Source organism: Microbacterium sp. 22303 (assembly GCF_052045265.1).
Lineage (GTDB): Bacteria > Actinomycetota > Actinomycetes > Actinomycetales > Microbacteriaceae > Microbacterium.
In genome coordinates, this window is record NZ_JBQEOQ010000008.1 from 56,552 (window position 1) to 155,461 (window position 98,910).

General features: G+C 70.1%; 91 protein-coding genes and 3 tRNA genes. 58 read left to right on the forward strand and 36 right to left on the reverse strand.

Features of this window, described 5'->3' with window-relative positions; all coding sequences use genetic code 11:
• Window positions 1-78 precede the first annotated feature (78 nt).
• From ftsH to lysS, 10 genes are all read left to right on the forward strand, one after another.
• Window positions 79-2,082 (forward strand): ATP-dependent zinc metalloprotease FtsH, encoded by a 2,004-nt coding sequence (gene ftsH, locus ACTJI8_RS18960; protein ID WP_440734993.1) that lies wholly within the window; start codon window positions 79-81, stop codon window positions 2,080-2,082.
• Window positions 2,083-2,085: 3 nt separating this feature from the next.
• On the forward strand, window positions 2,086-2,694 hold the full coding sequence (gene folE, locus ACTJI8_RS18965) for a GTP cyclohydrolase I (RefSeq protein WP_440734994.1): 609 nt from the start codon (window positions 2,086-2,088) through the stop codon (window positions 2,692-2,694).
• Window positions 2,691-3,482 (forward strand): dihydropteroate synthase, encoded by a 792-nt coding sequence (gene folP / locus ACTJI8_RS18970; RefSeq protein WP_440734995.1) that lies wholly within the window; start codon window positions 2,691-2,693, stop codon window positions 3,480-3,482. Before folE ends, folP begins: the two co-directional genes overlap by 4 nt.
• A 66-nt stretch (window positions 3,483-3,548) precedes the next feature.
• On the forward strand, window positions 3,549-3,941 hold the full coding sequence (gene folB / locus ACTJI8_RS18975) for a dihydroneopterin aldolase (protein ID WP_440734996.1): 393 nt from the start codon (window positions 3,549-3,551) through the stop codon (window positions 3,939-3,941).
• Entirely contained in the window at window positions 3,938-4,492 is a 555-nt protein-coding gene (gene folK / locus ACTJI8_RS18980; protein WP_440734997.1) for a 2-amino-4-hydroxy-6-hydroxymethyldihydropteridine diphosphokinase, read from the forward strand. The genes folB and folK overlap by 4 nt, the downstream gene beginning before the upstream one ends.
• A complete protein-coding gene (locus tag ACTJI8_RS18985; protein ID WP_440734998.1) occupies window positions 4,489-5,004 on the forward strand; it encodes a DUF3180 domain-containing protein in 516 nt (171 codons plus the stop codon). The genes folK and ACTJI8_RS18985 overlap by 4 nt, the downstream gene beginning before the upstream one ends.
• A 55-nt stretch (window positions 5,005-5,059) precedes the next feature.
• A complete protein-coding gene (locus ACTJI8_RS18990) occupies window positions 5,060-5,665 on the forward strand; it encodes a PH domain-containing protein (protein WP_440735078.1) in 606 nt (201 codons plus the stop codon).
• Window positions 5,662-7,491 (forward strand): PH domain-containing protein, encoded by a 1,830-nt coding sequence (locus ACTJI8_RS18995; RefSeq protein WP_440734999.1) that lies wholly within the window; start codon window positions 5,662-5,664, stop codon window positions 7,489-7,491. The genes ACTJI8_RS18990 and ACTJI8_RS18995 overlap by 4 nt, the downstream gene beginning before the upstream one ends.
• Complete coding sequence (locus tag ACTJI8_RS19000) at window positions 7,488-8,177, forward strand: DUF2520 domain-containing protein (RefSeq protein ID WP_440735000.1); 690 nt, start codon at window positions 7,488-7,490, stop codon at window positions 8,175-8,177. Before ACTJI8_RS18995 ends, ACTJI8_RS19000 begins: the two co-directional genes overlap by 4 nt.
• A gap of 122 nt (window positions 8,178-8,299) precedes the next feature.
• Window positions 8,300-9,838, forward strand: a complete 1,539-nt coding sequence (gene lysS, locus ACTJI8_RS19005; protein ID WP_440735001.1) for a lysine--tRNA ligase — start codon at window positions 8,300-8,302, stop codon at window positions 9,836-9,838.
• Window positions 9,839-9,905: 67 nt separating this feature from the next.
• On the opposite strand, the gene ACTJI8_RS19010 is transcribed toward lysS, so the two are convergent.
• The gene (locus tag ACTJI8_RS19010) at window positions 9,906-11,177 is read right to left on the reverse strand and encodes a DUF4192 family protein (RefSeq protein ID WP_440735002.1); all 1,272 of its coding nucleotides are present in this window, start codon (window positions 11,175-11,177) and stop codon (window positions 9,906-9,908) included.
• A gap of 270 nt (window positions 11,178-11,447) precedes the next feature.
• A complete protein-coding gene (locus tag ACTJI8_RS19015) occupies window positions 11,448-12,302 on the reverse strand; it encodes an SDR family oxidoreductase (protein WP_440735003.1) in 855 nt (284 codons plus the stop codon).
• A 94-nt stretch (window positions 12,303-12,396) separates the two neighbouring features.
• Between ACTJI8_RS19015 and ACTJI8_RS19020 the strand changes: the two genes are divergently transcribed.
• From ACTJI8_RS19020 to ACTJI8_RS19035, 4 genes are all read left to right on the forward strand, one after another.
• Window positions 12,397-12,753, forward strand: coding sequence for a winged helix-turn-helix transcriptional regulator (locus ACTJI8_RS19020; protein WP_440735004.1), 357 nt, complete (start codon window positions 12,397-12,399; stop codon window positions 12,751-12,753).
• 104 nt (window positions 12,754-12,857) lie between these two features.
• The gene (locus tag ACTJI8_RS19025; protein ID WP_309336988.1) at window positions 12,858-13,034 is read left to right on the forward strand and encodes a hypothetical protein; all 177 of its coding nucleotides are present in this window, start codon (window positions 12,858-12,860) and stop codon (window positions 13,032-13,034) included.
• 106 nt (window positions 13,035-13,140) lie between these two features.
• Window positions 13,141-14,601 carry a cardiolipin synthase gene (gene cls / locus ACTJI8_RS19030; protein WP_440735005.1) on the forward strand — a complete coding sequence of 487 codons (1,461 nt, stop codon included), beginning with the start codon at window positions 13,141-13,143 and terminating at the stop codon, window positions 14,599-14,601.
• A gap of 71 nt (window positions 14,602-14,672) precedes the next feature.
• Window positions 14,673-15,392, forward strand: a complete 720-nt coding sequence (locus ACTJI8_RS19035; protein ID WP_440735006.1) for a hypothetical protein — start codon at window positions 14,673-14,675, stop codon at window positions 15,390-15,392.
• Window positions 15,393-15,398: 6 nt separating this feature from the next.
• Here the strand turns inward: ACTJI8_RS19035 and ACTJI8_RS19040 are convergent, their stop codons facing one another.
• A complete protein-coding gene (locus ACTJI8_RS19040; protein ID WP_440735007.1) occupies window positions 15,399-16,394 on the reverse strand; it encodes a diacylglycerol/lipid kinase family protein in 996 nt (331 codons plus the stop codon).
• 133 nt (window positions 16,395-16,527) lie between these two features.
• Between ACTJI8_RS19040 and serS the strand changes: the two genes are divergently transcribed.
• The 6 genes from serS (at window position 16,528) to ACTJI8_RS19070 (ending at window position 21,675) form a co-directional block, all read left to right on the forward strand.
• Window positions 16,528-17,865 (forward strand): serine--tRNA ligase, encoded by a 1,338-nt coding sequence (serS, locus tag ACTJI8_RS19045; protein WP_440735008.1) that lies wholly within the window; start codon window positions 16,528-16,530, stop codon window positions 17,863-17,865.
• A complete protein-coding gene (locus tag ACTJI8_RS19050) occupies window positions 17,862-18,710 on the forward strand; it encodes an HAD family hydrolase (RefSeq protein WP_440735009.1) in 849 nt (282 codons plus the stop codon). The genes serS and ACTJI8_RS19050 overlap by 4 nt, the downstream gene beginning before the upstream one ends.
• Window positions 18,711-18,846: 136 nt before the next feature.
• A tRNA-Ser gene (locus ACTJI8_RS19055) sits at window positions 18,847-18,931 on the forward strand.
• Window positions 18,932-18,990: 59 nt separating this feature from the next.
• The gene (locus ACTJI8_RS19060) at window positions 18,991-20,247 is read left to right on the forward strand and encodes an LCP family protein (RefSeq protein WP_440735010.1); all 1,257 of its coding nucleotides are present in this window, start codon (window positions 18,991-18,993) and stop codon (window positions 20,245-20,247) included.
• A gap of 27 nt (window positions 20,248-20,274) precedes the next feature.
• Window positions 20,275-21,522 carry an LCP family protein gene (locus ACTJI8_RS19065; RefSeq protein ID WP_440735011.1) on the forward strand — a complete coding sequence of 416 codons (1,248 nt, stop codon included), beginning with the start codon at window positions 20,275-20,277 and terminating at the stop codon, window positions 21,520-21,522.
• Window positions 21,523-21,586: 64 nt separating this feature from the next.
• Window positions 21,587-21,675, forward strand: a tRNA-Ser gene (locus ACTJI8_RS19070).
• Between the two features lie 65 nt (window positions 21,676-21,740).
• Here the strand turns inward: ACTJI8_RS19070 and ACTJI8_RS19075 are convergent.
• The 3 genes from ACTJI8_RS19075 to ACTJI8_RS19085 form a co-directional block, all read right to left on the reverse strand.
• A complete protein-coding gene (locus tag ACTJI8_RS19075) occupies window positions 21,741-22,124 on the reverse strand; it encodes an MmcQ/YjbR family DNA-binding protein (protein WP_440735012.1) in 384 nt (127 codons plus the stop codon).
• 147 nt (window positions 22,125-22,271) lie between these two features.
• Window positions 22,272-23,948 (reverse strand): purine-cytosine permease family protein, encoded by a 1,677-nt coding sequence (locus tag ACTJI8_RS19080; protein WP_440735079.1) that lies wholly within the window; start codon window positions 23,946-23,948, stop codon window positions 22,272-22,274.
• A gap of 172 nt (window positions 23,949-24,120) precedes the next feature.
• On the reverse strand, window positions 24,121-25,659 hold the full coding sequence (locus ACTJI8_RS19085; RefSeq protein WP_440735013.1) for an APC family permease: 1,539 nt from the start codon (window positions 25,657-25,659) through the stop codon (window positions 24,121-24,123).
• Window positions 25,660-25,909: 250 nt separating this feature from the next.
• Between ACTJI8_RS19085 and ACTJI8_RS19090 the strand changes: the two genes are divergently transcribed.
• The 3 genes from ACTJI8_RS19090 to ACTJI8_RS19100 are packed head-to-tail and all read left to right on the forward strand — an operon-like array spanning window position 25,910 to window position 29,315.
• A complete protein-coding gene (locus tag ACTJI8_RS19090) occupies window positions 25,910-27,550 on the forward strand; it encodes a circularly permuted type 2 ATP-grasp protein (RefSeq protein WP_440735014.1) in 1,641 nt (546 codons plus the stop codon).
• Complete coding sequence (locus ACTJI8_RS19095; protein WP_440735015.1) at window positions 27,544-28,473, forward strand: alpha-E domain-containing protein; 930 nt, start codon at window positions 27,544-27,546, stop codon at window positions 28,471-28,473. Before ACTJI8_RS19090 ends, ACTJI8_RS19095 begins: the two co-directional genes overlap by 7 nt.
• Entirely contained in the window at window positions 28,470-29,315 is an 846-nt protein-coding gene (locus ACTJI8_RS19100; RefSeq protein WP_440735016.1) for a transglutaminase family protein, read from the forward strand. The genes ACTJI8_RS19095 and ACTJI8_RS19100 overlap by 4 nt, the downstream gene beginning before the upstream one ends.
• Window positions 29,316-29,463: 148 nt before the next feature.
• Here the strand turns inward: ACTJI8_RS19100 and ACTJI8_RS19105 are convergent, their stop codons facing one another.
• Window positions 29,464-31,038 (reverse strand): amino acid permease, encoded by a 1,575-nt coding sequence (locus ACTJI8_RS19105; protein WP_440735017.1) that lies wholly within the window; start codon window positions 31,036-31,038, stop codon window positions 29,464-29,466.
• Window positions 31,039-31,240: 202 nt separating this feature from the next.
• Between ACTJI8_RS19105 and ACTJI8_RS19110 the strand changes: the two genes are divergently transcribed.
• The 7 genes from ACTJI8_RS19110 to ACTJI8_RS19140 all read left to right on the forward strand — a co-directional run bounded on the left by ACTJI8_RS19110 (window position 31,241) and on the right by ACTJI8_RS19140 (window position 40,192).
• Window positions 31,241-31,606 (forward strand): cupin domain-containing protein, encoded by a 366-nt coding sequence (locus ACTJI8_RS19110; RefSeq protein WP_440735018.1) that lies wholly within the window; start codon window positions 31,241-31,243, stop codon window positions 31,604-31,606.
• Between the two features lie 456 nt (window positions 31,607-32,062).
• The gene (locus ACTJI8_RS19115; RefSeq protein WP_440735019.1) at window positions 32,063-33,322 is read left to right on the forward strand and encodes an ABC transporter substrate-binding protein; all 1,260 of its coding nucleotides are present in this window, start codon (window positions 32,063-32,065) and stop codon (window positions 33,320-33,322) included.
• 51 nt (window positions 33,323-33,373) lie between these two features.
• Window positions 33,374-34,321, forward strand: coding sequence for a carbohydrate ABC transporter permease (locus tag ACTJI8_RS19120; RefSeq protein ID WP_440735020.1), 948 nt, complete (start codon window positions 33,374-33,376; stop codon window positions 34,319-34,321).
• Window positions 34,321-35,217, forward strand: a complete 897-nt coding sequence (locus tag ACTJI8_RS19125) for a carbohydrate ABC transporter permease (protein WP_440735021.1) — start codon at window positions 34,321-34,323, stop codon at window positions 35,215-35,217. Before ACTJI8_RS19120 ends, ACTJI8_RS19125 begins: the two co-directional genes overlap by 1 nt.
• The gene (locus ACTJI8_RS19130; protein ID WP_440735022.1) at window positions 35,214-36,479 is read left to right on the forward strand and encodes a family 1 glycosylhydrolase; all 1,266 of its coding nucleotides are present in this window, start codon (window positions 35,214-35,216) and stop codon (window positions 36,477-36,479) included. Before ACTJI8_RS19125 ends, ACTJI8_RS19130 begins: the two co-directional genes overlap by 4 nt.
• 29 nt (window positions 36,480-36,508) lie before the next feature.
• On the forward strand, window positions 36,509-38,020 hold the full coding sequence (arfA, locus tag ACTJI8_RS19135) for an arabinosylfuranosidase ArfA (protein WP_440735023.1): 1,512 nt from the start codon (window positions 36,509-36,511) through the stop codon (window positions 38,018-38,020).
• Window positions 38,021-38,089: 69 nt separating this feature from the next.
• Window positions 38,090-40,192 (forward strand): RICIN domain-containing protein, encoded by a 2,103-nt coding sequence (locus ACTJI8_RS19140; RefSeq protein WP_440735024.1) that lies wholly within the window; start codon window positions 38,090-38,092, stop codon window positions 40,190-40,192.
• Between the two features lie 97 nt (window positions 40,193-40,289).
• Here the strand turns inward: ACTJI8_RS19140 and ACTJI8_RS19145 are convergent, their stop codons facing one another.
• A complete protein-coding gene (locus ACTJI8_RS19145; protein WP_440735025.1) occupies window positions 40,290-41,297 on the reverse strand; it encodes a LacI family DNA-binding transcriptional regulator in 1,008 nt (335 codons plus the stop codon).
• A 215-nt stretch (window positions 41,298-41,512) separates the two neighbouring features.
• Between ACTJI8_RS19145 and ACTJI8_RS19150 the strand changes: the two genes are divergently transcribed.
• The gene (locus tag ACTJI8_RS19150) at window positions 41,513-42,337 is read left to right on the forward strand and encodes a sugar phosphate isomerase/epimerase family protein (RefSeq protein ID WP_440735026.1); all 825 of its coding nucleotides are present in this window, start codon (window positions 41,513-41,515) and stop codon (window positions 42,335-42,337) included.
• A complete protein-coding gene (locus ACTJI8_RS19155) occupies window positions 42,334-43,458 on the forward strand; it encodes a Gfo/Idh/MocA family protein (protein ID WP_440735027.1) in 1,125 nt (374 codons plus the stop codon). Before ACTJI8_RS19150 ends, ACTJI8_RS19155 begins: the two co-directional genes overlap by 4 nt.
• A 119-nt stretch (window positions 43,459-43,577) precedes the next feature.
• On the opposite strand, the gene ACTJI8_RS19160 is transcribed toward ACTJI8_RS19155, so the two are convergent.
• Window positions 43,578-44,192 (reverse strand): TetR/AcrR family transcriptional regulator, encoded by a 615-nt coding sequence (locus ACTJI8_RS19160; protein ID WP_440735028.1) that lies wholly within the window; start codon window positions 44,190-44,192, stop codon window positions 43,578-43,580.
• 146 nt (window positions 44,193-44,338) lie between these two features.
• Between ACTJI8_RS19160 and ACTJI8_RS19165 the strand changes: the two genes are divergently transcribed.
• The 3 genes from ACTJI8_RS19165 (at window position 44,339) to ACTJI8_RS19175 (ending at window position 46,642) form a co-directional block, all read left to right on the forward strand.
• Window positions 44,339-44,548, forward strand: coding sequence for a DUF1653 domain-containing protein (locus ACTJI8_RS19165; RefSeq protein ID WP_440735029.1), 210 nt, complete (start codon window positions 44,339-44,341; stop codon window positions 44,546-44,548).
• Window positions 44,549-44,597: 49 nt separating this feature from the next.
• Window positions 44,598-45,722 (forward strand): FUSC family protein, encoded by a 1,125-nt coding sequence (locus tag ACTJI8_RS19170; RefSeq protein ID WP_440735030.1) that lies wholly within the window; start codon window positions 44,598-44,600, stop codon window positions 45,720-45,722.
• 113 nt (window positions 45,723-45,835) lie between these two features.
• The gene (locus ACTJI8_RS19175; RefSeq protein WP_440735031.1) at window positions 45,836-46,642 is read left to right on the forward strand and encodes an isocitrate lyase/PEP mutase family protein; all 807 of its coding nucleotides are present in this window, start codon (window positions 45,836-45,838) and stop codon (window positions 46,640-46,642) included.
• 65 nt (window positions 46,643-46,707) lie between these two features.
• Here ACTJI8_RS19175 and ACTJI8_RS19180 read toward each other — a convergent pair whose 3' ends face one another.
• From ACTJI8_RS19180 to ACTJI8_RS19215, 8 genes are all read right to left on the reverse strand, one after another.
• The gene (locus ACTJI8_RS19180; protein ID WP_440735032.1) at window positions 46,708-47,676 is read right to left on the reverse strand and encodes an aldo/keto reductase; all 969 of its coding nucleotides are present in this window, start codon (window positions 47,674-47,676) and stop codon (window positions 46,708-46,710) included.
• The gene (locus tag ACTJI8_RS19185; RefSeq protein ID WP_440735033.1) at window positions 47,673-48,053 is read right to left on the reverse strand and encodes a MerR family transcriptional regulator; all 381 of its coding nucleotides are present in this window, start codon (window positions 48,051-48,053) and stop codon (window positions 47,673-47,675) included. Before ACTJI8_RS19185 ends, ACTJI8_RS19180 begins: the two co-directional genes overlap by 4 nt.
• A 51-nt stretch (window positions 48,054-48,104) precedes the next feature.
• The gene (locus ACTJI8_RS19190) at window positions 48,105-48,500 is read right to left on the reverse strand and encodes a VOC family protein (RefSeq protein ID WP_440735034.1); all 396 of its coding nucleotides are present in this window, start codon (window positions 48,498-48,500) and stop codon (window positions 48,105-48,107) included.
• Between the two features lie 76 nt (window positions 48,501-48,576).
• On the reverse strand, window positions 48,577-49,296 hold the full coding sequence (locus ACTJI8_RS19195; RefSeq protein WP_440735035.1) for a DUF624 domain-containing protein: 720 nt from the start codon (window positions 49,294-49,296) through the stop codon (window positions 48,577-48,579).
• A complete protein-coding gene (locus tag ACTJI8_RS19200) occupies window positions 49,293-50,201 on the reverse strand; it encodes a carbohydrate ABC transporter permease (protein ID WP_440735036.1) in 909 nt (302 codons plus the stop codon). The genes ACTJI8_RS19195 and ACTJI8_RS19200 overlap by 4 nt, the downstream gene beginning before the upstream one ends.
• Window positions 50,201-51,127 carry a carbohydrate ABC transporter permease gene (locus tag ACTJI8_RS19205; protein ID WP_440735037.1) on the reverse strand — a complete coding sequence of 309 codons (927 nt, stop codon included), beginning with the start codon at window positions 51,125-51,127 and terminating at the stop codon, window positions 50,201-50,203. Before ACTJI8_RS19205 ends, ACTJI8_RS19200 begins: the two co-directional genes overlap by 1 nt.
• Before the next feature lie 93 nt (window positions 51,128-51,220).
• Window positions 51,221-52,495, reverse strand: a complete 1,275-nt coding sequence (locus ACTJI8_RS19210) for an ABC transporter substrate-binding protein (protein WP_440735038.1) — start codon at window positions 52,493-52,495, stop codon at window positions 51,221-51,223.
• A 66-nt stretch (window positions 52,496-52,561) separates the two neighbouring features.
• Entirely contained in the window at window positions 52,562-53,581 is a 1,020-nt protein-coding gene (locus tag ACTJI8_RS19215) for a hydroxyacid dehydrogenase (RefSeq protein WP_440735039.1), read from the reverse strand.
• A gap of 143 nt (window positions 53,582-53,724) precedes the next feature.
• On the opposite strand from ACTJI8_RS19215, the gene ACTJI8_RS19220 reads away from it, so the two are divergent.
• The 3 genes from ACTJI8_RS19220 to ACTJI8_RS19230 are packed head-to-tail and all read left to right on the forward strand — an operon-like array spanning window position 53,725 to window position 58,897.
• On the forward strand, window positions 53,725-55,746 hold the full coding sequence (locus tag ACTJI8_RS19220; protein ID WP_440735040.1) for a hypothetical protein: 2,022 nt from the start codon (window positions 53,725-53,727) through the stop codon (window positions 55,744-55,746).
• A complete protein-coding gene (locus ACTJI8_RS19225) occupies window positions 55,743-56,915 on the forward strand; it encodes a substrate-binding domain-containing protein (RefSeq protein ID WP_440735041.1) in 1,173 nt (390 codons plus the stop codon). Before ACTJI8_RS19220 ends, ACTJI8_RS19225 begins: the two co-directional genes overlap by 4 nt.
• Window positions 56,912-58,897, forward strand: coding sequence for a DUF2264 domain-containing protein (locus ACTJI8_RS19230; RefSeq protein ID WP_440735042.1), 1,986 nt, complete (start codon window positions 56,912-56,914; stop codon window positions 58,895-58,897). The genes ACTJI8_RS19225 and ACTJI8_RS19230 overlap by 4 nt, the downstream gene beginning before the upstream one ends.
• A 25-nt stretch (window positions 58,898-58,922) precedes the next feature.
• Here the strand turns inward: ACTJI8_RS19230 and ACTJI8_RS19235 are convergent, their stop codons facing one another.
• The 3 genes from ACTJI8_RS19235 to ACTJI8_RS19245 form a co-directional block, all read right to left on the reverse strand.
• Window positions 58,923-59,753, reverse strand: a complete 831-nt coding sequence (locus ACTJI8_RS19235; protein ID WP_440735080.1) for a VOC family protein — start codon at window positions 59,751-59,753, stop codon at window positions 58,923-58,925.
• A 113-nt stretch (window positions 59,754-59,866) separates the two neighbouring features.
• Window positions 59,867-61,150: an alpha/beta fold hydrolase gene (locus tag ACTJI8_RS19240; protein ID WP_440735043.1), complete on the reverse strand. Its 1,284-nt coding sequence runs from the start codon at window positions 61,148-61,150 to the stop codon at window positions 59,867-59,869.
• Between the two features lie 240 nt (window positions 61,151-61,390).
• Complete coding sequence (locus ACTJI8_RS19245; RefSeq protein WP_440735044.1) at window positions 61,391-62,113, reverse strand: FadR/GntR family transcriptional regulator; 723 nt, start codon at window positions 62,111-62,113, stop codon at window positions 61,391-61,393.
• 143 nt (window positions 62,114-62,256) lie between these two features.
• On the opposite strand from ACTJI8_RS19245, the gene ACTJI8_RS19250 reads away from it, so the two are divergent.
• From ACTJI8_RS19250 to ACTJI8_RS19260, 3 genes are all read left to right on the forward strand, one after another.
• Complete coding sequence (locus ACTJI8_RS19250; RefSeq protein WP_440735081.1) at window positions 62,257-63,714, forward strand: GntP family permease; 1,458 nt, start codon at window positions 62,257-62,259, stop codon at window positions 63,712-63,714.
• 15 nt (window positions 63,715-63,729) lie between these two features.
• Window positions 63,730-64,260 carry a gluconokinase gene (locus ACTJI8_RS19255; protein ID WP_440735045.1) on the forward strand — a complete coding sequence of 177 codons (531 nt, stop codon included), beginning with the start codon at window positions 63,730-63,732 and terminating at the stop codon, window positions 64,258-64,260.
• A gap of 89 nt (window positions 64,261-64,349) precedes the next feature.
• A complete protein-coding gene (locus ACTJI8_RS19260; protein WP_440735046.1) occupies window positions 64,350-65,060 on the forward strand; it encodes a GntR family transcriptional regulator in 711 nt (236 codons plus the stop codon).
• A 4-nt stretch (window positions 65,061-65,064) separates the two neighbouring features.
• Here ACTJI8_RS19260 and ACTJI8_RS19265 read toward each other — a convergent pair whose 3' ends face one another.
• The gene (locus ACTJI8_RS19265) at window positions 65,065-65,916 is read right to left on the reverse strand and encodes an SDR family NAD(P)-dependent oxidoreductase (RefSeq protein WP_440735047.1); all 852 of its coding nucleotides are present in this window, start codon (window positions 65,914-65,916) and stop codon (window positions 65,065-65,067) included.
• A gap of 135 nt (window positions 65,917-66,051) precedes the next feature.
• On the opposite strand from ACTJI8_RS19265, the gene ACTJI8_RS19270 reads away from it, so the two are divergent.
• Both ACTJI8_RS19270 and ACTJI8_RS19275 read left to right on the forward strand, forming a co-directional pair.
• The gene (locus ACTJI8_RS19270; RefSeq protein WP_440735048.1) at window positions 66,052-66,693 is read left to right on the forward strand and encodes an asparagine synthase; all 642 of its coding nucleotides are present in this window, start codon (window positions 66,052-66,054) and stop codon (window positions 66,691-66,693) included.
• 114 nt (window positions 66,694-66,807) lie between these two features.
• Window positions 66,808-66,880 (forward strand) — tRNA-Arg (locus tag ACTJI8_RS19275).
• Window positions 66,881-67,022: 142 nt separating this feature from the next.
• Here the strand turns inward: ACTJI8_RS19275 and ACTJI8_RS19280 are convergent.
• Window positions 67,023-67,418 carry an ester cyclase gene (locus ACTJI8_RS19280; protein WP_440735082.1) on the reverse strand — a complete coding sequence of 132 codons (396 nt, stop codon included), beginning with the start codon at window positions 67,416-67,418 and terminating at the stop codon, window positions 67,023-67,025.
• A gap of 59 nt (window positions 67,419-67,477) precedes the next feature.
• Entirely contained in the window at window positions 67,478-68,257 is a 780-nt protein-coding gene (locus ACTJI8_RS19285; protein WP_440735049.1) for an SDR family NAD(P)-dependent oxidoreductase, read from the reverse strand.
• Between the two features lie 58 nt (window positions 68,258-68,315).
• On the opposite strand from ACTJI8_RS19285, the gene ACTJI8_RS19290 reads away from it, so the two are divergent.
• Window positions 68,316-68,990, forward strand: a complete 675-nt coding sequence (locus ACTJI8_RS19290; protein WP_440735050.1) for a TetR family transcriptional regulator — start codon at window positions 68,316-68,318, stop codon at window positions 68,988-68,990.
• A 12-nt stretch (window positions 68,991-69,002) separates the two neighbouring features.
• On the opposite strand, the gene ACTJI8_RS19295 is transcribed toward ACTJI8_RS19290, so the two are convergent.
• Window positions 69,003-70,202 carry a trans-sulfuration enzyme family protein gene (locus ACTJI8_RS19295; protein WP_440735051.1) on the reverse strand — a complete coding sequence of 400 codons (1,200 nt, stop codon included), beginning with the start codon at window positions 70,200-70,202 and terminating at the stop codon, window positions 69,003-69,005.
• 104 nt (window positions 70,203-70,306) lie between these two features.
• On the opposite strand from ACTJI8_RS19295, the gene ACTJI8_RS19300 reads away from it, so the two are divergent.
• Window positions 70,307-70,735, forward strand: a complete 429-nt coding sequence (locus ACTJI8_RS19300; RefSeq protein ID WP_440735052.1) for an Lrp/AsnC family transcriptional regulator — start codon at window positions 70,307-70,309, stop codon at window positions 70,733-70,735.
• A 34-nt stretch (window positions 70,736-70,769) separates the two neighbouring features.
• Here the strand turns inward: ACTJI8_RS19300 and ACTJI8_RS19305 are convergent, their stop codons facing one another.
• Together ACTJI8_RS19305 and ACTJI8_RS19310 are read right to left on the reverse strand one after the other, a co-directional pair.
• On the reverse strand, window positions 70,770-72,185 hold the full coding sequence (locus ACTJI8_RS19305) for an aldehyde dehydrogenase family protein (protein WP_440735053.1): 1,416 nt from the start codon (window positions 72,183-72,185) through the stop codon (window positions 70,770-70,772).
• Window positions 72,182-73,237 (reverse strand): homoserine dehydrogenase, encoded by a 1,056-nt coding sequence (locus ACTJI8_RS19310; RefSeq protein WP_440735054.1) that lies wholly within the window; start codon window positions 73,235-73,237, stop codon window positions 72,182-72,184. Before ACTJI8_RS19310 ends, ACTJI8_RS19305 begins: the two co-directional genes overlap by 4 nt.
• A gap of 289 nt (window positions 73,238-73,526) precedes the next feature.
• Here ACTJI8_RS19310 and ACTJI8_RS19315 point away from each other — a divergent pair, with 289 nt between their 5' ends.
• The 3 genes from ACTJI8_RS19315 (at window position 73,527) to ACTJI8_RS19325 (ending at window position 76,998) form a co-directional block, all read left to right on the forward strand.
• Window positions 73,527-75,050: an amino acid permease gene (locus tag ACTJI8_RS19315; protein ID WP_440735055.1), complete on the forward strand. Its 1,524-nt coding sequence runs from the start codon at window positions 73,527-73,529 to the stop codon at window positions 75,048-75,050.
• On the forward strand, window positions 75,047-76,174 hold the full coding sequence (gene alr / locus ACTJI8_RS19320; protein ID WP_440735056.1) for an alanine racemase: 1,128 nt from the start codon (window positions 75,047-75,049) through the stop codon (window positions 76,172-76,174). The genes ACTJI8_RS19315 and alr overlap by 4 nt, the downstream gene beginning before the upstream one ends.
• Window positions 76,175-76,248: 74 nt before the next feature.
• Window positions 76,249-76,998, forward strand: coding sequence for an IclR family transcriptional regulator domain-containing protein (locus ACTJI8_RS19325; RefSeq protein ID WP_440735057.1), 750 nt, complete (start codon window positions 76,249-76,251; stop codon window positions 76,996-76,998).
• On the opposite strand, the gene ACTJI8_RS19330 is transcribed toward ACTJI8_RS19325, so the two are convergent.
• Window positions 76,992-77,801 (reverse strand): IclR family transcriptional regulator, encoded by an 810-nt coding sequence (locus ACTJI8_RS19330; RefSeq protein ID WP_440735058.1) that lies wholly within the window; start codon window positions 77,799-77,801, stop codon window positions 76,992-76,994. The genes ACTJI8_RS19325 and ACTJI8_RS19330 overlap by 7 nt on opposite strands.
• Window positions 77,802-77,863: 62 nt before the next feature.
• On the opposite strand from ACTJI8_RS19330, the gene mmuM reads away from it, so the two are divergent.
• The 9 genes from mmuM to ACTJI8_RS19375 all read left to right on the forward strand — a co-directional run bounded on the left by mmuM (window position 77,864) and on the right by ACTJI8_RS19375 (window position 88,509).
• Window positions 77,864-78,820: a homocysteine S-methyltransferase gene (gene mmuM, locus ACTJI8_RS19335; RefSeq protein WP_440735059.1), complete on the forward strand. Its 957-nt coding sequence runs from the start codon at window positions 77,864-77,866 to the stop codon at window positions 78,818-78,820.
• Window positions 78,821-78,876: 56 nt separating this feature from the next.
• Window positions 78,877-80,154 carry a glycosyltransferase gene (locus tag ACTJI8_RS19340; RefSeq protein ID WP_440735060.1) on the forward strand — a complete coding sequence of 426 codons (1,278 nt, stop codon included), beginning with the start codon at window positions 78,877-78,879 and terminating at the stop codon, window positions 80,152-80,154.
• Window positions 80,151-82,235: a glycosyltransferase family 39 protein gene (locus tag ACTJI8_RS19345; protein WP_440735061.1), complete on the forward strand. Its 2,085-nt coding sequence runs from the start codon at window positions 80,151-80,153 to the stop codon at window positions 82,233-82,235. The genes ACTJI8_RS19340 and ACTJI8_RS19345 overlap by 4 nt, the downstream gene beginning before the upstream one ends.
• A 26-nt stretch (window positions 82,236-82,261) precedes the next feature.
• On the forward strand, window positions 82,262-83,125 hold the full coding sequence (locus tag ACTJI8_RS19350; RefSeq protein WP_440735062.1) for a response regulator transcription factor: 864 nt from the start codon (window positions 82,262-82,264) through the stop codon (window positions 83,123-83,125).
• The gene (locus ACTJI8_RS19355; protein ID WP_440735063.1) at window positions 83,122-84,690 is read left to right on the forward strand and encodes a sensor histidine kinase; all 1,569 of its coding nucleotides are present in this window, start codon (window positions 83,122-83,124) and stop codon (window positions 84,688-84,690) included. The genes ACTJI8_RS19350 and ACTJI8_RS19355 overlap by 4 nt, the downstream gene beginning before the upstream one ends.
• Window positions 84,687-86,189 (forward strand): L-serine ammonia-lyase, iron-sulfur-dependent, subunit alpha, encoded by a 1,503-nt coding sequence (locus ACTJI8_RS19360; RefSeq protein WP_440735064.1) that lies wholly within the window; start codon window positions 84,687-84,689, stop codon window positions 86,187-86,189. Before ACTJI8_RS19355 ends, ACTJI8_RS19360 begins: the two co-directional genes overlap by 4 nt.
• 54 nt (window positions 86,190-86,243) lie before the next feature.
• The gene (locus tag ACTJI8_RS19365; RefSeq protein ID WP_440735065.1) at window positions 86,244-86,831 is read left to right on the forward strand and encodes a TetR/AcrR family transcriptional regulator; all 588 of its coding nucleotides are present in this window, start codon (window positions 86,244-86,246) and stop codon (window positions 86,829-86,831) included.
• A gap of 173 nt (window positions 86,832-87,004) precedes the next feature.
• On the forward strand, window positions 87,005-87,778 hold the full coding sequence (locus ACTJI8_RS19370; RefSeq protein WP_440735066.1) for an ABC transporter ATP-binding protein: 774 nt from the start codon (window positions 87,005-87,007) through the stop codon (window positions 87,776-87,778).
• Entirely contained in the window at window positions 87,775-88,509 is a 735-nt protein-coding gene (locus ACTJI8_RS19375) for an ABC transporter permease (protein WP_440735067.1), read from the forward strand. The genes ACTJI8_RS19370 and ACTJI8_RS19375 overlap by 4 nt, the downstream gene beginning before the upstream one ends.
• Here ACTJI8_RS19375 and hrpB read toward each other — a convergent pair.
• From hrpB to ACTJI8_RS19390, 3 genes are all read right to left on the reverse strand, one after another.
• Window positions 88,506-91,109: an ATP-dependent helicase HrpB gene (gene hrpB, locus ACTJI8_RS19380; protein WP_440735068.1), complete on the reverse strand. Its 2,604-nt coding sequence runs from the start codon at window positions 91,107-91,109 to the stop codon at window positions 88,506-88,508. The two genes, ACTJI8_RS19375 and hrpB, sit on opposite strands and share 4 nt — an antisense overlap.
• Before the next feature lie 30 nt (window positions 91,110-91,139).
• Window positions 91,140-92,486, reverse strand: coding sequence for a DUF222 domain-containing protein (locus ACTJI8_RS19385; protein ID WP_440735069.1), 1,347 nt, complete (start codon window positions 92,484-92,486; stop codon window positions 91,140-91,142).
• A gap of 199 nt (window positions 92,487-92,685) precedes the next feature.
• On the reverse strand, window positions 92,686-93,114 hold the full coding sequence (locus tag ACTJI8_RS19390; RefSeq protein ID WP_440735070.1) for a MarR family winged helix-turn-helix transcriptional regulator: 429 nt from the start codon (window positions 93,112-93,114) through the stop codon (window positions 92,686-92,688).
• A gap of 422 nt (window positions 93,115-93,536) precedes the next feature.
• Between ACTJI8_RS19390 and ACTJI8_RS19395 the strand changes: the two genes are divergently transcribed.
• The gene (locus ACTJI8_RS19395) at window positions 93,537-94,331 is read left to right on the forward strand and encodes an MBL fold metallo-hydrolase (RefSeq protein WP_440735071.1); all 795 of its coding nucleotides are present in this window, start codon (window positions 93,537-93,539) and stop codon (window positions 94,329-94,331) included.
• Window positions 94,332-94,529: 198 nt separating this feature from the next.
• Here the strand turns inward: ACTJI8_RS19395 and ACTJI8_RS19400 are convergent, their stop codons facing one another.
• The 6 genes from ACTJI8_RS19400 to ACTJI8_RS19425 are packed head-to-tail and all read right to left on the reverse strand — an operon-like array spanning window position 94,530 to window position 98,388.
• Window positions 94,530-94,694 (reverse strand): hypothetical protein, encoded by a 165-nt coding sequence (locus ACTJI8_RS19400; RefSeq protein WP_440735072.1) that lies wholly within the window; start codon window positions 94,692-94,694, stop codon window positions 94,530-94,532.
• Window positions 94,691-95,782, reverse strand: a complete 1,092-nt coding sequence (locus tag ACTJI8_RS19405; RefSeq protein ID WP_440735073.1) for a fatty acid desaturase family protein — start codon at window positions 95,780-95,782, stop codon at window positions 94,691-94,693. The genes ACTJI8_RS19400 and ACTJI8_RS19405 overlap by 4 nt, the downstream gene beginning before the upstream one ends.
• 54 nt (window positions 95,783-95,836) lie before the next feature.
• Window positions 95,837-96,616, reverse strand: coding sequence for a GAF and ANTAR domain-containing protein (locus ACTJI8_RS19410; protein WP_440735074.1), 780 nt, complete (start codon window positions 96,614-96,616; stop codon window positions 95,837-95,839).
• Window positions 96,617-96,653: 37 nt separating this feature from the next.
• Window positions 96,654-97,355, reverse strand: a complete 702-nt coding sequence (locus ACTJI8_RS19415; protein WP_440735075.1) for a GAF and ANTAR domain-containing protein — start codon at window positions 97,353-97,355, stop codon at window positions 96,654-96,656.
• A 28-nt stretch (window positions 97,356-97,383) separates the two neighbouring features.
• The gene (locus ACTJI8_RS19420) at window positions 97,384-97,845 is read right to left on the reverse strand and encodes a diacylglycerol/lipid kinase family protein (RefSeq protein ID WP_440735076.1); all 462 of its coding nucleotides are present in this window, start codon (window positions 97,843-97,845) and stop codon (window positions 97,384-97,386) included.
• A gap of 24 nt (window positions 97,846-97,869) precedes the next feature.
• The gene (locus ACTJI8_RS19425) at window positions 97,870-98,388 is read right to left on the reverse strand and encodes a hypothetical protein (protein ID WP_440735077.1); all 519 of its coding nucleotides are present in this window, start codon (window positions 98,386-98,388) and stop codon (window positions 97,870-97,872) included.
• Window positions 98,389-98,910 lie beyond the last annotated feature (522 nt).

The following is a 98,910-nucleotide window of genomic DNA, read 5'->3' on the forward strand; positions in this document are numbered from 1 at the left end:
TCAGGGACCGAGCGGCAGGTACGCCGTGGGCGAATCCCCAGGAGGGCCTCAAGTCTCTCGCGCTACGCTGATCCGATCATGGATGTCAAGAAGATCACGCGCAGTTGGCTGACCTATGTGGTGCTGATCGGCCTGTTCCTGGTCGGCGGTTTTCTGCTGATCAGCAACCTCGGATCCTCCTCGCAGGTCTCGACCCAGGAGGGTCTCGACCTGCTGAAGAAGGGAAGCGTCACGAAGGTCGTCAACACCGACGGCGACCAGCGCGTGGACATGACGCTGTCCGAGGAGTACAAGGGCTCCAAGACGGTGCAGTTCTACTACGTGCAGGCCCGCGCTGCCGACGTGGTGAAGGCGATCGACGACGCCGCGCCCAAGGACGGCTACAACGACGCGGTGCCGAAGGCGAGCTGGTTCGACGGCTTCCTGTCGATTCTGATCCCCATGGTGCTGCTCGGCCTGCTCTTCTGGTGGCTGCTGTCCAGCGCCCAGGGCGGCAACAGCAAGATCATGCAGTTCGGCAAGTCCCGCGCGAAGCTCGTGAGCAAGGAGAACCCGACCGTCACGTTCGCCGACGTGGCGGGTGCGGACGAGGCCATCGAGGAGCTTCACGAGATCAAGGAGTTCCTGCAGGATCCGGGCAAGTTCCAGGCCATCGGCGCGCGGATCCCGAAGGGCGTGCTGCTGTACGGCCCTCCCGGAACAGGCAAGACCCTGCTCGCCCGCGCCGTCGCCGGTGAGGCCGGCGCCCCGTTCTACTCGATCTCCGGATCCGACTTCGTCGAGATGTTCGTCGGCGTCGGCGCCTCCCGCGTGCGTGACCTGTTCACGCAGGCCAAGGAGAACGCCCCCGCGATCATCTTCATCGACGAGATCGACGCCGTCGGCCGGCACCGTGGTGCGGGCCTCGGTGGCGGCAACGACGAGCGCGAGCAGACGCTGAACCAGATGCTCGTCGAGATGGACGGCTTCGACCCGAACGCGAACGTCATCGTGATCGCGGCGACGAACCGCCCCGACATCCTCGACCCCGCGCTGCTTCGCCCCGGCCGCTTCGACCGGCAGATCGGCGTGGACGCGCCCGACCTCAAGGGCCGCCAGCACATCCTCGAGGTGCACGCGAAGGGCAAACCGCTCGCGAACGGCGTCGACCTCGAGGTCGTCGCCCGCAAGACGCCTGGCTTCACCGGCGCCGACCTGGCGAACGTGCTGAACGAGGCCGCGCTGCTGACGGCGCGCTCGAACGCGCAGCTGATCGACAACCGCGCTCTCGACGAGGCCATCGACCGCGTCATCGCCGGCCCGCAGCGCCGCACCCGCGTGATGAAGGACAAGGAGAAGCTCATCACGGCTTACCACGAGGGCGGCCACGCGCTCGCGGCGGCGGCGATGAACTACACCGACCCGGTCACCAAGATCACGATCCTGCCGCGCGGAAAGGCCCTCGGCTACACGATGGTGCTGCCGTTGGACGACAAGTACTCGGTGACCCGCAACGAGCTGCAGGACCAGCTCACCTACGCGATGGGCGGCCGCGTCGCCGAGGAGATCGTGTTCCACGACCCGACCACGGGCGCGTCGAACGACATCGAGAAGGCCACGTCCATCGCCCGCAAGATGGTGCTGGAGTACGGCATGACCACCGACCTCGGTCCGGTCAAGCTCGGCACCGAGGGCGGCGAGCCGTTCGCCGGCCGCGACATGGGCCGAGGGCGCGAATACTCCGAGACGATCGCCGAGCGGGTGGACACGCAGGTGCGCGCGCTCATCGAGCAGGCGCACAACGAGGCGTACGAGGTGATCAGCGCCAACCGCGACATCCTCGACAAGCTCGCCCGCGAGCTGCTCGAGAAGGAGACCCTGGATCACAACCAGATCGCGGAGATCTTCACCGAGATCCGCAAGCTCCCCGAGCGTCCGCAGTGGCTGTCCAGCGAGGACCGTCCGGTGTCGCTGCTGCCCCCGATCGAGATGCCGCAGCGCGGTGTCGAGGTCGGTACGGCGGCGACCGAGGCGGCGCAGCCGTCGACGGAGCGCCGGCCGGGCACCGCGGGCGGCGGGAAGCCGCGCCCCGCGACGGCCTGAGCGATGGCCGTCGATCGGGATCGCGTCGCGAGCCTGACCCGTGAGCTGCTGCTCGCGATCGGTGAGGATCCGGAGCGCCCTGGGCTGAAGCAGACCCCGGCGCGGATGGCTGACCTCTACGTCGAGTTCTTCGCCGGACTCGGTGAGGATCCGGGGGCTCCCCTCGCACACACGATCAGCGTCTCGCACGGCCCCGCCCCCGACACGCTGCCGTCGGGCGCCGTGCTGCTGCGCGGGATCCGGTTCCGTTCGGTGTGCGAGCATCATCTGCTCCCGTTCGCCGGGCACGCGCACATCGCGTACCTGCCGGGCGAGCACGTGGTGGGGCTCGGCGCCCTCGTGAAGGTGGTCGAGATCCTCGCGTCGCGTCCGCAGGTGCAGGAGCGGCTCGGCGAGCAGGTCGCGGATGCGATCGCCTCCCACCTCGATGCGCAGGGTGTGCTCGTGGTGATGGACGCGGTGCACGGCTGCGTCACCATGCGCGGTGGACGTCAGACCGAGGCGTCGACCCTCACGATCGCGGCCCGCGGTGTGTACACGGATCCGGTCGCGCGCGCCGAATTGATCGCGCTGATCGGCTCTTCGACGGCCTCAGGGCTCGGCGGCGCATGACCGCGATCTGGGGGATCGTCAACACCACCCCCGACTCGTTCAGCGACGGCGGGCGCTATGCCGATCCCGACCGTGCGGTCGGGCACGGCGTGCTGCTGCGCGCGCAGGGGGCCGACGTGCTCGACATCGGTGGGGAGTCCACCCGGCCCGGTGCGGTGCGGGTGTCCGTCGCCGAGGAGCAGCGCCGCGTGCTGCCGGTCGTCGAGCGCCTCGCCGCGGAGGGGATCCCGGTGAGCGTGGACACCCTGAACGCCGCCACCGCGGTCGCGGCGGTGCGCGCGGGAGCACGCATCGTCAACGACGTTTCGGGTGGACTCGCGGATCCGGAGATGCTCGCGGCCGTCGCCGAAACGGGCGCCGACATCGCGCTGGGGCACTGGCGCGGTCCCTCGTCGGACATGTACGCACGCGCCGAGTACTCCCGGGTGGGACGCGAGGTGGCGACCGAGTTGCGCGAGCGCGTCGAGGCGGCGGCATCTGCGGGCATCGCGCCCTCGCGGATCATCGTGGACCCCGGGGTGGGCTTCGCGAAGACCGCCGGCCAGAACTGGGAGCTGTTGCGCGAGCTTGCCGACGTCGTCGCGCTCGGGCCGCGCGTGCTCGTGGGCACCTCGCGCAAGCGTTTCCTCGCCGACGCGCTGGGCGCTGACGCCGAAGAGGCGCGCAAGGATCTCGCGACGGCCGTGACGAGTGTGCTCGCGGCGCGCGCCGGGGCCTGGGCCGTGCGGGTGCACGACGTCGCCGGGACGCGCGACGCGCTTGCCGTGCTCGGCGCCTGGGACGGCTGAGCGCCCGCGCTTCGCCTGCCGCGGACATCCGCGAGCCTTGTCGTCCCGCCGCCGTAGGCTGGGGGCATGGACTTCCTCGACACGATCACGCTGACCGGGTTGACCGTGTTCGGGCGGCACGGCGTGTTCGACCATGAGCGCGAGAACGGCCAGGACTTCATCGTCGACCTGAGTCTGCACCTGTCGGTGCGTCAGGCCGCGATCAGCGACGACGTCGCCGACACCGTGCATTACGGCGAGCTCGCCGAGCGGGTCGCTGCCGTCGTCGCAGGCGAGCCGGTCAACCTGCTGGAGACGCTCGCCACTCGCATCGCGGATGTGGTGATGGAGGACGAGCGGATCCACGGCGTCGAGGTCACCGTGCACAAGCCGCACGCGCCGATCCCGCTGACCTTCGCCGACGTGTCGGTGACGGTGCAGCGCGTGAGCCACGCGCAGCGCGAATGGAGCGAAGGATGACGCCGACGCACCCGATCCCGCCCGTCCCGCGCGGCCGCAGGCTCCCTGTCATCGATCCGCGCCCCGAGGAGGAGCCGGTCGAAGCCGTCGTCGCTCTCGGCTCCAACCTCGGCGACACCACCTCGACCATCGATGAGGCGGTGCGCGCGATCCGCCGGCTGCCCCTCGTGGACGACGTACGCGTCTCGAAGGTCTTCCGCACGGTCGCGGTGCGGCTGGAGGGACCGGATCCGGATGCTCCGGAGTTCGCGAACGCCGTCGCGATCGTCACCACTCGCCTCGCCCCGCAGGTGCTGCTCGGCATGCTGCACGCGATCGAGGAGGAGCACGGCCGCATCCGCGCCGAGCGCTGGGGCGACCGCACTCTCGACCTCGACCTGATCGCGTACGGCGACGTCCGCAGCGACGACGAGCACCTGCTGCTGCCGCACCCGCGCGCGTTCGAGCGCGCGTTCGTGCTGGCGCCGTGGCTCGACGTGGATCCTGATGCGGTGCTGCCGGGACGCGGGCGGGTCTCCGACCTGCTGGCTGCGCTCGAGGACGACTCATGAAGCGGATCTCCCCGGTGGTGCTGCTGGTGCTCGCGCTCGCCGGTGCGGCGGCCGGGTTCCTGCTCGACCACGCGCTGACCACCGCCGGCAGAGCCACCTTCGCCCCGGCCATCCTGCTGCCGATCTTCCTCGTGCTGCTGGCCATCGCCGTGCTCGCGCTGGCGTGGCCGATCCGGCGCAGCACACGGTCGGCGTCGCTGCCACGCGTCAACCCGTTCCACGCTGTGCGGATCGCGATGCTCGCGAGGGCCTCGAGCCTGGTCGGCGCAGGGATCACCGGCTTCGCCGTCGGCCTGGGGGCCTATCTGCTCTCGCGTCCGATCACCCCGCCGATAGGCTCGATCATCGCGACAGCCGTCGCCGCGCTCGTGCTCACGATCGCGGCGGTGATCGCGGAGAGCTTCTGCCTGCTGCCCGGAAACGGGCCCCACGACCCCGACGGCCACGACGGGCCGCGCCTGGAGGACGACGATGACGACCATCCCCGAACCGCCGCAGAACCCGGGCTCTGACGCCGCCGCGCCGCCGACGCGTGCACAGGCGCGCGCCCAGGCCGCCGCCGCGCCCATGGCGCAGCCCGGATCCGCTCCCGCACCGGCCGGGATCCCGGTGCCCGTGGACGCGGCACCCGCCGCTGCCCCGGTGCTCGACGACGACACCTATCCGGCCCTGCGCACGCCGACGGCCCGCGGCGCGCTCGCGCTGGACGGCGTATGGCACCAGATCTCGCCGAAATACGTGATCGCCGAGGTGCTGCTGCGCATCCTCCTGCTCGCGGTGATCGCGGTCGGCGCGTACGCCGCCACGACCCTGCTCGCTCAGCCCTGGCCGTGGGCCTGGACGGTGGCGGGCGTGATCGCTGTCGTGATCCTGTTCGAGCTCGTGATCCTGCCGCGGCAGGCGAGGGCGATCGGCTACATGCTGCGCGCCGACGACATCGTCTTCCGGCGAGGGATCCTGTGGCAGCGCATGATCGCGGTGCCGTACGGACGCATGCAGCTCGTCGACATCACCCGCGGGCCGGTCGACCGGGCGTTCGGGATCGCCAAGCTCAAGCTCGTCACGGCCGCCGCGACCACCGGCGTCGAGATCCCCGGCATGACCGAGGACGCGGCGGAGTCGCTGCGCGACACGCTCATCGACGTCGCCGAGATGCGCCGGACGGGCCTGTGAGCGCGCCCGAGCAGCCGCCGTACGGCTCGCCCCCCGCGCCGGGGCAGGTCGCTTCCTGGGGGAGCCCGCCCGCACAGGCGCCCGGCACGCCCTCGCTGGCCGATGGCGACTGGCACCGGATGCACCCGCTCACGCCGCTCATGAAGGGCGGCCTGGTACTGGTGATCGTGATCGGATACCTGATCGCGAACCTGCGCGAGAAGATCGTGTACTGGTTCATCTCGATGTTCACGCCGGCGCGGGTGCCCGAGTTCGGGGGCGACCCCGTCGATTGGGTGCTGAACAACAACCTGGTGCTGGTGGTGCTGCTGGGCGTGCTCGCCCTGGCGGTGCTGCTCGTGGCGATGTTCTGGCTGATGTGGCGCTTCCACGACTTCCGCATCACCGAGGCGCACGTCGAGGTGCGCAAGGGCGTGATCTTCCGCTCGCACCGCCGTGCGCCGCTGGACCGGGTGCAGGGCGTGAACCTCACCCGCCCGTTCCCCGCGCGCCTGATCGGGCTGGCCAAGCTCGAGGTCGACGGTGCGGGCAACGATGCGAACGTGCCGCTGGAGTACCTCTCCACGGCGAAGGCCGAGTCCGTGCGCGCCGACATCCTGCGCCTGGCCTCCGGGGCACGGCACGCCCGCGACGCGACGCGCGGAGGGGATCCGGCAGCTGCGCGCACGATGCGCGCGCAGCTCGCGGCGTCGATGGACGCCGGCGTCACCGGGCTGATCGCCGGCGTCGACCTCGATGACGTCGCACCGGAGCACGTGCTGCGGATCCCCACCGGGCGTCTCGTGGGTTCGCACGTGCTGTCCGGACTCACGTGGCTCGCACTGTTCGCGGTGATCTTCGTGGGCGGCATGATCGGCACCCTGCCCGCGGTGCTCGCCGATGCGGGGCCGGCCGGCGGCGCGGTCGCGATCGGCATCGCGCTGGCGATGGGCATCCCGCTGCTGCTCGGTGCCATCGCGGTGACCTGGAGCAGGATCGCGCGAGCGCTGCGTTACTCGATCGCCCCCACACCGGACGGCGTGCGCATCACGTTCGGCCTGTTCACGACGGTGACGGAGACCATCCCGCCCGGGCGCATCTTCGCCGTCGAGGTGATGCAGCCGTTGCTGTGGCGGCCGTTCGGCTGGTGGTCGGTGCGGATCAACCGGATGAGCGGCAAGGCCGCGTCCCAGCAGCAGTCCAGCCAGGCGCAGCAGTTCAACATCGTGCTGCCGGTGGGTGCCCGCGCGGATGTGGAGCGCGTGCTCGGGCTGATCCTGCCCGACGTCCCCGCCGACGTGCTGCCGCTGATCTGGGAGCAGGGCGTGCTCGGCCCCGTCGCCGACGACCCGTACACGACGATCCCGCCGCGCGCCTGGTGGCGGCGACCACTGTCCTGGCGCCGGCACGGCGCCGCCCTCACCGACTTCGCGCTGCTGCTGCGCCGCGGCCGGATCTGGCGGCAGCTGGCCGTGTTCCCGCTCGCACGGCTGCAGGGCTTCTCGCTGCACCAGGGCCCGATCGACCGGGCGCAGGGCGTCGCCAAGGCTCAGGCGCACTCCGCCGTCGGCCCTGTGCGGGGCGATGTCTCGGGGCTGGACAGCCAGGCGCTGCTCGGCATGCTGAACACGCTGTCGGTGGAGGCCGCGCGCGCGGCCGCCGCGGACCGGGCGCACCGCTGGGCCGAAGAGCACGACCCGGCGCCCGCAAGCCACGGTCTTCCCGCCGGATATGGCCCCGCCGGGGACGATCTCCCCGCCGGGCACGGCCTCCCCGCGGGGCTGAGCGGATCTGCCGGGTCGGGCGGATCCTCAAGCCTGGGCGGATCCGCGGACGGTGCCGCATGACGCGTGCGGGGCGCCTCGACGTCGGCATCATCGGCGCAGGACACGTGGGACCGGTGATCGGCGCCGCTCTGGGCGGCGCCGGCCACGCCCTCGTCGGCATCACGGCAGGATCCGACCCGGACCGCGCGACCGCGGTGCTGCCGGGCGTCGCGGTGATGGACGCCCCCGACCTCGTGCGCGCTTCGCAGCTCGTCGTGATCGCGGTGCCGCACGACCAGCTGCCCGGACTGGTCGCGGGCCTCGCCGAGGTGGGAGCCTGGCAACCGGGTCAGCTCGTGCTGCACACCGATCCCGCCTATGGCACGGATGTGCTGGAGCCTGCGGTGCGCACCGGCGCGATCCCGCTCGCCGTGCATCCGGCGATCTCGTTCACGGGCACCACGCTCGACCTGCGCCAGCTGCACGCCTCGTACGCCGCGGTGACGGCGCCGGCGATGGTGTTGCCGATCGCCCAGGCGCTCGCGGTCGAGCTCGGCTGCGAGCCGGTTGTCATCGAGGAAGCGGACCGGCCGGCCTACGCCGAGGCCATCTCGACGGCCTCGGAGTTCGCACGCTCGATCGTCGGGCAGGCGACCGGGATCCTGCGCGGGATCGGTGTGGAGAACCCGGGCGGGTACCTGTCCGCGCTCGTCTCCTCGACCTTCGACCGCGCCCTGCGCGAGGTCTCCACGGGCGATCCGCTCTGACGCTGTTCTGACGCTTTTCGGTCCCGGGAGGGCGGGCAAGCTTGGGGCCAGCCGCGCTGTGCCCGGCGGCCGCGAAGGCGCACGCCGGTAGACTTGGCGGCGACTTCCGAGGAGCCCCACCCATGACTGACGCGCCCGCGCCGACCCCCGACAGCAGCGACCCCTCGGGGGACCCCGCAGCTGAGGACACCTTCGAGCAGCGGGCGGTGCGCCTCGCCAAGCGCGAGCGGCTGATCGCCGACCGTGCGGACGCCGCGGGCGGCGCGTTCCCGGTGGCTGTGCCGGTCTCGCACACGATCCCGCAGCTGCGCGCCGAATACGGCGAGCTCGAGCCGGGTGCGGAGACCGGAGTGCTCGTCGGTGTCGCCGGACGCGTGGTGTTCAGCCGCAACACCGGCAAGCTCTGCTTCGCCTCGCTGCAGGCGGGCGACGGATCCCGGATCCAGGCGATGATCTCGCTCGCCAACGTGGGGGAGGAGTCCCTCGCGCAGTGGAAGGAGCTCGTCGACCTCGGCGACCACGTGTTCGTGCACGGCGAGGTGATCTCCAGCCGCCGTGGCGAGTTGTCGATCATGGCCGACAGCTGGACGATCGCGTCCAAGGCGATCCTGCCGCTGCCCAACGCCTACGGCGAGCTCAGCGAGGAGGGCCGCGTGCGCAGCCGCTTCCTCGACCTGATCCTGCGCGACCAGGCCCGCAGCACCGTGCGCGCCCGTGCCGCCGTGAACGCCAGCCTGCGCCAGACCTTCACGAGCCACGACTTTCTCGAGGTGGAGACCCCGATGCTGCAGGTGCAGCACGGCGGCGCCTCGGCGCGTCCGTTCATCACGCACTCGAACGCGTTCGACACCGAGCTCTACCTGCGCATCGCGCCGGAGCTCTACCTCAAGCGCGCGGTCGTCGGCGGCATCGAGCGCGTCTACGAGATCAACCGCAACTTCCGCAACGAGGGCGCCGACTCCACGCACAGCCCCGAGTTCGCCATGCTCGAGGCCTACCAGGCCTACTCCGACTACAACGGGATCGCCGACCTCACCCAGGAGCTGATCCAGAACGCGGCGATCGCGGTGGCCGGATCCACCCTGGTCACCTGGGCTGACGGCACCGAGTACGACCTCGGTGGGCAGTGGGCGCGCATCTCGATGTACGACTCCCTGTCCGAGGCGGCGGGGCGCACCTTCACCCCGTCCGACCCGGTCTCCGACCTCATCGCGTTCGCCGAGGCGAACGGGGTCGACATCCCGCCGCACGCCACCCACGGCAAGCTCATCGAGGAGCTGTGGGAGCACTTCGTCAAGAGCGGTCTGGAGCGGCCGACGTTCGTCATGGACTTCCCCGTCGACACCTCCCCGCTCGTGCGCGAGCACCGCTCGATTCCGGGTGTCGTGGAGAAGTGGGACCTCTACGTGCGCGGCTTCGAGCTCGCCACCGGGTACTCCGAGCTCGTCGACCCCGTCATTCAGCGCGAGCGCTTCGTCGAGCAGGCGAAGCTCGCCGCGGGCGGCGACCTCGAGGCGATGCGCGTGGACGACGAATTCCTGCGCGCGCTCGAGCACGGCATGCCGCCGACCGGTGGAATGGGCATGGGCATCGACCGCCTGCTCATGGCCGTGACGGGCCTGGGCATCCGCGAGACGATCCTGTTCCCGCTGGTGAAGTAGCCGCGACGAGCCTGGCGAAGCAGCCGTCCGCCGCAGGGTGGATCTCGCGGGGCCGATCCCGCGGGCATCATGCTGCGGCGGCGCGGAAGGACCAGTCCGGCAGCATGCCGGCGTCGACCACCGTGCGCAGCAGCTGCGCGAAGGTGAGCTCGGGGTCCATGGCCTGCGCCTGATCGAGGTACTGCGCGGCGTGCGTCGAGCGGCCGATCGCCCACGACAACCACGCGGCGGCCGCGAGCGGGCCGCCCCGCACCAGGCGTGGGGCGAGCGTGATCGTGCGGCGGACCAGGGCCAGAGCCACGCCCAGCCGATCGCAATCCGGACGCCGGCCGTGCCCGATCAGGATGCCGGCGATATCCGGCGGCACGGCGGATCCGCTCAGGCCGTGGCCCAGCTGCGCGGCCAGCGCCTGGTCGCCGCGGTCGATGCTGCTGGCCCACTGCACGAGTGCGACATCCCGCAGTGCCGGACGGTTCAGGATCCACACGAGCGCGGCCGTCGCGAACGGCGACAGCGCCTCGGGTGAATCCAGCACCTCCTCCAGGAACGACGGCAGATCGTCCAGCAGCAGCGCCGTCTCCATGGCCCTCGGATCCGTTCGCTCCACGGCTGCCGGCGGTGTGCGCCCGGGGGTGGCGGAGCCGAGCACGCGTTCGAGGGCGAGGAGCGCGCGGCCGACGGATTCCGCCGCGAACAGTCCGGGGGACGGCAGCTCGGTGCCGCTGAACTGATCCGGGGCGGGCCCGGCGAAGCCCGGCACCGAGGGCGGGGGCGGCACGTCCGCCAACGGATGCGGCGCGGCCTGCGGGTCGCGGTAGTCCGCCCAGGATCCGGGCCCGACGAACAGCGCCTCGACCACGTGCAGACCGCACGCCTCGGCGCGACGGACCAGTTCCTCCACGAGCGACGCGGCGGGCAGCTCTGTGTCAGAGAGCGATGCGTCGGCGCCGGACGCAGCCACGGACGCAAGCCCCGCGCCGGGCGCCGTTCGCGGCCTGGGAGCCGTCTCGTCGGCGTACACCGTGATCGCAAGCGCATCCGTGTCGGGGACGCGGCAGGCCAGTCCGATCGCCGTCGCGGCGAACTCCTCCGCGGTGGGGGCGGGCGTCGAGGCAGCGGGTTCTGTGCCGCGGTGAGCCCGAGCCGACGAGGGCGACGGCTGCCCGGTGGGAGGAGCGGATCCGACGGACCCCGCCGGCAGGTCGAAGCGGAGCGCGCCGGCGGTGCGCGATCCGCGGAAGGGCAGCAGCACCACGGAGTCGCGCGGAGTGAAGCCGGTGAGCACGGGGATGGCGGCGAGCAGCTCGGCGGCGCCCGCGGCATGGACGATCGTTGTCATGGATCCACGATGGGCATCCGGCCGGACCCGGCTCCGCGTCAGGAACGGAACAGGGGAACAGGATCCACTCGGGTCTGATTGTGCGGACTGATCGAGTGCTCCTGAGGGCACCAGCGGAAACGAGGGCGGGGAGTTCGGGTCGGCCTGCGCGGCCGGCGTTCACCCCTTGTCGAACTCGACGAGGGGTGAACGCCGTCTCCGCGAGCCTCCACGGTTCCTTCGGGATCGTCATGGCGCAGCGGCCCCTATGCAGGCCGGGACCACCGCCGTTCAGATCGCGGCGCGCAAGCCGTCGACGAGGGGGGTCGTGGGGCGTCCGATGAGGCGCGCGAGGGTACCGTCGGTCTCCGCGAGCGCGCCGGCACGGATACCCGCGTCGAGCGTGGTCACGAACCAGATCGTCCCGGAGTCCAGTCCTGCGGCCTCCAGCGCGGCCGCGTGCTCCTCGGTGCTCAGCGGCGTGTACCGGACCTCGCGGCCGGTGATCTCGGTCGCCGCGGCGGCGAGGTCGTCGAAGTTCCAGGCGATGTCGCCGGCCAGTTCGTAGACCTGGCCGAGGTGGCCGTCCTCGGTGAGCACCACGGCGGCCGCTTCCGCGAAGTCGGCGCGGCTGGCAGAGGCGATCCGGCCGTCGCCGACGCTGGCGGCGATGACGCCGGTGTCCTTCGCCCGCGCGACGTCTGCGGCGTAGTTCTCGGTGTACCAGTTGTTGCGGAGGATCACGGCGGGGAGTCCGGAGGCCGCGATCGCCTCCTCGGTGGCCTTGTGCTCCGGGGCGAGCACAAGATCGCTGGTCGTCGCCTTCGGGGCGCTCGTGTAGACGAGCTTCGCGACGCCCGCGTTCTTCGCTGCGTCGATCACGGCCTGGTGCTGCGGGGCGCGCTTGCCCACCTCGCTGCCCGAGACGAGCATCACGGCATCCGCACCGTCCGCCGCCGCCGCGACGGTCTCCGGCGCGTCGTAGTCGAGAGCGACGACCTGCACGCCCCGCGCCGCGAGGTCGGATGCCTTGGCGATGTCGCGCGCGCCTGCTCGGATGCTCGACGCGTCGACGCCGCGGGCGAGGAGGCTGTCGATGATGAGGCGGCCGAGGTGGCCGGTGGCACCGGTGACGAGGATGGTCATGGCGTTCCTTTCCTAGAGGGTTCGCACGTCGCAACGCATCCCGGAACGGACACCTTCCCGAAGATCGGTACCCACTTTGAGGTAAGGTACCCACATGGTCGTTAGTTTTGCGCAGATCCGGTCATCCCAGGATCGGCTTTTCGAGGAGGGATGCCAGACGCGCGTCGTTCTGGACCACATCATGAGCAAGTGGGGCGTCCTGGTGCTCTCGGCGCTGTCGGACGACACCCTGCGCTGGGGCGAGTTGCGCCGTCGGGTCGACGGCATCAGCGAGAAGATGCTCGCGTCCACCCTGCGCACGCTCGCTTCGGACGGCCTCGTGCATCGGGAGTCGTTCCCCGCCGTCCCGCCCCACGTGGAGTACAGCCTGACCCCGCTCGGCCGCGACCTCATGGAGAGGATGCTCCCGCTCGTCGCCTGGGTCGCCGAGCACGCCGAGGAGATGGTGTAGCGCGCCGGGCACCCGACCGCCGGCGAGCACTCCTCGTGCCTCTCGGGCGGAACGGCGATGGCCGCTCCCAGCGGGCCCACCGGAGCCCCGGGTAGGATCGCAGCATGGACGAATTCTGGGTGGCCGCCGCGTGGTCGGTGATCCCCACGATCGTCGTCTGCGTCGTGTTCTGGTTCGTGCTCCGCGGGATCCTGCGCTTCGACCGCACCGAGCGGCAGACGCACGCGCGGATCGAGGCCGAGGAACGCGCCGCCCGCGGCCTGCCGCCGCGCTCCTCCTGAGCCGCGACTGAACTGCCACTGAGCCGCCTCCGGGCGTTGTCCGCTCCAGCCGCTACTGTGGGACGAAGTCGCCGATCGGCGACTCTTCCCGGGTCAGGAGTGGCGCATGGACCCCAACGTGTGGGCCCTGATCATCGCGGTTGCGGCTCTTCTGATCGACCTCACGATCCGCATCATCGCGATCATCGTCGTGCCGCGCAACCGCCGCCCCACGGCCGCGACGGCGTGGTTGCTGGCGATCTACTTCATCCCGTACATCGGGGTACTGCTGTTCCTGCTGATCGGGAATCCGCGGCTGCCCCGCGCGAGGCGCAAGAAGCAGGACCTCATCAACGAGACCATCGCCGAGGTCACGAAGGACCTGCATCTGGGGCGCTCCGATGCGGAGATGCCGGAGAGCCTCGCCTCCCTGGTGCGCATGAACCAGCGCCTCGGGGCCCTGCCGCTGTTCGGGGACAACGGCGCGCACCTGATCTCCGACTACCAGGCCTCGCTCGACGCCATGGCCGATGCGATCCGGGACGCGACCGAGTTCGTGCACGTCGAGTTCTACATCCTGCAGTCGGACGCCTCGACCGACAACTTCTTCCGCGCGATGGAGGAGACGGCCGCCCGCGGCGTGCCCGTGCGGGTGCTGCTGGATCACTGGGCGAACCGGTGGAAACCGCGTTACAAGCAGACCATCGCCCGGCTGGATGCGATGGGTGCCGACTGGCACCTGATGCTGCCGGTGCAGCCGCTCAAGGGACGCACGCAGCGCCCCGATCTGCGCAATCACCGCAAGCTCCTCGTCGTCGACAATGAGGTGGCGTTCCTCGGATCGCAGAACGTCACCGACTCGACCTACAACCTGCCCAAGAACATCAAGCGCGGTCTGCACTGGGTCGACCTGATGGTGCGCGTCGACGGTCCCGTGGTCGGAAGCGTGAACGCGGTCTTCCTGTCCGACTGGTACAGCGAGACCGACGACGTGCCGGACTCCGTCGCTTTCGCGCCGACGGAGAGCGGCAGCGGCGACCTGGACTGCCAGATCGTGCCCTCGGGCCCCGGCTTCGAGGCGGAGAACAACCTCCGGCTGTTCCTCGGCCTGCTGTACGCCGCTGAGCGCAAGATCATGATCGTGAGCCCCTACTTCGTGCCGGACGAGGCGCTGCTGCTCGCGGTCTCGACGGCGTGCGACCGCGGGCTCCAGGTCGAGCTGTTCGTCTCGGAGGAGGGTGACCAGGCGATCGTCTACCATGCGCAGCGCAGTTACTACGAGGCGCTGCTGCGTGCCGGCGTGCGGATCTGGATGTATCGCAAGCCATACATCCTGCACACCAAGAGCCTCACGATCGACGACGATGTCGCGGTCATCGGATCCAGCAACATGGACATGCGCTCGTTCGGTCTGAACCTCGAGATCTCGATGCTCGTGCGCGGCGAGGAGTTCGTGCGGGAGCTGCGCGAGGTCGAAGACCGCTACCGCTCGCTCAGCCGCGAGCTGACGCTCGAGGAGTGGATGCAGCAGCCGCTGCGATCCACGGTGCTGGACAACCTCGCTCGGCTCACCTCGTCGCTGCAGTAGCGTGCGGCGCGGGTGATCCCGGGACCGCCCGGGGCATGGTGGCCCGAATCCGCGCTGGATAACATGAGCGCATGAGGAACCGGACCGCTCTGGCCATTGCGGCGCTCGCCGCGTCCGCGACGATCGCCCTGGCGGGCTGCGCCCAGCTCGAGCCGGTGAGCCCACCCATCCCGACCGCCGATTCGACGGCATCGCCCGAGCCGTCCACGGATCCTGCGGCGGCCTGGCTGGACGGCGGGCGCGGGATCGGGCTCGTCACCTACGGGTCCTCCTCGCTCGCCTGCACCCCCGTCGCCGAGGACGTGAAGGCCGACGGGCAGACGGTCATGGTGACGCTCGCCGAACCGGATCCGAAGGCCGTGTGCACGGCCGACTTCGTGCCGCGGGCGACGTTCATCGGCGTGCCCGAAGGCATCGACGCGTCCAAGGACGTGACCCTGTCGTTCCAGGGCGGCGGCTTCCAGGGGCGGCTTCCCCTCGAGGGGAGCAGCGCGCTCAGCACCGGCGGCAGCGGCGACGGCAAACCCAGTGCCGGTTGGTTCTCCGACAATGGGATCATGCTCCTGACCTGGGGATCCTCGACGTGCCGGCCGGTCGTGACCGATCTGACCGAGAATCAGGACAAGACCGGGGCGACCGTGACGTTCCAGACCGACGCCACCCAGGTCTGCACCATGGACTTCGTGCCCCGGATCACGATGCTCGGCGTGAACGCGCCCGCCGATCCTGCCGGCTACACGTTGACGCTCAAGGGCGACCACCTGGACGGCACGGTCACCGTCATCGGCTGACGTCGGTCAGGCCGGGCTGATCACGTGCCCGGCCGGCACTGCCACCAGCAGCGCGCCCGGGTCGATCCGGCAATGGATCCGCACGGCCTCGCCGAACTCGTCGCCGTCCAGTTCGACGGGGGCGGGCTCGGTGGTGGCAGCATCCGCATCGCTGCCCTGGAGGTAGCGGATCGAGCCGCCGGATCCGGTGAGCTCGATCATGCGCCTCCCGGCCTTGCTGCGACGCAGCACCGAGTTCTGCCACCACACGGTGCGCCACACCGCCAGCCAGCCGAACGGACCGCGCGCCTGGATGACCGCGACGTCGAGGGTGCCGTCGGTGATCGAGGCGTCGGGGATGAGCGCGATGCCCGCGGGCAGCGCCCCGCAGTTCGCGAACAGCATGCTGTGCACCTTGACCGAGTGCAGCTTGAGGTCGTCCACCGCGTACATGATGCGGAACGGCTTCGCGCCGGGCAGGGAACGCGCGGCGCCGTCGACGTAGGCCACCCAGCCCACGGACTTCTTGAGGCCCGGACGGGTGTTCGCGATCATGTGCGCGTCCAGTCCGATGCCGGCGAGCACGACGAACCCGTGCCTCTGCACGTTCCCGTCCGCGCGGGTCAGTTCCGCCCAGCCGATGTCGACCGGATGGCGGTCGCCGTGGAACACCGCGTCGATCACTGTCGACGGCGTGTCCAGCGCCAGGCCCAGATTGCGGGCGAGGAGGTTGCCCGTGCCGCTGGGCACGATCGCCAGCGGAATCCCGGTGCCCGCCATCGTCTCGGACACGGCGCGGACGGTGCCGTCACCGCCGGCAACCAGCACGGCGGCGACCCCGTCGGCGAGGGCGATGCGGGTGGCCTCCTGGCCGGGATCCTGCACGGAAGTCTCGACGATGAGCGGGGCGTCCCAGCCCGCCTCGGCCGACAGCGTGCGCAGCAGTTCGACGAGCTTCGGCGCATCGGCCTTGACCGGGTTGACGACGAGTGCGGCGCGCGGGCGTCCGGCCTCGTCAGTCATGCGCTCAGCCTAGCCCGCGGCCTCCCGCGCTTCTCTCGATCGAGTCGTCCCCCTGAGCGCGACCTATAGCCCGTGCTCAGGGGGACGACTCGACGCAGAGAGAGGCCCGAAGACGACGCCCTAGACTTGTCAGGTGATCGACCTCGCCCTTCTCCGCGACGAGCCCGAGCTCGTCCGTCAATCCCAGGCCGCGCGCGGCAACGCGCCGGAGACCGTCGATGCGGCGATCGAGGCCGACCGATCACGCCGTGCGGCGCTCTCCGCGTTCGAGGAGCTGCGCGCCGAGCAGAACGCGTTCGGCAAGCAGGTCGCGAAGGCGCCGAAAGACGAGAAGGCCGCGCTCGTCGCGCAGGCGAAGGACCTCGCCGAGCGGGTGAAGCAGGCGCAGGCCGCGTCGAACGAGGCCGCGGAGGTCGCGGCGGAAGCGCTCGCCGCGATCGAGAACGTCGTCATCGACGGAGTCCCCGCCGGCGGCGAGGACGACTTCGTCGAGCTGCGCCGGGTCGGCGAGACCCCGACGTTCGACTTCGAGGCGCGCGACCACCTCGCCATCGGCGAGCTCCTCGGCGCGATCGACATGGAGCGCGGGGCGAAGGTCTCCGGCGCCCGGTTCTACTTCCTCACCGGCATCGGCGCGCGGCTCGAGATCGCGCTCATGAACCTCGCGCTGGACAAGGCTCTCGCCGCCGGATTCACCCCGATGATCGTGCCCACGCTGGTGCGCCCGGAGATCATGCAGGGGACCGGCTTCCTCGGCAAGCACGCCGACGAGGTCTACCACCTCGACAAGGACGACGACCTCTACCTCGTCGGCACCAGCGAGGTGGCCCTGGCCGGCTATCACTCCGGGGAGATCGTCGACCTGTCCCGCGGCGCCCTGCGCTACGCCGGCTGGTCCACCTGCTACCGCCGCGAGGCCGGTTCCTATGGCAAGGACACCCGCGGCATCATCCGCGTGCACCAGTTCAACAAGCTCGAGATGTTCGTCTACACGACCCCCGAGGACGCCGAGGCCGAGCACCTTCGCCTCGTCGCGCTGCAGGAGGAGATGCTCACGGCGCTCGGCCTGTCCTACCGGGTGATCGACGTGGCGGCAGGGGATCTCGGATCCAGTGCCGCGCGAAAGTACGACATCGAGGCGTGGGTGCCCACGCAGGGCGCATTCCGCGAGCTCACCTCCACGTCGAACTGCACCACGTATCAGGCGCGCCGCCTCGACATCCGGCACCGGCCGGACGCGGTGGAGGGCACGGCGAAGACCCAGCACGTGGCGACGCTGAACGGCACCCTGGCCACCACGCGCTGGATCGTCGCGATCCTCGAGACGCACCAGCAGGAGGACGGATCCGTGCGGGTGCCGGAGGTCCTGCGTCCCTATCTCGGCGGGCTCGAAGTGCTCCGCCCGCTCGGCGCCGCATCGGTCCCTGAGCCTGTCGAAGGCGCCGTGGAGGCCGAGGGCTCGAACGCATGACGAACGCCTGGCTCATCGCCCTCGACATCGACGGCACCATCCTGCTGCAGGACGAGACGATGAGCCCGGGCGTCCCCGACGCCGTGGCTCGCGCGCGCGACGCAGGCCACGAGGTCATGCTCGCGACCGGCCGCAGCTGGATGGGCACGCACCGCTTCCTCGACCAGCTCGAGATCCGCCCCGAGTTCGTGGTGTGCTCGAACGGTGCGGTCACCATGCGGCGCATCGGGTCGGCCGCGGAGGCCGCAGCAGGCCTCGCCGTAGACGGCTATGAGCGCTGGAACGTGGAGACCTTCGACCCCTCCGCCGTGCTCGCGCTGCTGCACGACCGTCTGCCCGACGCGCGGTACATGGTGGAGCTCGGATCCGGCCAGCGCCTATACACCGCCGAGCTCGACGACTGGACGCTCGACGGCGGGCGCCAGGTCTCCTTCGCCGAGCTGAGCGCCCAGGAGGTGTCGCGCGTGGTCGTGGTCTCGCCGGGCCACGACGAGGACGACTTCCACCGGCTCGTGCAGGACGCCGGGCTCAACGAGGTGTCGTACGCGATCGGCTGGACCGCGTGGCTCGACATCGCGCCCCGCGGCGTGGACAAGGGCACCGCTCTGGCTCGCGTGCGGGAGACGCTCGGCGGCGAGGGCGACCTCGTGATGGTCGCCGGAGATGGCCGCAACGACCTCGGCATGTTCGCCTGGGCGCGCGGTTTCGGAGGTCGCGCGGTGGCGATGGGGCAGGCGCCTGAGGAGGTCAAGGCCGCGGCCGGTGAGGTCACCGGCGACGTTGAGGACGGCGGACTCGCCACGGCCATCGAGCGGATCGTGCTCACCGTTCCCGCGGCCTCCTGATCCTCTTCTGCGCCGCCATCAGGCTTTCACTCAGCGGCCGCCCAGCCGCGTCCGGGCACAATGGAGAAGCGCTCGCAGGGCGCTACCCGGTTCTCCGTTAGACTCGACCCCTGTTCGGCGTGCGCATGCGCGCCGAGGAGAGTTGTCCGAGCGGCCGAAGGACCTGGTCTTGAAAACCAGTGGGCAGCAATGTCCCGTGGGTTCGAATCCCACACTCTCCGCTGAGTGAGCGCAGGGTGGCGCGGTTCACCCCGCTGAACGTGAAAGGCACCGTGTGAGCGTGACGCCCCGATCCCGACGCCCCGTCGCCGGACACGGCCAGCTGCGCCGTCCGAGCGCCTGGAGCCAGCTGATGAAGATCCTCGGCATCGCCATGGCTGTGGTGCTCGTCTCGGGTGTCTCCGTCGCGGCATACGTCGCCTACGACCTGGGCCACACGTTCAGTGCGAACGCGGTCGCTCTGGATGGCGAAGCGTCGGTGCCACCGGACATCGGTGCGATCAAGGGCGGCGTGAACATGCTGCTCGTCGGAAGCGACATCTGCGAGGCGAAGTTCTCGGCGGAGTTCGGCGATCGCTGCTCGGATCCGGGCAACGAGGGCGAGCGCAACGACACGAACCTGGTGCTGCACATCTCCGACAGTCCGCGCCGGGTGACCGTCATCACCTTCCCGCGTGACCTCATGGTCCCGATCCCGTCGTGCACCGATGCGCAGGGCAATGCGACCAGCGAGATGTCCAAGCAGCCGATCAACGTCACGCTCGAGACGGGCGGACTGAACTGCGTCGCCCGCACGATCAGCAAGGTCTCCGGTCTCGACATCCAGTTCGCCGCGAAGATCACCTGGGGCGGCGTGATCGAGATCACGAACGCGATCGGCGGCGTCGACGTCTGCATCGCGAACGGCATCGACGATCCCGACACCGCGCTCAAGCTCACGCCGGGCACGCACACGCTGCAGGGCTATGAGGCGCTGCAGTTCCTGCGCACGAGGCACGGCGTCGGCGACGGCAGCGACCTCGGTCGCGGCAGCAACCAGCAGGTGTACATGTCGTCGCTGGCCCGCAAGATGGTGTCGGCCCAGGTGCTCGGCAACCCCGGCACGCTGCTCAAGCTCGCGAACACGGTGATGTCGAACGTCACCCCCAGCACCACCCTGACCAGCCCGACGCTGCTCGTGCAGATCGCGCTGGCGATGAAGGACGTGCCGCTGGACCAGATCAACTTCGTGAACTACCCGGTGCTCACCGACCCCGACAACCCGAACAAGGTCGTGCCGGACACCGACAGTGCGGACCAGCTCTGGGCGGCGCTCGCGGCGAACCAGCCGATCCAGGTCGCCGGTCAGCGCGACGACGCGGTCGTCTCCGCGACGCCGACGCCGACGGATCCCGCGACGACCGGTCCCGCGACGACGGATCCGTCCGCGACTCCGACGCCCGGCGCGACCTCGGGCCCCGTCGAGCTGCCGAAGAACGTCTCGGGGCAGTCCGCGGCGCAGCAGACCTGCTCCAACGGCAACGGCTTCGAAGGCTGAGCAGCTTCCCGACGGTAGCGTGTGGGGATGACTCCCCGCACGCGACGGCCGGTTACCGGGCACGGCCAGCTGAGCCGCCCGAGCGCGGGGAGCCAGCTCCTGAAGATCGTCGGCATCGTCCTGGCGGTGATGCTGGTCTCCGGCGTCGGCGTCGCGGCATACGTCGCGTACGACCTGAGCCGCACCTTCGGAGAGGGTGCGGTCGCCCTCGACGGCGAGGAGTCGGTGCCGCCAGACATCGGCGCGATCAAGGGCGGCGTGAACATGCTGCTCGTCGGCAGCGACGTCTGCGAGGACGACTTCAAAGCGCAGTTCGGCGACCGGTGCTCGGATCCCGAGGCCGGCGGTGAGCGCAACGACACGAACCTTCTGCTGCACATCTCGGACAACCCGCGACGGGTGACCGTCATCACGTTCCCGCGCGACCTGATGGTGCCGATCCCGTCGTGCGTCGACTCGGAGGGGAACGACACGAGCCCCAGGGAGAAGGCGCCGCTCAACGAGGCCATCGGCATCGGCGGCCCGAAGAACGGCCTCGCGTGCGTGCACCGCACGATCAGCGAGGTGTCGGGCCTCGACATCCAGTTCGCCGCGAAGGTGACGTGGGGCGGCGTGATGAAGATCACGGACGCGATCGGCGGAGTCGACGTGTGCGTCGCCAACGGCATCAGCGACCCGGACAACACCGGCCTCGAGCTGGGTCCGGGCACGCACACGCTGCAGGGCTACTGGGCGCTGCAGTTCCTGCGCGTGCGGCACGGCGTCGGCGACGGGGGAGACCTGAGCCGGGGCAGCAACCAGCAGGTGTACATGTCGTCACTTGCGCGCAAGATGGTCTCCGCCGAGGTGCTCGGCAACCCCGGCACACTGCTGAAGCTCGCGAACACTGTGATGTCCAACGTGACGCCGAGCACCACGCTGACCAGCCCCAGCTTGCTGGTGCAGATCGCGCTGGCGATGAAGGACGTGCCGCTCGACGAGATCAACTTCGTCAACTATCCGGTGTTCGACGACCCGGACAACCCCGGCGTCAAAGTCATCCCGGACCGCGACAGCGCCGACCTGCTGTGGGCGGCGCTCGCCGCGAACGAGCGGATCCAGGTGACCGGTCAGCGCGATGCTGTCGTGCCGGCCACACCCGCGCCCACCGACCCGACGACGCCGGATGGGGCGACGCCGGCGCCTGGCGAGACGGCCGGTCCCGTCACGCTGCCCGAGAACATCACGGGTCAGTCGGCGAACCAGGAGACCTGCTCGAACGGCGGCGACTCCTAGCCGGTTCGCAAGGCCCTCGCGGACCCGTTAGGATGGTCCCTGGTGTTCGGCATGCCGGACATCTGGAGACGTCGCATAGTCAGGCCTAGTGCACCACCCTGCTAAGGTGGAGTCCTCGCAAGGGGACCGAGGGTTCAAATCCCTCCGTCTCCGCAACGAAAATCCTGAGCAGAGACATCTTCAGGGTTTCCTCCCGCCGCCCTCTTTCTGACGAGGATCTACCCGTCGTCGAACTCCCGGCGCAGGTACTGGGGCGCCTGCACCCGCCATGCCTCGGTCACGAGTTCGGCGAGATGATCGTCGTCGATCGCCCGCATCCGGAACGCGATCTTCGGCTCGCCCCACCGTGTCGTCTGGCGGAGGAACACGTCCGGCGCCATTTCCCGCAACGCGAGCGCATCGAGCGCGTCGGCGACCTTCACGCCGACCACAAGCTCCGACGCGATGACCTCACGGAGGTCTTCCGGGATGCTCGGCCACGGCGAGCACTCCCACGCGAAGAGCTTGTTGCGGACGAACCAGGCGGCACCGCCGGTCATCGCGCGCTCCTCACTGCCGGGCAGGCGGGCGGCGACACGACGCAGATCATCGAGCGTGGCCATGCGTCGAGACTAGGCATCCCCTCGGACACGAACGGAATGGCGCTGGGGTTTCGCCGGAGCCTCCGCGACATTCGGCGTGATCACTCGCGCTGCAGACGGATGCGGGGGTGCGCGGAAACAAACGCGCCCCCGCATCCGTCGCCGGGGTCACTGGGCCGGCAGCACGTGCTCCCCGCTGCGGTCGGTCGCGAGCGACAGCGACGAGATGTACTGCTTCTCGCCGTTCGGGCCGGGTACCGCCGAGGCGAGCATGTCCGGGCGTTCGAAGGAGATGCCGGTGGCGACGTCGAGCAGCTTCTCCGCGCTCGGGTTGCCGTCCGCGTCGAGCAGAGGCAGGTCGATGCCGTCGTCCGTGCGGCGGAGGTAGTAGCGGCCGCGAGTGAGGATCGCCATGACCGGAGTCGCGACGAACGCGATCAGCACGGCGAACACCGGCGAGAACGGCTGCACGGCCGCTCCGAACACCCCGAAGAACATCGCGATGGAGATGCCGCCGCTGAGCAGGAGGGAGACGATCCCGACCGGGTTCCAGGCGTAGAGCATGCCGCGGCGGAATTCGGGCTGCTTCGGCGAGAGCTTCAGGACGTACTTGTTGATCGCGATGTCCGTCGCGACCGTGACGATCCACGCCATGCCGAGGTTGGCGTAGAACCCGAGCACGGTGTTGAGGAAGGCGAACATGTTGGCCTCCATCAGCACGAGCGCGATGGCCACGTTCACGACGACGAAGACCACGCGTCCGGGATAGCTCTTCGTGATGCGGGTGTACGCGTTCGTCCATGCGAGTGATCCCGAGTACGCGTTCGTGACGTTGATCTTGATCTGGGAGATCACCACGAGCGCCACGGCGAGCGTCATGGCCAGCCAGCCGGGCACCATCTGCTGGTAGATGCCGAGGAACTGGTGCACCGGCTCGTTCGCGCTCGCAGACGCCTGCGGGTCGAGCGTCGAGATCAGGTAGACCGCGAGGAACAGCCCCACCGCCTGCTTGATCGCACCGAACACGACCCAGCCGGGGCCGGCGATGATCACGGCGGCCCACCAGCGGCGCCGGTTCGCCGAGGTCTTCGGCGGCATGAACCGGAGATAGTCGATCTGCTCGGCGATCTGCCCGATCAGCGACAGGCACACGCCGGCGGCGAGCATGACGGACGAGAAGGACACGGATCCGTCCCCCTGGCCGTGGAACGCGAAGAATTCGCCGACCGAGGACGGGTGCGTGATCACGAGGTAGGCGAAGGGCAGCACCATGAGCACCAGCCACAGCGGCGTCGTCCACACCTGGAGCTTGGACAGCACCTTCATGCCGTAGATCACCAGCGGGATCACCATGACGGTGGACACGAAATAGCCCAGCCACAGCGGGATCCCGAGGCCGAGCTGAAGACCCTGCGCCATGATCGAGCCCTCGAGGGCGAAGAAGATGAAGGTGAAGGTCGCGAAGATCACGTTCGTGATGACGGATCCGTAGTATCCGAAACCGGATCCGCGGGTGATGAGGTCGAGATCGAGGTTGTAGCGCGCGGCGTAGTACGCGAGCGGGATGCCGGTCACGAAGATCACCACGGCGGCGACGGCAATGCCCAGCAGCGCATTCACGGTGCCGTGCGTGATGCCGATGTTGGCACCGATCGAGAAGTCGGCGAGGTAGGCGATTCCGCCCAGGGCGCTGGTCGCGACGACGCCGGGCGCCCATTTGCGGTAGCTGCGCGGCGCGAAGCGCAGCGTGTAGTCCTCGAGGCTCTCCTTGGTCGCGGCGCGCGCATCGGTCGTCTCACCGCCCTCGCCCGTCGTTGTGGGGCCGGCGTCCTCGGGGCGGGTCATTTCGATGGTCATGCGGATCCGTTCGTCGGGGGATGGACACGGAGCGAGCGGTGCAGGTGAGCCCGCGCCGCTCGTGGAGCCATCCTGTTCCCCCGGGAGCCGCCGACGATGTCAGCCGTGTTGCGATCCTGTTAAGTCCCGTTCCGGGAGACCTCGCCAGGATCGACCGATCTCAGATGCCTCCGTCGATCGACCGGGGGAACTCGGTCGGGTTCTCCGGGACCATGACCTGGGTGTCGACATTCAGGCTCTCGCCCCGGAAGAACCTCTTCGATCGGGGGAACAGGTACCAGAGGAACATCAGCACGAGTCCGATAGCGAGCGAGCCGATGCCGACCACGAAGGTGCCGCCGATGCCGAAGAGCACCGAGTAGCCGTAATCGACATCCCACATGTCGATCGCCGACTGCACGAAGGCGGCCGCGAGCATGAGCCCGCCGAGCAGGGGGAACAGTCCCTTGAAGAAGAAGCTGCGCGGCGAGGTGAAGATGTCCCTGCGGAAGTACCAGACGCACGCGAAGCCGGTGATCGCGTAGTAGAACGCGATGGCCAGGCCGAGCGAGAGGATCGAGTCCTGCAGGATGTTGTCGCTGATCAGCGTCATGCCGACGTAGTACGCGATCGCGACGATGCCCATGATGATCGTCGAGAACGACGGGGTCTTGTAGACCGGATGCACCTCCTTGAACCTCGCGGGAAGTGCGCGATAGACGCCCATCGCGAGCGTTCCCCGGGCGGTCGGCAGGATCGTGGTCTGCGTGGAGGAGATCGCCGAGATGATGACGGCGACCACCAGCACCCAGCCGAACGGCCCGAGCAGTCCGTCCTTGATGGCGAGGAAGAAGTCATCCGCGTGCTCCGCGTTGCCGAGACCGGTTCCGGTCTTGCCGAGACCCGCGTACATCATGGCGGCGATCGTCACCGCGACATAGGTGAAGAGCAGGATGACGCAGGTCAGCAGCGCGGCACGGCCGGGGATGCGCTTCGGATCCTTCGTCTCCTCGTTCAGGGCCAGGCAGGTGTCCCATCCCCAATAGATGAAGAGGGCGAGGAGGATGGCCTCGGTGAATCCCGACCACGAGGTGAAGGCGAACGGGTTCATCCACTCCCAGGAGAATTCGATCGCGTGCGGAGCGTTGCCGCTGGCGATCTGCCAGAAGACGGCGACGATGAAGACGACGAGAGCGAGGTACTGGATGCCGAGCAGCACGTTCTGGATGCGCTCGCCGATCTCGACGCCGCGCCAGCTGACCCAGGTCATCGCGGCGATGAAGACGACCGCAGCGAGGATGACGCGCCAGTCGCTGTTCTCGAGATCGAAGCCGATCAGGGACCAGAAGTACACGGAGGCGATCTGCGCGAGGTTGGCGAGGACGACCATGCCGGCGACCGCGACGCCCCAGCCGCCCATCCAGCCCACCCAGGGACCGAACGCCTTGGTGGCCCAGGTGAAGGTGGTGCCGCAGTCGGGAACCGCGTTGTTCAGCTCCCGATAGGCGAAGGCGATCAGCAGCATCGGCACGAAGGCGAGCACGAAAGCGATGGGCGCCTGGGCTCCGACCGCGATGACCACCCATCCGAGGGACGCGACGAGGGAGTACACCGGTGCCGTGGACGCCAGGCCGATGACGGTCGAGCCCCAGAGGCCCAGCGTTCCGGCCGCCAGCCCCTTGCCTTCGGGGCGTTCCAGCTGGATGGGTGTTGTTGACATGAACAGAACGGTATGCGGGATGCGGTTTCGAGTCAATGTCCGCGCAATAACAACGAATTACGTATCTGTTACGGGTGCATCACGATGAAATCCGCACACTTACCAACTTTCGACAGTCAGGGTGCCTGATATGCGGACCAGGTGGCCGGCCGGATCCGTGCGGCGGACCGCCCCGGAGCGCGCTCGCCATGTTGCATCGCGGACTTCCGCCGGAAATCCCCGCGAAATGCGCGGGTGGAAAGGTCCAGTCATGGAAACGTCCTTCGCCGGCTACTGGAGTCGACAGACCGCGGGATCCCGATCCGGTTCTCCCTGGGATGAGATGTTCGACGCACACGATGCGGGCGCGGAACTCGCCGCCAGGGATCCGTACCGATCCATCCACCGTGCCCTCAGCGACATGTCGGCGGACGATCTCCAAGGACGGGTCGAGGCGCTCGCCGGGGCGTATCTGTCACAGGGCGTGACCTTCGACTTCGCCGGCGAGGAGCGTCCGTTCCCGCTCGACGTCGTACCCCGGGTGATCGCGTCCGACGAGTGGCGCGAGGTCGACCTCGGCGTCGCGCAGCGGGTGCGGGCGCTGGAGGCGTTTCTCGCAGACGTGTACGGCGCACGCCGATGCGTCACGGACGGCGTGGTGCCGGCGCCGCTGATCGCGTCCTCGAGTCACTTCCACCGGCAGGCGGCGGGGATCGTGGCCGCGAACGGAGTGCGGATCCAGGTCGCCGGGATCGACGTCATCCGGGATGAGTCGGGTGGGTGGCGCGTGCTGGAGGACAACGTCCGCGTGCCGAGCGGGGTGAGCTACGTGCTCGCCAACCGGCGGGCGCTGGCGCAGATGGTGCCGGAGATGTTCGCGGACATGCGCGTGCTGCCCGTGGTCGACTATCCGAACCGCCTGCTCGGCGCCCTGCGCGCGGCGGCTCCGTCGGCCGCCGACGATCCGACGGTCGTGGTGCTGACACCTGGCGTGTTCAACTCGGCGTACTACGAGCACACGCTGCTGGCGCGGCTGATGGGCGTCGAGCTGGTGGAGGGCCGCGATCTGTTCTGCTCCGGCGGGCGGGTCTGGATGCACACCACCACCGGCCCGCGCCGGGTGGACGTGATCTACCGCCGTGTGGATGACGAGTACCTGGATCCGCAGCAGTTCCGCCCCGACTCGATGCTGGGGGCGGCCGGGATCCTGAACGCGGCCCGGCTCGGCAACGTCACGATCGCGAACGCGGTGGGCAACGGCGTCGCCGACGACAAGCTCGTCTACACCTACGTGCCCGACCTGATCCGCTATTACCTCTCCGAGGAGCCGATCCTGGCGAACGTCGACACCTGGCGACTGGAGGATCCTGGCGCCCTCGAAGAGGTGCTCGAGCGGCTGGACGAACTGGTCGTGAAGCCGGTCGACGGGTCCGGGGGCAAGGGTCTGATCATGGGTCCCGCCGCGTCGCGTGCCGAGCTCGATGCGGCGCGGAAGACGCTCGCCGCCGATCCGCGAGGGTGGATCGCGCAACCGGTCGTGCAGCTGTCCACGATCCCCACGCTCGTGGATGACGGCTTCCGCCCCCGGCACTCCGACCTTCGACCGTTCGCGGTCAACGACGGCGAGGACATCTGGGTGCTGCCGGGCGGCCTCACCCGGGTGGCGCTCCCGGAGGGGCAGCTCGTCGTGAACTCGAGCCAGGGCGGCGGCTCGAAGGACACCTGGGTGCTGGAGGATCCCGCGATGCCGCGCGCGTCGGCGACGATCCGCGCCGCCCGGATCGCCGCGCCGACCGCTGCCGGGCTCTCCGGGGCAGCGGTCCTGCCGCTGCCCGTGCCGCCGCTCGATGATCCGCAGCAGCAGCAACAACAGCAACAACAGCAAGTGCGGCAGGAGGAGGCATCATGCTGAGCCGGATCGCCGAGGCGCTGTTCTGGATCGGGCGGTATGTCGAACGCGCCGACGGCACCGCGCGCATCCTCGACGTGCACCTGCAGCTGCTGCTCGAGGATCCGTGGGCCGACGAGGAGTCGGTGTGCCGCACCGTGCTGTCCGTCATGGGCATGCCGGATGCGGCCGGGGGCAACCCGCGTCGCGGTGACGCGCTCCGCGCGCTCGCGACGGATCGGACCAGGGCCATCTCCGTCGCGCATTCGCTGTCCTCCGCCCGTGAGAACGCCCGCCGCGCCCGCGAGGTGATCTCCCAGGACCTCTGGGAGGTGTTGAACACGACCAACGCCCGCCTGCCGCTGCGCGTCGACTTCGAGCGGTCCCACTCCTTCTTCCAGTGGGTGCGCGAGCGCGCGGCGTTGACCTATGGCGTCGCCGAGACGTCGATGAGCCGTGATGAGGCCTGGTACTTCTTCGTGCTCGGGCGTGCGCTGGAGGCCGCCGACATGACCGCGCGGCTGCTGGTCTCCGCCGCGCGCACCGACGGCGGGGGTGCGATCAACTGGATGACGCTGCTGCGCAGCTGCGATGCGTACGACGCCCATCTGCGGGTGCATCGGTCCATGCCGACCGCGACCTCGGCGACGGAGTTCCTCCTGGTCGACCGGCATTTCCCGCGATCGGTGCTGTCGAGCGTGATCCGGGCCGAGGAGAGCCTGCAGCGCATCGGACAGAGTTCGCCGCTGCTGCCACCCGACGCCGTGGGACGGGCGATCGGACGACTCCGATCGGATCTGGAGTACCGTCCCGTGGCGGATCTCGTGCTCGTGCTGGAGAGCAGCATGCATCACGTGCAGGAGAGCGTCTCCACGATCAGCAACGCCGTGCAGGACCAGTACTTCCCATCGATCGCCGCACCCGTCTGGACCGAGGAGACGCTATGACCAGGCTCAGGATCGTGCACCGCACCGGCTTCCAGTACGCCTCGCCCGCGACAGCCTCGTACAACGAGGCCCGCATGCTGCCGCGCACGCAGGATCGTCAGCTCGTGCTGCAGGCCCGCGTCGAGACTCAGCCGGCGACGCATCCCAACACCTACAACGACCATTGGGGAACCCCGGTGACGGCCTTCGAGGTGCTCACCCCGCATGAGGAGCTCTCCGTCGTGGCGACGAGCGTCGTCGAGACGCGGACGGTCCCCGCTCGGGGCCGCGAGATCGGCTGGGCGCAGATCGCGCACGCCGCAGCGACGTCGCTCGACGTCGCGGAGATGCTGATCCAGACGCACGCCACCCAGCCGGACGAGCAGATGCGCGAGATCGCGGAGCAGACCCGGGCCTCGCACGACGGCATCGATGACGCGGCGACGGCCATCTGCCGGATCGTCGGCGAGGCGATGACCTACCGCCGCGGCGTGACGGGCGTGAACTCGACGGCCCGCGACGCATGGCCCGCGCGCGCAGGGGTGTGCCAGGACATCGCACATGTGACGCTCGGGATGCTCCGCGCCGCCGGCATTCCGTCCCGGTACGTTTCGGGCTATCTGCATCCGGACGCGGATCCGAAGGTGGGGGAGACGGTCGTGGGCGAGTCGCATGCCTGGGTGGAGTGGTTCTCGGGTCGGTGGTGCGGGTACGACCCCACCAACCTCGTCGAGATCGGCCCGTCGCATGTGTTCGTGGGCGTCGGCCGCGACTATTCCGACATCGCGCCTCTTCGCGGGGTCTACGCCGGATCCGGCGCGTCGGAGCTGTTCGTCTCGGTCGACATCACACGGCTGGAGTGACGCGCCCGTCGTGACCTGACCGGAACCCGCCCCGGGCGCCTTCGGACGCTCGGGGCGGAGTGGTCTGCGGGCGGATCCGATCCGCTTCGCGAGAATGACCTCGGCCCTCCCTGACTTCATCCGGGAGGGCCGAGGTCTGCGGTGCCGGTCAGCCGTCGGAACGCAGCGCCTCGGTCGCCTGGCGGTGCGCCACCACGGGGTGCTTGCCCGTGAAGCCCTCGCGTTCGCGCGCCGCGGCGAGGATCCCCTTGCGGGCGGTGAACCACCCGACGATGAGCGCCGGGATGATCACGACGAGGGAGAGGAGCACCCAGCGGCCCACCTCGGAGAAGCCCATGGTCACGAGCACGAAGGCCAGGAACGCGAGGGTGAGATAGCCGGTGTAGGGAGCGCCGAACATCCGGAAGGACGTGCGCTGCAGCACCCCCTTCTTGGTGAGCGAGTGGAACTTGAGCTGGCACAGGATGATGGTGGCCCAGCCCCCGATGATGCCGAGCGCGGAGACCTCGAGCACGATCTCGAACGCTTGAGAGGGCCACAGCGCGTTGATCCCGACGCCGGCGAAGGTGATGACGGCGGTGAGCAGGATGCCGCCGTAGGGGACGCCGTTGCGGCTCATCCGGGCGGTGAAGCGGGGTGCGGATCCGTTGACGGACATGGAGCGCAGGATGCGGCCGGTGGAGTACAGCCCGGCATTCAGGCTGGACAGGGCGGCGGTGAGTACGACGAAGTTCATGACCGAGCCGGCCACGGCGCCGGTTTCGGCGCCCCCGAGGTGGGAGAAGAAGGTCACGAACGGCGACTCCCCGGCCTTGTACGTGCTGAACGGCAGCAGCAGGGAGAGCAGCAGCACGGATCCGACGTAGAAGATCGCGATCCGGATCACGACCGTGTTGACGGCCTTCGGCATGACCTTCGCCGGCTCCGCCGTCTCGCCTGCGGCCGTGCCGACCAGCTCGATGGCGGCGTACGCGAAGACCACGCCGGAGATCGCGAGGAGCGGCGCCACGGCTCCGGTGGGGAAGATCCCGCCGTGGTCGGCGATCACGGAGAATCCGGTCACACCGATGTCGGTCGTGCCATGGAAGATGATCACGCAGGTGCCGATCACGAGGAACAGGACCAGCGCGGTGACCTTGATCATCGCGAACCAGAACTCCATCTCGCCGAAGAGTTTCACGCTGACGAGGTTGAGGGAGAGGACGACGACGAGGGCGACGAGGGCGATCACCCATTGCGGGACGGCTTGCAGGGGTGGCCAGTACTGGGCCCAGAACTTCACGTAGAGGGCGGCGGCGGTGACGTCGACGATGGAGGTCATGGCCCAGTTGAGGAAGTAGAGCCAGCCGCTGACGAAGGCCATCTTCTCGCCGTAGAACTCGCGGGCGTAGGAGACGAAGGACCCGGAGGAGGGGCGGTGCAGGACGAGTTCGCCGAGGGCGCGGAGGATGAGGAAGGCGAAGAAGCCGCAGACGGCGTAGACGAGGATGAGGGCGGGTCCGCTGGAGGCGAGTCGGCCGCCGGCGCCCATGAACAGGCCGGTGCCGATGGCGCCGCCGATCGCGATCATCTGGATCTGCCGGGGCTTGAGCGCCTTGTGATAACCCGCGTCCTCTTTGGAGAAGTCTTCGACGGCCATGGTGCGGTCGCCGGTCAGCTCGCGCTCGTTCTCGAGGGCGTCCTCGGGGTCGAGAGTCGGGCCGTGTTCAGGAGAAGTGCTCATCAGAGACTCCTTTCACTGGAAGGGCTGGAGCCGGCCGAGTCCGGAGATGCCTCCCGGGATCCTCGATGCTCGGGCCGTGCTCCGCGGTAAGGCGCCAGTTTCACGGAGGGGCGTTACATCGTCGTTTCTCGGAGATCACGCACGTTTCGCAGGACGATTTGCGCGTCATGTCTGAGAATGCCGCGCGGTTAGGCTCGGCTGCATGGCAGATGACGTTCGCAACGTGCACGAAGCGCTCTCTACGATCGGCGAGCATTGGCAGCCGCATCGACTCGCGAGCATCAACGACTACGACCTCAAGGTGGTCAAGCTGCAGGGCGAGTTCGTCTGGCACACGCACCCCGAGACCGATGAGCTCTTCATGGTGGTGAGTGGACAGCTCACGATCCAGCTCCGAGATCGGGATGTCGTGTTGAACCCGAACGACCTCTTCGTCGTGCCGCGGGGCGTCGAACATTGCCCGAAGGCAGAGGGAGAAGTCCAGGCGATCCTGTTCGAGCCCCAGGGGACGCTCAACACCGGGGACGCGGGTGGAGATCGGACGGCGCAGCTGCGCGAGCTCAGTTAGCAGCGGGCGTCGCCGCGCGTTGGTACTGTCAGCCGACAGCACTCCAGAGGGGGAGCCATGACGCGCGATGAACGGGACGAGGCGACCGGGATCCAGACCTGATCGCTGCCGGTCGTGTGGGTGGGGTTCCAACTGCTCATCATGTCGATCCTCGGCGTCGCGGGCGTGCTCATCCTGGTACGGACAGCGACCGGTCACGCCGGGCCGCCGTTGTGGTTCCTCGCGCTCTGGTTCGGTGCCCTCGGCGCCGTTATCGCTTAGGCATCACGCCGCTCAGCTGTGCCGGAACGTCGCGAAGGAGGGCCGCAGCGCCGCGGGTGATCCCGTCGTGTCGAAGTCGTGACAAGCAGGCGTTGACGTACCAGATCCGCGTGTCTAAACTCGGGTTTACAACGTTGAAGTACAACGTTGTAAACCCGACCGATCAGAGGCGATCGGAATCACGAGAGGCATTCAATGAAGAAACTGCTTGCGGCCGCCGTGGTCGCCGCCGGCGTCACCGCAGCGTTGACCGGATGCTCCGGATCAACCGGATCCGCTTCCTCGGCACCCGTGACGCTCACCTTCTGGCACGGCTACACCGAGGCCGACGGGAAGGTGCTCGACCAGATCGTCCAGGACTTCAACAAGTCCCAGAAGGGCATCACGATCAAGACCGAGACCAAGACCTGGGCCGTCATCGGCGACACCCTGCTGCCCGCGCTGTCCGCCAAGACCGGGCCGGACATCGTCGCCCTGCCCGCGGAGAACCTTCCGGTCTACGCCGGCAAGGGAGCATTCGCCAAACTCGACGACTTCTATGCGAGCGACGCCGTGACAAGTGCCACGCTCAACAAGAGCGCGGTCGAGATGGAGAAGGTCGACGGCTCGTACTACGGAATCCCCACCGGCTTCGTGCCGCTCTCCGTCATCTACAACAAGGCCCTCTTCGCCAAGGCCGGCATCACGTCCTTCCCGAAGTCATGGGACGAGTGGGTCGCCGACGCGAAGAAGCTCACGGTCGACGCCGACGGTGACGGCACACCAGAGCAGTACGGCCTCGCGCTGCCGGATCACGCCACCGTCGGCAACGGCGTGTGGCCCACCCTGTTCTACGGCAACGGCGGCGGGATCGTGGACAACGGCAAGTCCGTCCTCGACTCGAGCGCGAACGCCGAGACGCTCTCCTACTGGGCGACCGCGGTCAAGGACGGCAAGATCTCTCCGACCGGTCTCGACGGCGTCGCCGCCGACAAGCTGTTCTCGTCCGGCAAGGCGGCCATGGAGATCGGAGGTCCGTGGATGGCTTCCGTGGCCACGGAGAACAAGATCGACTACGGCATCGCCGGCGTCCCCGCCGGCCCGAAGGCCGATGCGGTGTCGGCGATCGGCATCTCCGCCGCCGTGACGGCGCAGGCGGATCCCGCCAAGAAGGCGGCGGCCGAGAAGTTCTTCGCCTACTTCTTCACGAAGGATGTGGCGACGAAGTGGTCGCTGGGATCCGGCTGGCCGCCGCTGCGCACCGACGTTCCTGCCTCGGCCGTCTCTTCGAACCCGGTGGTCGCGTCCCTCACTGAGCTCGCCGGCACGGCACGCCCGCTCCTGCCCGGCGTCGCCGACAGCACCGACGTGCTCGCCGCGGTCGACGAAGCCACGCAGAAGTCTCTGACGGGCGGCGACCCCTCGGCCCTCCTCAAGTCCGCCTCTGCGCAGGTTGCTCAGACGCTCGGCAAATGACCCACTCCGGACGGCCGCCCGCGGGCGGCCGTCCGGCCCACGAAAGCGACCATGACCTCTTCCCACCGCCCCGTCGTGCGCAGACGCGCCTACCGTCCGCCGGCTCCGCTCGGCGGCCGCCCCCGCGCTGCGCGGCGCAGCCCGATCGCGCTCCTCTTCCTGCTCCCCGCCCTCGTCGTCCTCATCGCCTTCGTCGGCTGGCCGATGCTGTCCGCTCTCCGTCTGTCGTTCACGAACGCCAGCGGGTTCGGAGTCGAGGAGTGGGTCGGCCTCGAGAACTACGTGCGCGTCTTCACGGATCCGCGCATCCTGTCGTCACTGGGCAATACGGCCTTCTACACCGTGCTGTTCACTCCGACGGCGTTGGTCGCCGCGCTTCTGCTGGCCTTGCTCCTCGGCAACAGGGGGCTCATCGGCCGGGGCTTCTTCCGCACCGCCTTCTTCCTCCCGTTCATCATCTCCCTCGCCGTCGCGGCGTTCGCATGGACCTACCTGCTCGATCCGCAGGTCGGCCTCCTCAACCATTGGTTGCGTTCGATCGGCGTCCAGCTCGGCAATGTCCTTCAGGATCCGACCCTCGCGATGCCGGCCGTCGTGCTCGTCGCGATCTGGAAGAGCTTCGGCTTCTACATGGTCATCTTCATCGCCGGCCTGCAGGAGATCCCCGAATCGCTGTACGAGGCGGCCAAGATCGACGGCGCGGGCGCCTGGCGGCGATTCACCAACGTGACCCTCCCGCAACTCAGCAACACCCTCGCGTTCGTCGTGACGTTCGCCATGATCGCCGCTCTTCAGGCCTTCGACCAGATCTACGTGATGACCGGGGGAGGCCCCTACCGCTCGACGCAGACGGTCGTGATGGAGATCTATCAGGAGGGCTTCAAGAAGCTCGACCTCGGGGGCGCGACCGCGTTGTCGTACGTCCTCCTCGCGGCGACCCTGATCCTCAGCCTGGTGCAGTTCCGCTTCTTCGGGCGCCGAGAGAAGGACAACCTCTGATGACCGCGCACACCGCATCCGCCTCCCGCGTCGCCACCGTGTCCGGATCTCAGGCACGCGCTCCCCGCCGCCGCCTCGGCCGCATCGCTGAGCGCTGGCTGCTGTTCCTGGCCGTGTCGGTACTGGCTGCTCTCGTGCTGCTGCCGGTGCTGGTCATCGTCTTCACGGCCTTCAAACCCGCCGCGGAGATCAACGCCTACCCGCCGACGCTGCTGCCGGGCGCCTGGACGCTCGACAACTTCACCCGCATCTTCCACGACCTGCCCTTCGGGCGCCTGTTCCTGAACAGCCTGCTCTTCGCGGGCGGGGTGACCGTGTTCGCCCTCGTCTTCGACTCGCTCGCCGCCTATGCGCTGGCGCGTCTCGACTTCCGCGGCAACCGGGTGCTCCTGGTCGTGATCGTCGCGAGCCTGATGATCCCGTTCCAGGCGACGCTCATCCCGGTCTACCAGCTGGTCGCTCAGCTGGGCTGGGTGAACACGTTCGCCGGACTCATCATCCCCCGCGCCGCCGACGCGTTCGGGATCTTCTTCCTCCGCCAGTTCTTCATCTCCCTGCCCCGCGACCTCGACAACGCGGCCCGCATCGACGGCGCAGGGGAGTTCCGGATCTTCCGCAGCATCGTGCTGCCCAACGCGGTGCCGGCGATGCTCACCCTGGCGATCTTCACCTTCGTGAACAACTGGAACGACCTGCTCTGGCCGCTCGTGTTCACGACTTCGCCGGAGATGGGGACGATCACCTCGGGCCTCACCCTCCTGACCGGTCCGAGCGGGATCATCCCCTACGGCACCATGATGGCCGGCGCGCTCATCGCGGTGCTCCCGCTGGCCGTGATGTTCCTCATCATGCAGAGGCGCTTCATCGAGAGCGTCGCGACGACAGGACTCAAATGACGACGACGCAACCGCGCCGCTGGTTCCAGGACGGGCGCCTCCATCTCGGCCTCGGCATCGAGGACACCTTCGTGCCGCAGAGCCGTCCCGGCGAGCGCGCGATCGACGAATACGAGCTCACCGAGCACTACGAGCGCTACGCCGATGACTTCGCGCTCGCCGCCGGAGTCGGAGCCTCGGTGCTGCGCTGGGGCGTCCCCTGGTATCGCGTCGCGCCCGCCGAAGGCGAGTGGGACTGGGCCTGGACGGATCGCGCGATCGAGGCGCTGCTCGCCCAAGGGCTGCGACCCATCGTGGATCTGCTGCACTACGGCACGCCGCTCTGGCTCGAGGACCAGTTCGCGAACCCGGCGTACCCGCGCCACGTCGAGGAGTACGCGCGCCGGTTCGCGGAGCGCTACGGCGACCGAGTGTTCGACTACACGCCGGTGAACGAGCCGGTGATCCACGCGCTGTTCTGCGGCGAGTACGGGTACTGGCCTCCCTACCTGGAGGGCGCCGAGGGCTTCGCCCGGATCGCCGCGAACCTCGCGCGCGGCTTCGTGCGCAGCCAGCGTGCGATCGCCGAGGTCGTCGGGGAGCGTGCCGTGTTCGTGCACGTCGACGCCGCCGTGAGCTTCGTCGGCGACGATGACGCCCCTGAGCACCGTGCGGAGGCCGAGCGCCTGCGTCACCAGGTGCACCTTGTGGAGGATCTGGTGACGGGCCGCGTCGATGCCGACCATCCGCTGCGCGACCGACTGGCCTCGGCCGTCACGGATGAGGAGCTGGAGTGGTTCCGCGCCCACGCGGTGCGGCCCGACGTCATGGGCGTCAACTACTACCCGCGCCACTCGACCGAGCTGTTCGAGGCGGGGGTGCACCACGGCGGCGGTTTCGCCGATCCTCGACCCAGCATCGATCGCGGCGTCGCCGGGCTCCGGGAAGCGCTCGAGTCCTTCGCCCGCCGATACGGGGCGCCCGTCATGGTCACCGAGACCTGCGTGACCGGATCCGTCGAGGAGCGTGTCGCGTGGCTCGAGGACTCGCTCGGCCTCGTCGCCCGCATGCGGGCGGAGGGTGCCGACGTCGTCGGTTACGTCTGGTGGCCGCTCTTCGACATGTACGAGTGGACCTGGCGCCACACCGACGCGCCCCGCGCCGACCACCTGCTGACCATGGGGCTGCACGACCTCGTCGAGTCGCCCGCAGGACTCCTGCGAGCGGCCAATCCCGTCGCGGACCGATTCCGACGCTTCGCCGCCGACGTGGCCTCGCTCTGACCCCTCTCACCCTTCTCACGGAAGCACGCATGAACAAGGCAAGCCTCTCCCTCCGTCCCTCCGCCATGATCGGCACCGTGGCTCCCCGCCTCTACGGCTCCTTCCTGGAGCATCTTGGCCGCGCGGTGTACGACGGCATCTACGAGCCCGGGCACCCGAGCGCAGATGCCGACGGATTCCGCACGGATGTGATCGAGCTGGTGAAGGAGCTCGGCGTCTCCGCCATCCGCTACCCGGGCGGCAACTTCGTCTCCGGCTTCAAGTGGGAGGACTCGGTCGGTCCGCGGGTGGAGCGCCCGCGCCGCCTCGACCTCGCCTGGCACTCCACCGAGACGAACGAGATCGGCTTGCACGAGTTCCAGAGCTGGCTCGACAAGGTCGGCAGCGAGCTGATGCTCGCGGTCAACCTGGGCACCCGCGGCACCGCCGAAGCCCTCGAGCTCCTCGAGTACGCGAACCACCGCAGTGGAACCGCCCTGGCCGAGCAGCGCATCGCCAACGGACGCACCCAGCCGTTCGACGTGCGCATGTGGTGCCTCGGCAACGAGATGGACGGCCCCTGGCAGGTCGGCCACAGCACGGCGGAGGCCTACGGGACCCTCGCGGCCAAGACCGCCCAGGCCATGAAGATGGTGGATCCGGATCTCGAGCTGGTGGTGTGCGGATCGTCCAGTTCGTCGATGCCCACGTTCGGCGAGTGGGAGAGGGTCACGCTCACCCACGCCTACGACGACGTGGACTACATCTCCTGCCATGCCTACTACGAGAACACCGGCGACCTCGGCAGCTTCCTCGCCTCGGGCGTCGACATGGACCATTTCATCCGCAGCGTCGTCGCCACCGCGGACCACGTGAAGGCCGTCAAGGGCAGCGACAAGAGTATTGACATCTCGTTCGACGAGTGGAACATCTGGTACAACACCCGGTTCGAGCAGGTCGACCGGATCGCGGGCGTCGACAACTGGCCGATCGCGCCGCGGTTGCTCGAGGACGTGTACACGGTCTCGGATGCGGTCGTGTTCGGCAGCCTCCTGATCACCTTGCTCAAGCACGCCGACCGGGTCACGAGCGCCTCGCTCGCCCAGCTGGTGAACGTGATCGCGCCGATCATGACCGAGCCCGGGGGCCCGGCCTGGCGGCAGACGACGTTCTTCCCCTTCGCGGCCACCTCGGCGCACGGTCGCGGCGTCGCCCTCGACGTCGACATCACGAGCGGCACGTACACGACGGAGAGGTTCGGCGAGGTCGCCCTCGTCGACGCTGTCGCCACGCACGACGCGGAAGCGGGCCGGTTCGCCGTCTACGCCGTGAACCGCGCCATGGATGCGCCCACCGAGCTCGCGATCGACCTCTCGGAGCTCGGCGACGCGTCCGCGCTCGAAGTGACCGCCCGGGTGCTCGCCGATGCCGACCTCGACGCGGCGAACACGCTCGACGACCCCGATCGCGTCGCCCTGACCGCGTTGCCGTTCACCCGGGACGGCTCGATCCTGCGCCTCGCGCTTCCGGCCGTGTCCTGGGCCGAGGTCCTGATCGGCTGAGCCCGCACGGCGGGTCATCGTCGTGCCCGCCCGCGCCCGCGGCCGGGTCAGCTGGAGAGAGGAAAGAGCATGAGCATCTCCCCCCTCGGGGACAGGTCCCGCGCACGTCGGGCACGCATCGTGATGATCGCGGCGGCCGCCGCACTCATCGCCGGAGCGCTCGCCGCCGCACCCGCACAGGCGGTGACGACGGGGAACGGGTCTCTCGTGTACTCGCCGGCCGCGGGAACCTCCTTCAATCCGGAAGGAGGCCGCGCGGCCGGCACCACCTACGCGAAGAACATCGTGCTGAAGAACAGCGGAACGGCGAACGGCACCCAGATCGTGACGTTCGACCAGTTGGTGCTGGTCGGAGGCACGCAGGTCTATCCGATCTACCGCAGCACCGATGACGGCGCCACCTGGACGCACGCGACGGACGTCGTGCCCAGCGCCACGTTCCCCACCCTGACGAGGACCGCACAGCCGTTCCTCTACGAGGTGCCGCAGACGACCGGATCGCTCGCCGCGGGCACGTTGCTGCTCGCGGGCATGGTCATGCCGGAGGACCGGTCGAGCAGTCGCCTCGTGGTGTACAAGAGCGCCGATCACGGGCTGTCCTGGTCGTACCTGAGCACGATCGACGCGGGCGGCCCCGCCGTCTACGACCCTTCGCCCTCGTCCACGACCAGCACGGTGTGGGAGCCGTCGCTCATCGTCGACGGGCAGGGCGGTCTCGCCGCCTACTTCTCGGACGAGCGGCAGAAGTCCAGCGGCGTGCTGCAGGCCGTCTCGTACCGGCGCTCGACCGACGGCGGCCAGACCTGGGGACCCCTCGTCAACGTCTCGGCGCCGACCAACCAGTCGGATCGTCCCGGCATGATCACCGTCACCAAGCTGCCGGACGGCCGATACCTCGCCACCTATGAGGTCGTGAATCGTCCCTCGCAGACGAAGAACACCGCACCCGTCTATTTCAAGACCTCGCCGGACGGGCTCAACTGGGCTCCGACGTCGAGCATCGGCACGGCGATCGCGCTCGCGAACGGCCGGGGGATCGGATCCTCGCCCTACGTCAAGTGGGTGCCCGCGGGAGGGCCGAAGGGCATGGTCGTCGTGGCGTCGAAGTGGTCGCTCGATGCGACGGGCGCCATCGACGGCGGGCAGAACTTCTACGTCAACTACAACCTGGGCGAGGGGCCCTGGGAGCGGCTGCCGATGGCGGTCACCTACGACGGACCCGATGCCGAGGGCGGCACGTTCAGCGGATTCGCGCAGAGCATCGACTCCTCGGTCGATGGGCGCACGCTCTACCAGGCGACGAACGTCGAGAACCCGGCGACCACGTACAACGACATCCGGGTGGGATCCATCCCGCTCGACGCCCAGCAGTACGAGGCGGAGAAGGCCGCGCGCACCTCGGACACGTCCCTCGTGACCGATCCCGACGCCTCGAACGGCGGCAAGGTCGGCAACATCAACAACGCCACCAGCACGGTGACCTTCACGGTGCACGTGCCGACCGCGGGCTCGTACGTCATGAACGTGCGCTACGACAACGGCACCGGCGCGGCATCGACGCACGGCGTGCGTGTGAACGGCGGTTCGTCGACGGCGCTGAACTACCCGGCGACCGTCAACTGGGGTCGGTACGGATGGGCGCAGATGCCGGTCACGCTGAACGCCGGCGCCAACACCATCGCGTTCGCCAAGGGCACCTCGTACGCCGAGCTCGATGCGATCCAGCTCGCGCAGGCCGGCGGACTGGACCCCCAGTTCCGGATCGCGAGCCGCACCAGCGGCAAGTACCTCGAGATCGCCAGTGCGCTGACGACCGATGGGGCAGGCGCGGGGCAGTGGGGCGACACCGGCAACGCCACGCAGGTCTGGAACGTGCGCACGGTGCCCAACGGGCTCCAGCTCCTCAACGCCAACAGTGGCAAGCTGCTCGAGATCCCCGGCGCGCAGACAGCCGACGGCGTGCGCGCCGCCCAATGGGGTCCGACCGGGAACGCCACCCAGGTCTGGGCGCCGAGCACGTCGGGCGGCTACTGGATCCTGACCAACGCCAACTCGGGGAAGCCGCTGGAGATCGCAGGTGGATCGACGGCGGACGGAGCGTACGCGCAGCAGCGGACCGCGGACGGATCGGCGCAGCAGCAGTGGCGCCTGCTCCGCGAGGGCATCCAGTAGCGCGCGGGCGTGAGGAGGGCGGCGCGTTCGCCGTCGCCCTCCTCACGTCGCGGTCGATCCTGCACCGCAGCGGACGAAGCGCCCGCGCGGTGCGCGATCAGGCCGGGGCGGACTCCCGCTCACGGATCCGGAAGTCGGCCAGCAGTAGCCGCGGCGCCTGATCCAACTCGCCCGAGATGCGCTCGAGCAGGGCGTCCACCGCCGTCTTCGCGATCCATTCGCGACCGGGATCGACCGTGGTCAGCGACGGGATCGAGTACTCCGCCTCGTCCAGGTCGTCGAAGCCGATCACGGCGACGTCGTCCGGTACGCGCCGGCCGGCCTCCTGGAGCACGCGCATGGCGCCGAGCGCGAGCGTGTCGTTGAGCCCGAACACGGCGTCGAATTCCACGCCGCGCGCGAGCACGTCGCGCATCGTGAGTGCGCCGTTGGCGCGGTGCCAGAACGTCGTGTACCCGATCAGATCCTCGTCGAACCCGATCCCCGCCTCCTCCAGCGCCTCGCGATAGCCCTGGAGGCGGAGTGCGGCGGATCCGACGACCTCGCCCTCGTGCGCGCCGACCACCGCGATGCGGCGCCGACCGGACGCGAGCAGATACGCCGTCGCCGCCCGTGCGGCCTCCACATTGCGCATCGTCACGTGGTCGGTGGGCCCGTCGAAGATGCGCTCGCCGAGCAGCACCATCGGGTAGGGGACCTGGAGGGCGGCTGCGTCCTCCTGGCCGAGGCCCAGGGGACTGAAAATGAGCCCGTCCGTCAGCTTGAGCCGGGGACTGCGCAGCAGTTCGCGCTCACGGGCCGGATCCGCCCCGGTCTGCTCCACCAGCACCGAGATCCCCGAGGCCTCCGCGGCGGCGATCACGGAGGCTGCCAGTTCTGCGAAGTAGGCCAGGCCCAGGTCGGGCAGAGCGAGCGCGATCGCACCGGTGCGTCCCGATCGGAGGTTGCGCGCGGTGAGGTTCGGCGTGTAGCCCAGCTCGGCGATCGCGTCCTCGACCCGCTGCTTCGTGGCGGGGCGGATGTGCGGGTAGTCGTTGATCACGTTCGACACCGTCTTGATGGAGACGCCGGCGATCCGCGCCACGTCGTGCAGCGTCACCGCCATGTGCACCCCCTGTCCCGAGCCACTCTACAACGTTGCAGAGGGTCGGGCCCCCGTCATGCATGCCGCGGAAGCCCTGTCGACCACGGTATCGCGGGCGAAGCGGGATTCGACGTGGCGAACTCCGGCGAATTCCTATTACCTCCACTTGGAGGTTTCTGCTACGCTGACCGCACGGGCCGCGTGCGCCCGTCCCCTCTCAGAGAAGGAAGGTCGACGTGGCCCTGCCAGAAACCTCGGTTCAGCTGTACACACTCGCAGCGGAGTTCTCCGCCGACATGTCGGGCTCGCTCGACAAGCTCGCCGCCATCGGACTGCGCAACGTGGAGGCGTTCGACTTCGTGCGCCGCCCGGACGAGATCCGCGCCGCGCTCGACGCCTCGGGCCTCGCCTCGCCCACCGGGCACGCTCCGCTGCTCTCCGACGAGCTGTGGACGCCGGATGGATCCATTCCGACGCCCGCGCCGGAGGTCGTCTTCGAGGCTGCCGCGAAGCTCGGCATGACCACCGTCATCGACCCGTTCGTAGCCCCTGAGCGCTGGTTCACGCTGGACGGGGTCACCGAGATCGCCGACCGGCTCAACGCCCTCGCCGACACCGCGGCGGGCTTCGGGCTCGCCGTCGGCTATCACAACCACGCACAGGAGTTCGTGGCCGACTTCGACGGTCAGAGCGCTTACGAGCGTTTCGTGGCGCTCACCGACGCGCGAGTCGCGCTCGAGCTCGACCTGTACTGGGCGCTCGTCGGCGGGCAGGACGTCCCCGCCCTCGTCTCCTGCCTGGGCGACCGCCTCGTCGCGGTGCACGTCAAGGACGGCATCGCTCCCGAGAGCAACCCGTTCGCCCCGGGCGCCGGCGAGTTCGGCTCGGACAGCCTCGACCAGCGCCACGCGGGCAGTGGCGATGTGCCGCTCGCCGACGCGCTGCGTGCGGCGTCGGCGGTGCAGTACGCCATCATCGAGTACGACAACGCGCCCGGCGACGTCTTCGCGGACATCGCCGCCAGCTACGCCTTCCTCACCGAGGGCGGATTCGCCCGATGAGCGCGGTCGGGATCGGCGTCATCGGCGTCGGCGTCATCAGCGACACCTACCTGCAGAACCTCGCACGGTTCCCGGACACCGAGGTGCTCATCGTCGGGGATCTGCTGCTCGACCGCGCTCAGGCGCAGGCCGAGAAGTACGGTGTCGCGGCCTTCGGATCCGCCGACGACGTGCTGGCGCATCCCGGGGTGGACCTCGTGATCAACCTCACCATCCCCGCCGTGCACGTGGAGGTCTCGCGGGCCGCGATCGCCGCGGGCAAGCACGTGTGGACGGAGAAGCCGCTCGGACTCGACCGCGAGGGCGCCGCGGAGCTGCTGCGCGAGGCCGAGGCCGCGGGGCTGCGCGTCGGCTCCGCTCCCGACACCCTGCTCGGTCCCGGCTTCCAGGCCGCGCGCCGGGCGATCGAGAGCGGCGTGATCGGGCGCCCGCTGTTCGCGCAGACCGCCTTCCAGACCCAGGGGCCGGACCTCTGGCACCCCAGCCCCGCCTTCCTCTTCGCCGAGGGCGCCGGCCCGCTGCTCGACATGGGGCCGTACTACTTCTCGGCGCTCGTGAGCCTGCTCGGACCGGTCGCGAGCGTTGCGGCGGTCGGCAGCAAGGCGCGCGAGGAGCGCGAGATCCGCACGGGTCCGAACGCCGGCACGCTGTTCCCGGTCGAGGTGCCCTCGACGATCCAGATCGTCACCGCCTTCGAGCAGGGCGCGCAGGCGCAGAGCCTGCTGAGCTTCGACTCGGCGCTGGAGCGTCACGGCATCGTCGAGATCCACGGCACCGAAGGCACGATCGTGATCCCCGACCCCAACATGTTCGCCGGGCGGATCGCGTACGTGAAGCCGCTCGGTGTGCTGCGCGACGGCATGTCCTTCGAGCAGGAGTGGGTGGAGATCACCCACGAGGACATCGAGATCGGCCGCGGGCTGGGCGCACTCGACATGGTGCGCGCGATCGCCGCGAACCGGCCGCACGTCGCCTCCGGCGAGCTCGGCTTCCACGTGCTGGACGTGCTGCTGTCCGCCCAGGAGTCGGCCCGCACCGGGCAGACCATCGCGGTCCAGAGCACGGTGGCTCCTGTGCCGCTGCTGCCCGAGGGCTTCGACCCCTTCGCCGCCACGCTCTGAACCGCGCGCGGTGATGACCAGGGGAGGAACGTTTCCCTCCCCTGGTCAGGTTTCCCTCCGCGTGTTCGCGCGTTTGCGGGGAGGGAAACGTGGTGCGGGGAGGGAAACAGGATCCCGGCTCAGTCGGTGCTGTCGTCGCGGGAGAGCAGCCGGTCCAGCATCTCGAGGGCGGCCTCATGGTCGACGGTGTCATCGAGCAGCCACTGCGTCTGCAGGCCGTCGGAGGCCGCGATGACGAGGGCGGCGACGAGATCCGGGTCGAGGTCTGCGCGCACCTCACCCGAGGCCTGCAACTGTCGCACCTGTGCGGCCATCCCGGTGCGGATGCGGCTGAAGCGCTGCGTGATGAACTCCTGCGCGGCGGCGTGCGAATCCTCGAGCGCCGTCGACACCAGCGTCGAGTAGAGCTGCACGAGGCCGGGGATGCGGCGGTTGCGCTCCGCGGCGGTGCGCATCGACAGCGCGGGGCGGACGTCCGCGGGAATCGGATGGGCGGTGTCGGTCGCGCTCTCGGACGCGCGGTAGACCTCGACCAGCAGCTCCTCGAGGGATCCGAAGTAGTGCGTCAGCGCCGCATGGGTGACGCCGACCTCCTGCGCGATCGCGCGCAGGCTCGTCTTCTGCGATCCGCGGCGTGCGAACACCTCGATGGCCTTGTCGAGGATCTCCTGCCGCCGGGCGATGCCCTTGCGATAGCGGCCGGTGCTGCGGGGCGCTGCGGAGGAATCGGCCATCACTCGATGATAGCGAGGCGGCCTGTCGGCGCCCGCGGAGATGCCGCGGGCATGGGAGGCTCTTCGATCGAGGAGTCGACGGACGTCGGCACCAGGATCGCGTCGCCGCGCGGACGGCGGACGGACCACGGGAGAGGATGCAGGGCATGGCGGTCGAACCAGGGATCTACCAGCACTTCAAGGGCGCCCGCTACGAGGTGATCGCGGTGGGCCGGCACAGTGAGACCGAGGAGCAGCTGGTCTTCTACCGCAAGCTCTACGACGACTACAGCCACTGGGCGCGCCCGCTCGCCATGTTCGAGGAGCGCGTCGAGCGCGACGGATACAGCGGCCCGAGGTTCACGCGCGTCGCCTGAGCGAGGCGCGTAGTCTGGCTTCCGGCCGTGTGCGGGAGGAGGTGGGCGGATGACCGGATCCGATCCGCGTTCTCCTGATCCGCGTTCTCCTGATCCGTCGTCCTCGCGCCCGCCGACCGCCCTGATCCGGGTGTGGGCGCGAAGCCATTTCACGCTCGCGCCGGCTCCGAGCCGTCGATGGCCGGTCGCCCTGCAGGCGGCACTGTCGATGTTCCTGCCCGTGGCCCTGTTCACGCTGCTGGGGCAGCCGGCCGTCGGGGTGATGGCGGCGAGCGGCGCCTTCACGGCGATCTACCTGGTCGGCGCCGCCCCGCTCGTGCGTCTTCGTCTGCTGCCCGTCGTGGGCGTGGCGATCCTCCTGTGCGCGGCGATCGGCGCAGTGCTCGCCCCGTACCCCGCGGCCGCCGCGATCGGCCTGGTCGTGGTCTCGCTCGCCACCGCCGCGTTGCACTACGGTTTCCGGCTGGGTCCGCCCGGACCGGTGTTCTTCGTGCTGGTCTACGGGCTCGCCACGCACGTCACCGGGATCTCCGGCGGCCGGCGGATCGTGGATCCGTTGCTCTTCCTCGGCGCGCTCGCCGTGGGCGCCCTCACCGCCTACGTGATCGCCGTGGCGGCCTTCCTGATCGCGCGCGCCAGGGGCGTCGTCGCCCCGCCGCCGCGGACGCAGATCGCCCGTCGTCCGCGGCTGGACCGCGACGCCCGGGCGCTGCTGCTGCGGGTGGCGGTCGTCGCGATCGCCGGAACGCTGCTCAGCATGCTGCTCGTCGACCCCCAGCGCGCGTACTGGACGGTGTGCGCCGGAATCGCCGTGATCGGCGTCAATGTCGGCCGGCGGGTCGCCTTCATCCGGGGCAGCCAGCGCTTCCTCGGCACCGTCGTCGGGGCGGGGCTCTTCGCGCTGCTGGGATCTTTTCCGATCCCGGTGATCGTGCTGCCGTTCCTGCTGGCGGGCCTCCAGTTCACGGTCGAGATCTTCGTGGTGCGCAACTATGCGCTCGCGCTCGTCTTCATCACGCCGCTCGTGCTGTTCATCATCACCTCCACGGCGGGCGCCGGCGGCGGGATCCCCTGGGATCTGATCCTGGAGCGCATCGTCGACACCCTGATCGGCGCCGTGCTGGGTGCCGCCACGGGGATCTTCCATCCCCGCGCGGCCCTGCGCCGCTCGTGACGTTCGCGGCCGGGCGGGGCCTCCACCGTGCTCCGAACCTCCTGCGGCCTCGCTCGACGCGCCCCGGACGCGGCAGAGTAGAGCCAGAGCACGATCCCGACCTGGAGGTCACCATGACCGACGACCGCGCGTCAGCTTTCCTCGCCCTGCACCACGGCGGCGGCTTCGTGCTGCCGAACGCGTGGGATCCGGGATCCGCGCGAATGCTCGCGCAGCTCGGCTTCCCCGCGATCGCGACGACGAGCGCCGGCATCGCGTGGTCGCTCGGCGTGCCGGACGGTGGCGCGCTGGACCTCGACACCATGCTCGAGAAGGTCGCGGCGATCGTCGCCGCCGTCGACGTGCCGGTGACCGCCGACCTCGAGGCGGGATACGGCGATGATCCGCAGGACGTCGCGCGCACGGTCCTGCGTGCCGTCGACGTCGGCGTGGTCGGCGCCAACCTCGAGGATGCGGTGGAGGGTGTGCTGTTCGGCATCGAGGAAGCGGCCGAGCGGATCGCTGCGGCCCGCGACGCGGCGCCCCGCGGCACGTTCGTGATCAACGCGCGCACCGACGCGTACTTCAGGCCCGGGGCCCACGATCCCTTCGAGGAGACCGTCGCGCGGGCGCTCCGCTTCGTCGAGGTCGGCGCGGACTGCGTGTTCGTGCCCGGCGTGAACGACGAGGAGACCGTTCGTCGCCTCGCTGCCGAGATCCCGGCCCCGCTGAACATCGTGGCGGGACTCGCCGCGCACCTCATCCCCGTGCCCCAGCTCTTCGCCCTCGGCGTGAAGCGGGTGAGCCTCGGCGGCAGCCTCGCCCGCGTCGCGCTCACCGCGCTCGAACGCGCCGGCCGCGAACTGCTCGACACGGGCACGCTCGGCTTCCTCGACGGCGCGCTGCCGTACGCGGAAGTGCAGCGCCGGTTCGCAGGCTGAGGGCGAACCGGCGCGGCGACCGACGCGGGCCGGCCCGATCCGAGACCGACCCGCGCCGGGCCCGATCAGCGTCCGACGCTCGACATGTCGGCGTAGCGGTCGCCGGCGGCGGACGGGAGCGCCTCGAGCGCGGCGAGCTGCTCCGCCGTCAGCACGAGCGCGTCTGCCGCGACGTTCTCCTCGAGACGCGAGACCCGCTTCGTGCCGGGGATCGGCGCGATGTCATCGCCCTGCGCGAGCACCCACGCCAGGGCGACCTGGGCGGGTGTCGCATCGAGCTCGATGGCGACCTGTTCGACGGCGTCGACGATGCGAAGGTTCGCGTCGAGGTTCTCTCCGACGAAGCGCGGGTTGCTCCGGCGGAAGTCGCCGGCGTCCAGAGAATCGGCGGAGCGGATCGCGCCGGTGAGGAAGCCGCGGCCCAGCGGCGAGTACGGCACGAGGCCGATGCCCAGCTCGCGCAGCACCGGCAGCAGCTGCTCGGCGGGCTCCCTGGTCCACAGCGAGTACTCGGTCTCCAGCGCGGTCACGGGATGCACCGCGTGCGCACGGCGCAGCGTCTCCTCGCCGGCCTCGGAGAGTCCGTAATGCAGGATCTTCCCCTCCGCGACCAGCTCGGCGAGCGCCCCGACGGTCTCCTCGATCGGCGTCTCGGGATCCATCCGGTGCTGATAGTAGAGATCGATCCGGTCGGTGCCGAGGCGCTGCAGCGACCCCTCGACCGAGCGGCGCACGTTCTCCGGGGTGCCGTCCAGCCGACGGCCGCCATCCGATCCCGCGAGGATGCCGAACTTCGTGGCGATCACGACGCCGTCGCGTCGCCCCGCCAGCGCCCGGCCGACCAGCTCCTCGTTCGTGTGCGGGCCGTACATCTCCGCGGTGTCGAGCATGGTGACGCCGAGATCGAGTGCACGGTGGATCGTGCGGATGGACTCCGCCTCGTCCGTGTTCGCACCGGAGTAGAAGGCCGACATGCCCATGCAGCCGAGTCCGAGCCGGCCGACGGAGAGGGTGCCGAGAGTCGCGTGCTTCATGAGGAGAGCCTTTCGGAGTAGAGAGCGATCTTGATGTCGATGGCGCCGAGGGCGTCGTCCAGCTCCGCCCGCCGGGTCAGCACGGTCTGGCGGTGCTCGCGGAGGAGGGCCAGCCGGTCCGCGCTGGTGCCGTCGCCGGCCCGCGCGAGCTCGACGTAGCGCCGGAGCGTCGCGATCGGCATGGCGGTGGAGCGGAGCTTGCGCAGGAAGCCGAGCCAGGCGATGTCGCCGTCGGTGTACCGGCGGCGGTCGGACGACTCCCGGTCGAGGGGCGTCAGCAGAAGCCCCTCCCGCTCGTAGTAGCGCAGGGTGTGCGCGGTCAGCCCGAGCTCGTGCGCCGCCTCGGAGATCGAGCGCGTCGTGGTGGTTTCCAGCATGCGCCCCACGCTACGACTTCGAGCGCGCTCTAAGTCAAGGCGAGAAGGAGATCACACGGCGGCGAGCACAGACAGCACATTGCCGGCCGGGTCGGTGAACCAGGCGATGTCCGGTCCGCGGCCCGGACCGCCGTGCGCGATGCCCTTCTCGTCGGTGCCGAAGTCCGGATCCGTGTAGATCTTCGTCACGACGCCGCGGGCGTTGAGGTCGTCCACGGCCGCCTCGACGTCCTCGACGGGGAAGTTCAGGATCGTGAAGCTCGCAGGGGTGTGGTTCGGCTTCGCGTAGACGAGAACGGATCCGCCCTCAGGCAGCCGGATGTCGAGGAACCCCATCGGATTGGTCGAGACGTCCATGCCGAGGATCTCGCCGTAGAAGGTCCGGGCGGCATCGATGTCATCGACGCTGAACCCGCTGAACGCGTGCGTGGTCTGGAAGCCGGTCATGCCCTCAGCATGCGCTCCTCGGGCCGTCCCGTCCAGGGGCACGGCGTGCCGTCCGCATCGTCGCCGGGCGTGATGGTCAGCCCGCAGCGGTGCGCTCCGCCTGCAGCGCGCGGCGGAACGAGAAGTCGGCGTTCGCGAAGACGACGTACAGGAGCAGCCCCGGCACGAGAGCGCCGAGCACCGGCTGGACGATCACCGCGGCCGCAGAGAGCCCGAGCAGCACGAGCGCGAAGACGCTGAAGTACCAGCGCCGCACGGACAGGTAGACCGCGGCCTTCACGATGGCGCGCGCCGACGCCTGCGGATACAGCACGAGCCCGGCGAGCGACGAGGTGCACGCGACGAGAGCCCAGGCGGCGACCACCGCGAGCGTCGGAGCGAGCAGGGGCGCCCAGGCGGTGCCCGTGAGGACCGCGCCGTCGTAGAGCACGAACCCGACGACGAGTCCTGTGGCGAGGCCCATCAGCGCGGCCGCCGCACCGCGAGTGCGGTAGCCGTGCCAGAACGCCGCGAACGGACGCGGGGGCTCGTCACCGCGCATCCGGCGGAACACCTCGAACGCGCCGGCCAGCGACGGGGCGAGCGTGAGCGAGAGCAGCAGCACGGTCGGCCAGGCCTGCAGCGCATCGCGCGCGACGAACAGCAGCAGGGCCAGGGGCAGGTTCGCGAGCACGAGCAGCAGATCCGTCATCAGGATCACGTACGCGTACGCGAACATCGACTCCATGGTCTCGTGCCGCAGGTGCAGGATCCGCCGCCGCGGCGGCACGGTGAGATCGTCGGTCACGGTGCTCACCCCTTCATCCCGCTCGTCGCGATGCCGCTGATGAAGTAGCGCTGCCCGGCGAGGAAGATGATCAGGATCGGGACGATCGAGATCACGGATCCGGTCATGATCAGCGCGTACTGCGCGGAGTACTGGCCGATGAACGACTTCAGCCCGATCTGCACCGTCCACAGCTCGTTGCTGGAGAGGTAGATGAACGGCCCCATGTAGTCGTTCCAGGTGTTCACGAACGTGAGCAGGGCGAGCGAGGCGAGCGCGGGCTTCGACAGCGGCAGGATGATCCGCGCCCAGATGCCGTAGTCGCTGAGGCCGTCGATCCGCGCGGCCTCGTTGAGCTCGTCGGGGATGGTCATGTAGTACTGCCGCATCAGGAACACCCCGAACGCGCCGAACGCCTGCAGCAGGATGAGCGCCGTGAACGTGTTCGTCAGGCCCGCCTTCTGCATCATCATGTACTGCGGGATCATGTACGCCTGCCACGGCACCGCGATCGTCGCGATGTAGGCGAGGAACAGGGCGTCCCGCCCGGGGAAGCGCACCTTGGCGAAGCCGTAGGCGGCGAAGCTTCCGGTGAGCACTTGCAGGATCGTGATGACGATCGCGAGGAACGCCGAGTTCGCGAGGTAGCCGGCCATCGGGATCTGGGTCCAGATCTGCGCGTAGTTGCTCCACACGAAGCTCGTCGGCAGCCACTGCACGGGCACCGTGAGCACTTCGTCGTCGTGCTTGAACGACGAGGACAGCATCCACAGGAACGGCAGCAGCACGACAGTCAGCAGCAGGACCAGCAGCACGTACATCGCGATGCGGCCGAGACGCGCGCGGATCCGCCGGCTGCCGCGTCGCGCCGGAACGGGCGGCCGCGCGCGCCCGCCGTCGAGCTCCTGGGCGAGGTCGGAGGTGAGGGTCGACATCAGCGCTCCCTTCTCTGCTGGATCCGGAACTGGAACACGGTCACGACCAGGACGATGAGGAACAGGACGAGCGAGATCGCCGAGGAGTATCCGAACTGGCCGTTCAGGATTCCGTCCTGATAGATGAGCTGCGAGAGCACGAGCGTCGCGCGCCCCGGCCCGCCGCCGGTCATCACGAAGATGAGATCGAAGACCTTGAAGCTCGACACGCTCAGCAGCACGAGCACGAGGAAGGTCGTGGGCCGCAGCGATGGCAGCGTGATGTTCCAGAAGGTGCGCCAGCGCCCGGCGCCGTCCATGGCTGCCGCCTCGTAGTACTCCTGCGGGATCGCCTGCAGGCCCGCGAGGAACAGCACCATGTAGTAGCCCATGTCGCGCCACACGCTGGTGATGATCACCGCGGGCAGCGCCCACCCGGTGCTCGAGGTCCATCCCGGAGGGTTCGCGATGCCGAGCAGATGCAGGAACTGGTTGATCGGCCCGTTCACCGGGTCGAAGAGCATGTTCCACACGATCGCGATGGCGACCAGCGAGGTGATGTACGGGAAGAAGATCGCCACGCGGAAGAACGCGATGCCACGCAGCTTCTGGTTGAGCAGGATCGCGAGAGCGAGCGAGCACACCAGGGTGAGCGGCACATGGCCGATGGCGTAGATCAGGGTGTTGCCCAGCGCCACGTGGAAGTTCTGGTCGCCGAAGAGGCGGGTGAAGTTCTTGATCCCGGCGAACGTGGGCGGGTTGTACGCGTCCCAGTTCATGAACGCCAGCACGAACGCGGCGAGCACGGGCACCAGGGTGAACAGCGCGAACCCGAGGAAGTTCGGCAGGATGAAGCTCCAGCCGATGAGGATACTGCGTCGGCGCATCCGGCGGCTCGCCACCGAGCGCGGCGGGGCCGCGGACGGCCGGTCGGTGAGGGTGGTCATGATCTTCCTTGATCCGGTTCGGGGAGGGACGCCTGGTGCGCCGGATCCGACCCCTTCGACGAGCTCAGGGGCCGGATCCGGCGCGGACCGGAGCTATTGGTTCAGCACCTCGGAGGTGACGCGGCTCTCCATCTCGGCGATGCCGTCGTCCACCGACTTGCTGCCGGTCATGATGAGCTGGTGCTCCTGGTCCAGCACGCCCTGCAGCTGCGCAGCGAGGGTGCCGGTCGCGCCGTCGGGGCGGATCGTGTCGGGTGTGAAGGCCTTCTTCGAGGTCGCGTCCTGCGGCATGCCCTTCAGGCCGAAGTACTGCTTCGTGATCTCGTCGCTGTGGTACGCGGGCACGATGCCGATCGACGCGACGGCCTTCGCGCCGTCTGCTCCCGCCGCGAACGACAGGAACTTCTTCGCCGCATCCTGGTTCTTCGAGTTCTTGCTGATGCCGAAGCCGGTCGGGCCGCCCATCGTGGTCACCTTCGATCCGCTCTTGATCTGCGGGATCGGAGCGATGCCCCAGTCCACCGACGTGGTGCCGGCGGCCGCATCGGCGAGCAGCGGCGAGATGAGCCAGGTGCCCATCGGCACCATGGCGGCCTTGCCGGTCTCGAAGACCGTCTTGTACTGGGCCTGCTGGCTCTTCGCGGTGCCCCAGTCGAGGATCGTGCCGTCCTTCTGCATGCCGAGGGTGAGGTCGTACTGGTCCTTCATCCAGGAGTAGTCGGGCTTGTCGAAGCCCTTGTCCTGCTGTGCGGACGCGTAGCCCTGCACCATCGAGTTCCAGGTGTGGATGTAGGCGCCGTACACCTTGTCCGCTCCATCACCCTTCGTGAGCTTCTTCGCGTCGGCGGCGAATTCGTCCCAGGTGAGGCTGGAAGGATCGGCGACGCCGGCGTCCTTGAACATCTGCTTGTTGTAGAAGAGCACGCTGAAGTCCTGGCGGTACGGGACCGCGTAGTAGGTGCCGCCGGCCTTGTACTCGTCGAGTGCCGGGATCTTGTCGGCGGGCAGCGCCTTGACCAGGTCGTTCACCCCGACGAACTGCTTCTTCTGCGCGTAGCCGCCGAAGTCGGTGAGGTTCTTGACCGTGATGATGTCGGTCGTGTCACCACCGGCGAGCATCGTCGTGACCTTGTCCTCGTAGTTCGCGGCCAGGATGTCGACGGGCTCGATCGTGATGTCAGGGTTCGCCTCGTGGAACGCGTCGAAGAGCGCCTTGAACTCGGGCGTCTGCGCGTAGTTCCACACCGAGATGCGCAACGTCGTCTTCCCGCCCGAGGGCGTGGAGGCCGGCGCGGACGTGCCGGCGCAGCCGGCGAGGGCGAGGGCCGCCGCGGCGACGGTGCCGACGGCGATGAGGGATCGCTTCATGCGAGGTTCTCCTTTGAAAGTGGATGAAGGGTGTGTGCGGGGCGGGCGGAGGAGTGCGAGGGCGGGTCAGGCGCTGAGCTGCAGGGCGTCGACGGTGACCTCTTCGAGCAGGGGCAGGTCGGCGGTGAGGCGTTCCAGCTCGTCCAGCGCGGCGTCGGTCATGCGGTACAGCTCAGAGCCGAGCGAGCCGGCCAGATGCGGCGTGATCATGACGTTCGGCAGGCGGTACAGCGGCGAGTCCGCGGGGAGCGGCTCGGGGTCGGTCACATCGAGCATCGCGTTCAGGCGACCGCTCGCGCACTCGCGCTCGAGCGCTGCGGTGTCGATCACACTGCCGCGCGCGGTGTTGATCACGGTCGTGTGATCCTGCAGAGCTGCCAGCTGCGCCGGGCCGATCATGTGCCGGGTGGACGGCAGCTCCGGTGCGTGCAGCGACAGCACGTCGACGCGGGGGAGCAGGTCTTCGAGGGTGGTGTGCACGCCACCCGCCGCAGCGATCTCGGCCGGATCCGCGTAGGGATCCGCGACGAGGACGGTGACGTCCGCGAGCTGCTGCAGGATGTCGACGACGCGGCGGCCCACGCGACTGAATCCGACGACGCCGATCGTGAGGCCGAGGTTGCCGAGCCGGCCGAACCGCTCCGCGCGCAGCCCGTTCTGGCGGCGGGTCTCGGGGTCGGCGGCGATGAACGGCGCCTTCTTGCCGGCGAAGATGACCGCCGCGAGGGTGAACTCTGCCACGGGCACCGCGTTGACCTCCGCGACGGACGCGGCACGGATGCCGCGCCGCCAGAACTCGTCGCTCACCTGTGCGCGGATGGACCCGGCGCAGTGCAGCATCGCGCGCAGCTTCGGCATCCGATCGAGTCGCGCGGCGTCGAGGCGCGGGGCGCCCCAGCCGGTCAGGAGCACCTCGACCTCAGCCAGCCGCTCGGCGAGGGCCGGGTCGTCGAGGTCGTCCGTGAAGACCGGCTCCGGCACGGTCGCGAGGCGGCGCAGGCGGGCGATCCGTGCGGCGTCGAACTGCCGCTCGAACACCTCGCGCGACATGACGACGAGAGCGTTGGGGGTGGTCGTTGCGGTCATTCCCAGGGGGTTCCGTCCTTCGTCAGATCCCGACGAAGCAGGGCATTGCGTCGTCGCTGAACTCAGTAGATACTCGGACTCGTTCGAGACGAAACCAAACGTTCAGAGTCGAACAGATACAAGCACAAGCGAAGGTTGAAATCATGACGCGCAGCCCCGACACGGACGCCCTCTCCCGGGTCAGCGCGCACGCCGTGCCGCCGTACGGCACGGCCGTGCGAGCCGCGGAATTCCGCGGTCCGCTGTATGCGGAGTGGGGTCCGGCGATGCGCGCAGAGGCGTTGCGCGGGAGTGTCGGTGAGCTCACTGCCGAGGCACTGCGCGAACGAGTCGGAATCCCCTCGATCGAGCGCCGCGACGTGTGGGAGGACGTGGATCCGATCACGATCGAACGCATCAGCGTCGCGGCCGCGGAGACCCACGGCCGCCCCTGGGTCGATGCGCTCGGCTCTCTGTTCGCCCGCTACGTCCGCGACGGCGACCGCGCGACGTACGAGCGCGCGGTGTCGGATCGGCAGGAGCGACTCACCCGTGCGGTGATCGCCGCCGCGGTGACCGATGACCCGATATGGATCGACGAGGCGGCCGACGGTGCCGTGGTGCTCTGCGAGCAGAGCACCTGGTCGCTTCCGGCGCACGACGACGCGCACGCCCGGCGCGGCTTCGTGCTGCCCGACGTCGCCGCGCCCTATCTGGACCTCGTCGCGGGCGAGATCGTGGCGCAGTTGGCGGTCGCGGACCGGGTGCTCGGCCCGTGCTGGGACGAGAGCTGGCCCGGGCTGCGCGAGCGCATCCGGCACGAGGCCGAGGCGCGCGTGTTCACCCCGTTCGAGACCCGCGACGACCTGTGGTGGCTGGGGTACTGGCGCGAGGTCAACAACTGGAACCCGTGGATCGTCGGCAACGTGCTGCTCGCCGCCGTGCTGCTGCTCGACGACCCCGAGCGCGTGGCGCGCATACTCGCGCGGGCTCTGGACAGCCTCGACCGCTACGTCGCGGAGTTGCCCGCCGACGGGGCCATCGACGAGGGCGTCGCGTACTGGTGGAACGGCGCGGGGCGCATGCTCGAGATGCTCGACATCGTGGCCGCGATCACCGACGGCGGGCTCGACGCCACTGGGATCCCCGTGGTCGCCGAGACGCTGCGGTTCCCGATGCGCATGCACCTCGGCGGGGACTGGTACGTGAACGTGGCCGATGGCTGGGCGCGCTCCCGCGGGCACGAGCCGTGGCAGCTCCCGTTCCGCTGGGGGAGTCTCACCGGCGATACGAGCGTGACCGCGTGGGCGCGGGCCGCACGCCGGCCGGGGCAGCCGGTGGCGGAGGTCGCAGGCGGGCTGCCGCGCCTGGTCCGCGCGCTCGCCGACACGGCGTGGCGGGACGCCGTGCCGGCCGCCGCCCCGCTTCCCGCCGCCGTCTGGCTGCCGTCGGTGCAGGTGCTGGTGCGCCGTGCCGAGGCCGGTTCGGCCGCCGGGCTCGCGCTCGCCGCGAAGGGCGGCACGAATGACGAGAACCACAACCACAAGGACCTCGGATCCTTCCTCGTCGCCGCGGGCGGCCGGCAACTGCTCGTCGACGTCGGCAAACCCACCTACACCGCGCAGACCTTCAGCGCTGAGCGGTACCGGGTCCGCGCGATGCAGAGCGGCTGGCACAGCGCGCCCGCCCCCTACGGCCTGGAGCAGGGTGAGGGGCCGGGGTTCACAGCGCAGGTGATCACCGCGCCGCAGGGTGAACCGGGCCCGATCCCGCCCGTGGGCGAGGCCGCCGTGCTCGAACTGGAGCTCGCGGCCGCCTACCCGCTCGCAGCGGGCGACTCCTGGCGGCGGACGTTCCGCTTCGACGCATCGGGATCCGCCGGCGGGACGGAGCGCATCGAGGTCGCCGACCGGTGGCGACTGAGCGAGGACGGCGCGCACCGGATCCACGTCATCGCGGCGGGGGTGGTCACGCCGTCCGGCGACGCCGTCGAGGTCGCCGCCGACGGACACCGGATCCGCATCGCCGCGGACGATGGGAACGCACCGGTCGCGCCCGCGCTCGAGGTATGGGAGCTGGACGATCCCGAGCTCATCGCCGTGTGGGGTCCGCGGCTGACCCGCCTCGTCTACGACGTCGGCGGACGGGCCGGCTCGTTCACGACCGTGATCGAGGAGCTGTCGTGAGCGGGCGGGATCCGCTGTTCGCGCTGCAGCGCCGGGAGCGGATCATGGACGAGATCCGCGAGCACGGCTCCGTCAGCGTCTCCACGATCGCGGCGCACCTGGGTGTGAGCGAGCTCACGATCCGGCGCGACATCAACACCCTCGCCCAGCAGGGCCTCGTCACGCGCGTGCACGGCGGAGCGACCCTGCGCAGCAGCCTCGAACCCGGGCTCAGCCCCGTGCTCGCCGGACACGACCCGGCCGTCACCCGCTACACGATCGGCATGGTCGTGCCCTCTCTCGACTACTACTGGCCGCCCATCGTGCACGGCGCGAGGGCCCAGGCCGCACAGCTGCGTGCCCGGCTGCTCCTGCGCGCATCGACGTACGAGCTGCGCGACAACCGCCGCCAGGTCGAGGCGCTGCTGAACACCCCGGGCCTGCACGGGCTCATCGTCGCCCCCGACACCTTCGGGGAGCAGGCGATCGAGATGCTGGAGTGGCTCGACGCGCTGCCGGTGCCCGTCGTGCTCGCGGAGCGCCGAGTGCGCTCCGCGGCCGCGGCGCCGCATCTGGACTCGGTGGTGTCGGACCACACCGCGGGCGCCGCGCTCGCCGTGCGGCACCTGCATGAGCAGGGCCACGAGCGGATCGGGCTGATCACCGAGACCGAGCGGCCCACCGGCCGCTACGTGCGGCGCGGGTGGGAGAGCACGCTGCGTTCGCTGGGGCTGCCGACCGACGCCGCCTGCATCAACGGCGTGCGCTTCGACACCGCGGGCCGTGAGCGCGCGATGGACGACGCGCTGCAGGTCATCACGGACACCGGCACCACGGCCGTCATCGTGCTTCCGGATCCGCAGGCCCTCGCCCTCGAGCAGCATGCGCTGGACCGGGGGATCCGGGTGCCGCACGACCTGGCGATCGTGGCCTACGACGACGATGTGGCCCGCTTCGGCGACCCCGCGATCACCGCCGTCCGCCCGCCCAAGCGGCACGTCGGTCGCGAGGCCGTGAACCTGCTCATCGCCCGGCTCGAGGCCGGGAGCGGCCGCCCCGCGTTCCGGGTGAAGCTCAGCCCTGAGCTGCATGTGCGCGAGTCCTCCCTGCGGCCGAGCATCGCGACTCCGGCGGATCCCGTCCCGCTCGCACCCGCACCGACCGCCGCCCGCACGAAGGAGACCCCATGACCGCGTTCGACCCCGCCCGCCTGATCCTGCCGCCCGAGGACCGTGCGCTCTCGCCGCGCACCGGATGGACCCGCGATCATTGGGCGGCCATCGCCGACCATCTGCTGCTGTCGCTGCGGCCGTACTTCACGCCCACACGCAGCCAGGTGCGCCTGCCAGGGCCGACCAGCAGCAGCGGCGCGGACAGCGACGGCCTGGAGGGCTTCGCGCGCTCGTTCATGCTCTTCGCCTTCCGCCTCACCGGGGAGCGCGGGGAGGATCCGCACGGCTTCCTGGACTGGTACCGCGACGGGCTGGTCGCCGGCACCGACCCGTCGAATCCGGAGCGCTGGATCCTGCCCGCCGAGCAGGCGCAGGCCGAGGTCGAGGCGGCATCGATCGCGCTCGGACTGCAGCTCACCCGGCGGTGGCTGTGGGATACGCTCGACGCCACCGCGCAGCAGTGCATCATCGACTGGCTGGCCCTGAACCCGGTGGGCTGGTACCCCGACAACAACTGGCTGTGGTTCCGGATCACGGTCGAGACGTTCCTCGCCTCGGTCGGCGGACCGCACGAGCCCGCGCGCATCGCGGCCGATCTCGCCCGCATCGAGGACTACTACCAGGCCGACGGGTGGTGGGCTGACGGAACATGGCGCGCCTACGACTACTACTGCGGCTGGGCGATGCACCTGTATCCGCTGCTGTGGGCCGGATCCGAAGGGGCGGAGGGGTTCGGATCCGGCGCGCTCGCGCCCGTCTTCAAGGCCCGGCTCACCGAATTTCTCGACGACTACGCGGCGCTCATCGGGGCGGACGGGATGCCGGTGCTGCAGGGACGCAGCCTCATCTACCGGTTTGCGACCGCCGCGCCGCTGTGGATGGGCGCGGTCTCCGGCGCCACCCGGCTGCCGCCAGGACTGCTGCGCCGGGCGGCCTCGGGTGAGCTGCGCACCTTCGTGGAGCGCGGGGCGATCGATGAGCGCGGCCTGCTCACGATGGGGCTGTTCGGCGAATGGCCCGCGATGGCGCAGACGTACTCCGGCGCGGGCTCGCCGTACTGGGCGTCGAAGGGCTTCCTCGGACTGGTGCTGACCGCGGACCACGAGGTCTGGACGGCCGTGGAGGAGCCGCTGCCGATCGAGCAGGGCGACGTGCGCCGCGTTGTCCGTCCGGCCGGCTGGCTGGTCAGCGGCACCGCGGCCGACGGCGTCGTGCGCGTGATCAACCACGGCGCGGACCACGCCTTCGAAGGGGATCGCATCGGCGACTCGGCGCTGTACGCCCGGTTCGGCTATTCCAGCGCGACGCTGCCGCCGCTCACCGGCGCGACCATCGACGACCCCGCCGACAACATGGTGGGCGCCCTCGATGCCGCAGGGCGCTCCACGCATCGCACCGGGTTCGCCCGCGGTGCGATCGGCGACGACGGCATCGCGGCGTTCGCGACGTCCGTGGCTGACGCGCACTGGGTGGACTCGAGCGCCGACGGCGCCGGGTACGACCACGGATCCGGACGTGCGGGGGTCGTCACCGACGGACCGCTGCTCGCGACGGCGAGCGTGGTCCGCGGCTCGTGGGAGGTGCGCGCGACCCGGCGGCTGCCGCGCGAGGGCGTCGCTGCGGCGCCGCTCCCGGTGCGCGTGAGCGGGTGGCCGCTGACCGGTTCGACCGAGGCGGTCGTGGAGCGGGACGACGCCGCGATCGCGCTCGACCTGGACGGGCTGCGCTCCGAGCTGTGGCCGCTCGCGGGGATCGGCGGCGGTGCGGTCGCCGCGTCGGTGCGCACGGAGGCGGGCGTCTCGCCGATCGGCGAAGTCGTGTCGATCCCCCTGCTCGACTTCGGGGTGGTGGGCGAGGGTGACGTCGTGATCGCGGCAGTCCGCCTGGGTCGCGGATCAGAGCAGGCGCCCTCGGCGCGTGCGGTCGCGACCGACGGCGGCGACGCGATCCTCGAGGTGAGCTGGCCCGACGGCGCGGTGAGCGCGGTGCGGATCGGCTGAGATCGCGCGGCGGCCGACGGTCCGGTCAGCCCGCGGTCGTGAGGCGGATCGCGTTCGCCCAGGGATCCTCGAAGGCGAGCGTGCGCCCGTCGTCGCGCACGGGGACGCCGAAGTGCGTCATGCGCTCGGCCACGGATCCGAGGTCGTCCGCGGTGGGCAGCGTGATGTCCACGCGGCCGAGGCCGAGTGCCGGGGAGCGCCGGCCGGCGCCCGCGCTGTTCCAGGTGTTCATCGCCATGTGGTGGTGGTAGCCGCCGGCGCTCACGAACAGCGCGGATCCGCCGAGCTCCGCCGTCGTCTCGAATCCGAGTCGCTGCACATAGAACTCGCGTGCGGAGGTCACGTCGCCGACCGAGAGGTGCACGTGACCCACGGTCGCGCCGCCGATCACCGGATCCTCGGCGGCGGACTCGGTGAGGTGCTCACCCAGGAAGGCGTTCGGATCCAGGTACAGGGTGTCCATCTCGATCCGGCCGTGCGCCCAGCTCCACTGCGTGCGATCGCGATCCCAGTACAGCTCGACGCCGTTGCCCTCGGGATCCGTGAAGTAGAAGGCCTGGCTCACCAGATGATCCGCGCTGCCGGTGAAGGTCCCGGGGGCGCGCTGCGCGACCGAGTACAGCGCAGCGGCCAGTGCCGCCTGCGTCTCGAACAGGATCGCGGTATGGAACAGACCGGCTGCGCGCGGTGCCGCGTGCCTCAGTTCGGGGCTGTGCTGCAGGATCACCACCGGCGTGGTTCCGCGACCCAGCACCACCCGGTCGCCTTCGGCCGACAGCACCCGCAGCGTGACCGCGTCGCGGTAGTACGCGGTCATGGCGTCGAGGTCGGCGACGAGCAGGGTCACCGCGCCCATCGCGGTGTCGGCGGCGAGGAGATCGGAGCGGGAGGATGTCACTGTCTATGCAACCGAATGGACCGGGGATCCATTCCGGTATGGACCGATCGCCGGGCGCGCACCGCGCGGTCTCACGACCGGAGCGCGGCCTCCCAGCGCGTGCCCGTGGCGAGCAGCCGGGGCAGGCCGGCCACGAACCCGCGGCGGGGGAGCGCGCTCATCATCGCGCTCTCGGCGGGCAGGCGCCGCTGCTCGCCACGGCTCAGCCGCTGCAGCGCGTGCAGCAGGGCGAGCGGGTGCGATTCGAGGGCGCTGTGCCCGTTCTCGATCTCGACGAGCACCGTGTCCGGCGCGGCCTCGGCCACGCGCTGCGCCACGGCGGCCGGGGTGCGCAGGTCACGGGATCCGGTCAGCAGCACGGTCGGCCAGTCGAAGTCCGCCGCCGCGGCGGTCAGGTCGAAGGGCTCGCCGGCGAACCGGGGGAACCGGTCGGCGATCGACGCGTAGGTGAGGGAGGGGTCGAGGACGGATCCGTCCGGATCCGGACCGAATCCCAGCTCGCGGAAGGCGATCGCGCCGACGAGATCGAACTCGTAGAACCCGGGCACGTGCGCCTCGGACTCGCCCTTGTCGACGTACGCCTCCAGCGCAGACCACACCGAGCCGCGTCCGGAGGAGCCTCGACCGGGCCGACGACCGCTGTCGCCGGCGCGCCGCGCGCCGCGCACGCGCTGACGCAGCAGCGGCTCGAGCAGCCCCTCGCCGCCCAGCTCGTAGGCCGCGCGCAGCACGCCGAGGAGGATCCGCGGATCCGATCCGTCGTCCAGCAGCTCGCGCACCGACGCGGCGATCCGGGCGTCCCCGTCGACGAACAGCTCGCGGATCATCGCCCGCTCGGCATCGCGATCCGCGACCGACTGCAGGGCGGAGTCCAGCAGCATCCCGGCCACGCGCTCCGGGTGACGGGCGCCGAATCCGGCCGCGACGTAGCTGCCGTAGGAGGAGCCCGAGATGTAGGCGCGGCGCACGCCCTCCGCATCCAGCACGGCGGCGAGGTCGTCGATCACGTCGACCATGCGCATCGCCGACAGCGGCAGGCTGTGCCCGTCGAGTTCGGCGCGGGACAGCCCCACGCCACGGTGCTCCATCATGATGACGTCGAGCCCGAGGGCCGCGGCCCGCCGCCGGAAGCGTCGATAGGGGAGCACGGATCCGAGCCCGGGTCCGCCCGGGATCACGACGATCGGCAGGGACGAACGCGGTCCGGTGCGCACATACGCCAGGTCGAATGCGGGCGCGGTCGGCGTCGCGGGGCGGCGCACGCGGCGCACCCCGCGCATAGAGGCGGCGAGCAGGCGCGGCAGCGCGCTGGGAGCCCGCGTCCTGCGCCCCGCCTCGTTCTTCACCGTCGCCATGCCTCGATTATGCGCGGGTGTGTGTAGGCGGGCGCTGGCCGGAACCTATCCGTGGGCTAAGGCAGCCCTCGGGGCGGACACGGGCCGACGCGAGGATCCGTCCCCGAGGAGGACGTTCCCGACGCGCTCAGTGGTCGCAGATTGCGGTTCCCCGAGTGCAATAACCGCAATACGCGACCACCGAGCGGGACGCGACCGAGGCGCCCGGGCGCTTCGACAGGCTCAGCGACCGGGCGTGACTCAGGCTCCGGGCTTCCCCATCGCCTCCACGGCGTCGTCGGCCTCGGTCACGATCGCGGCCATCGCCGTCGCTGCAGCCTCGGGGTCGCGTGAAGTGATCGCGGCCGCGACGTCCTGATGCAGCCGCAGGGCGGTCTCGTCCGCGCGGTGCGGCATGAGCGCGTGCGCGGTGCGTCCGTGCAGCAGCTCGGCGACGACGTCGGCGAGACCGGCGAGGTAGGGGTTGCCCGAGCCGCGCAGCACAGCCGCATGGAAGTCGATGTCGTGCTGCAGGTAGACGGGCTCGTCGGCCCTGTCGCCGTGCTCGACCATCCCGAGCACCGCCTTCACGAGCGCGGCACGGTGCTCCGGACCGGCCTGGGCGGCGGCGAGCCGGGCGGCGAGCGGCTCGATCGCGGAGCGCAGCTGGCTGAGCTCGTGCAGGGCGCGGAGCCGGCCGGATCCGTCCAGCCGCCAGCGGATCACCTCGGGGGCGTACGGGCTCCACCGATCGGCGGGCAGCACCTCCACCCCGGCGCGGCGGCGCACCTCGACCATGCCCATGGTCTCGAGCACGCGCACCACCTCGCGCATCGCGGACCGGGACGCGCCGAACTCGGCGGCGACCTCTGCGGTCAGCAGCCGGGCGCCGGGCGCCAGGTGTCCCTCCACGATGCGCACGCCGATCGTGTCGAGCAGCCGGCGGTGCTGCGCGGAGGCCGCCTCGCGGGTCCCTTCTGCCATGAAGCCCATTATGGCGATAGCCCGGCAAGATGACGTGCGAATGAACTGTAGAAGGGCTTATTGAGGACCTCTGCTTGATTAAGTCCTACTTATCATTTACGCTGAAGCGAAATCTCTCCGCCAGACCAAGGAAGCTCATGGCCATGTCATCGAACCTGCTCGCCGCCGTCCCCGGGACTCTCCTCTCGGCCGCCGATCCCGTTCCCCCCACGACGACCGCCCCGGAGTGGGTGCTGATCCTCGCTGCGCTCATCGGCATCGCGACGATCGTGGTGCTCATCACCTGGGTCAAGCTGCATCCGTTCCTCTCCCTCGTGATCGGCGCACTCGTCACCGGTCTCGTCGCGGGCATGTCCGCCACGCAGACGGTGCTGAGCTTCACCAACGGCTTCGGATCCACCGCCGGAGGCGTCGGCGTGCTGATCGCCCTCGGTGCGATCTACGGCAAGCTGCTGGCCGACTCGGGTGGCGCGGATCGGATCGTGGACACCCTGATCTCGAAGGCGAGCGCCGCGGCGCTGCCCTGGGTCATGGGTCTGGTGGGTGCGCTGATCGGCCTGCCGATGTTCTTCGAGGTCGGCCTCGTGCTGCTCGTGCCGGTCATCATCCTGGTCGCCCGCCGCTCCGGCGTCTCGCTCATGAAGATCGCGATCCCGACGCTCGCGGGCCTGTCCGCCATGCACGGTCTGGTGCCGCCGCACCCCGGGCCGCTCGCCGCGATCGGCCTGATCGGCGCGAACCTCGGCGTCACCCTCGCGTTCGGCGTGCTCATCGCGATCCCGACCGTGATCATCGCCGGCCCGCTGTTCGGCCGCCTCGCCGCCCGCTGGGTGGATGTGCCCGTGCCGGCGCTGTTCGAGACGGCGGAGGACACCGCGCAGCCCGGTGACACCGCGGCGGTCCAGGCCCGCAGGCGGCCCAGCTTCGGCGCGACGCTGTTCAGCATCCTGCTGCCGGTGATCCTGATGCTGCTCGCCGCGATCGTCGACATCGTCGCTCCGACCGACACCTCGGCCGTGAAGGGCATCATCGACTTCCTCGGCAAGCCCATCATCGCGCTGCTCATCGCCGTGGTCGTCGGCATGGTCGTGCTGGGTCGCGGCGGCGGCATGAGCTCCCAGGAGGTCGGCGCCTCGGTGTCGTCCTCGCTGCCGGCGATCGCGGGAATCCTGCTCATCGTGGGTGCGGGCGGCGGCTTCAAGCAGGTGCTCGTCGACTCCACGATCGGCACGGTGATCGCACACGCGATCTCGGACGTCGGCGGCGCGCTGCCGGTGGTGCTGTTCTTCGCCTGGCTGGTCGCGGTGCTGATCCGCGTCGCCACGGGATCCGCCACCGTCGCGACGATCACCGCCGCCGGGATCATGCAGCCGCTGGTGCACGACCTGCACATGTCGGCGGGCGGATCCGCTCTTCTGGTCCTGGCGATCGGAGCCGGTTCGCTGTTCCTCTCGCACGTCAACGATGCAGGCTTCTGGCTGATCAAGGAGTACTTCGGCCTGAGCATCCCGCAGACGCTGAAGTCGTGGTCGATCATGGAGTGCCTGATCTCCGTCACGGGCCTCGTCGGCGTCCTGATCATCGGCGCCTTCGTAGGCTGACCGGAGGAGTCGCTGATGTCGCAGAACACACCGCCGACGATCCTCGTGGTCATGGGGGTCTCCGGATCCGGCAAGAGCACGCTGGCCGGAGTGCTGGCGGGGCGCCTGGGCTGGGCGCTGCAGGAGGGGGATGACCTGCATCCCGCGGCGAACGTCGCGAAGATGGAGGCCGGCATCCCGCTCACCGACGAGGACCGCCGCCCATGGCTCGAACTGATCCGTGACTGGATCGTGGCGAAGCAGGAGGCGGGGCAGCCCGGGGTGGTGACCTGTTCGGCGCTGCGACGCAGCTATCGCGAGATCCTGGCCCGGCCCGGAGTGGAGTTCGTGCACCTGAAGGGCACCAAGCACGACCTGGCGGAGCGCCTCGGGCGCCGGCTCGGGCACTTCATGCCGGCGTCGCTGCTGGATTCGCAGCTGGACACCCTCGAGCCGCTCGCGTCCGGTGAAGCCGGCTTCGTCGTGGACGCGGCGCTGCCGGTGCAGGACGCGGCGCAGCAGGTGCTCGACTGGCTCGCGGAGCACGGGACGCCGACCCGGCCCTGACCGAATCGGCACGCGCGTCGGGCTGGGTCGGCGTTGATGGACCCGGTCCGACAAGGCGCAGCCGGCCCCGACGGTGCCACAATGGCCCCATGGGGAACGCGGGCAGCGTGGAGCTCGAGTCGGCCAGGGTGGTCCGGCTCCTGCGCGACTCGATCCTGTCCGGGCAGCGCCGATCCGGCGACCGGCTCATCGAACGGGACATCGCCGAGGAGCTCGCCGTGAGCCGGCTGCCGGTGCGCGAGGCGATCCGGCAACTGCTCGCCGAGGGGATGCTCACCGCGCGCCCGCGCTCTTGGGCCGTGGTCCGTCAGTTCACCGAGGATGACGTGCGCGACATCGCGCAGGTGCGGGACGTGCTGGAGGTCCTCGTGTTCGAGATCGCGGCGCTCCGGCACACGTCGGACGGGATCGCGAAGGTCGAGGCGGCGCTCAAGCGCGAGTACGCCGCCGCGGGGGTCGGCGACGCCGAGGCGGCGCATGCCGCAGCGGCGGAGTTCCACCTGATCATGGCGGAGCTCGCCGACAACGCCACGGTCAACGAGATCCTGAGCATGATGCGCGGGCGCCTGCTGCTGCTGTTCCGCGACCACGACGACCTGATCGCCATGGCGGAGGACCACGCGCGCATCTTCGAGTCGTTCGCGGCGCGCGACACGGCGACGCTGCGACTGCGCGTGCAGCGTCATCTGAGGGCGGGCACCGAGACGGCCCTGCGCAAGCTCGCCGAGTACAACGCAGAGACGGCCGCGATCCGTGCGCGCGCCGCGGCCCGCCAGGAGGCCTCCGTCGCCGGCGAGTGACCGATCAGCGTGGCGACATCGGGGTCGTCGTGTCGATCGCCTCGCGCAGCGGGTGCCGCATCGGCCCCCAGTAGCGCACCGGTGCGAGCCGCACCAGCGCATCCACGAGGCGGGTCTCCCGCCCGATCAGCGTGCGAGCCCTGCGCCGCAGCGTGGCGCGCACGATGCGCTCGGCCGCGTCCGCGGGCTCCATGTGGTACATCGCGGCCTGTGCGGCGGCGGCGCGGCCGGCCACCCCGGGGTCGATCGACGAGGCGTAGCGCCCGTGCAGGATGATGCCCGTGCGCACCCCCGAGGGGTAGATCGCACCGACCGTGACCGTCGATCCCTCGAGCTCGTGCATGAGCGCCTCGGAGAACGCGCGCACCGCGAACTTCGTCATGGAGTAGGGGATCCGCCCGCCGGGCGAGGCGATCGCGTAGATGCTGGCGATGTGCGTGATGTGCGCAGCGGGGGCGCGACGCAGGGCCGGCAGCAGCGCCTTGGTGATCGAGACCGTGCCCCAGAGGTTCACATCCATCAGCCAGCGCATCTCCTCCATGGAGAGTTGGTCGAGGGATCCGAGCATCGAGGATCCGGCGCACGTGATGAGCGTCTGCAGCTCGGGGTGCGCGGCTTCGACGTCTTCGCCGACGGCGGCCACGGCGTCGTCGTCGCGCAGGTCGACCGGATGCACCGTCACGGTGGTGCCGGTGGCGCGCAATTCGTCCGCGATGCGGGCCAGGCCGACCCGGTCCCGGTCGATGAGGGCCAAAGCCGCGCCGCGGCGCGCGAGCGCTCTCGCGGTGTCGGCACCGATGCCGTTGGCGGCGCCGGTGATGGCACTGCTGCACCCTGATGCGTCGAGAACGGGCAACGCTCCTCCTACCGCTGCGCCCTCGCACGCTTCGTCGCATGCGTCGGGTGGGCGCAGACGCTTGTCCCATCCTGCCGCATCGCCCTGCTGTTGCGGAACGGGAACCGGTACGGTGGATGCGAGGAGGAGGTCGGAGTGGGAAAGAGTGCGGACGTCATTGCCGAGGGCGTGGCGATCGCCACATCCGCCGCCCGGCTGACCGTCAAGAACCACATCCTCGTGGGCACGATCGCGCAGGGCGGATCCTTCGACGTCGCCAAGTACATGAACGACGCGCACGAGGCGCTGCTCGCACTTGCCGCGGAGTCGGACGAGGCGGCGGAGCTCGCCAACAAGCTGCGCAAGCGCGCCCACGGCCGGTACTCCGATCCGCACGGCACGCACGACTACCGCGACCGCGACGTGCGAAACCTCAAGAAGCGCGCCAAGCAGTCCTCCGCCGTGGCCGACCGGCTGCGCGAGATGGCCGACGACCCCGAGACGCTGCGGTTCCTCGTGGAGGCGGCGCGTGCCGCCGCCTGGAGCGACGTCGCAGGGAACCTGCAGAGCCGGCTCACGGTCGAGGCGATGCGGCCGGACGAGGATCCGGACTACGCCACGATGCGTGAGGCGCGGATGCAGGCGCTGCGGCTCGTCGACCTGCAGGCGCTCGCCTCGGACCAGCGCGCGCGCCGCAAGAACCGCGAGAAGGCCGACAAGGCTGCGGAGAAGGCCGGCAAAGCGGCCGCGAAGGCGGCGGAGCGCGAGGAGAAGCGCGCCGCTCGCCAGATGCTCTGATCCCCGCCACGCCCGGCGGTACCGTTCGCGGCGCTCTCGATTCGCGTTCCGCCCCGCCTCTGGGGTATTGTTGACGAGGCCCGCGAGAGCGGGCGGTCTTGTGAAAGACCGGATGCGCCTGTAGCTCAATGGATAGAGCATCTGACTACGGATCAGAAGGTTGGGGGTTCGAGTCCCTCCAGGCGCACACTGTGTTGAGACAGTAAGAAACGGCCCGCTTCGGCGGGCCGTTTCGCTTTTCCCGGGTCGAGCCGGCTGGTCGATCGCTGACCGTCTCGCTTGAATCAGCGGACCGGAACGTCAGCGGGTATTCGGATACGCCCGCGCCATCAGAGTTGCCCCAGCTGTGCCGCGATGTCGGCGGTGTCAATGAAGATGCGTTCGGAGACGACGCGATCGTCGTCTCCGAATGTGATGACGGCGATCATCTCGAGGGCGATGGCGCGGCCGGTGGGGGCCAGGCCCGCGTATGAGCCGTCGTGCGTTCCCTCGAACCGCACGAGCATCGAACCCGTGTCACCCTCCTGCCCGAGCGGATCGATCGTCGCCCGCAGGTCGCTGAAGCCCTCGAAGAGGGCGTTCTCGCGTTCGAACAGAGCATCGAGTCCCTTCTGGGGACCGGTGAGGGGCGAGTCGTATTCGGCGGGTTCGGCCCAGAGGGCGATGATCGCCGCGGGGTCGTGCGCGTTGACAGCCGAGGCGGCACGCTGGGCGAAGTCGTGGATCTACATGGTGTGATCTCCTCTGATCAGATGGTGTGAAGGGTGACGGTGCGGGTCTGGGTTCAGGGACGGACGGAGCGTTCGGCAATGTCCAGCGCCAGGCGTTCGGGCAGTCGTGGGGCGAGCCAGGAGACGAACGCGTTGGCACGTCCGTCGACCACCGAGGGGCGCCCGCGCCGGAGGGCGCGCAGCCCCGTCTCGACGACCTGCTCCGGCGTACGCCTGTTGCCGACGGAGGCGGCGTCTCCGGCGGTGGCGAAGAACGCGGTATCGGTCGCGCCGGGGCAGAGCGCGAGCACGTCGACTCCGGTACCGCGCGTTTCTCGCCAGAGCGCACGCGTGAAGGTGAGCACGAACGCCTTCGACGCCGAGTACACCGACATGTGCGGCACGGGCTGGAACCCCGCGGTGCTCGCTACGTTGATGACTGCTCCACGCCCGCGGGCCAGCATCGCCGGCAGCAGGAGCGCGGTGAGCGCCGTGAGACTGCTCACATTCACGGCGATCTGTGTCATCGCAGTCTCCAGACCGGCCGTGCCCACGTCTCCGTGGATGCCGAGACCGGCGTTGTTGATGAGCGCATCGACGACGATCCCCTCCTCGGCGAGCCGGGCCACCAACGTCGCAGCAGCGCCCGGGGAGTCGAGGTCATGGGAGATCGCGGTGACCTGCACCCGATGGTGCGCGGTCAGTTCGCGGGCCAGCTCTTCGAGAACATCCCGGCGACGTGCGACGAGAATCAGGTCGCTGCCGGCGGCGGCCATGCGCTGGGCGAAGGCGCGACCGATGCCCGATGATGCGCCCGTGATCAGTGTGGTGCTGCCTGCGGCGATGGTGCGCACGATACTCCTTTAATTAAACAAACCAGTCGGTCTATTTAAGCGAGAATATACTACGAGGGTGTCTCAGCGTCCAGATGTTCTCGACGAGCCCGCTCCGCGCGCGGGACGGGTCGGTCGACCGGCCGGCCCCACCGCCCAGGGCGCGGCCTCGCGGGAGGCGATCGTCGATGCCGCTGCCGGCGTGTTCGCCCGGCTTGGATACGACAAGGCCCGGATGGCCGACATCATCGATGCGAGCGGCCTGTCCAAGGGCTCTGTGTACTTCCATTTCGACAGCAAGGAGACCCTCGCCGTCGTCGTCCTGGAAGCACGTCAGGCGCGGTGGCTCCGTGACGTCGAGAACCTCCTCGAGGCAGCCGCACCAGGCGTGCCGCGCCTGCGGCGGCTGCTGCCCGCGATGCTCGAGCTGCACCGCGCCGATCCTGATGCCTGGGTGATCTCCCGGCTCATTTCCAATCTCGCGGCGGTCGAATCGACGCGAGAACTCGCGGCGGAGATGACTCAGCGATGGATCGACCTCGTCGCCGGTCTCATCGAGGACGCGACGACGGGCTCGGAGGAGCAGGGCGCCGCCATTCTCGCGACTGTCCTCGTCGGCGCATTCGACGGGTTGAAGATCACCATCGATGTCACGACGCGGGGCGACCGGGACGCCGCCGCGGAGGCCCTGGCCGAGGGCGGTGCCATCCTGGAGCGGATGCTGCTGTCCACCCTCGGCCTCCCACCGAGCTGAGCTCCGCGGGCTTCAGTCGAACGTGGCGTCCAGTGCGGCGTTCAGATCCGCCAGGAGATCCGCCGTGTCCTCGAGACCCACCGAGAGGCGCAGGTGCCCGAGCCGCCGGAACGGCTCGGGGTAGGCGGCGACCCGCCCTCCCTCGGTGCCGGTGTGCACGATCAGCGAGTCGTCATGGCCCAGGGAGAAGCCCGAGGTGATCAGGCGCAGGTTCGCGACGAACCGGTTCTGCGTCGCCGGGTCGCCGTCGACGGCGAACGACATCATCCCGCCGAAGCCGCGATCGAACTGGCGGACGGCGAGGTCGTGCTGCGGGTGCGACGGAAGCCCCGGATAGCAGACGTACGCGACGCGCGCATCCGCGTCGAGGAACTCGGCGATCGCCTGCGCCGACTCGCCGTGCTGGCGCATGCGCATCGGCAGCGTCACGGAGCCGCGCGTGATCAGCCAGGCGTTGAAGGGCGAGATGATGCCGCCGACGTCGACCATGGCGTCGGCCTTGATCGGATCGATGAGCTCGCGACGCCCGACGACCGCGCCGGCCATGGCGTCGCCGTGACCGTTGATGTACTTGGAGAGCGAGTGCACGACGAGATCGGCCCCGTCCCGCAGCGGGCGGTACACGGGCGGCGGGGTGAAGGTGGAGTCGACCATGAGGAGGGCGCCCGCCTCATGCGCGATCTCGGCGATCGCGGCGACGTCGGTGACCTGGGTCGTAGGGTTCGCGATCGCCTCGACGCAGACCAGCCGGGTGTTCGGGCGCATGGCCGCGCGGACGGCGTCGAAGTCGGTGATGTCGACGAACGTCGCCTCGATGCCGTAGCGCTGCGGCAGCAGCTCCGACCACAGGCGCCATGTGGCCTCGTAGACCACGTCGCTGACGACGACGTGGTCTCCCGCGCGCACGTACGTGAAGAACACGGCGTGCAGGGCGGCCACGCCCGATGCGAGCGCCACCGCGTCCTCCCCGCCGTCCAGGGCGGCGAGCTTCTCCTGCAGGGCCTGCTGGTTCACGCCCGTGTTGCGGGTGTAGAGGCCCGGCGCATTGGCCGACCAGCTGATCTCGCTGGGGTCGTCGGGCAGCTGGTACGAGTTCGCCATGACGAGCGGGGTGCGCAGCGCCAGGGTCGAATCGACATGGATTCCGCCGTGCACGGCAAGGCTCGAATCGGACAGGGTGCCGGGCTGGGTGCGGTCGGGACGTTCGGGCATGCGATCCTCCTGGGCTGGGGCCGCCGACGGTGGCGGCCCTCATACTTGGTGTGTTATATCTGCATCTTCAGTTGTTTATATTGCACGAATTACGAAGGGTCAAGATGGACGGGACGGACCACAGGATCCTCGCGGAGCTGACGGCGGACGCGCGCACACCCCTCGTCGCTCTCGCCTCGCGCGTGCATCTCTCCCGCAACGCCGTGAAGCAGCGCATCGAGCGGATGGAGCGCGACGGCGTCATCGGCGGCTACACCGTCGTGCCCGGTGAGGCGGCGTCCCGGAGGACGACCGCGATCGTGCTGGTCTACCGGGAGGACCGCATGCGCGGGGCGCACGTCGTGACAGAGCTCTCCCGTATTCCCGAGATCGTGCGCTGCGATGTCCTGTCCGGCGAGTTCGATCTGCTCGCCATCGTGCAGGCGGACGGCATGGATCGGATCGGCGAGATCTGGGAGCACATCGCCGCGCTTCCTGGAGTGGCGAACACGGTGACGTCGATTTCGCTCGCGCAGGTCATCGATCATCCGTGAGGGGCGTCGCTCGCCGCGCCGCCCCTCGATCCGGTCAGATCGTGAGGCAGACCACCTTCGGCTGCGTCATCTCCTCGAAGGCGAAGCGGACGCCCTCGCGTCCCATGCTGCCGTATTTGGCGCCGCCGAACGGCATGCTGTCGACCCGGTAGTCCGAGGAGTCGTTGATCATCACGCCGCCGGCCTCGATCCGCTCCGACACGCGCAGTGCCCGCGACAGGTCAGAGGTGAAGACACCGGCGTGCAGCGCGTACTCGATCTCGTCGGCCTGGGCGACGGCCTCGTCCTCGGTGTCGAACGGCGAGAGCACGGCGATCGGCGCGAATGCCTCGTCGCACCACAGGGCGCAGGAGAACGGCACGTCCTCGACCACCGTGGGCCAGTACACGGATCCTTCTCGGCGGTGCCCGGCGAGCACCCGCGCCCCCACGGCGACCGCGTCGTCCACGAGGCGCTCGGCGCGTTCGGCGGCGGCGTGCGAGATCATCGGCCCCACGTCCGTGCGTTCGTCGGAGGGGTCGCCGGCGATCAGCGCCTGCGTGCGCGCGACGAAGGCGGCGCGGAACTCCTCGTGCACCTCGCGCTGCACGAGGATCCGCTGCGCGCCGACGCAGTTCTGACCGGCCGCCCAGAACGCGCCCGAGACGCAGGCCTCGACGGCAGCGGGGACGTCCGCGTCCGAGAACACGATGACCGGGGCGTTGCCGCCGAGCTCCATCGCGAGCCGCTTGAGTCCGGCGCCGCGGGCGATCGCCTCGCCGGTCGCGAAGCCGCCCGTGAACGACACCAGACGCACGTCGCGCGCGGCGATGAGCGCCTGCGCGAGCTCGCGGTCGCCGTGCACGACGGTGACGACCTCGGGCGGCATTCCCGCCTCGATGAGCAGGCCGACGAGGAAGCGAGCGGTGATCGGCGTGAAAGGAGACGGCTTCAGGATCACCGCATCCCCGGCGGCCAGCGCAGGACCCAGCTTGTGCGCGACCAGGTTGAGGGCGTCGTTGTACGGCGTGATCGCGACGACCAGGCCGAGCGGTTCGCGGGTGAACCAGCCGCGCCGGTCGGCGGATCCCTCGAACGCGTCGAACGGGATCACCTCGCCCGCGTTCGAGCGGGCCGCCTCTGCCGACAGCGACAGGGTCGTCACGGCGCGGCGCACCTCCTTGCGGGCCTGGCGGATGGTCTTGCCCGCCTCCCGGACGATCAGCCCGGCGGCCTCGTCGGACCGGGAGCGCAGCAGCGCGGCGGCGCGATCGAGGATGCCGTGGCGCTCGAATCGGGTGAGCCCTCGCGCGATCGCGAAGCCCGCTGTGGCGCGCGCGAGGATGGACTCCAGGTCTGCGGGAGTGCTGCGCGGCACCGCTCCGATCACCTGACCGTCGTAGGCATCGTGGACGAGCAGCTCGTCGCGACTCACGTCGGAGTGGCGCGTCTCGGTGGGGGCGGTGCTCATCGTGCCGTCTCCGCCAGGGCGCGCTGGTGCGCGTCGATCGCGATGATGTCGGACAGCAGCGCGTACGCCGTCTCGATGCGGCCGGCGCCCGGGCCCGACACAGTCACGGCGCCGAGCATGTCGGTGTCGAACGAGACCGCGTTGGTGGCTCCGGACACGCCCGCCAGCGGGTGCGCGAGCGGCAGCGCGACCGGCTCCACCGATGCGACGACCTCGCCGTCCGCGGTGCGGGTGGCCGATCCGATCAGCTTCCAGCGCCGGCCCTCGGCGGCCGCCGTGGCGATGTCCTCCGGTGTGATGGCGGAGATCCCGCGACGAACGACGTCCGCGGTCGTGATTCCGGCGCCCAGGATCTCGTTGGCGAGGATCACGACCTTGAGCTGCACGTCGGATCCCTCGATGTCGGCGCTCGGATCCGCCTCGGCATAACCCAGCGCCTGCGCCTCGGCGACGGCGTCGGCGAGCGTCGCGCCGGCCTCCATCCGTCCGAGGACGAAGTTGCTCGTACCGTTCAGGATCCCCTCGACCCCCGAGATGCGCGTGCCGCGGAGCATGTCCGACGCGAAGCGGAGCACGGGGGTTCCGCTCATCACCGCGCCCTCGTGCGCGAACCGCACGCCGTGGTCGGCGGCGATGCGGTGCAGTTCGGCGCCGGCGAGTGCGACCGGGCCCTTGTTCGTGGTCGTGACGCTCTTCCCGCTCTCGAGCGCCGCGCGCACGTGCGACACGGCAGGCTCTCCGTCGACCGGATTCGTGAACGTGGCCTCCACGACGATGTCCGCGGTGGTGTTGCGGATGATGAAGTCGTTCTGCGGCACCGCAGCGCCGCCGGGCATGCCTGCGAACGTGGCGCCCTCGGGCATCGCGAACACCGCGCCCAGGTCGATTCCGTCGGCGCGCATGAGCGAGCCGAGCCGGAGGTCGGTGATCGCGACGACGCGGAGTTCGAAACCGAGATCGTCGGCGAGCGCCGTTCCACGGGTATGGACGATCTCGGCGAGGGCGCGGTTGACGCCGCCGAAGCCGATGAGGGCGAGGTCGTGACGATGCACGGCGGACTCCTTCGAGAGAGTGGATGGATACTGCGGCCCCCATCCTCGAGGCGCGGGGTGGCGGGGCGCGCCTGCCCGAGTGGCGGCGGGGACTGCCGTTGCGGCGGTCCGTCCGACGATCTGTCCGGACCTGCGGCAAGCGGCGGTCTCCGCTGCGCCGGCGCTTGTGCGGGGGTGCGGCGCCGGGTAATGTCCCGAAACAATTCGTGCGACATCGACACACAGCTGTGGTGATATAGCACGAAACCTTTCGTCTCAGCCCCACCCGAACCCTTGAATGCGAGACCTCATGAGCCCACTGCCCGGGGAGAAAGAACTCCCCAACGCCCTGCCCCGCACCACCGCGACCCAGGTACCGCTGCGCCGACTGCAGCGTTCGATGGATGCGCGCCACCTGATCATGATCGCTCTGGGCGGTGTGATCGGATCCGGCCTGTTCCTCAGCTCGGGCTACACGATCAGCCAGGCCGGTCCGCTCGGTGCGATCATCGCCTACCTGATCGGCGCGTTCGTGGTCTACCTCGTGATGGCGTGCCTGGGCGAGCTCGCCACCGCCTACCCGGTGTCCGGCGCGTTCCACATCTACGCCTCCCGCTCGATCGGCCCGGCCACGGGCTTCACGACCGCCTGGCTGTACTGGCTGTGCTGGGTGGTCGCCCTCGGCTCCGAGTTCACGGCGGCGGGCATCCTCATGCAGCGCTGGTTCCCGGCCGTGCCGGTCTGGGTCTGGTGCCTCATCTTCGCGGCCGTGCTGTTCACGATCAACGCGATCTCCGCCCGCGTGTTCGGCGAGACCGAGTTCTGGTTCTCGCTCATCAAGGTGCTCGCCATCGTGGTGCTCATCGTGCTCGGCGCCGCCGCCATCTTCGGGTTCACGCCGCTGTCGGCTGAGCACCCGGCCGCGCTGCTGTTCCGCAACTTCGACACGCCCCACGGACTCTTCCCGGGTGGCGTCGGCGGCGTGCTGATGACCTCGCTCGCCGTGTTCTACGCGTTCAGCGGATCCGAGCTCATCGGCGTCGCCGCGGGCGAGACGAAGGATCCCGGCCGCAACATCCCCCGCGCGCTGCGCTCCACGGTGCTGCGCCTGCTCGTGCTCTTCGTGGGATCCATCACCGTGATCGCCGCGATCCTGCCCTACGACAAGGCGGGCGTGACCAGCAGCCCGTTCGTCGACGTGTTCCAGTACGTCGGGGTGCCGTTCGCGCCCGACATCATGAACTTCGTCATCATCACGGCGCTGCTGTCGGCGGGCAACAGCGGGCTGTTCTCGTGCGCGCGCATGCTGTTCTCGCTCGCGGAGGAGGGGCACGCCCCGAAGGCGTTCACCCGGCTCACCCGGCGCGGCATCCCGATCGTCGCGCTCAGCGTGAGCATGGTTCTCGGACTGGTCTCGCTGCTGTCCAGCGTGATCGCCGCCGAGACCGTCTACCTCGTCCTCGTGTCGATCGCGGGCTTCGCGGTCGTGGCCGTGTGGATGTCGATCGTCGCGGCGCAGTTCTTCCACCGCAGGGCGTTCCTGCGCGGGGGCGGCGACCTGGCGACGCTGCCCTACCGCACGCCGCTGTACCCGGTGGTGCCGATCCTCGCGTTCGTGCTGCTGCTGATCTCCGTCATCGCGATCGCGTTCGACCCGAACCAGGTCGCCGCGCTGTACTTCGGCGTGCCGTTCGTGGGCCTGTGCTACCTGTACTTCTGGTGGCGGTACGGGCGGCGCGGCGCCGCACGCGTCGAGGTCGTCTCGGAGGAGGCGCCGGTCGACCGCGCCGAGGATCCGGCCGCCGAGGAGCCCATCGCAGGCATCGGGCGATGACCCGCGGACCGGGATGGATCGAGGTCGACGTCGACGCGATCGCGTACAACGTCGCGACGGTTCTGCACGAGCTCGGCCCCACGCCGCTGTGCGGGGTGGTCAAGGCCGATGCGTATGGCCACGGCGTCGATCTCGTCCTCCCGGTCCTCATGGCGGCGGGCGTCGACATGATCGGCGTCACCGCGAACGAGGAGGCGCACAGCGCGCGGCGGCTCGGATTCCGCGGCCGGATCCTGCGCGTGCGCCCCGCGTTGCGCGAGGAGATCGAGGACGCGGCCTCGGCGCGCGTCGAGGAGTGGGTGGGCGGCCTCGCCCACGCCCGCGAGATCGACGCGGCCGCACGGATGATCGGTCGCCGGATTCCAGCACACGTCTCGATCAACGCCACCGGGCTCAGCCGTGACGGGGTCGACCTGGGTCGTGCGGGCGGTCGCGACGAGGTGAGTGCCATCGGCGCCCTGCCCGGCCTGCATCCGATCGGCGTCTGCGCGCACTTCCCCTGCGAGGATGAGCGCGACGTCGCCGAGGGCGCGGAGGCCTTCCGTTCGCAGTCCGCCGAGGCGGTCGCTCTGCTCGGGCCGGACACGGTCCGGCGCGTCGAGCGGCACTGCGCGACCTCGTTCGCGGCGCTGACCGTGCCGGCATCGAGGTTCGATCGGGCGCGCGTGGGGGCCGCGCTCTACGGAGACACCTCGGCGCGGCCCGGCCTGCTGCGACCGGCACTGCGTCTGCTCTCGCGGGTCGCCGCCGTCAACGTCTATCCGACGGGCAGCACCGTCGGCTACGACCGGACGCATCGGACGGCGCGGACCTCCCGCCTCGCCGTCGTCCCGCTCGGGTACGCCGATGGCTTCCACCGCGTGCTCGGCGGTCGTGCCGAGGTGCTCGTGGGCGGGCGACGGGCGCCGGTGGTCGACCGGCACGCGATGAACACCCTCATCGTCGATGTCACGGACCACCCCGGGGTGCAGGTCGGGGACGAGGTGGTGCTCGCTGGCGCGCAGGGGGACGAGGAGATCACGATGCAGGATCTGGAACAGGCCTCGGGCCAGATCGCCGCCGACCTCTACACCGCGTGGGGTCGCCTGCTGCCCCGCCGCGTGCGCAGCGGGACGCCGTCGTGAGCGGCGCGAAGGCCCCGGGTAGGCTGGCCGGATCCGGGTCGCTCCGGACGCTGCCGGTCGAAGGGGGAAGCAGGATGTCCGCTCCCTCGTCGCTGTCCCAGGGGCTGACGCTGCTCGAATCCGCGGTCGAGCGCGAGCGCTCCGGCCGGGCCGGCTACAACGCCTCCCGACTCGCGGACACGTCCGGCATCGAGCGGAGCCGCGTGTCCCGGTTGACCACGGAGCTGCGGGCGCTGCACTTCCTCGAACGCGACGACGCCGGTGTGCTCAGCGCCGGCGACGCCTACTTCCGGACGGCCGCCGCGCTCGAGCAGCCGTGGCTGCGTGCCGCCCGGAGCGAGCTGCGGATCCTGGCCTCGACACTGAGGATGACGGCCCTGCTCGTGGCCGCGGACGGTCCTCGAGCGCTGCTGCTGCGCTCCGCGACCGGCGTGGGTTCGGCCGACGCCGCCGCGCCCTACGGGATCGTGCCGATCTGGTGCACGGGTGCCGGGAGGGCCCTGCTGTGGGACGATTCCCGGCCGGATCTGGGGGAGAGGCTGCGAGAGGTGCGGTTCGTCGGCATCGGCGGTCCGGCTGCCGCGCGTACGACGGACGAGGTGCACGACCTCATGGAGCGCGACCGCGCGGACGGGCTCATCGTGGCCGCGGACGAGTACGCGGAAGGCGTGACGGAGATCGCCCTACCGATCCGGGCGCGGGGGGAGATCGTGGCCTCGATCGCCCTGAGCGGTGCGCTGCGGAGTGACGGGCGGATTCGCACGGCCCGCGCCGCGCTGGCGGCGGCGCGCGATCGACTGAGCGCCCTGGCGACCGGTCAGTGAGCGGCGCGGTCTCTGCGGCGTCCGTCGGGCGCGCCGAGCGCGGCCGACAGCGCCTCGGCTGCAGCGACGCACGCCTCCGCGAGCTGGGCGGTGCGCGGTTGCAGGGTGCTTCGCTCCCCGACGATCTGCACACCCGCGGCCACCTCGTCGCGGAAGTCCCAGACGGGGGCCGAGACGGAGTACAGCCCGGGCTCGGCCTCCTGATCGACGAGCGCGTACCCGAGGGTGCGCGCCTCCCGCAGCCGGTCGAGGAAATCCTCTGCGGAGGCCGGCGCGTTCGGTCCCGGACTCGTGAACGCGGTCCGGGCGAAGACCGCACGCACCTCCTCGTCGGACGCGTCCCAGAGCACGGCACGCCCGGCGTCGCTGCAGAAGGCGGGATAGGCGCGGCCGACCCAGGATCCGATCATCCCGGACTCCCGGGGGATGCTCTCCACGATGGTCAAGGTGCTGTCGCCCTGCAGGACGCCGAGGAAGCAGGCCTCGCCGACGGTCTCGGCGAGCTCGTCGAGCACCTGCAGTCCCGCGGTGCGCAAGCGGCGATCCGTGAGGTCCTGCGCGGTGGCGTACCAGCTCCATGCCAGCCGGTAGCGGTGGTCCTCACCGCGCACGACGAGGTCGCGGTCGGCGAGGGCGGACAGAGTGCGCGACACCTGCGAGCGCTCCCGTTCGAGGGCGAGCGCGACGTCGCGGACGGAGACGCCGTCCGAGTCGTCGACCGACAACGCGGCGAGCGTGGAGAGCACGTCGAAGCCACGTCCCATGCTCGTCCGGGTCGGGTCGAGATCCTCGGCGAACGGCATGGCATGAGCGTACTCGACCGCCGGGATCCCTCCGGCAGATCGAGCAGAGGAAGGGCGGGACGATGACCGAATCGACGCACGTCGATCGCGAGAGCGAGTTCGCCGCGCTCACGATCCTGGACGGCGGGATGTCGACCGCCCTCGAGCAGCAGGGGATCGAGGTGGGCGGTGCGCTGTGGACGGCGCGACTGCTCGCCGATGAGCCGGAGCGCATCGCACGCGCCCACCGCGCGTTCTTCGAGGCCGGAGCCCAGGTCGCGACGACTGCGACCTACCAGGCGAGCGAACGCGGTTTCGTCGCCGCCGGTATGGATGCCGCCGAGGCTCGGGCGCTCATGGCGCGCGGGGTGACGATCGCGCGGGGGGCGCGAGACGAGTGCGCTGTCTCCAGGCCGGGGCTGCTCGTGGCGGCGTCGGTGGGCCCCTATGGCGCCGTGCTCGGCGACGGCTCCGAGTACCGGGGCCGGTACGGCGTCGCCGCGTGGCAGTTGCGTGACTTCCATGGTCCGCGTCTCGAGGCGCTCGCCGCCGCCGGTCCTGATCTGTTCGCGGTCGAGACCATCCCTGACCTCGAGGAAGCCGCGGTGATCGCTGCGCTGCTCGACGACCTCGGTGTGCCGGCCTGGTTCAGCTACTCCGTGCGCGGCGACGATACCTGCGCCGGGCAGCCGCTGGCCGAGGCCTATGCCGCGCTCGCCGGCTCGCGCACGGTGATCGCTGCGGGCGTCAACTGCTCGGACGAGAACGACGTGCTGGGCGCGGTGGAGACGGCGGTGGGGCAGACCGGGCTCCCGGCGGTCGCATATCCGAACCACGGCGGCGTGTGGGACAGCGCGACGAAGACCTGGTCTCGGGCGCGTCCCCTCGACCTCGACCTCGTGGATGCCTGGATCGCCGCCGGCGCCCGCTACGTGGGCGGCTGCTGCGGCTACGGCCCCGGCGACATCGCTGCACTGGCACGGCGCCTCGACCGACGCGATCCCCCTGCCGTGCCGCCCGGGCTGCTGCGCGAGCCTTAGCCCGTCCATAGCGGTGCCAAAGCGCTCGTCCCGGGGCGCTGTCGAGCATGGATCCCATGACCCAGGATCCGACTCTCGACCTCGACCTCGACCTCGTCGTCCCCGTGCACAACGAGCAGGACACGCTCGAGCAGAGCATCGCGCTGCTGCACGAGCACCTCAGCGCCGAGGCGCCGGGCTCCTGGCGGATCACGATCGCCGACAACGCCAGCACCGACGGTACGGCGGCGATCGCCGATGGGCTGGCCGAGCGGCTCGATCGCGTGGCGGTGGTGCACCTGGCGGAGAAGGGACGGGGTCGCGCGCTCAAGGCGGCCTGGTCGACATCGCCGGCCCGGGTGCTCGTCTACCTCGACGAGGACCTGTCCACCGATCTGCGCGCACTGCTGCCGCTGGTCGCCCCGCTGCTCAGCGGCCATTCCGACCTCGCGATCGGATCCCGCCTGGCGATCGCGTCACGCATCGTGCGCGGCGGCAAGCGCGAGTTCGTCTCGCGCTCCTACAACGCGCTGCTGCGCAGCACGTTCGGCGTGCGGTTCAGTGACGCACAGTGCGGGTTCAAGGCGATCCGCGCCGATGTCGCGCGTCGTCTGCTGCCGTATGTCGAGGACACCGGCTGGTTCTTCGACACCGAGCTGCTGATCCTCGCGGAGCGTGCGGGGCTGCGGATCCACGAGGTGCCCGTCGATTGGATCGACGACCCGCACAGCTCGGTCGACATCGTCGCGACCGCGACCGCCGACCTCAAGGGGATGGTGCGTGTCGGCGCCGGTCTCGCGCGTGGTCGGATCCCCGTCGACGACCTCTATCGAGAAATCGGGCGGCACCCGTTCGCCCAGCCGCGGACGCCCCTGATCGCCCAGGTCTCGCGCTTCGGCGTGATCGGAGTGCTCTCCACGATCGCCTACGCGTTGGTCTACCTGGTTCTCCAGGTGATGATGCCCGCGCAGACCGCGAACTTCCTGGCGCTGCTCGTCACCGCGATCGCCAATACCGCCGCGAATCGCCGCTTCACCTTCGGCATCCGCGGCAGAGCCGGTGCCACGACGCATCATCTGCAGGGCCTCGTGGTCTTCGGGATGGCCTGGGCGCTCACGAGCGGATCCCTCGTCCTGCTGCACTCGGCGGATCCGCATCCGGGCGCCTTCGCGGAGGTGGGCGTGCTCACCCTCGCGAACCTCGTCGCCACGCTGCTGCGATTCGCGCTGCTGAAGGTCTGGGTGTTCCGCGAGCCGGCGCGCAGACGCGCCGGCACTGCACCCGCCGAACTCGTCGAACCGCTGTCCACCCGGCACCACCTCACCACTCTCGCTCAGGAGGCGAACCGATCATGAACGCATCCGTGGCCGTCGCGCCCGCTCTGCCCACCCACCCGCCGACCGGATCGCACCCGGTTGTGGTGAACAGCGCCGTCCTCGCGACCCGGCGATCCCGCTGGGAGGCGCCCGCCTATGCCGGCGCGCTTCTGCTGACCGGGATCCTGTACGTCTGGAACCTCGCCTCGAGCGGCTGGGCCAACGCGTTCTACTCCGCCGCCGTGCAGGCCGGCACGCAGAACTGGGTCGCGTTCTTCTACGGATCCAGCGATGCCGGCAACTCCATCACGGTGGACAAGCCGCCGGCGAGCCTGTGGGTGATGGAACTGTCGGCGAGGATCTTCGGGCTCAGCTCGTGGAGCATCCTCGTTCCCGAGGCGCTCATGGGTGTGGCGACCGCCGCGATCATCCTGTTCACCGTGCGGCGCCGGTTCGGCGCGGCCGCGGCGCTGGTGTCGACGGGCGTCTTCGCGCTGACCCCGGTCGCCGCGCTCATGTTCCGGTTCAACAACCCGGATGCGCTGCTCCTGCTGCTGCTGACCGCATCGGTGGCGATGACCCTGCGCGCGATCGACCGGAATCGGCTGCGCTGGCTGCTGCTCGCCGGGGTCGCGGTCGGCTTCGGGTTCTTGACCAAGCAGCTGCAGGCGTTCCTCGTGCTGCCGGTGCTCGCCGGTCTGTACGCCGCGTTCGCGGGTGTCCCGATCCTGAAGCGGCTCTGGCATCTGCTGGCCGCGCTGGGCGCCGTGATCGTCTCGGCGGGCTGGTGGGTCGCCGTGGTCGAGCTCGTCCCGGCATCGGCACGGCCCTACATCGGGGGCTCGCAGACGAACAGCTTCCTGGAGCTCACCTTCGGCTACAACGGCCTCGGCCGGCTCACCGGGAACGAGACCGGAAGCGTCACCGGAGGTGGTGGCACGGCCGCGGCCGGCGGTGGCGGGATGTGGGGATCCACCGGCCTGTTCCGCCTCTTCGAGAACGAGATCGGCGGGCAGATCTCCTGGCTGATCCCCGCGGCCCTGATCCTCTGCGCCGGGGCCCTCGTGCTCATCGGCCGGGCGCCCCGTCGGGATCCTCGCCGCATCCTGATCGTCGCGTTCGCGAGCTGGCTCGTCGTCACGATGCTCGCGTTCAGCTTCATGGCCGGGATCTTCCACGCCTACTACACGGTCGCGCTGGCCGCGCCGCTCGCCGGGCTCGTCGGGGCATCCGGCGCCGTCCTGTTCCGGCACCGGGGCCGGCTGTGGGTGCGCATCCTGCTCGCGGTGTCCGCGGTCGTCACCGCCGCCTGGGCCTGGGTGCTGCTGGACCGCGCGGTCTCCTGGCTGCCGTGGCTGAAGGTCGTCGTGCTGATCGTCTCGGCGGCCGGTGCGCTGCTCGCCCTCATCCCGCCGCGGTCTCGGATCCTCACCGCCGCGACACTCTCCGCGCTGCTCGTGGGGGCACTCCTCGCCCCTGCCGCGTACACGATCGAAACGGTCGGCGCGGCCCACTCCGGCTCGATCGTGACCGCGGGGCCGACGGTCCAGGGCGGCATGGGCGGATTCGGCGGGCGCGGCTTCACCGGTGGTGCGCCGGGTGGCAACGGCGGCTTCGGAGGCCGCGCACCCGGTGGCAACGGGTTCCCCGGAGGCCAGACCGGCACGGGAACGCAAGGTGGCACGGGAATGCCGGGAGGCACGGGAGCACAGGGCGGCGCCGTAGCGGCGGGTGGGCGCGGCGCGGGCGGCGCGGGCGGGCTGCTCGAGGCCTCCACGGTCAGCTCCGCCATGAAGACGCTCCTCACGGTCGACGCCTCGAGTTACACCTGGGCCGCGGCGGCGATCGGCTCTCAGACCGCGGCCGGGTACCAGCTGGGCACGGGTGCGGCCGTGATGCCGATCGGCGGCTTCAACGGCAGCGATCCCTCACCGACGCTCGCCCAGTTCCAGGCCTACGTGGCATCGGGACGGATCCACTACTTCATCGCCGGCGGGCGGATGGGAGGATCGAACGGCGGCAGCGACGTGTCGTCCCAGATCCAGCAGTGGGTCGAGGCGAACTTCACGGCGAAGACCGTCGACGGCGTGACGGTCTACAACCTGACGGCGCAGAATTGAACCGGCAGGGGCGAGGGGAGCAGATCATGGCTGACATCACGACCGACCCCGAGGCCGCCGCGGCTTCGATGCCCCTCGGCCTGCCGCCGATCGTGCGGGCCGATGGCACTCCGGCGCGGGCGCTCGTGGTCGACGACGAGCAGGCGCTCGCCGCGGCGGTCGGCGGGTCGCTGGGCGCCGACGGCTGGGAGGTGCGGGTGGAGCACCGCGGACGCAGTGCGTTGATCGCGGTCCGCGAGTTCCAGCCGGACGTGGTCGTGCTCGACATCATGATGCCGGACATCGACGGGCTGGACACCCTGGAGCGGATCCGTGCGATCCGGCCCGAGATCCGGGTGCTGTTCCTCACCGCGCTGGACAGCCACGACGACCGCATCGCGGGGCTCCGCGCAGGCGGGGACGACTATCTCACGAAGCCCTTCGCGATCGCCGAGCTGCAGGCGAGAGTGCGGGTGCTGGCCCGCACCGCTGCGGCGATCGGGCGGCCCTCCGAGGCGCAGCTCCGGGTCGGCGACCTCGCGGTGGACAAGGGCGAGGCCACGGCCGTTCTCGCCGGATCGCCGCTCGAGCTCACCCCGACCGAGTTCGAGCTGCTGCTCCTGCTCGCCAACAACGCCGGGCGCGTGCTGCGCCGTGCGCAGATCCTCGAGGCGGTCTGGGGCTACGACTTCGGCACCGAGTCGAACCTGGTCGAGGTGTACGTGTCGAGTCTGCGCCGCAAGCTCGCGGCATCGACGGCGCTGAGCCTGGAGACGGTGCGGCTGGTCGGCTACGTGCTGCGCGTCGCGGACGGTGCGGGCAGTGGATCCGTTCGGGTCGACGGATCCGGATCCGGATCCGGATCCGGCTCTGGACCAGGTTCTGAATCCGGTTCCGGGGGAGGCTTATGAGACGCCCTCGCAGCCTCCGCCTGCAGGTGGTGCTCATCGCCTCGGCCCTGGTCGCGGCGGTGAGCATCGTCGTCGGTGTGGTCGCGGTGCTGTCGTTGCACGACTACATGCTGGGGCAGGTGGACGCCCGCCTGAACGGCGCGGCCGCGCGCGGGGCCGACATCGCCGGGGGCCGCGGGCCGGGTTCGACGCCCGGGACGACACCTCAGACCAGCCCTGGCGCCACGCCGGCGCCCACGCCGCCCCCGCGACCCAGCCGCAACGACGTGGTCGGGGCGCCCGGCCAGTCGGCGGGCACGATCACGGCGATCTTCCGCGATGGCGCGTTCGAGCTCGGCGGCTGGATCGCCTCCGACGGCGTGCGGCACGATCTCACCGCCGCGCAGAAGAAGCTCCTCGCCGCGCGCCTGCCCACCGGATCCGCGGACCGCACCGCGCCGGTCACGGTCGACCTCGGCAGTTCGCTCGGCGATTACCGCGTGGCCGGGCGCACGACGCCCAGCGGTGTGGGCGTCGTCACGGCGCTGCCGCTGGACTCGGTGACGGCGGTGACCGGGCGACTGACGCTCGTGGTGGTGCTGGTGGGCGCCGCCTGCTTCGTACTCGCGATGGCGGCCGCGGCGGTCGCGATGGGCCGAGCGCTGCGTCCGCTGCGACGCGTCGCGCACACGGCGGCGGCGGTCACGGCGGTGCCGCTCGATCGGGGAGAGGTGCGGCTCGCCGAGCGCGTCGAGGCGCGCGACATCGCCTCGACCGCCGAGGTCGGCCAGGTCGGCGCCGCTCTGAACGACATGCTCGATCACGTCGAGAACGCCCTCGCGCAGCGCGAGGCGAGTGAGTCGACGATGCGACGCTTCGTCGCGGACGCCAGCCACGAGCTGCGCACCCCGCTCGCCACGATCCGCGCGTACGCCCAGCTCTCCGGCCGGTCCGACGCCGAGGAACGGGAGGTCCGCGGCAACGCGGCGCTCATCGATGTCGAGGGTGTGCGGATGGGCGCGCTCATCGACCAGCTGCTCCTGCTCGCGCGCCTCGACGCGCTGCCCGAGCTGGCGCGCGACGAGGTCGACCTGCGGCTGCTCGTCGCCGAGGCGGTGCTCGCCGCCCGCCTCGCGGGCTCCGAGCACACCTGGATCTTGGAGCTCGGTGAGGATCCGGCACTCGTCCGCGGCGATGCGGCGGATCTGCGCCGGGTCGTGGACAACCTCCTCGGCAACGCCCGGGTGCACACCCCGGCCGGGACGACCGTGCGCGTGCGGCTGGACGAGGTGCGGACCGGGGAGACGGCCGGCTCGGTTCGTCTCACCGTCTCCGACGACGGACCCGGCCTGCCCGACGCGGTGCGCGAGACCGTGTTCGAGCGCTTCGCCCGGGGCGAGACCTCGCGCTCGCGCGAGGGGGGCGGCACCGGTCTCGGTATGGCGATCGCCCGGGCCGTGGTCGAGGCCCACGGCGGGGCCATCGCGGTCGGCGAGGGCCCTGGCGCGACGTTCGTGGTGACGCTTCCGACAGCGCGACCGGACGCGGATCCGGGAGGCTCGGGGCGGATTACGCTGGAGGGGTGACTGCGTACGTCTCGGCCTTCGATCTGTTCTCCATCGGTGTAGGACCTTCGAGCTCCCATACCGTGGGCCCGATGCGCGCCGGCGTCGACTTCGCCGCGCGGCTCGCCGCGAACGGCACTCTCGAGCAGGTGGCCCGCGTCACCTGCTCGCTCTACGGATCCCTCGGCGCCACCGGTCTCGGCCACGGCACGCCCGACGCGGTCGTGGCGGGCTTGCGCGGCCTCACCCCCGAGACCTGCGATCCCGCGGACGTGCGCCGCGCCTGGGCCGATTGGCCCGACGGATCCTCGCTCGCGCTGAACGGCACGCACGACATCGTCTTCGAGAAGGACGACATCACGTTCGAACCGCGCACACGCCTGCCCGGCCACCCCAACGCGATGACCCTGCGTGCCCTCGACGCGGACGGGATCCATCTCGCACAGGAGACCTACTACTCGATCGGCGGCGGTTTCATCCGCCGCGACGGGGAGGAGGCCGGCCGCTCCCTGGAGAAGGCGGCCTTCCCCTTCGGGTACGCCGACGCCGCCTCGCTGCTCGAGCTCTGCGACGAGAACGGGCTGACGATCGCAGAGCTCGCGCGGCTCAACGAGACGGCGCTGCGCAGCGAGGAGGAGGTCGCGGCCGGGCTCGACGCGATCTGGAACGCCATGTCCGCCTGCGTCGATGCGGGCCTGCACGCCGAGGGAACGCTGCCCGGCATCCTCAAGGTCAAGCGTCGCGCCGGTGCGATCCGCGAGCAGCTGGACGAGGTCGAGTCAGATGGTCACCCCGCCATCCCCGGCGAGTGGTTGGGCGCGTTCGCGCTCGCCGTCAACGAGGAGAACGCCGCGGGCGGACGGGTGGTCACCGCCCCCACCAACGGCGCGGCGGGGATCCTTCCCGCCGTGGCGATGTACTGGTGGCGCTTCCTCGCCGACTCCGGTCTCGGCGCGGGCAACGCCGTCACGCCGTATGGGGAGCTGGTCGGCAGCGCGCTGCTCGGCTTCGGCGCGGAAGCGTCGCTCGTCGCGGTCGGCGCGCTCGAAGACCCCGAGGAGCTCGCCGAGGCCAACCGCCGGCGCGGCATCCGCCGGTTCCTGCTCACCGCGACGGCGCTCGGATCGCTGTTCAAGGCGAACGCGTCGATCTCCGGCGCCGAGGGCGGCTGCCAGGCCGAGGTCGGATCCGCGTGCGCGATGGCCGCCGGCGGGCTCACCGCCGTGATGGGCGGCACGAACCGGCAGATCGAGAACGCCGCCGAGATCGCCATGGAGCACCACCTCGGTCTCACCTGCGACCCGATCGGCGGACTCGTGCAGATCCCGTGCATCGAGCGCAACGCGATCGCGGCCTCCACGGCCGTGACCGCGGCCCGGCTCGCGCTGCGCGGCGACGGTCAGCACTACGTCTCGCTCGACGCCGTCGTGGAGACCATGCGCCAGACGGGCCTGGACATGTCGACGAAGTATAAGGAGACGAGCGAGGGCGGCCTCGCGGTGAACGTCATCGAGTGCTGAGTCGAGTTCTGCAGCCGGGGCGCGCCCTGGGCGCACCCGTCGTAGGGTGAGCAGATGAGCACGACGCGTCGCCGCGGGCGCCCGCGGGGCGAATCCGGATCCCGGGGCCGGATCGTCGCCGCCGCCGAGCACGAGTTCGGCGAGAACGGCTACGACGGCGCCACGATTCGCGCGATCGCGGGACGCGCGGAGGTGGACTCGGCGCTGGTGCACCACTACTTCGGCACCAAGGCGGATCTGTTCGCGGAGGTCGTCGGCATCCCGCTGCGCCCCGATGTGGACGTGCCGGCGATCGTGCAGGGGCCCCGCGACGAGGTCGGCGAGCGCGTGGTGCGCTACGTGCTGGAGGCGTTCGAGCGCCCGGACGTGCGCCGGCGCGGCGTGACGATGATCCGCGTCGCGCTCGGATCCAAGGCGATGTCGCCCGTGCTGGTCGGCTTCCTCGCGCGTGAGCTGATCGGCCGGATCACGGCGCTTCTCGAGGTGCCCGATGCCGCGCTGCGGGCCACGCTCGTCGCCTCGCAGATGGCCGGGCTGATCGTGACGCGGTACGTGGTGAGGCTGCAGCCGATCGCCGACGCCCCGATCGACGAGCTCGTCGCGCGCATCGGACCGACGATCCAGCGCTACCTGTTCGATTGACGCGCCCGGCCTTGTCTGGTCGTTGAGCGAGAACGCGCGCAGCGCGACCGAGACGAAACGGAGTGCTCTCACGGACCGGCACCTCGCCAGGGCACTCCGTTTCGTCTCGCCGCCCTCGCTCGACGACCTCATGGCCCTTGACCCCCGATCTGCGCGGATCCATAATTCATCACATGATGAATAACGCGGTGGTGATCGACGGGCTGCACGTGCGGCGCGGCCGGCACGACGTGTTCGACGGGCTCGCGCTGACCATTCCCCGCGGCGAGGTGACGGGGCTGCTCGGCCCGTCCGGCTGCGGCAAGACGACGCTCATGCGCGCGATCGTGGGCGTGCAGCGGATCCGCTCCGGGAAAGTCGAGGTGCTCGGCCTGCCCGCGGGATCCGCTGCGCTGCGCCACCGTGTCGCCTATGGCACCCAGGGCGCCGCCGTGTACTCCGACCTCACGGTGCGGCAGAATCTGCGCTACTTCGCCGCCGTTCTCGGGGTCGGCCACGCCGACGCCGACCGCGTCATGGAGCAGGTCGGGCTGACGCCGTATGCCGGGCAGCAGGTGTCGGCGCTCAGCGGCGGGCAGGCGAACCGGGTGTCGCTCGGGGTGGCGCTGCTGGGGTCGCCCGAGCTCGTGGTGCTCGACGAGCCGACCGTGGGCCTGGACCCCGTGCTGCGTTCGGAGCTGTGGGATCTGTTCCGCAGGATCGCCGAGGCCGGCACGACGATGGTCGTCTCGAGCCACGTGATGGACGAGGCGCTGCGCTGCGACCGGCTGCTGCTCATGCGCGAGGGGCGGATCGTGTCCGACACGACGCCGGCTGAGCTGCTGGCGGACACCGGCAAGACCGATCCGGAGCAGGCGTTCCTCGTGCTCATCGCCCGGGACGAGGCCGCGGAGAGCGGTGCGCAGCCGCATACCCGCCGGCAGCAGCGTGAGGCGGCGGCATCATGAATCCGCGCCGGCTGTTCGCGACGGCGGGCCGGGTGCTCACGCAGCTGCGGCACGACCCACGCTCGATCGCACTCATGGTGATCGCGCCGAGCCTGCTGGTCGGGCTGTTCGCCTGGCTCTTCACGGACTCGAGCGGCGTGTTCGACAAGTTCGGCGGCGCGATCCTGGCGCTGTTCCCGTTCATCGTGATGTTCCTCGTGAGCTCGATCACGACCCTGCGCGAACGGCGGTCGGGGACGCTCGAGCGACTCATGACCACTCCGCTCGGCAAGGCCGACTTCGTGCTGGGGTACGCGCTCGCGTTCGGGCTGATGGCGGTGCTGCAGGCCGTCGTCACGGTCGCATTCGCGGTGTACGTCTGCGGGCTCACCGTGGACGGGCCGCTCTGGCAGCTCGGTCTGGTCGCGGTCGTGGACGCCGTGCTGGGCACCTCGCTCGGACTGCTCGCGAGCGCGTTCGCACAGACCGAGTTCCAGGCGGTGCAGTTCATGCCGCTGCTGGTGTTCCCGCAGATCATCCTGGGCGGGCTGTTCATGCCGCGCGACAAGATGCCCGATGTGCTGTATGCCATCTCCGACTGGCTGCCGCTCAGCCACGCGATCGATGCGATCCAGGCGGTGACGGCGGGCACCGGTGACTGGGACTTGTGGCGTCCGGTGCTGATCGTGGCGTGCTTCGCCGTGGCGTTCCTCGTGCTCGCGCCGCTCACGCTGCGCCGGCGCACCTCCTAGTCGCGCACGGGCTGGTCGCGCCCGGCCCGGTTCTTCGTGTGCCGGGTCGGCGTGGCCTGCCAGGGATCCTCCGGCCAGGGGTGCTTCGGATAGCGCCCGCGCATCTCGGCGCGCACCTGGGCGTACGGACCCGACCAGAACGACGCGAGATCGTCGGTGACGGCCAGCGGGCGCCCGGCGGGGGAGAGCAGGTGGAAGAGCACGGGGACGCGCCCTCCGGCCAGCCGCGGAGTCTCGGCCCAGCCGAAGCACTCCTGCAGCTTCACCGCGACCACCGGGCGGGCCGTCGCGTCGTCATGGGGCGGATACTCGATCCGGATCCGGGATCCGCTCGGCACTTCCAGACGCTCCGGCGCGAGCGTGTCGAACTCCGCGGCGGCGGGCCACGGCAGCAGCCGGCGCAGCGCCGGGGCGAGGTCGATCCGCGCCGTCGGGGTTCCGGTCGCGAGAGCGTCGATCTCGGGGCCGAGCCAGTCGTCGAGCGCCGCGGTCAGTGCGTCGTCGGAGACGTCGGGCCATCCGGATCCGAGTGCGTGCTGCAACAGGGCCATCCGGCGGCGCAGCTGATCCGCGCCCTCGGTCCAGGTGAAGACGTCGAGGCCGTGCGTGCGCAGGGCGCGTCGCACCGCGTCATGGCCCTCCTGCGCGCTCGGCCGGATCGGCACGGATGAGCGCACGATCGCGCCCACCCGGCGTTCTCGCCGGGCGGCGACCTTGCCGTTCACGAACTGCGCCTCGACCCGGTCCGTGATCAGATGATCGGCGGCCCGCTCCACCTGCGTCTCTGTGATCGCGGCGGCGGCCCGGATCACGGCCCCTGATGCGCCCGCCACCCGCCCGGAGGCGCGCGCGACGTCGGCGACGGCGAGCCATTCCACGTCCGCGAGCGGCGGCCGTACGCCGGCACGGGTCCCGGAGGCCAGCAGGAACGTCGCCCCGTCCGCGGTGCGTTCGACCCGCCGCGCCACGCGCGCGGGGAACGCGAGGGCGATCACGAGTCCCGCCTCATCGACCCCGCCTTGGGCGGGCGGCTGCGGCGGCAGCGGCGACTGCGGTGATCGGGACGGGGGCGGGATGAAGCGCCGCAGCCGTTCGGCCTCCTGTGCCCAGCGGCGGGCGTCCGGTGCTCGGCCGTTCCGCAGGGCGACGATCGCGCCGGCGACGTCCGCATCGGGCACGCGCAGGTCCCCGCCGAGCAGGGCGACGACCTCTGCGGCCAGCCGGGCGCCCACGAGTCGGCTGCCCTCGATCAGAGCGCGGGCGAGGCGGGGGTCGACCGGGATCCGGGCCAGCACCCGTCCTTCGGCGGTCGCGCGGCCGTCGGCATCGGTCGCGCCGAGATCGTGCAGCACGCGCTGGGCCTCGGCGAGGGAGTCGGCGGGGAGTGGATCGATCAGCCGCAGCCCCGTGCCGCCCGGTGCGCCCCAGCAGGCCAGGAGCAGTGCGGCGTCGGCGAGGTCCGCGGTCGCGATCTCGGGCGCCAGCCGGGCCGGCGCTGCCGCGAAGGTGCGCTCGTCAAGGCAGCGGATGACCGTGCCAGGGCCCTGGCGTGTGGCGCGTCCAGCGCGCTGCACCGCGGAGGAGCGGGCGGCGCCGGCGGTCACCAGTCCGCTCATACCTCGTGCCGTGTCGCGCTGCGGGAACCGGGACAGGCCGCTGTCGACCACGAGGCGCACGCCCGGCACGGTGAGCGACGACTCGGCGAGCGAGGTGGTGACGATGATGCGCGGCGGGTCGGATGCGCGGCGCCCGCGGATCACCGCGTCCTGCTCCGCCGCCGGGATCTGCCCGTGCAGCTCGCGGACGTCGAACTCTCGGCCGTCGTCACGCAGGCGGCGTGCGATCTCGGCGACCTCGCGCGCCCCCGGTGCGAACACCAGTACGTCGGCCGAGGGGTCGTCGCGGGCGAGGTCCCGCGCGGCCGCGGCCGTGGTCCGCGCCACGTGGTCGAGGAAGCCCCAGGTGACGCCGCGCTCGTCCAGCCGCGGCGCGGGGCTCGGTGCCCAGCGCTCGGTGAGCGGATGCGCGGGGACCGTGTGCTCGACGACCGTGGCCGGCGCGCGATCGTCGCCGATGACCGCGGAGATCCGCTCGGCCTCGAGCGTCGCCGACATCGCGACGAGGGTCAGGTCGTCACGCAGTTCGCGCACCTCGCCGAGCAGTCCGATCAGGAGGTCCGTCTCGAGGGCGCGTTCATGCACCTCGTCGATGACGACCGCATCCACGCCGTCGAGGCCGGGATCGTCGAGCATGCGACGCAGCAGCACGCCCGCGGTCACGAATTCGACGCGGGTGTCGCGGCTCACGGCGCGTTCGCCTCGGACGGTGAAGCCGACCCTGGTGCCGAGCGGGGATCCGTCGAGCTGCGCGAGCCGGCGTGCGGCCGCACGGGCCGCGACGCGACGCGGCTGCGTGACGATCACACGGCCCGACGCGCGGGCGGCGAGCAGAGGAGGGATCAGCGTGGTCTTGCCGGTTCCGGGCGGCGCGCTGACGACGACCGCGGTTCCGGCGTCGAGCGCCGCGGCGACCTCGTCGAGCGCGGCGGCGAAGGATAGCCCCGTGCCGATCGAACGCAGGTCGAAGGGGGCGGAGGTCATTCGTCCAGTCTGCCGTGCCACGCGCGGCGCTCAGGCAGTGAGGTCGTACCGGGCCCTGCCACCCAGCCGAGGCGTGCGGGCGGGGTCGACGTGCGGCGGTGGGAGGAACCACACTCGGCTGTGTCTTCCATTCCCCTCGATCCGGATGTCCCAATCGTTGTCGTGGATCCGATGGTGGCAGCTTTCGCAGAGCAGGATCCCGTTGGCCAGGTCCGTCGGCCCGGCGTCGCGTTTCCACCAGCGGATGTGGTGCGCACGGGTCATGCTGGGCGGAAGCCCGCACATCGCGCAGCCGCCATCGCGCTCGGCGAGGGCGATGCGCTGAGCCCGGGTGAAGAAGCGCTGCTCGCGACCCCAGTCGAGCCGTTCCCCGTTGGTGTCGAGCACGCTCGGGATGACTCCGCCGCCGGCGGCCATCCGCCGGGCGGTGGCGACGCTGATCGGCAGGTCGGATCCGTCGATCGTCGCGTAGCCGGTGCCGTCGGTGAGATCGTTCAGGTCGACGCGCACCACGACGGTCGCGCCGGCCATGGCGGGCGCATCGTTCTCGCAGCCGAGAGCGTGCGCGCAGATCGCGCTGAGTGCGTCGGCGCGCAACATGGCCACGGTGCGGTGGCCGGCATCGGGTGAGTCAGGGGCGAGCGCGTTCCGCTGCGCGGCGAACAGCGCGGACACGTAGCCGTTCACTGCGGCGACGATCGGGGCGCCGGTGGCGGCGTCGAAGTCTCCGTCGAGGTGGATCCGCCCGTCGCGTTCGTAGATCGACAACGATCGGCCTTCACGGTGCTCCTGCTCCTTCGGGGCGACCCCGTCCGGATCCAGCCATGCCTCAGCTCGCGTCACCAGCCGGCGGACATCATCGAGCGACAGCCCCACGGCTCTCTCCACCAGCAGTTCCTCGGCTTCCGCGACCTGCGTGGCGCCGATCTTCAGACGCACTCGATCCAGCAGCGTGATGATCGCCGCGACCGCTTGCGCGCCCAGAGCGCCGGAGGAGAGCGCACGCTGCGCGGCCGGGTACTTGGCCGGAATCCGCTCGCCGACCAGGTTGGTGCGCGGGGCCGTCGCAACCCCGACCTTCACCAGCCGCGACGCATCCGAGTTCGTCGAGCCCGTCGTCGTCGCGATCATCTGCGCGGCGTTGCGGAATCCCTGTTCCTTCGCCAGAGAGTCCGCGCCGAGTTCCGTGCGGGATTCATGCGCGACGCAGGCGGCGATCTCGGCGAAGATCGCGTCTGCCCGTCGATGCAGCAGCCCGAGCACCTCCGTCACTGCGACGAGTTGGCGACGGTTCAGGCCGCCCGCATCGTCGGCATCCGCCCACTCTTCATCGAGTCGCTGCAGCGCCTCGTGCAAGGGGAGGAGGTGTTCGGTCATGCTCTGATTCTACGCCAACAACCCACGACATTCAAACATATCTACGAATGCTGTGGACAACTTCGTCAAGATTCAGGCTGTGTGGACCGATCGGAACAGTTTGTGAGATTCGAACATGTGCGCCCAGCATCCTGAGAGCGCTCGGCACAAAGCGCCCGTCCGCACGGCGGCTACGGAACGGTGCGGGAATGGGCCCGTGTCAGCGCTGGCGCAGCTTCTCTGCCAGCGTCGTCAGCGTGCGCAGTTCCTCGTCGTCCAGGGTCGACATGCGCTCGGCGATGGAACGGCCGTGCGCGGTGGCCAGCTGGCGGAAGGCGCGCCTTCCCGTCTCGGTCGCGTGCACGAGGGATCCGCGTCCGTCCTCCGGATCCGGGCACTTCTCGAGCAGTCCGCGGGCGACCATCCGGTCGACGAGGCGCGAGACGCTGGGCTGGCTGATCAGCATGTTCGCCGTGACCTCGCGCAGGCGTGCCGTGTGCGACGCGCAGCGGGTGACGGTGAGCAGCACGTCGTATTCGGCCGCCGAGAGCTCGGCGCCCTCGAAGTCGGTCGACATCTCGGTGAAGATCTCGTGCTGGGCGCGGAAGAGGGTCTCCCACGCGGCCAGGGCCAGCTTCCGGTCGCTCATCGCCTCAGGATATCCGCCGGTGGGGACGTCCGGCGCGAGCGCAGTAAAGGCCGGTCGGAGAGGCTTCCGACCGGCCTTTGTCCCTTGCACCAAGAGTGTCCTGCAATCACATGCGATGAGAGCCACAGCAAACTTTCACCGTGCGATCACTGTATAACGGCGGGGTAACGAATGCAACGGTTTGGTCACGGTCTGGGCAGATTCATAAAGTGACTGCTCGACCCGAGTCGACGGAGCCCGTGCTCGAGCCGTCGGCGCTCGCCGAGCCCGACGTGCTGTCCGCGGGGCGGCGCGCCGATATCGTTCGAGCGCGGTTCAGGCCGCATACCAGCAGCAGCCGGGCCGTGCCTGCTCGTCAACGGGTGGTGCTTCCCTGCGGCCGATGAAGCCGGCGTGTCGATGGGCGCCGGTAGCGTGGTTCGGTGCGTATCGGCGACATCGACATCGAGCCCCTCTTCGACGGCACCGGGCAGGAGGACGCGAGCGAGATCATCTCTCGCTTCGGCATTCCCGATGCCTGGCGCTGTCACCCGGAATCGTTCGGGTCCGATGGACATTGGGAGTTTCCCGTCGGAGGTTTCCTGGTCCGCACCGGTGATCGCGTCGTGCTCGTGGACGCCGGAGTGGGCCCCGTCGACGCGGACGGCTATCGTGGCGGCGATCTGCTCGTCCAGCTCCGCAGTCACGGGGTCGCGCCGGCCGACGTCACCGACGTCCTCTTCACCCACCTGCACTTCGATCACATCGGCTGGGCCACCGTCGAGGACCGGGTGGCATTCGTGAACGCGACCTATCGCGCGCACGCCGCCGACTGGGAGCATTTCGTCGCAGGTGCGCACGCGGTCGGCGCAGCCGCACAGAAACTGACGCCGCTCGGGAAGCAGCTCGAGCTCTTCGACGGCGACCATGTCGTTGCTCCCGGCATCGATGCCCGCTGGGCCGCCGGGCACACGCCAGGCACCACGGTCTTCGTGCTCTCGTCCGGTTCCGAGCGGGCGGTGCTGCTCGGCGACGTGGTCCATTCGCCGGTGCAGTTCGGCGAACCCGACTGGACCGTCGTCTGGGATGTCGACCCTCAGGCGGCCTCCGCGGTCCGCAATCGCTTCGCCGACGACGCCGCCGTCACCGGCGATCTGCTCGTCGCGGCGCACCTTCCCGGGATGCGCTTCGGACGCATCGTGGTGACAGACGGCGCGCGGCGGTTCGTCGCGATCTGACTGCATGGCGGACTGTCTTGCGTGCCAGGGCATCTCGTTGTCATGGCAGGCCACGGAGACGGATAGCGGATGCAGGAGAAGTCCGCGTCGGGTTCCGCCATGGAGATGGCTCCGACGACACGCCCGCACCTATGCCAAGGCCTCCGCGAACGACTTCTGGTCCGCAGAATGTCCGGTTCGACCAGATCCCGCGTCCCGTCACCGTCTCTGGCTGCGGTTGATCACTCGACGGGTGATGCCGATGGTCGCGGTGCCGACGAAGAGGACGATGCCGACGATGGCAAGCCACAGGAGCCCCTTGAACGCGAACCCGACGATTGCGACGATCGCCCAGATCACGGCGAGGAGGATGATGACGGTCATATGCTCTGCCTCATTTCCAGGAGAGGACAGGCGAACGGATCGTGCTCCCCGAGGCCCACCCGGTTGATGTAACGCAGGACGATCCCGTAGGAGGCCCAGAGTCCCGTCTGCACGTACGGGACGTCGTGGCCGCGGCAGTACGCGGCGATGATCGGCGCGGCATGCTTCAGATAGGGCCGGGCCATCGAGGGGAACAGGTGGTGCTCGATCTGATAGTTCAGCCCGCCCATCGCGACATCGACGAACCAGTTCCCGCGGATGTCCCGACTCATCATCACCTGACGACGGAGGAAGTCGAGACGCATGTCATGCGGCACGAGCGGCATGCCCTTGTGGTTCGGGGCGAACGAGACGCCCATGTAGAACCCGAACACTCCGAGTTGCACGGCGAGGAACACGGCGCCCTTGTCCGGAGAGAGCACGAGGAAGACGAGCGCGAGGTATCCCAGGATCCGGATCAACAGAAGGGCGATCTCGACCGGGCGCCGCGCGAGCGGTTCCCGATGGAAGACGCGGTACACGCTCGAGGCATGCAAGGACACCCCTTCGAGCAGCAGGACGGGGTAGAAGAACACACCCTGGTGGGAGATGACCCAGCGCGCGAACGGCGGCCGCTCCCTCGCGGCCTGTTCCGGGGTGAAGGCGATCACGGGAAGATCGATGTCGGGGTCGGATCCGATCATGTTCGGGTTGGCGTGGTGCCGGGTGTGCTTGTGCTGCCACCATCCGTAGCTCATTCCGACGAACAGGTCTCCGAGGATGAGGCTGACCCAGTCGTTCCAGCGACCGGAGCGGAAGATCTGGCGATGCGCGGCATCGTGCCCGAGGAAGGCGATCTGTGTGAAGAGGACGGCGAAGAGCACTCCGGTGAACATCTGCCACCAGGTGTCGCCGATCACGATGAACAGCACGACGGCCGCGGCGACCACCACGGGCACGCAGACCAGCTTCGTCCAGTAGTAGCCGTATCTGCGGCGCATCAGCCCCGCGGACTTCACCATTCGCGCCAGATCGGTGTAGTCGCTGTTGCCGGCCTGGCGAACCGGGCCCACGCTCGATGCGGGGCGACCGGCGTTCCGGACTGTCATGATCCCGCTCCTCTCGGCGTCGCGCCGGGGTCTCGAGCGGATCTGCTTCCCAGGCTACTCCTGTTTGCGCGCGGCGGGTCGTCGAGAGCTCACACGCTCGTCCTCGTGCGATGTCGTCAGGGCCGAGATCGGGAGGGAACGGTTCGCGATCGCCTCCGCGAGGGCGTGGAGCGAAAGGTTCCGATCGCGGGCGTAGCGTCGCAGCAGTGTGAAGGACTCGTCCATGGACGTGCCGTTGACCTGGGCGACCGCCCCCTTGGCCTGCTCGATGAGGACCCGGCTGTCGAGAGCCCTCTGCAGCTGTTCAGCGATGAGCTGCGCGTGCGCGGAGATGCGTTGCTGCAGGATGCTGATGGTGGCGACATCCGCGAGCGCTTGGGCCGCGCTCGCGTCACGGGCGCTCAACGCGCCGACCGACGTGCCGAAGAGGTTCATCGTCCCGATCGTGTCTCCGCGCAGCCGCAGGGGGATCGCGTGCACGGAACGGAAGCCGCGCCGCAGCGCCTCCTCCTGGAACGCAGGCCATCGGGCGGCCGCGGCGACATCGGGCACCGAGACCTGCTCGCCCGTCGCGAAACAGTCCAGACACGGGCCGGCTCCGGCGGCGAGCTGCAGGACCTCGACGAGTTCGGCGCTCTCCGTGGTCGAGGCGACCACCTGGAGCTCCCCGTCGGCATCGAGGAGCAGGAGCCCGCCCGCCTGCACGTTCACGATCTCCGTGCACTCGCTGACGAGCGTGTGGAGCAGGTCGACGACGTCGTAGTCATCGGTGAGCGAGTCGGCGACCATCACGAAGGCGGCGTTGAGACGGTGCTCTCTGGATGCGCTGGTCATGTGCCGCCCTTCCTTGTCTGACATGGTATGCCGGGGATCAGCCGGGCAGATCGCGGAAGTCGAGCGCCCGGTCGACGACGTCGAGGGCGACGTCCTCGAGCGGACGCCCCGTCGAGAACGCGTACGCCCGCAGGAGCTCGAGAGCCTCGGCCGTGGTCACGTCCAGTTGGACGAAGACCATGCCGACCGCCTGATGCACCTCGCGGCGCAGGCTATGCCGCTTCGCCTCCGGGCTCCCTTCATCGGCGGCGGCGCGCATCGCCTCCCGCACCGCCGGGGCCGCGACCCGTCTCGCGAGGGAGAGCGCCCGAGCTGTCGCATCGCGATCGAGCACCCCTGGTGTCCGTCGATACAGGTCGACGACGCCCAGCAGCACCGGGCCACTCAGAATCGGGAAGGCGAATAACGCGCCGACGCCGAGCGTCGGGAGGCCGGCGCCGAAGACAGGCCAGTCCGGGTGGCTCTCCCGTGCGACGTCCGCGCTCAAGGATGGCTTCGCCGTGCGCGCCACGACCCAGCGCGGACCCTCACCGAGGGCGAATTGCATGGCATCGAGACGTTGCGCAAGGGCATCGCTCGTGCACACTGTCGTCGCATCGCCGTCACGGCGAAGCACGGAGATCGATGCACCGGAGACCGGCAGCAGCTCAACGAAGGGCGCACAGAGGTCATCACCCCACTCCCACTCGGGGATACCCGCCGGGGGAGCGCCGCTCCCCGCATGGAACGCGTCCGTCATGAACCGCTCGCCATCGCTCTCGAGGGAGTCAGCACGCTGTGCGCGATGCCCTGGAACGCGAGTCGAACCAGCCGAGTCGCGCCTTCGTGGCCGCGCTCGTGTTCTCGGCCATCTCCGCATCGAGCGCCATCGCGATTCCGGTTCCCTGCATCACCTCTGCGACAGCGTGGACCGTGCCGTCGCCACCCGCGGCGATGACCACGTCGGGATCGTTCGCGAGTGCGCGCTCCGCAGCCGATCGTCCCGCGTCTTCACTGCTGGTCTTGTGCCAACGGCTCTCCCCCCAGCCGAGTCGGTTCTCGTGTTCGGCGACGGCATCGCGGAGCTGGTCTATCGCGACTCTCACCGGGTTGAAGACCACCGCCGCGTGCTTTCGCCCCGATCCGAGAGCCGAGGAACGGCTGTCGAGGGACGCATCGTCCTGCGTGGGCCGGAGAGCTGCACCCCGCATTGCTGTGTCGCCGCGCGGACGCGCGCGGATGTCATCCATACGCCCTCTTCGTAGGTGTCGTCCCTACGCGCGGACGGCACCGCCTTCTTCGACCCAGTCCTCGATGCGCGACTCGTCGTCCAAGACGTCGACAGCCGGACGACGGGTGAAGGTCACCGACTCGGCCAGCGCCGCGACGTCGGCCGCGCGCGCCTGCTCCCGATCGGAGGCGTCCTGGAAACGACCGGCGGCGACTTCGCGCTCGGCCTGCAGGGAGGCACTGATCTCGGCCAGGAGCTCGGCGATGATGCTCCCGAGTCCATCGCGGAGCTCCTCCAGGTTGGTGTTCGCGATCTCCAGGCGACGGTCGGCGACGTGCAGTTCGACGGTCGAGTATCCCTTTGCGGACAGGCGGGCACGCATCTCGTTGCCCTGGATCGCGGCGACCTCGTCGCGATCCGTCTTGCGCGTGAACACCGCTTCCACGGTGTAGCGGTCCGGAGCGTCCTTCGTCATCAGCGTCGCGGGGAGCGACCCGATCAGAACCGATCTCAGACCCAGCAGTTCGGAGCTCAGCTCCGCGTTCTTCAGTTGTGCGTTCATAACCGGACGTTACGCCCCCAACATGTGCGGACTCACAGGCGCGGATCGCCCTGCGCGTCGGGCATACGTCGTGACCGGTTCCGAGAAACGCGGAGGCCGAGACCCCGGATCGGATCGAGCTGCTGACCACGATGCCGTTCCGGTTCGATTTCGACACGGAGTCACGGGGCGAACCGCACGGGAGAATCGGGAGCGGGCCCCCTCTCGCGTGAAGTGCGCGTAGACTCCGGACAGGAGTTCGACCATCTTGGGCCGGGGACGCAGGGCTGAGCTCCTGTTCGGCGGGGCGTTCATCGTGCGGGCGTGCAACGACGCATGGTGGTGCGGTGGACGTCCTTGAATGCGTGTGAGAGAGCGGCGTCGTTGCCTGGTCCGCGCTGAGTGCGAGAGACCACGCGAGTGTCTGGGAACCTCGGCAGCTTTAGTTGTCGCTCTGGAGCGTCCGAGCACGGGCCGAGTCGAATCCTGACTGTCGACGACGTTCGAAAAGTAGGCCATTGCGACGTGTGAAAACGAGGCCAC

What these genes read in the sequence shown, in the direction of transcription:
- ACTJI8_RS19315 (WP_440735055.1), top strand. Translation starts at nt 73,527, where the DNA reads ATGAGCCCACTGCCCGGGGAGAAAGAACTCCCCAACGCCCTGCCCCGC.
- ACTJI8_RS19105 (WP_440735017.1), bottom strand. Translation starts at nt 31,038, where the DNA reads ATGAGCACTTCTCCTGAACACGGCCCGACTCTCGACCCCGAGGACGCC.
- ACTJI8_RS19200 (WP_440735036.1), bottom strand. Translation starts at nt 50,201, where the DNA reads ATGTCGACCCTCACCTCCGACCTCGCCCAGGAGCTCGACGGCGGGCGC.
- ACTJI8_RS19110 (WP_440735018.1), top strand. Translation starts at nt 31,241, where the DNA reads ATGGCAGATGACGTTCGCAACGTGCACGAAGCGCTCTCTACGATCGGC.
- ACTJI8_RS19205 (WP_440735037.1), bottom strand. Translation starts at nt 51,127, where the DNA reads ATGACCACCCTCACCGACCGGCCGTCCGCGGCCCCGCCGCGCTCGGTG.
- ACTJI8_RS19245 (WP_440735044.1), bottom strand. Translation starts at nt 62,113, where the DNA reads ATGGCAGAAGGGACCCGCGAGGCGGCCTCCGCGCAGCACCGCCGGCTG.
- ACTJI8_RS19190 (WP_440735034.1), bottom strand. Translation starts at nt 48,500, where the DNA reads ATGACCGGCTTCCAGACCACGCACGCGTTCAGCGGGTTCAGCGTCGAT.
- ACTJI8_RS19145 (WP_440735025.1), bottom strand. Translation starts at nt 41,297, where the DNA reads ATGGCGGTGACGCTGCACGACGTGGCGCGGATCGCCGGCGTCTCCATC.
- ACTJI8_RS19130 (WP_440735022.1), top strand. Translation starts at nt 35,214, where the DNA reads ATGACGACGACGCAACCGCGCCGCTGGTTCCAGGACGGGCGCCTCCAT.
- hrpB (WP_440735068.1), bottom strand. Translation starts at nt 91,109, where the DNA reads ATGACCTCCGCCCCCTTCGACCTGCGTTCGATCGGCACGGGGCTATCC.
- lysS (WP_440735001.1), top strand. Translation starts at nt 8,300, where the DNA reads ATGACTGACGCGCCCGCGCCGACCCCCGACAGCAGCGACCCCTCGGGG.
- ACTJI8_RS19085 (WP_440735013.1), bottom strand. Translation starts at nt 25,659, where the DNA reads ATGTCAACAACACCCATCCAGCTGGAACGCCCCGAAGGCAAGGGGCTG.
- ACTJI8_RS19165 (WP_440735029.1), top strand. Translation starts at nt 44,339, where the DNA reads ATGGCGGTCGAACCAGGGATCTACCAGCACTTCAAGGGCGCCCGCTAC.
- folP (WP_440734995.1), top strand. Translation starts at nt 2,691, where the DNA reads ATGACCGCGATCTGGGGGATCGTCAACACCACCCCCGACTCGTTCAGC.
- ACTJI8_RS19065 (WP_440735011.1), top strand. Translation starts at nt 20,275, where the DNA reads ATGACTCCCCGCACGCGACGGCCGGTTACCGGGCACGGCCAGCTGAGC.
- ACTJI8_RS19325 (WP_440735057.1), top strand. Translation starts at nt 76,249, where the DNA reads ATGTCCGCTCCCTCGTCGCTGTCCCAGGGGCTGACGCTGCTCGAATCC.
- ACTJI8_RS19095 (WP_440735015.1), top strand. Translation starts at nt 27,544, where the DNA reads ATGCTGAGCCGGATCGCCGAGGCGCTGTTCTGGATCGGGCGGTATGTC.
- ACTJI8_RS19420 (WP_440735076.1), bottom strand. Translation starts at nt 97,845, where the DNA reads ATGGATGACATCCGCGCGCGTCCGCGCGGCGACACAGCAATGCGGGGT.
- ACTJI8_RS19160 (WP_440735028.1), bottom strand. Translation starts at nt 44,192, where the DNA reads ATGGCCGATTCCTCCGCAGCGCCCCGCAGCACCGGCCGCTATCGCAAG.
- ACTJI8_RS19025 (WP_309336988.1), top strand. Translation starts at nt 12,858, where the DNA reads ATGGACGAATTCTGGGTGGCCGCCGCGTGGTCGGTGATCCCCACGATC.
- ftsH (WP_440734993.1), top strand. Translation starts at nt 79, where the DNA reads ATGGATGTCAAGAAGATCACGCGCAGTTGGCTGACCTATGTGGTGCTG.
- ACTJI8_RS19115 (WP_440735019.1), top strand. Translation starts at nt 32,063, where the DNA reads ATGAAGAAACTGCTTGCGGCCGCCGTGGTCGCCGCCGGCGTCACCGCA.
- ACTJI8_RS19185 (WP_440735033.1), bottom strand. Translation starts at nt 48,053, where the DNA reads ATGCTGGAAACCACCACGACGCGCTCGATCTCCGAGGCGGCGCACGAG.
- folB (WP_440734996.1), top strand. Translation starts at nt 3,549, where the DNA reads ATGGACTTCCTCGACACGATCACGCTGACCGGGTTGACCGTGTTCGGG.
- ACTJI8_RS18985 (WP_440734998.1), top strand. Translation starts at nt 4,489, where the DNA reads ATGAAGCGGATCTCCCCGGTGGTGCTGCTGGTGCTCGCGCTCGCCGGT.
- ACTJI8_RS19350 (WP_440735062.1), top strand. Translation starts at nt 82,262, where the DNA reads ATGGCTGACATCACGACCGACCCCGAGGCCGCCGCGGCTTCGATGCCC.
- ACTJI8_RS19140 (WP_440735024.1), top strand. Translation starts at nt 38,090, where the DNA reads ATGAGCATCTCCCCCCTCGGGGACAGGTCCCGCGCACGTCGGGCACGC.
- ACTJI8_RS19330 (WP_440735058.1), bottom strand. Translation starts at nt 77,801, where the DNA reads ATGCCGTTCGCCGAGGATCTCGACCCGACCCGGACGAGCATGGGACGT.
- ACTJI8_RS19370 (WP_440735066.1), top strand. Translation starts at nt 87,005, where the DNA reads ATGATGAATAACGCGGTGGTGATCGACGGGCTGCACGTGCGGCGCGGC.
- ACTJI8_RS19120 (WP_440735020.1), top strand. Translation starts at nt 33,374, where the DNA reads ATGACCTCTTCCCACCGCCCCGTCGTGCGCAGACGCGCCTACCGTCCG.
- ACTJI8_RS19355 (WP_440735063.1), top strand. Translation starts at nt 83,122, where the DNA reads ATGAGACGCCCTCGCAGCCTCCGCCTGCAGGTGGTGCTCATCGCCTCG.
- ACTJI8_RS19080 (WP_440735079.1), bottom strand. Translation starts at nt 23,948, where the DNA reads ATGACCCGCCCCGAGGACGCCGGCCCCACAACGACGGGCGAGGGCGGT.
- mmuM (WP_440735059.1), top strand. Translation starts at nt 77,864, where the DNA reads ATGACCGAATCGACGCACGTCGATCGCGAGAGCGAGTTCGCCGCGCTC.
- ACTJI8_RS19250 (WP_440735081.1), top strand. Translation starts at nt 62,257, where the DNA reads ATGTCATCGAACCTGCTCGCCGCCGTCCCCGGGACTCTCCTCTCGGCC.
- ACTJI8_RS19180 (WP_440735032.1), bottom strand. Translation starts at nt 47,676, where the DNA reads ATGAAGCACGCGACTCTCGGCACCCTCTCCGTCGGCCGGCTCGGACTC.
- ACTJI8_RS19345 (WP_440735061.1), top strand. Translation starts at nt 80,151, where the DNA reads ATGAACGCATCCGTGGCCGTCGCGCCCGCTCTGCCCACCCACCCGCCG.
- ACTJI8_RS19400 (WP_440735072.1), bottom strand. Translation starts at nt 94,694, where the DNA reads ATGACCGTCATCATCCTCCTCGCCGTGATCTGGGCGATCGTCGCAATC.
- alr (WP_440735056.1), top strand. Translation starts at nt 75,047, where the DNA reads ATGACCCGCGGACCGGGATGGATCGAGGTCGACGTCGACGCGATCGCG.
- ACTJI8_RS19365 (WP_440735065.1), top strand. Translation starts at nt 86,244, where the DNA reads ATGAGCACGACGCGTCGCCGCGGGCGCCCGCGGGGCGAATCCGGATCC.
- ACTJI8_RS19405 (WP_440735073.1), bottom strand. Translation starts at nt 95,782, where the DNA reads ATGACAGTCCGGAACGCCGGTCGCCCCGCATCGAGCGTGGGCCCGGTT.
- ACTJI8_RS19170 (WP_440735030.1), top strand. Translation starts at nt 44,598, where the DNA reads ATGACCGGATCCGATCCGCGTTCTCCTGATCCGCGTTCTCCTGATCCG.
- ACTJI8_RS19090 (WP_440735014.1), top strand. Translation starts at nt 25,910, where the DNA reads ATGGAAACGTCCTTCGCCGGCTACTGGAGTCGACAGACCGCGGGATCC.
- ACTJI8_RS19020 (WP_440735004.1), top strand. Translation starts at nt 12,397, where the DNA reads ATGGTCGTTAGTTTTGCGCAGATCCGGTCATCCCAGGATCGGCTTTTC.
- ACTJI8_RS19240 (WP_440735043.1), bottom strand. Translation starts at nt 61,150, where the DNA reads ATGGCGACGGTGAAGAACGAGGCGGGGCGCAGGACGCGGGCTCCCAGC.
- ACTJI8_RS19410 (WP_440735074.1), bottom strand. Translation starts at nt 96,616, where the DNA reads ATGACCAGCGCATCCAGAGAGCACCGTCTCAACGCCGCCTTCGTGATG.
- arfA (WP_440735023.1), top strand. Translation starts at nt 36,509, where the DNA reads ATGAACAAGGCAAGCCTCTCCCTCCGTCCCTCCGCCATGATCGGCACC.
- ACTJI8_RS19220 (WP_440735040.1), top strand. Translation starts at nt 53,725, where the DNA reads ATGACGCGCAGCCCCGACACGGACGCCCTCTCCCGGGTCAGCGCGCAC.
- ACTJI8_RS19305 (WP_440735053.1), bottom strand. Translation starts at nt 72,185, where the DNA reads ATGAGCACCGCCCCCACCGAGACGCGCCACTCCGACGTGAGTCGCGAC.
- ACTJI8_RS19230 (WP_440735042.1), top strand. Translation starts at nt 56,912, where the DNA reads ATGACCGCGTTCGACCCCGCCCGCCTGATCCTGCCGCCCGAGGACCGT.
- ACTJI8_RS19210 (WP_440735038.1), bottom strand. Translation starts at nt 52,495, where the DNA reads ATGAAGCGATCCCTCATCGCCGTCGGCACCGTCGCCGCGGCGGCCCTC.
- folE (WP_440734994.1), top strand. Translation starts at nt 2,086, where the DNA reads ATGGCCGTCGATCGGGATCGCGTCGCGAGCCTGACCCGTGAGCTGCTG.
- ACTJI8_RS19175 (WP_440735031.1), top strand. Translation starts at nt 45,836, where the DNA reads ATGACCGACGACCGCGCGTCAGCTTTCCTCGCCCTGCACCACGGCGGC.
- ACTJI8_RS19300 (WP_440735052.1), top strand. Translation starts at nt 70,307, where the DNA reads ATGGACGGGACGGACCACAGGATCCTCGCGGAGCTGACGGCGGACGCG.
- ACTJI8_RS19010 (WP_440735002.1), bottom strand. Translation starts at nt 11,177, where the DNA reads ATGACAACGATCGTCCATGCCGCGGGCGCCGCCGAGCTGCTCGCCGCC.
- ACTJI8_RS19390 (WP_440735070.1), bottom strand. Translation starts at nt 93,114, where the DNA reads ATGAGCGACCGGAAGCTGGCCCTGGCCGCGTGGGAGACCCTCTTCCGC.
- ACTJI8_RS19235 (WP_440735080.1), bottom strand. Translation starts at nt 59,753, where the DNA reads ATGGGCGCGGTGACCCTGCTCGTCGCCGACCTCGACGCCATGACCGCG.
- ACTJI8_RS19260 (WP_440735046.1), top strand. Translation starts at nt 64,350, where the DNA reads ATGGGGAACGCGGGCAGCGTGGAGCTCGAGTCGGCCAGGGTGGTCCGG.
- ACTJI8_RS19340 (WP_440735060.1), top strand. Translation starts at nt 78,877, where the DNA reads ATGACCCAGGATCCGACTCTCGACCTCGACCTCGACCTCGTCGTCCCC.
- folK (WP_440734997.1), top strand. Translation starts at nt 3,938, where the DNA reads ATGACGCCGACGCACCCGATCCCGCCCGTCCCGCGCGGCCGCAGGCTC.
- ACTJI8_RS19255 (WP_440735045.1), top strand. Translation starts at nt 63,730, where the DNA reads ATGTCGCAGAACACACCGCCGACGATCCTCGTGGTCATGGGGGTCTCC.
- ACTJI8_RS18990 (WP_440735078.1), top strand. Translation starts at nt 5,060, where the DNA reads ATGGCGCAGCCCGGATCCGCTCCCGCACCGGCCGGGATCCCGGTGCCC.
- ACTJI8_RS19015 (WP_440735003.1), bottom strand. Translation starts at nt 12,302, where the DNA reads ATGACCATCCTCGTCACCGGTGCCACCGGCCACCTCGGCCGCCTCATC.
- ACTJI8_RS19415 (WP_440735075.1), bottom strand. Translation starts at nt 97,355, where the DNA reads ATGACGGACGCGTTCCATGCGGGGAGCGGCGCTCCCCCGGCGGGTATC.
- ACTJI8_RS19215 (WP_440735039.1), bottom strand. Translation starts at nt 53,581, where the DNA reads ATGACCGCAACGACCACCCCCAACGCTCTCGTCGTCATGTCGCGCGAG.
- ACTJI8_RS19000 (WP_440735000.1), top strand. Translation starts at nt 7,488, where the DNA reads ATGACGCGTGCGGGGCGCCTCGACGTCGGCATCATCGGCGCAGGACAC.
- ACTJI8_RS19155 (WP_440735027.1), top strand. Translation starts at nt 42,334, where the DNA reads ATGAGCGCGGTCGGGATCGGCGTCATCGGCGTCGGCGTCATCAGCGAC.
- cls (WP_440735005.1), top strand. Translation starts at nt 13,141, where the DNA reads ATGGACCCCAACGTGTGGGCCCTGATCATCGCGGTTGCGGCTCTTCTG.
- ACTJI8_RS19050 (WP_440735009.1), top strand. Translation starts at nt 17,862, where the DNA reads ATGACGAACGCCTGGCTCATCGCCCTCGACATCGACGGCACCATCCTG.
- ACTJI8_RS19295 (WP_440735051.1), bottom strand. Translation starts at nt 70,202, where the DNA reads ATGCCCGAACGTCCCGACCGCACCCAGCCCGGCACCCTGTCCGATTCG.
- ACTJI8_RS19100 (WP_440735016.1), top strand. Translation starts at nt 28,470, where the DNA reads ATGACCAGGCTCAGGATCGTGCACCGCACCGGCTTCCAGTACGCCTCG.
- ACTJI8_RS19040 (WP_440735007.1), bottom strand. Translation starts at nt 16,394, where the DNA reads ATGACTGACGAGGCCGGACGCCCGCGCGCCGCACTCGTCGTCAACCCG.
- ACTJI8_RS19375 (WP_440735067.1), top strand. Translation starts at nt 87,775, where the DNA reads ATGAATCCGCGCCGGCTGTTCGCGACGGCGGGCCGGGTGCTCACGCAG.
- ACTJI8_RS19035 (WP_440735006.1), top strand. Translation starts at nt 14,673, where the DNA reads ATGAGGAACCGGACCGCTCTGGCCATTGCGGCGCTCGCCGCGTCCGCG.
- ACTJI8_RS19425 (WP_440735077.1), bottom strand. Translation starts at nt 98,388, where the DNA reads ATGAACGCACAACTGAAGAACGCGGAGCTGAGCTCCGAACTGCTGGGT.
- ACTJI8_RS19125 (WP_440735021.1), top strand. Translation starts at nt 34,321, where the DNA reads ATGACCGCGCACACCGCATCCGCCTCCCGCGTCGCCACCGTGTCCGGA.
- ACTJI8_RS19075 (WP_440735012.1), bottom strand. Translation starts at nt 22,124, where the DNA reads ATGGCCACGCTCGATGATCTGCGTCGTGTCGCCGCCCGCCTGCCCGGC.
- ACTJI8_RS19385 (WP_440735069.1), bottom strand. Translation starts at nt 92,486, where the DNA reads ATGACCGAACACCTCCTCCCCTTGCACGAGGCGCTGCAGCGACTCGAT.